A 114,154-nucleotide genomic window follows, 5' to 3' on the forward strand; every position below is an offset into this window, starting at 1 on the left:
GTAGAGCACGCGGCTGTTAACCGCGCTGTCGTAGGTTCGAGTCCTACTCGGGGAGTTTTAATTTAATATCTGGCCCCATGGTCAAGCGGTTAAGACATCGCCCTTTCACGGCGGTAACACGAGTTCGAATCTCGTTGGGGTCATTTATGGCGACATAGCCAAGTGGTAAGGCGTGGGTCTGCAACACCCTGATCACCAGTTCAAATCTGGTTGTCGCCTCTGAGGAATCATCGAAAGATGGTTCCTTTTTTTGTTTTACAAGAATTTTCGGAATTTTAACTGTTTGATTAGCTGTGAAGTAAGATGGCGCTATCCGATTTTCACATCTTCTGCTATAATAGAATCATTCACGAAACGGCATTTTAAATAGCCGCGACAAAATCATTTTATAATATGGAGGAAGCGAAAATGGCAGAAAAATTACAGGAATACAGCCTGACCTGGGAAGTAACGGATGAGATGACGGCAAAGCGAATCGGAAGCGCAGGTTCCCAAATTTTGTCTACTCCGAATATGGTGGCCCTGATGGAGGCGGCAGCGCTGGAACTGGCGAAATCGTATCTGGAGGAAGGACAGACGACGGTCGGAGCGGAGATTCACTGCCGCCATCTGGCGCCGACGCCGGTGGGAATGAAGGTAACAGCGACTGCAAAACTCCGCAGCATTGAGCGCCGGAAAATGTGGTTTGATATTGAAGTAAACGATGAGAAGGGCAAATGCGGCGAAGGGTCCCATCTGCGGATCATGGTAAATTCAAAGGCGATGAGCGACAAGGCTGCGAGCAAGGCGGAATAAGGAGTATCAGGTTTAAGTATCATGCACGGATTTTGCCGTTCTGGAATAAGGGGGAGCGGCAAAATCAGCTTGTGGTATGCCATGCGTGTGAATAGAGATAAAGAAAAGTTACTGGTCACGTGTGTGCAATAACATAGAAAGAGAGGCAGCGGTGCGGACAGAAACGATAGGGTGGATCATTGGCATTTTGATTGCGGCAGCGCTTGTCTGGTGGATTTACCGCAAAATAAAGAGGAAAATACGGCAGCTGGCGAGTACGCCGGAGGTACAGGTGCTTCGGTATGTGGCAAAGCATTTATCGGAAGGTGATTTGACGCAGCCAGACGCATCCAAACCGCGTTCGCTGGCGGGAATGGACCGGCTGTGCCTGCCGCAGATTGCAAAAGATTTCCCGGAGTTTAACTGGAGCGAGTGGAAGGCTCAGATCGAGACAGAATTGAGAAAAAAACTGGAAAAAGAGTATCAGAAGGTACATATCCACCGGACGGTCATCAGCCGCTATCAGAAGGAAAAAGGACTCTGCCGGATTCTGTGTGAGTCGGCGGTCGAGTATGAGGAAATGACTGAATATGAGAAAATGCCTGAGATGCAGTCAGAACTGCATTCGAATCTGATTCAGACGGTTTATGAGACGGAACTGGTATATGTCTATGAGGATGCGAAAACAGCAGGGGCAGCGGTTTCGCTTATCTGTCCAAACTGCGGTGCACCGATTCAGAAGCTGGGGTTGAAAAAGTGTGAATATTGTGGTTCCGTGCTGGAAGTCCAGAATAAGAAGGCATGGAGACTGCTGGAGATGCGGGAAAAGTAAGCGGGTGATCTCACGGTAGAATCCGGTGATGGGGAGAGAATGCTCCCGGATAAATTGCAGAAGAGTTTTATATGGGGCAGGAGCTTCCTGATGGCTGCCGCGAAAGTGGACAACCATGCAGGTAGTTTCCTGCCCTTTGTCTGTGCTCGGAATGGAGGGAGCTTCCGGCGAAATGCCGACACCGACCTTTCCAGGTCAGACCGCTGTTTCAGTCTGAGACTTGTCGAACTGGCGGATGGAAGTTTCAAGATCCAGATGGGAATGTAGCATTTATTCAGTTTCAACTGGATGTAAATTCATAACCAGCTTTTCCGGATGCCGTCTAATCCACCGTAATGCAATCAGGCAGATGGCAACGGAGATGAGAGATCCGATCGGCGCTGCGAGTCCCATCGGATACAGTGTTTCCGGGAAATAGCGGCATGCGAGCCATGCGAGCGGGATGCGCGCTACCACGATCGAGATGCAGTTGTGCAGGAACGACAGCCCGGACAGTCCGCAGGCGCAGAAGAAACCGCTGCAGCAGAAATGGATACCGGCGATCATGCAGTCCAGCACATAGCTCTTCATATACTGGGTTCCGAGCCGGACAACCTCTGCCTCATCAGTAAAGAGGGAGACGGCGGCACCGGCAGCAAACTGCATGGCGATTGCGATGATCAGCCCGAAAGAAAATGTGATGCAGATCGCGTAGCGCAGCGTCTGACGGGCACGCTCAGGTTTTCCGGCACCCAGATTTTGAGCGGAGAGGGCGGAAACCGTGGAGAGAAGCGAGGATGGAACCAGAAACAGGATTCCGATCAGCTTTTCAACGATTCCGACCGCCGCCGCATCATTTAATCCGCGCTGGTTGGCAAACATGGTAATAACCAGAAAAGAAACCTGTATAAAGCCGTCCTGAACTGCAACTGGGATTCCGACCTGCAGGATGGAGGCTATGGTAGTCTTATGTGGATGGAGGTCACGGAGACGAAAACCCGGAAACATCCGTTTTTTAATGATTACGACCAGGGCGATCAGGACACTGCACATCTGTGACAGGGTCGTGCCGAGCGCCGCGCCGGACGGACCGAGCGAAAACACGCCCATTAAAAGGTAATCAAGCGCAATATTGATAATACAGGCGATTGCAACGAAATACATCGGACTTTTGGAGTCTCCCATGCCGCGGAAAATAGAGCTGATGATATTGTAGGCGGTGATGAACGGGATGCCGGCAAAGCAGATCATCAGATATGCCGCGGTGCCGTTTACCGCTTCCTCCGGGACAGACAGCAGCCTGATAATGCCGTGAACCGTCGTCAGCAGAAGTCCGGTCAGAAGAATGGACAGACCTGCAAATAAGGAAATCGTGTTACCGATGCCGCGCGCCGCAAGCTTCCGGTCACCCGCGCCGACCGCGCGTCCGATGAGAACCGTTGCGCCCATCGCCAGACCAACGATCATAACCGTCAGCATATGCATGACCTGACTGCCGACCGAGACCGCCGTCGTCCCATCCACACCGCCAAACTGCCCGATAATAAACAGATCCGCCATGCCGTAGAGTGTCTGCAAAAAATAAGATAACAAGTATGGCAGGGAAAAATAGATAACTGTTTTCAGCACACTGCCGGAGGTGAGATTCTTTTCCATGAATAAATCCTCGTCTTTCTGGTAAAAATAGATGACTCCGCCGTCGGCCGTCAGAAAGAAAACGCCGTAGAAATCATTTTCTGAGTATAGTTTATCAGAAATAACTATAATGTCTACAATAATTATAGAGTCAAGGGAAGAAAATCCTTGTTTTTAAGTAGGAAATTTGTGGTATAATATGAGCACTTAGCGAGGTGTTTTCGAGCTTAGTGCGAGTCATATCTAAATACTTAATGAAGCAGAGCCAAAGGCGATAGCTGAATTTAGTATTTATGGTATAATATGAGAAGGCAAATAAAACCCACTTTGATTTTACACAGGAGGTTTCATGAGTTTAGAGTTTAAAAAAATTGAAGTTAACAGTATCCAGGAGATGCTTCCGTTTTACGCGATGCGCCACAATATGACGTGCGACAGCGTATTTCTGGAGAGCTATGTCTGGAAAGATTATTATAATGTCCGTTATGCAATTTGGGAAAATAAGGCGCTTTTATGGCTGATGGAGAATGAAGGACATTGTTTTTCCGCGATGCCGCTGTGCCGGGAGGAAGACCTGCCAGGGGCGTTTGCGGCGATTGAGGAGTATTTTAATGAAGAACTGGGATATCCGCTGGTTATCAATCTGGCGGATGAGTATGCAGTGAAATATTTAAATCTGCCGGAGGACAAATATCTGGTGGAAGAGCAGGTCGATTCGAGGGATTATCTCTACAACGGCGATGCGATGCGTTCCCTGGCGGGAAAGAAACTGCATAAGAAGAAAAACCGCGTCAACGCATTTAAGCGCGAATATGAGGGGCGCTATGAGTACCGCCGTCTGTGTTGTTCGGACAGCCACGATGTCTGGGTTTTTCTGGACCGCTGGAGACAGCAGAAGGGCGAGGAGGTCGAGGAACATCTCGATTATGAGGTAAAGGGCATTCACGATATTCTGAAAAATTGTTCAGAATTCAGCATCCACATGGGCGGCGTGTATATCGACGGTCAGATGGAGGCATTTACGATCGGAAGCTACAATCCGGTGGAACATATGGCGGTTATCCATATTGAGAAGGCAAACCCGGAGATCAACGGTCTGTACCAGTTTATCAACCAACAGTTCCTGATAGAGGAATTTCCTGAGGCTGAGTGGGTCAACCGCGAGGACGATATGGGATTAGAGGGACTCCGGAAGGCGAAAATGACGTATTATCCGGCGGATTATGCACGCAAATATCTGGTAGAACAGCTGTTAAACGGCAGCAAGGGCTATCACTGGGCGGAGCAGATCGCCAATACGACGGCGGGAAGTGTGCTGACGTATCTGGACGCGGAGGATAAGGACGAGACGAAGCATCTCTGGCATATGTGTTTCCCGGAAGATTCGGAGAGTTTTATCGAGTATTATTATAAGGAAAAGACGAAGGATAACGAGATTCTGGTGAAAAAGGATAATGGACTTCTGATTTCGATGGTGCAGTACAATCCGTATGCGGTGAAGCTGCGTGGACGCCTCTGGAAGCTCGATTATCTGGTCGGGGTGGCGACCGAGGAGAGCCGCCGCCGCGAAGGACATTTCCGGGACGTATTTGTGAAAATGCTTCACGACGAGGAGGCAGCCGGAAAGCCGATCACGTATCTGGTTCCAGTCAACCCGGCTGTGTATGCGCCGATGGGATTTACCTTCATCGGAAATGTGGCATTCTATGAGCTGACCGAGGAGGCGAAACAGACGCTGACGCGCACGGTGTGCCAGGATACGCCGGAGGACTGCGGGCGGGCTGCTGTCTATATGGAACAGTGGCTGGGAGCACGGTATGAGATGTATACGCGCCGGGATGCGGCGTATATGAGCCGTTTCATCAAGGAGCTGGCTTCCGAAAATGGCACGCTGGAATTCCTGGAACAGGACGGCAGGCTGGTTGGTCTGGATGCCTACTGGGGCTGGGAAGTCCGTGAACACCGGCTTTTGTATGCGGAGGACGCATACACGGTCAAGACAGGAGAGAAGCCGTGGAATATGGCGCGCCTGACGAATATCGGGGCGCTGCTGGCGGCATTTGGCTTAAAACAGGCAGAGCAGCAGGGAGGAGAAAAACGTATGCTTACACTCGGCATCCGCATGAACGATCCGATTCTGGAAATGAACAACGGTGAATTTGTCTGGACGATTGGGGAGACAGGTTCCAGCCTGAAGGCGCGGAAACCGGAGCCGGATACCTGCGGCTGCACGGAAAATGTTTCCATATGGCTGGAGACGAAGCCGGAAGAGCTGGTAAGCTGGCTGTTTGGCTGCCGGAAAGCGGAAGAAATCTGGGGCGGACAGTTTGAAAATAAGGAGCTGGCAGAGATTCTGGCACAGGTTGATACGGTGAACGGCGTGTATCTGGATGAGATTGTGTAGAGTGCGTGCTGTAATTGTATAGTATAGAAAATATGCTGACTTTATGTAAACTAATAGAAACAGTATGTTTTCAGAAAAAGGAGAGGAGAGTGCGTCAGATGGGAGAGACAGACATATTAAAAAAATGGATTAATGAGTCAAATTATATTGTATTTTTTGGCGGGGCGGGTGTTTCGACCGAGAGCAATATCCCGGATTTTAGAAGCACGGACGGGCTGTACCATCAGGAGTATGACTATCCGCCGGAAACGATTTTAAGCCACAGCTTTTATATGAGAAAGCCAGAGGAATTTTACCGGTTTTACCGCAATAAGATGCTGTTCCCGAATGCAAAGCCGAACCGGGCGCATCTGGCGCTGGCGAAGCTGGAGCAGGAAGGAAAGCTGAAAGCGGTTATTACCCAGAATATCGACGGGCTGCACCAGGCAGCAGGCAGCAAAGAGGTGCTGGAGCTGCACGGATCGGTACTCCGCAACCATTGTACGCGCTGCGGCAGGTTTTACGGATTGGATGATATTTTGAAGATGAAGGGCGTGCCGAAGTGCGGCTGCGGCGGCGTGATCAAGCCGGATGTCGTGCTGTATGAGGAAGGACTGGACAATGAGGTAATTGAGCGGTCAATTGCCCATATCCGCAAGGCAGATATGCTGATCATCGGCGGTACCTCGCTGGTGGTGTACCCGGCAGCGGGGCTGATTGATTATTATCATGGAAATAAACTGGTTCTGATCAATAAATCAGCGACCTCGCGCGATGGTCAGGCGGATCTGGTTATCAGCGACAGCATTGGGAAGGTGCTGGGGGACGCGGTCGGAGTATAAGGTAGTAACAGGGGAGAGAGGAAATGGTATACGAGGTTGGAGATATTGTAAAACTCAAAAAGCCGCACCCGTGCGGCAGCCATGAGTGGGAGATCCTGCGGGTCGGCGCGGATTTCCGTTTGAAATGTGCCGGCTGCGGGCATCAGGTGATGATGGCACGACCATTGGTAGAAAAGAGTACCAGAGGACTGAAAAAAGCGGGAGAGAAGTCCGAATAAGAGCGGCGGGTGGGCGTACAGATGCAGGCAGCTTCATGATCTGGCAGTCAGTAAAAGAATGCAGTAAGAAGGGGCAGAAAGCCCGGAAAAAACGAGAAAATTTACATAGAAAATCTCGAAAAAGTGCTTGCCAAGCCGTTCCTTTTTTGGTATCATAGATATTCGGTAATATATAACACAAAAATCCTTACTCCCTGCTGGAGTCAGGGGGTCAGTGACCACAAGGAGGTAAGAAAGAGCATGAACAAATATGAATTAGCAGTTGTTCTTAGCGCAAAACTCGAGGACGAAGAGAGAGCCGCAGCGATGGAGAAAGTAACAGGTTACATCACACGTTTCGGCGGTACAGTAACTGACATTGATGAATGGGGCAAGAAGAGACTTGCTTACGAGATTCAGAAAATGAAAGAAGGATTCTACTACTTCGTACATTTCGAGTCTGATTCCGTATGCCCGAATGAGGTGGAGAACCACATCCGCATCATGGAGCCGGTTATCAGATACTTATGCGTAAGACAGGATGCGTAAGAGTAGATAAAGAAAGAGTGATCGTATGAATAAAGTAATTCTGATGGGCAGATTAACGAGAGATCCGGAAGTGAGATACTCTCAGGGCGAGAGAGCTATGGCAATCGCCAGATACACGCTGGCAGTAGACCGCAGAGGCCGCAGAGGCGGAAACGGAGACGACAGCGCACAGACAGCGGATTTCATTCCGTGTGTTGCATTTGACAGAGCAGGCGAATTCGCTGAGAAGTATTTTCATCAGGGAACCAAGCTCGTAGTAACCGGAAGAATTCAGACTGGCAGCTATACCAATCGTGACGGCCAGAAAGTATATACGACAGAAGTGATTGTAGAGGATCAGGAATTTGCAGAGAGCAAGAATGCGGCATCTGGCAACAGCGACGGCGGTTACCGTCCGGCAGAGCGCCCGGCTCCGTCCAGCGCAATCGGCGATGGATTCATGAATATTCCTGATGGAGTAGAAGACGAAGGCCTTCCGTTCAACTAGGTTCGGGAATCGGTCCCCCGGCGGACGGAGTGCGCGAGAGCGCCATCAGGCTGATGTGTGTGAAGGAGGAAAGACCAATGGCATTCAATAAAGGCGATAAAACAGACGCTTCCAAGATCAGAAGAGGCGGTATGCGTAGAAGAAAAAAAGTTTGTGTATTCTGCGGCGAGAAGAACGGCGAAATCGATTACAAAGATACAAATAAATTAAAGAGATACGTATCCGAGAGAGGAAAAATCCTTCCGAGACGTATCACTGGCAACTGTGCTAAACATCAGAGAGCTCTGACTGTAGCTATCAAGAGAGCAAGACATCTGTCCCTGATGCCGTATGTTTGCGAGTAATCCTTGTAAAATAAGAGTTTTTTAAGGGTAAAGGAAGATTTTTACTCAAATTTCACTCAATTATTGAGGATAAAAATGATTGGGATTCCATGTGAGAGATCATGTGGGATCCCTTTTTGTATAATAGGAAATTCCATGGAATTCCCTATTACACAAAAAAACAGATTTCGAAAATAAGTGCTTTACAAAAACACTTTAGTATGCTAATATGGTAGCATATTAAAAAGCGAGACGGAAACCGGCAAAGGGAGAACGGCTTCCACTGTCTGAAAATGAGGAGGACACTAATTATGAAAAAGAGATTTGTGAGCGCAGCGCTGGCTGCAGTAATGGCACTTTCCATGACCGCATGTGGCAGCAGCAACAGCGCAGCAGAGACAACCGCAGCAGACACAGAGGCGGCTGAGAGCCAGGCAGAGGAAACCACCGCAGAAGAGGCGAAGACAACCGACGGCGGCACTCTGATTGTTGGTTTTGATCAGGATTTCCCGCCGATGGGATTTGTAGGCGATGACGGCGAGTACACCGGATTTGACCTGGAGCTGGCACAGGAAGTTGCAAAACGTCTGGGTCTGGAATATAAGGCACAGCCGATTGCCTGGGATTCTAAAGATATGGAGCTTGAGTCCGGCAATATCGACTGCATCTGGAATGGATTTACGATGACGGGTCGTGAGGATGATTACACCTGGACTGAGCCGTACATGGCAAACCAGCAGGTATTTGTCGTAGCCAATGATTCGGATATCAACAGCCAGGCGGATCTGGCAGGCAAGATCGTAGAGGTTCAGGCAGATTCTTCCGCAGAGGCAGCTTTAAAAGAGGCACCGGAACTGACCGCTACTTTCAAGGAGCTTCTGACAACCGCTGATTACAACACCGCATTCATGGATCTGGAGCAGGGCGCCGTTGATGCCATTGCGATGGACGTAATCGTAGCTGGTTATCAGATTCAGCAGAGAAACGCTGATTTCAAGATTCTGGACGATTCCCTTTCTGAGGAAGAATACGGCGTAGGCTTCAAGAAGGGCAACACCGAGTTAAGAGATAAAGTTCAGAGCACTCTGGAAGAGATGGCAGAGGATGGAACCTTACAGGAAGTTTCTGAGAAATGGTTTAGCAAGGACGTAACTACCGTCGGCAAATAGTAATTAATCGTTGATTGTAAAAACGAAACATTATTAAATAATAGGAATAGGGACGGCTGTGAATGATTTCATGGCAGTCCCCATTCGCGGTTTATGTGTTTAACTGTGAAGTCACAGCACATTCCGTTACCGGGCACGTATGCGTGAACAGTAACGAATCTACATTTTAGAAAGCAGGTATGGAATAATTATGGGTAAGATGACACTCCAGCAGATGATTACACAGCTTGCGGGTGGTATGGCAGTCAGCACACAGATTTTTGTGATCACACTGCTATTTTCACTTCCGTTAGGACTCGTGATCGCGTTCGGGCGTATGTCGAAGAACAAGCTGATCCAGACGATTGTAAAAGTATATATTTCGATTATGCGAGGCACGCCGCTGATGCTACAGCTCATGGTGGTGTATTTTGGACCGTATTATCTGTTCCGCATCAAAGTCGGCAGCAGTTACCGTCTGTGGGCTACCTTCATCGGTTTTGTCATTAACTATGCGGCATATTTTGCCGAGATTTACCGCAGCGGCATCCAGTCGATGCCGGTCGGACAGTATGAGGCAGCGGAGATTCTGGGTTATGGAAAGGCACAGACCTTCTTCAAGATCATCCTGCCGCAGGTAATCAAGCGGATTCTTCCGTCGGTGACGAATGAGGTCATCACGCTGGTAAAAGATACGTCTCTGGCGTTTACGTTGAGCGTGGCGGAGATGTTCTCAATCGCCAAGGCGCTGGCGGCATCCCAGACGAATATGATGCCGTTTGTGGCAGCAGCCGTCTTTTACTATATTTTCAATCTGGTTGTGGCAGTTGCAATGGAATGGATTGAGAAAAAGCTGGATTATTACCGATAGAAGCGGGAGGAATGTGGAAAATGAACCTGTTAGAATTAAATCATGTGGAAAAATCATTCGGCGATCTGTCGGTTTTAAAGGATATTTCACTGAGTGTGAGCGAGGGCGAGATCGTGTCCATCATCGGACCGTCCGGCTCGGGTAAATCGACGCTTCTGCGCTGCGCGACGATGCTGGAGACGATGGACCACGGCGAGATCGTATATTTAGGAAAGAGAGCAGCCTGGACGGGCGCGGATGGCAAGGTCAGCTATGCGGATAAGAAGGACATGAAGGAGATCCGCAGCCAGTACGGTCTGGTATTCCAGAATTTTAACCTGTTTCCGCACTATTCTGTGCTGAAAAATATCACAGACGCGCCGATCCATGTGCAGAAGCGCGACAAGGAGACGGTTTATAAAGAGGCGCGCGAGCTTCTGAAAAAAATGGGTCTGGAGGATAAGGAGGACTATTATCCGTACCAGCTCTCCGGCGGTCAATGCCAGCGTGTGGCGATCGCCCGTGCATTGGCACTGAATCCGAAGATTCTGTTTTTCGACGAGCCGACCTCCGCACTGGATCCGGAGCTGACGGGAGAAGTATTAAAGGTTATTAAGTCGTTAGCGGATCTGCACATCGCGATGGTGATTGTTACCCATGAGATGGCGTTTGCAAAAGATATTTCCCACCGCGTGATCTTCATGGCAGACGGACTCATCGTCGAGGAGGGCGCGCCGGAGAAGGTGTTTGCTTCGGATAATGAGAGAACGAAGAGCTTTTTGGGACGGTATGGTAAGATTCTGTAAGAAATAATTAGGAAAATGGAAGATGGGCGTTGCTGGTTTTGGAGTGGAAAATCGGCGACGCCCGTTTTTTATGGGGAAGCATTTTATGGGGAAGCATATAAGTGTTATTTGCAATTTTACAGTAAATGTGATACGCTTTTATCAAGTATTCCGATTTGCGAGGCAGTAGATACCTTTCAAAAAGGAATGGAACAGAAATAATCGAGTGTTCCGGCGATGCTGGAAGTGGTGAAAAGCGATGCTGACGTTTGAGACGGGTCTTGAAGGAAAGGGGAGCGGTTCATGGAGATTCGTATACCCTTTTTGAGATGGATGGAGTCCGCGTCTACGCGGGCTCTTTTTGATCCATTTGCTTTATAGAAAGGCGGGTCTGGAAAAAGTGGTGCCTGTGGATGGAAGATTTTGCAGGACAGGATCGCAGCATGGTTTTTAGCAGAGATATTTGAAATGGTATCTATTGTAGAGAAAAATTTGGACAGATAAACAGGAAGATATGAGGGAAAAACATGGAGACAGAATCAAGAGTTGCCGTGATCGGTATTGTGGTCGATCAGACGGGAGATACGGAAGAGTTGAATAAGGTGCTGCACCAGTACGGGCAGTATATCGTAGGGCGGATGGGGATTCCTTACCACAAACGGAACGTGAATATTATCAGCGTCGTGATTGACGCGCCGGGTGATGTGATCAGTGCGCTGTCCGGGAAGTTGGGGATGCTGCGGGGGATTTCTTCGAAGGCGCTGTATTCGAAGGCACCGGAAGCACAGGAATGAAAACGAGGTGGCGGAATGGCAGATTTTACACGCGCGGGACTTCGACCGTCTGACTGGTGGCGGGAGGCGGTCCGTACAGGCGCTGAACAGATAGAAACGATTACAGAATTAAAGAGATTGATTGACCGTCTGGAAGCGGGGGAGTCCCTGACGGAGGATGAGTGGGTCAGTCTGATCGAGGGACGTTCACCGGAGCTGGCGGACTACCTCTTTGAAAAAGCGCGCTGCATCCGGGAAAGAGAGTACGGAAAAGCGGTGTATGTGCGGGGACTCATTGAGTGCAGCAATTATTGCAAAAACGACTGTCTTTATTGCGGCATCCGAAGGAGCAATCGAAATGCAAGCCGGTACCGCCTGAGTCGGGAGGAGATTCTTTCCTGCTGTGAGAATGGTTATCAGCTGGGATTCCGCACCTTTGTTTTGCAGGGCGGTGAGGATCCGGCGATGACGGACGACTGGGTGCTGGAGATGGTGCAGGCGATCCGGGCGGAATTCCCAGATTGTGCGATTACTTTGTCGCTCGGAGAAAAGAAGTATGATACGTTGAAACGCTGGAAAGAGGCAGGGGCGGACCGGTATCTGCTGCGCCATGAGACGGCGGACGCGTGCCATTACGCGAGACTGCATCCGGCAGAGATGTCATTTGAACACCGGATGCAGTGCCTGCGTGATTTAAAGGCGCTTGGTTATCAGACCGGATGCGGTTTTATGGTCGGTTCTCCGCACCAGACGGCGCGCTGTCTGGCGGGAGATATGCGTTTTATCGAAGAACTGGATCCGGAAATGGTGGGAATCGGTCCGTTTATTCCGCAGCACGACACTCCGTTTGGCGGGAAGGCAGCAGGAACGTTGGAAGAGACACTGTTTCTTTTAGGGCTGCTTCGCCTGCTGAAGCCGAAAGTGCTGCTTCCGGCGACGACAGCGCTCGGAACGATTCATCCGATGGGACGCGAACTGGGGATTCTGGCAGGCGGAAACGTCGTGATGCCGAACCTGTCTCCGGTCGGGGTGCGCGCCAAATATATGCTTTATGACAATAAAATCTGTACGGGAGACGAGGCGGCGGAGTGCATCAACTGCATGAAGAGGCGCATGGAAAGCATCGGGTACGAGGTAGTCATCGACCGGGGAGATTATAAGGGGTAAAAGCCTGCGATTTGGTTTGTTGGCATCGAAAAATGCTTACAGATAAATAAACTGACGGGGAAGGACGCGATGGACGGCTGATCATGCTGGCATTTTTGAAATTGATAATTCCGGAGGAAAACATGACAGCTATCATCCTGACCTGTAAGAAAAGGAGAAGAAACTATGAGTTACAATTACAACCCATCATCCCAAAAGGCAGAGGAATTTATCAACCATGAGGAAATTTTAGAGACTCTTTCCTATGCCGAGAAGAACAAAAACAACGTGGAACTGATTGACCAGATTCTGGCGAAGGCGCGGCTTCGAAAAGGGCTGAGCCACCGCGAGGCGGCAGTGCTTCTTGACTGCGAGATCCCGGAAAAGGTGGAGGAGATCTTTGAGCTGGCGCGCCAGATCAAGCAGGATTTCTACGGAAACCGGATCGTCATGTTTGCGCCGCTGTATCTGTCGAATTACTGCGTGAATGGCTGCGTGTACTGTCCATACCACATGAAAAACAAGCACATTGCCAGAAAGAAGCTGACGCAGGAGGAAATCCGGCGGGAGGTAATTGCGCTTCAGGATATGGGACATAAACGTCTGGCGCTGGAGACGGGCGAGGATCCGGTTAACAATCCGATTGAATATGTGCTGGACAGTATCAAGACAATTTACAGTATCAAGCATAAAAACGGGGCGATCCGCCGGGTCAATGTCAATATTGCGGCGACGACGGTGGAGAATTACCGGAAGCTGAAAGAGGCGGGAATCGGAACGTACATCCTGTTCCAGGAGACGTACCATAAGGAGAGCTATGAGCGCCTGCACCCGACGGGACCAAAGCACAATTACTGTTATCACACGGAGGCGATGGACCGCGCGATGGAGGGCGGTATCGACGATGTAGGAATCGGCGTTTTATTTGGTCTGGAGTTGTACCGGTATGAATTTGCAGGACTTTTGATGCACGCGGAACATCTGGAGGCAGTTTTTGGTGTTGGTCCGCACACCATCAGTGTGCCGCGCATCCGCCGGGCGGACGATATCGACCCATCGACCTTTGACAACGGCATCAGCGACGATATTTTTGAGAAGATCGTAGCCTGCATCCGGGTGGCAGTTCCGTACACGGGCATGATTATCTCAACAAGAGAGAGCAAAGCCTGTCGGGAGCGGGTGCTGCGGCTGGGCGTATCGCAGATCAGCGGCGGTTCCCGCACCAGTGTCGGCGGATATGCAGAGGAAGAGCCGGAGGAGGAAAATTCGGCGCAGTTCGATGTGAGCGACAACCGGACACTCGACCAGGTGGTCCGCTGGCTGATGGAATTAGGCTATATCCCAAGCTTCTGTACGGCGTGCTACCGGGAAGGACGGACGGGCGACCGATTTATGAGCCTGTGCAAGAGCGGGCAGATTCAGAACTGTTGTCATCCGAATGCGCTGATGACGCTCAAGGAGTATCTGGAGGATTATGCGGCGCCGGGGACGAAAGAGATTGGAGAGAAGCTGATTCAGGCGGAGATCGGTTCGATTCCGAAAGAAAAAGTGCAGGAGATCGTGAGAAAAAATCTGGTTGAAATTGAAAAGGGGCAGCGGGATTTCAGGTTTTAACTAAATCAGGAGGATCAAAATGGGAATGAATGAGACGCCGTCCGGCGAGCGGGTACATATCGCGTTTTTTGGACGGAGAAATGCGGGAAAATCGAGTCTGGTCAATGCGGTGACCGGGCAGGAGCTGGCGATTGTGTCGGACATCCGGGGGACGACGACCGATCCGGTCTATAAATCGATGGAGCTTCTGCCGCTCGGTCCGGTGGTTATCATCGACACGCCTGGAATCGACGATGAGGGCGAGCTGGGCTTAAAGAGAGTTGGCAAGACTCGTCAAGTCTTAAATAAGGCGGATCTGGCAGTCCTGGTGGTGGATGCGGTGGAAGGAATCAGCAGCTGGGAAGAAGAGATGATCCGGCTGTTTGAGAAGAAGGAAATCCCGTATCTGGTGGTTTACAATAAGATGGATTTGCTGACGGGAAAATCGGAACAGGAACCGGTTGTGGAACATACCGCCTATGTGAGTGCCCGGACGAGAGAAGGAATCCAGCAGTTAAAAGAGCAAATGGCACGTCTTACGTCACAGGAGACGGATGAAAAACGGCTGGCTGCTGATCTAGTAAAACCGTTTGATACGGTAATTCTGGTTGTTCCGATTGACAAGGCGGCGCCGAAGGGGCGGCTGATTCTGCCGCAGCAGCAGGTCATCCGGGATCTGCTGGACATCGGTGCGATGCCGTTTGTCTGCCGGGAAAGTGAACTTTCGGAGACGTTTGCAAAATTGAAAGAAGATCCGGCATTGGTAATCACGGACAGCCAGGTATTTCCGCTGGTAGACCGGCTGACGCCGCCGCAGGTGCGTCTGACTTCCTTTTCCATTTTGTTTGCGCGGTATAAGGGGGATCTGAAACAGGCGGCAGAGGGCGCAAAAGCGCTGGAAATGATACAGGACGGAGATCCGATCCTTATTTCCGAGGGCTGTACACATCATCGCCAGTGCGGTGACATCGGCACGGAGAAGCTGCCGGACTGGATCAGCCAGTACACGGGAAAAGCGCCGGAGTTTCATTTTACGTCGGGGACGGAATTTCCGGAGGATGTGTCCGGCTATAAGCTGATCGTTCATTGCGGCGGCTGTATGCTGAATGCGCGGGAGATGAAGAGCCGTCTTCGCAGCGCTGCCGATCAGGAGATCCCGATGACCAATTATGGGATTTTGATTGCCTATATGAAGGGAATTTTGAAACGGAGCATGGGGGCACTGGAGCCGGTCAGGTAGGAAATTTGGGCGGAGAAATGAACGGAAAGAGCGTAAATAATTAGAAATTTAGAAATAAAGGCGGATAAAGTTGCTGGACGATGGAAATGCCTGTCGGACAGCAGCTTTTTTCATAAGAAATTGCGTCCTATGAAAAAACGCTCCGCGAGGATGTGCACTCGCGTGAAGCAGTTTTTAGATTTCGCAGATGCCAGAATGTAAACTATATTAATCTGGTATGTTGACATTTAAAAATCAACGGTTTATAATAGCGAAAGTTAGCTAAATGAGAAAAATGGGATATTTTTGAGTTTGACCGAAGGATAACTAAAGAAAAAGTGTTTTGATTTTGATAAGGAGTAGAAGATATGAGTTTACAACTGGCAGAAGAGATTATAAAGGGACGCCGTCTGAAACGGGGCGAGGATTTAAGCTTTTTATTGAGTGAGGATCTGGATGAGCTTTGTGCGGGAGCTGATAAAATCCGGAAGGAGCTCTGCGGAAACCATGTGGATCTGTGTTCTATCATTAATGGACGAAGCGGACGCTGCGGCGAGGACTGCAAGTTTTGCGCGCAGTCAGCCTGTCATCATACGAAGGTGGAAGAATATCCATTTCTGGAGCCAGAGGAGATTCTGGAGGACTGCAAGCGTCATGAGGCAAAGAAAGTACATCGTTACTCCATCGTGACGGCGGGACGTGCGCTGACGGGAGCGGAAATGGAGAAGGCGCTTCGGGCATACCGCGCTATGAAGAAGGAATGCAAGGTAGAGCTCTGCGCCTCCCACGGACTTCTGTCACAGGAAGATTTCAACCGTCTGAAAGAGGCGGGCGTGGGACGGTATCATGCTAATATTGAGACTTCCCGGAGAAATTTCCCGAATATCTGTACCACACATACATTTGAGGACAAGCTGGAGGTCATCCGGCGTGCGCAGGCGGCGGGACTTTCCGTTTGTTCCGGCGGTATCATCGGCATGGGAGAAACCTGGGAAGACCGGATCGACATGGCAATCACGCTGAGCGAGCTTGGAATCAAGTCAATTCCGATCAATATCCTGCGTCCGATTCCGGGCACGCCGCTGGAACATCAGGCAGCGCTTTCGGAGAATGAGATCCTGCGGACGATTGCTATTTTCCGCTATATCAATCCGACTGCGATGGTCCGTCTGGCAGCAGGACGAAATTCAATGGAACATTCCGGCGAACGGGCATTCCGCTCCGGCGCGAATGCAGCCATCACCGGAGATATGCTGACAACTTCCGGAAACCGCATCAGCGAGGACCAGGAGATGTTGGCGGCTATGGGTTTCACATTATAAAAAAGGAGTATCCATATCATGAGTAAAATACTTTCTGCAGAAGCGGAGCACAGACCTTACTTTACAACCAAACGGATGGCGCTGATTGGCGTGATGACGGCGATAACCTGTATTCTGGGACCGCTCTCGATTCCGCTTCCATTCAGCCCGGTTCCGATTTCCTTTACAAACCTTGCTATTTATCTGGCGGCATATGTGCTGGGAATGAAAGCTTGCACGATCAGTTACCTGATTTATATGCTGCTTGGCATGGTGGGCATTCCGGTATTTTCCGGATTTACGGCAGGAGTCGGTAAACTGGCAGGACCGACCGGCGGCTATCTCGTCGGATTTATCCTGATGGCGCTGATTGTTGGATTTTTCGTAGATCATTTTCCGGGCAAAGTAGCCCTGCATATCGTAGGCATGGTATTGGGACTGGCAATTTGCTATATTTTCGGAACGGTATGGCTGGCAGGTCAGCTTAACATGACCTTTGTAGCCGGACTGGGTGTGGGCGTTATCCCGTATCTGCCGGGCGATGCAGTCAAAATCATTTTCACAGTTTTGATCGGACCGAAGCTGCGCCGGGAAATTTACCGGTTAGGAGACTAAAAAGTGTTTGACGGTAAAAACGACAGTTTAGATAAAATGATAATTTAAAATGAAGGTCAGATGGGTGAAGGTGGAATACATAAAACGCTTTCACCCATTTTTTTTGTGAATGAAACGAAGAAGTTAGTTGAAATTTTATAGAAAGTAAGAAGAAAAGAGAAAAATAAAAGCAAAAGAAAACAGAAATAATTACATATATGGAATAAGATACAGAAAAATAAGAAGAATATGCGACTAAACTTGAACAATTTTGAGGCATATGTTATACTAAAGACAGAAAAAAGAGGGAGTTCCGGAGGAACAGGGAGGAGGCAGTTGTATGGAGAAAAAGATTATCACTATCAGTCGTGAATATGGAAGCGGAGGTCGTGAGATTGGTCTGGCAGCGGCTAAAAAACTGGGAATGGAATTTTATGATAAGGAATTGATCGATGCTGCTGCGAAGGAGATCGGTTTTCCGGCGGAAATTATTGCGGATCGTGAGCAGCGCCTGACAAATAGTCTGCTTTACAATTTCGCGATGGGAACTTTGTATGGACTTTCCTATCCGAAGGAGCCGAAGCTCAGTGAACTGCCATTGACAGAGCAGATCTATGTGGCGCAGAAGAAGGCGATCGAGGAGGCGGCAAAGCGCGGAAGCTGCGTATTCATCGGCAGATGTGCCGATTATATTCTGAAAAGCCGTCCGGATGTACTGCGTGTCTTTGTTTATGCGGATCGTGATATCCGGCTTCGCCGCGCGATTGATGAGTACGGGGATCTGGAAGAGCATATTGATGAATTTATGCACCAGACCGACAAACGCCGTCGGATCTACTATGAAAACTATACGAATCAACGCTGGGGCGACAGAGACAACTATGATCTGATGCTGAACAGTGGAGATTTGGGAATTGAGAAGTGCGTGGAGTTGATTTGCCAGGCGGTGAAGTAAAAGAAGAGTGGCATTTATAGTTTCATGCAGTCGATATGAGGATATCTAAGATAACAAATGCAAAGAAGATGATTGAAATTTTTTGTAGTTATGTTATCTATATATAAAGGATCTCACCGATAGACGGTTGGACCCTTAAATGATAAGTTAAAAATAACCGCTCAAGTTTGCAGGACCGGGGCGGTTATTTTTGTGTCTTATTACTAGCTCGACCAACTTTATAGCCGAGACTAAAGCATTTCGTAAAAGATATACGAGCGCAGGTTACTGGGCACGTATGCGTGCACAATAACTAGCACGGCGGCTCTGGTTTGTCAATGGGGGGATTGTCTGGACGAATCCCCCTCACTATGCTATAATAAGGGGCATCAAGTCATTTTGGTTGCTTTATCGTTACTGCTCATGGCAGGTATTTTGAAAACCGGCACATGGACAGCAACATTGTATGCACGGGAGAATGAGATGAAAGAAAATATGAAAATACGAGGTCAGCTGCGGACGTATCTGCAGTGGCCGATCATACTGTCGGTATTCCTGTTGGCGGCGAACCTGGCAGTTGGGATTGTGAGCCCGGCTGCCGGTCTTGTGATGTCCGGATTTACGGTTATATATGTGCTGGTGGCACTCTGGCTGTTCATATACCGGAGAAAACGTCTGATGGGCGGACTGGTGGAGTTTTCGGCGGAGTATGCGTGGGTGCAGAAACAGCTCCTCTATGAGATGGCGGTGCCGTATGCCATCGCGGACACAGAGGGACATTTCCTCTGGTTGAACCACTCCTTTTCGGAGATCGTCGGGGAAGATAAAAACTGCCGTAAGAATATCGCGGCGGTCTTTCCGGAACTGACGCGGGAATTTTTGGATGAGATGGACGAAAAAACGAGCGTTCATTCTTCATTTGACGGCAGATTTTACCGGATCGATATCCAGCAGGTGGCGCTGAGCGAGACGGAAGGTATGAAGCTTGGCGCGGTGGACGAGGACAGCGGTGAGATGCTTTTAGTGCTGTATCTCTGCGATGAGACGGAGATTCTGCGCTGCAAGCAGCAGATCAACAACCAGCGTCTGGTGGCGGGACTTATCTATCTCGACAACTACGACGAGGCGCTGGAGAGTGTCGAGGAGGTACGCCGTTCCCTGCTGGTTGCCCTGATTGACCGGAAAATTACGAAGTATTTTATGGCGATGGAAGGTATCGTCAAGAAGCTGGAAAATGACAAGTATCTGTTTGTGATCAAGCAGCAGTACACGAAAGAGATTCAGGAGAGCCGCTTTTCGATCCTGGAGGATGTCAAGACGGTTAATATCGGAAATGATATGGCTGTCACGCTGAGTATCGGTATGGGTATGAATGGAGACAGCTACATCCGCAACTATGAGTATGCGAGAACGGCGATTGATATGGCGCTGGGACGCGGCGGCGATCAGGCGGTTGTCAAGGATGGCACGAAGATCCGCTATTACGGCGGCAAATCGCAGCAGCTGGAAAAAACGACCCGTGTCAAGGCGCGTGTCAAAGCGCATGCGATGCGCGAGCTGATGGATACGAAGGATAAGATGTTGATCATGGGACACAAGATCGGCGATACGGATTCCTTTGGCGCGGCGATTGGTATCTGGCGGATTGCGACCTCTTTTAATAAAAAGGCGCGGATCGTCATCAATGGGGTCAATTCTTCCGTGAAACCGATGATGGCGCGGTTTGAAAACAGCTCTGATTACCCGGAGGATCTGTTCTTAACCGGCGAGGAAGCGGCAGAGTGGGCGGATTCCAACACGATGTTAGTTGTGGTTGATGTCAACCGCCCGAGTATCACGGAGGCACCGGAATTGCTCAAGCAGATCAAAACGATCGTGGTGCTCGACCATCACCGCCAGAGCAGCGAGATCATCGACAATGCGGTGTTATCTTATGTCGAGCCGTATGCGTCTTCGGCGTGTGAGATGGTAGCCGAGGTATTGCAGTACATCGGCGACGACGGCATCAAGATCAAGCCGGCGGAGGCGGATGCGATGTACGCCGGTATCGTGATTGACACAAACAATTTCATGAACCAGGCAGGTGTCCGCACCTTCGAGGCGGCGGCGTTCCTGCGTAGAAACGGCGCGGATGTCGTGCGTGTGAGAAAGCTGTTCCGCGACCGGCTGGAGGACTACCGGGCGAGAGCTGAGGCGATCCAGAAAGCAGAGATTTATCACGGCGCATTTGCGATTTCCGTGTGTCCGTCCGAAGGACTTGAAAGTCCTACCGTGGTTGGCGCACAGGCGGCAAATGAGCTGCTGGATATTGTAGGCATCAAGGCGTCATTTATCCTGACGCAGATGGGCGACACGATCTATTTCAGCGCGCGTTCGATCGATGAGATCAACGTGCAGATTATCATGGAGCGCTTAGGCGGCGGCGGACACCGCACGATTGCGGGCGCACAGCTTAAGGGTGCGACGATCGATGAAGCCAGAGAGAAATTAAAAGATCTCATTACGGATATGATGGAGAAAGGAGAAATATAACGATGGAAGTTGTATTATTAGAGGATGTAAAGGCACTTGGCAAAAAAGGTCAGATTGTAAAGGTAAGCGACGGCTATGGACGCAACTTTATTCTGACAAAGAAACTGGGAATCGAGGCAACACCGAAGAACTTAAATGATCTGAAGCTGCAGAAGGCAAATGAGGCGAAGATCGCGGCAGAGCATCTGGCAGCAGCGAAGGATCTGGCAAAACATCTGGAGGATAAGTCCATCACCCTGTCCATCAAGGCAGGCGAGGGCGGAAAAGCATTTGGCTCTGTTTCTTCCAAGGAGATTGCAAAGGCGATCAAAGATCAGTTAAATCTGGATATTGACAAGAAGAAACTGGTTCTGCCGGAGCCGATTAAGACCTTTGGCACACACGAAGTTCCGATCAAGCTTCACAAAGAAGTAACCGGAAAACTGGCAGTAAAGGTTGTAGAAGCTTAATATGGAGGACTGAATCATGGATGAAGCCCTGATAAAGCGGGTTCTCCCGCACAGTGTAGAGGCGGAACAGTCAGTCATCGGATCCATGCTTATGGATCGGGAAGCAATTATCGCGGCGTCTGAGATTATCACAGGCGCCGATTTTTACCAGCACCAGTACGGCGTCATGTTTGAGTCGATGGTCGAGCTTTTCAATGAAGGAAAGCCGGTCGATCTGGTGACGCTTCAAAATCGGCTGCGCGAAAAAGATGTTCCGCCGGAGGTCAGCAGCCTGGACTTTGTCCGGGATATCATGACATCTGTGCCGACCTCGGTCAATGTCAAATCGTATGCCAATATCGTGCGGGAAAAGGCAGTCCTGCGCCGTTTGATAAAAGTGAATGAGGAGATTGAAAACCTCTGTTACGGCGGAAGGGACAAGCTGGAGGATATTCTGGCGCACACGGAGAAATCGGTGTTTGACCTGCTCCAGAGCCGCGGAGGCGGAGAGTTTGTGCCGATCCGGCAGGTGGCGTTGAATGTTCTGGAAAAGATTGAGGCGGCGTCGAAGAGCAACAGCACCGTCACGGGTATTCCGACCGGATTTATCGATCTGGATTACCGGACGTCGGGATTCCAGCCGTCCGATTTTATTTTGATTGCGGCGCGTCCTTCGATGGGTAAGACGGCGTTTGTTCTGAATGTTGTCGAGCATGTGGCGGTCAAAAAAGGGCTTCCGTGCATGGTATTCAGCCTGGAAATGTCGAAGGAACAGCTGGTCAACCGTATGCTTTCGATGGAGTCGAATGTCGATTCCCAGAAGCTGCGTACCGGTACGCTGACGGATTCCGACTGGGATGCCGTTGTGGAAGGCATCGGCACGATCGGAAGTTCCAAGCTGATCATCGATGATACGCCGGGTATCTCGATCTCGGAGCTGCGCTCGAAATGCCGCAAGGTGAAGCTGGAGTACGGTTTAAGCCTTGTCATTATCGACTATTTACAGCTGATGAGCGGCAGCGGAAAGAGCGGAGAGAACCGCCAGCAGGAGATCTCGGAGATTTCCCGTTCACTAAAGGCGCTGGCGCGAGAGCTGAATGCGCCGGTTATCTCCCTGTCGCAGCTTTCCCGTGCCTGCGAGACACGTCCGGACCACCGCCCGATGCTTTCGGATCTGCGTGAGTCTGGTGCGATTGAGCAGGATGCCGATGTGGTTATGTTTTTGTACCGTGATGATTATTACAACAAGGATACGGATACGCCGAATATCGCGGAGGTAATCATTGCCAAACAGCGTAATGGTCCGATTGGAACGGTGCAGCTGATGTGGAGACCGGAGCTGACGAAGTTTGCGAATTTGGCGAAATAACGATAGAATCGTGTAAGGGACGGGACCGGATAAATATATGATTGATAAAAGATTATTATGTAAAAAGGAATATGAGAAATGTTTGAATTGATAAAAGAATCGGATCTGGACACCGTCCGCCATTTTTACCGTGCCTTAGCTGGAACCGAGTTTTGTGCCTGGACGGACATCTATCCAGGGGAGCCGGAGCTTCAGTCGGATTTTTCCAGGGATTCGCTTTTTTGTATCCGGGATGATGTGTCGGGGGAGATCGCGGGGCTGGTTTCGATCGATGATGATCCGGAGGTGGAATCGATTCCGTGCTGGTCGGAAGAGCTGCAGCCGTCGGCAGAAATTTCCAGACTGGGTGTGGCGGAGAAGTACCAGAACCGAGGCATCGCACGCGAGCTTCTGGCAGGCGCGATGGAGGAACTTAGAAGACGCGGCTGCAAGAGTGCCCATATGCTGGTGGCGAAGGATAATGTGAAAGCGCTGCGGTCATACGCGAAGCTGGCCTTTGAGAAGGTCGGTGAGTATGTGCTGCAGGGGCATGATTACTGGTGCTTTGAGAAGAAGCTGTAGAATGGAGAGGGGAAATTTAATCCCCTCTTTTTATTTATGTCATTCATTCGCCTTCTACCGTCAGCGAGCTGGCATTTAGCTACGATATGGTAATCGTTCCGATCGATGGTGAAGGAGTTCCGGAACTGGTTTTTTATGTAAATGCTATTCATATTTAGTTTGAACCCCGCATATAGTAGTAGTAAGGTACCGGGGAGGACAAGCAGAATGAATAAGAACAAGCATTACCTGATTTCGGATGCTTCCAGACAGGTGCAGGTGGAGGCTCACGTGCTCCGGTACTGGGAGGACGAGCTGGGGCTTCCGATTCCGAGAAATGAACTGGGGCATCGGTACTATACGGAGTTTCATATCCAGCTGTTCCGTCAGATCAAGCAGTTGAAGGAACAGGGGTACCAGTTGAAAGCCATACGGGGAATCCTCGGAAAAGTGGAAGAAAATCAGAAAACAGAACCGGAAGCGCTTTTGGAAGCGCAGGCACAGGCGGTTTTCCGGGAAACGGGAACAGGAGAGCGTAACATGAGCAGGCAGGAAAATATGGAAATGAAAAAAAATACAGAGGTAGAAAACAAGGAAACAGAACTGCCGCAGGCAGAGGTTTCCCAGCCTCTGGCGGGGGAGAAAATGCGCCAGTTTCAGGAGATCATGAACCAGGTCATCGGGCGCGCGATCGAGGAAAACAGTGAAAAACTGAGCCAGGATGTTAGCTATCTGGTGCATGATAAATTGATGAAGGAGCTGGAATACCTGATGCGGGTCTCTGATGAGCGGGAGGAAGAGCGCTTCAAGCGCCTCGACGAGGTCATCCGCGCGTATCAGCGGGAAAACCAGGGGCGAGCGGAAGCAGCAGCGGCTGCGCCAGGGCGGTTTCCATTTTTCCGGTCCCGTGTAAAGAAAAAGAAATTTGGACGGAATGGGAATAAGATGTGATAAGTTCTGCAAAAGGGCATAAAAAAACCTGTCGGAAACGACAGGCTTTTTTATGTAGATATTTCGTTTTTGTTTGTGTTTAATTAGCCCTGCTCGATAGCGCCGGTCGGACATACGCCTGCACATGTACCGCAGTCGATGCAGCTGTTAGCGTCGATATCGTATTTGCCATCTCCCTGAGAGATTGCTCCAACTGGACATTCGCCAGCACAGGAACCACAACTTACACAAGAATCAGTAATTACAAATGCCATGATAAAATCCTCCTTTTATATTTATGCGTTTGGCTATATTCTATACTAAAAATGCGAAATATTCAAGGAGAAATTGATGGTTTTCATGTTCTAAAATAAAAGCAATGGAAAAAACCGATTTTTCTGGAAGTCAGTATTCCTACAGGGTCGAGAGCGTTGAGAGCGCGTGCTCCCGGACGATCGTCTCATAATGCTCCTCATAGTATGCCTCAAATGCATTCGGGGCAGCGGCAGTCTTTAATGGTTCGCTGTACTCGGACAGGAGATTGCACAGGCGGTTGAATGCGTCGGTGCTGTCGGCTGTCTGGCGGACAACAAGGTAGTAACGACCATCGGACGGGTGTTTATAAAGCGTGTTCGGTGTTTCGCAGACTGGAGCTGCGATGCGCGCTGCCCGGCAGACCTCGTCGAGGGAGCCGAAAGTAAAAATACGCGCTGCCGGCAGTTTGGAACCTGGCTCTGCATTTTCAGTGGAAGGCGCGTCCGAACCGGTCAGCGGGCTTGCGGCGGTATTTTTGCCATTGTCAGTAAATAGGCTTAAAAGCCCGTCCGCGCCCTCTAAAAGCTCGTTGGCAAGCGCTGTCAGAGGCTCGTCCTCGTTTCCCGGGGAAAAGCGTGAAAAGCGGGTGTCCAGCTCTTCCGGGTCCTCGATCTTGGTAATGATCAGCATGATGCTCTCACTGGAGAGCGGAATTGCTTCCACCATCAGAGGAATATCGTCCGCCTCGAAGCCGACTTCATTCGATGCCTTCTGGATCATTTCATGGAACAGTTTTTTCGCCTTTTCCGTGCCATAGGCGAGTTCGCCCAGATTTAAGTTGCGGGCGCTCAGATCGCTGCTTGTCAGGGTGCAGCGGATCTGGTTTTCGTTGATGCGTTCTATTTTCATGGATTTTCACTTCCTTGTCTTTTGGGTGGTTAAGATACCGAATGCTTCGTGCTTCGCACTTCCGCAATTTTGCAAGACATTCGTAAGCCGCTCATTTTTCTGCGGAAAAAGGCTGTTTACTCATGTTTTGGACTTTGGAACCTTGGTATTCATCATACTATATAATATAATCACTTGGCAATTTGAATATGAAAAAAAAGCATAAAATCTTTCTAAAAACGGTTGCGGGAACCGAGGGGATCGTATACAATGAATCTTGAGAGGTGGTATAGACCGAAAGGAGGCGCGGTACGGAAGCAGCCGTTCTATTTGGAAAATACCAGCTGGAACGTGTGATCGGACGCGGTCGGAGCGGAACTGTTTTTTTAGCCAGGCATCTGGGGCTTGATGAAGAGAGAGCGATTAAGCGTGTCAGGCGGACAGAGAGCGGTTTCATTCAGGAAGCAGCGCTTTTGAAGCGGCTGCGCCATCCGGGAATCCCGATCATCTACGATCTGGAAATTGACGAAAATTATTATTATCTCATCGAGGAATATCTGTGCGGTGAGTCGTTGTATGCCCGAATTGAGAGAACGGGCAGTCTGCAAACGGGAGAGCTTATCCGTCTGGGAATTGAGCTTTGCCGGATCATGAATTATCTGCATTCATTCAAACCAAATCCAATCTTATATTTAGATCTCCACCCCGGGAATCTTCTAATCTGCCGGGAACAATTAAAATTGATTGATTTTGATCAGGCGGCACTGGCGTCTTTGAGCCAGGAACGATCTGTTTGCTATGGAACAAAAGGCTTTGCAGCCCCCGAACAGTACGAGGGAGGGACTCTGGATGAGAGGACCGACATCTATGCCATTGGCGCCCTCCTGTACTATATGGGGACAGGGCATGCCCCAGAGGGGGAGATAAAAGCAGGACAGGGAAGCTGTTGGGGAGATCTGTACATTCTTATGGGGCGATGTCTCAGAACAGAGAAAAAAGAGCGCTGCCAGAGTGTCCGGGAAGTGTTAGAGGCATTGGAAAAACTGGAGGCGCGCATATTTGCAGAACGTCATATACCACTTCTCAGGATTGCCGTAGCAGGCAGCCGGAGCGGAATCGGGGTTACACATACCGCACTTGGCGCGGTCCGATATCTGCGGCAGAAAGGAGTTTCCTGCCTTTACAGGGAGCAGAATGACACGGGGGCAGTCCGCAGGCTGGCATCCTGGTATGGGATGGTGCCGGATGAACATGGAATTTATTACATGGACGGTCTGGCGTTGGAACCCAGATACAGCGATGTGGTGCAGCTGGAACAGCCGGTGTTTGAAGTGATTTTAGATGACTGCGGAACCAGGCTCCAGACGGTTCTGGATGGGGAGTATGATTTGATTCTTTTCGTCTGTGGATTGCAGCCGTGGGAGAAAGAAGATTCTCTGCGGGCGATCCGGTTTCTGGGAGCAGAAGAGGGACTCCAGATTTTATTAAATCACAGAAAATGCGGGCGGGATTATCTTCCGGAGGAGGTCCGGCATCTTAGGTATCTGCGGCTTCCGTTTTTAACCCCGCCGTTCGATGCAGGCGGAAGGCGGGGGCAGGAAAATGAGGCAGCGGAGGAGACAGAATTTTTTGAAAGGATTTTCCGGGAGGAAGCTCTCAAAAAAGGACGGGGGACCAGACAGGCAGCAAAAGAAGGGGGACTCTGGCGGAACATCCGGCGGAGGTGGGAGCGCTTTATGGGTGGATTCCCGTGGCAGTGGAAATAGGAGGAAATACAGATTAGAATCGGAAAACGGGGCGAAGGCTCAAAAGTGGGGCGAAAATTCAGGCAAAAACCAGTGCCAGACACAAAGCAGGCCGGGACAGAACGCCTGGAATGTATCGGGATAGCCGGGAGCGGACCATCGGTTGGGGTGACACACTTTTCGCTTATGACGGCAGCATATCTGTCCGGGGTTCTGTGCCGGCGAACGGCGGTTCTGGAACAAAATGAGAGCGGCTCATTTGCACAGCTTGAAAAGATATTCCGGACGGGAAAAAGAAGGGAAAAACCGGTTATAGACGGGGCAGGACAGCCGTTTGAAATTAGGGGAATTTTTTTCTATCAAAAGGCTGAACGTGCAGAATGGTACGATTGTTCGGAAAGGGGGATGGAGGCGATGGTGATCGACTTCGGAGCCTTGACACAGAAGAATCAGGATGCCTTTTTTCGATGCAGCCGCTGTTTTCTGGTCGGTTCGGTCAGCGGATGGCAGCTGGCAGATTTTGCGGCATTGGCAGCAGAAAAGCAAAAATGGAAAAAATGGTGTGAGTATTTCGTCTCATTTGGAGAAGAGGAAGCTGTAAAAATGGCAGAGCAATATCTGGATATCCGGATCCGGCGAATCCCACTGCAGAAGAACGCATTGATGGTTACGGGAGAGTCCATGACTTTTTTTGGAAAATTCCTACGATAAGCGAGGCAGACCTGGGGTTATAAATTACCGATTATCTCCGAAAGGTCAAAAGTTAGAAGGGGCTGTTTTCGCGGAATGGAGAAGGTGTGGAATGGTAGTGAGAAAAAGTAAAAAAGAAGAGGCAGAGAGGAGGCGTAGGGAACAGCAGAGAATATTTGTCGAGGGATTACAGCGATATAAAAGCAAAGGAATCCAGATTTTAATTGATGGGAGGGAGTGCAGGCCAGAAGAATACAGGAAGCTGTGTGAGTTCCGGGAGGACGGCTCGTTTTATATGGCTGATTACGTCGGAGCGGAGACAGGAGTGCTGACAGAGATACATTTTGACCGGGTTTACAACCGGTGATAAGAGAGGTGCCGTTTTGTCCGTATCTGGACAGTCCGCCGGATTTTTCTTTCGGAGAAAATGGTGAGAACTGTTTAGATGGTGCTATTACAGTTACTGGGCACGTATGCGTAAACAGTAACCTATTACAGGGAAAATGAAAGAGGAGTTAAGAAAAAAGTCAACATTCCATGGAGCTGGTGTGATATAATAAGGGCACTTAGCGAGGTATTTTCGAGCTTAGTGCTTATGGTATTACCTTAACATACACCGGAGGAAAACATGGAAAGAGGAAGATCAAGGAAAGCACGTTCGGGCTGTCTGGGACGGATTTTCGGGTTTGTGCTGTTTTTAATCGTGGCAGCCGTTGGCGTGATTGCAGCGGTCAAATATATGCCAAGCCGGGAGAGGGCGGATCTGGATGCTCTGTACGCGGCGGGCGGCAGCGACCGGGTGGCGCTGTATCTGAACTATGAACGTCAGGAGGAGAGCGGGGTCTACGTGGACGGGCAGACATATCTGCCGGCTGCGTGGGTAGATGCGAACTTAAATGAACGTTTTTACTGGGATGCCAATGAGGAAATACTGGTGTACGCCCTGCCGGAGGAGATCGTGAAAAGCGACGAGACGACCGTGGATGAGGACGGAAAAAAGATCCTTTACCGGGATGGTGATGCAGTTTATCTTTCACTGGCTCTGATTCAGAAATACACCGATGTGCGTCTGCAGGCGTATGATGGTGAGGCACAGAAGCGGGTTTTCGTGGAAAATAACTGGGATCCGGTCACGGTGGCAGATGCGGCGTGGAGCGCCAAGATCCGCTTAAGAGGCGGCTTGAAAAGCCCGATTGTGACTGAGATAAAGCGCGGCGGGACAGTGACAGTGCTGGAACAGTATGACAACTGGGCGAGAGTCATGACACCGGACGGTCATATTGGATATATGCACAAGTGGAAGATGAAAAATCTGCACGAGGAGACATTAAAGAGTGATTTTACTGCTCCGGTCTACCAGAATATTTCACTGGATCAGAAGATTGTGATGGTCTGGCATCAGGTAACGATCGCGGCGGCAAACCAGGCGATGGATTCTCTGATTGCAAAGACGAAAGGTGTCAATGTCATCGCGCCGACGTGGTTTACGCTTAGCAGCAACAGCGGCGCGTATGAATCTCTGGCAGATAAGTCCTATGTGGATCGGGCGCATGAAAAAGGTCTGCAGGTCTGGGCGGTACTCGACAATTTCAGCCGCGAATGCAGCAAGAACGTGCAGGCGGAGGTGCTTCTTTCCAGGACGTCTGTGCGCGAAAAACTGATTGAAAATATGATGACAGAGGCGGACCGTTATGGATTTGACGGTATCAATCTGGATTTTGAGAGTTTGAAGACGGCGGCGGGCGTCCATTACATCGAGTTTATCCGCGAGCTGTCGGTTTCCTGCCGAAAGAAAGGGCTGGTGCTGTCGGTCGATAACTATGTTCCGGCGGTATATAACCGTTTCTACAACCAGAAAGAGCAGGGCAACGTCGCAGATTATGTGATTATCATGGGTTATGATGAGCACTATGCAGGCGGTGAAGCCGGTTCTGTTTCTTCGATCGGATATGTCGAAAACGGCATCAAAGATATGCTTTCCCTGGTTCCGAAGGAAAAGGTAATCAACGCAGTCCCGTTCTACACAAGGCTCTGGACGGGAAGCGGCGACAATGCGTCCTCCCGTGCGATGGGAATTTCCGAGGCGACAAAATGGGTCTCGGAGAGCGGCATGGATCTGACCTGGGATGATTCGGTTGGTCAGTATTACGGCAGGCTGGACAGCCAGAACGGCGAACAGCAGCTCTGGATGGAGGAGACAAGGTCTCTGGGACTCAAGATGGATTTAATCAAGAAATACGACCTGGCAGGCGTAGCCGGATGGCGGCTGGGGCTGGAAACCAGCGACGTCTGGGATGTGATTGGCTGGGAGTAGAGACAATTTAATTAAGATTCAATGATTCAAAGTAGGGTGGAAGTCTCATGCGGGAGCGTGGGGCTTCTGCTTTTTTATGTAATAGGAAATTCCTTGGAATCCCCTATTACACAAAAAGGCACTAACGTGCCAATGATGCGCACTCGCGCGAAGATGTAGTTTGTCGCAAGCGACCGCGCTCGGCGCGAGAATGTGCCAAGGCACATTCTTCTTTATAAAAAAGAGCGTCTTGGACAAAAAACCTCCGGGCGGAAAGATTGATTCATCCGCCTGGAGGTTATTAAAACATCAAAAATATTGTTTTGTCTGGGAGAAATGTGATTATTCTGCCTCTTTTGCCTGATCGATCAGGTTGGTGTAGAAAGCAAGAAAACTGTCATCACCTTCAGCGATCATAGCTTCCGGATGGAACTGTAAGCCCATCACGTAGTCTTTATCTTCTCTGACGATTGCTTCGATGATTCCATCTGGAGCAGTAGCAACGACTTTCAGGTTGTCACCTAACTGATCGACTGCCTGATGATGCCAGGAGTTTACAGTGTAGGTGCCTTCTCCGCCAAATGCGGCAGCAACGATGTTATCTTTGTCTACGGTAATCTCATGTTTTGCGAATACCTTACGGTCCGGATCGCGATGTTCGATATCGGACGGATTCTGAGTCGGAAGATCCTGATATAAGGTACCGCCGCTTAATACGTTTAAGAACTGCATGCCACGGCAGGTGCAGAGCATCGGGATATCCTCATCGAGAGCTGCCTTGATTAAAAGAGAATCAGAAGTATCTCTGACTTCGTTTACAGTCTCTAATTTTTCGTTTGGCTCTTCGCCGTAGTAGCTCGGATCAATATCTTCGCCGCCGGTCATAACCAGAGCATCGATTTCTGCCAGAGCATTTTTCGCGTCATCCTCGGTTTTGATCTGAGGAAGATAAATTGCTTCGCCGCCAGCTTTGGTAACGGCATCTATATATAACTGTGCATCTTCGTCGATTTCGTCGGCATTCCATGAAACGCCGACTTTGACTTTCTCTTCTTCGTCATTCGCCGCTTCTTCGGCAGTCTCTGCTTCGCCTTCTGTCTCGGTTACTTCGGCTTCAGCCGCTGTTGTATCGGCTGCCGGTTCAGACTTTGTTCCACAAGCTGTTAAAGAAAAAGCCAGGGATAAAGAAAGAAGCACTGCACTGGTCATCATTTTAATTTTTCTCATTCGAATTTCCTCCCTAATACAAATTGTCCTCCCAAACATGGCTGGATTCTAACATAAAACAGTCATAAAAATACAAAAAGATACATAAAATTACATAATAAAATAAAATAATTTTTAATGCTACCTAAAATACATAATATAATTTTGTAGATATACGAAAAATGAGCGAAAATAAGGAGGCGTAAATGGAAGCGAAGAATTGAGTAGGGAGGAGTACGGGGAAAAGCCCTGATAACAGAAAGTTATACCTTCATTCCCTTTCTTAATTGGATTTTCCCCGCAGGCAGGCGTTACAATAAGGACGGAAAAAACAGACGGGCAGCCGGGTCAGGGCTGCGGGGCTGATAGAGATGGCGGAGTGCAGGAAAGACTCCGAGAGAATATGACAAACCAAATGGAGGAAATCAAAACATGGGGAAATCACTTACCAGAAAGATTATTGAGTCACATTTCGTATCGGGCGATATGACGCCGGGCAAAGAAATTTTTATCAAGGTGGATCAGACATTGACACACGATATCAATGCCGTTATGACTTATCTGGCATTCGAGGCGATCGGGCTGGACCGTGTCCGCACGGAGTGCAGCGTCAGCTACCTCGATCACAATTTATTATATGTAGATAATAAGACGCCGGACGACCACATTTATTTGCAGTCCGCAGCAAAGAAATTCGGCGTGTATGTGTCCAGACCGGGCAACGGCATCTGCCATACCGTTCATGTATCCCGTTTTGGTGTGCCAGGCAAGGTATCGATGGGCGGAGACAGTCACACACCGCATGGCGGCGCGATCGGTATGCTGTGTATCGGTGTCGGCGGCATGGATGTAGCAACGGCGATGACGGGTGTTCCGATGCGTCTGACGATGCCGAGAGTCGTCCGTGTCAACCTGACCGGTAAATTAAGACCGGGCTGCAACTCGAAGGAAGTTATCCTGGAAATGCTTCGCCGCGTGACCATCAAGGGCGGTCTGGGAAATGTATATGAGTACGTGGGACCGGCAGTTGCCGAGATGGAGATTCCGGCACGTGCGACTATCGCAAACATGGGTGCGGAAATGGGCGCGACCACTTCCATTTTCCCGGCAGATGCACAGGTAAAGAGATTTCTGGCTGCACAGGGACGTCCGGAAGCATACACAGAGCTTCTTCCGGATGAGGACGCCGAGTACGACGAGACGATCGATATCAATTTAAGCGAGTTAGAGCCGTTGATCGCATGTCCGCACCAGCCGGACAATGTTATGCCGCTGCATCAGGCGGAAAAGAAGAGAGTACAGCAGGTATTTATCGGAAGCTGTACCAATGCAAGCTATGCCGATATTGCAAAAGCAGCACTTGTATTTAAGGGACATCATGTGAATGAGGATGTAAGCTGTACCTGTGCGGTTTCTTCCAAGCAGGTGTACCGTCAGCTGATGCGCGATGGATATGTGGAGATGCTTCTGGATGCAGGTGTCCGTCTTTTGGAGATTGCCTGTGGTCCGTGCTGCGCAATCGGTCAGACTCCGGCGACCGACGGTGTGGCAGTCCGCACCTCCAACCGTAATTTCAAGGGACGTGCCGGAAATCCGACCGCGAAGATTTACCTTGTCAGCCCGGAGAGTGCTGCGGCAACTGCGATTGTGGGAACTTTCGCAACGGCAGAAGATATTATGGGTGAAAATGTGAAGATTCTGGATACCATCCATGAGCCGGATCAGTACGATATTGATGATTCGATGATTCTGCCGCCACTGTCACCGGAAGAGGCTGCCAAGGTGGAGATTGTCCGCGGACCGAATATCAAGTTTCTTCCGGTTCCGGAGCCGCCGCAGGAGACACTGGATGCTCCTATCAGCTTAAAAGCCCGTGATAATGTATCCACCGATGATATTACACCGGCAAGTGCTGAGTTCAGCAGCATGCGTTCCAATATTCCGCTGATGTCCCAGTATTGCTATCACCGCTATGATCCGGAATTTGCAGCCCGTGCGAAAGAAATGGGACAGAGCATCATCATCGGCGGTGAAAACTATGGACAGGGTTCCTCCCGTGAGCATGCGGCTATTAATCCCATGTATCTGGGTGTAAAAGCGGTCATTGCCAAGAGTATTGCCCGTATCCATAAAGGAAATCTGGTAAATCATGGCGTAATTCCGATGCTGTTTGAGGATGGAGCTGATTATGAACGTCTGGAGCAGACGGATGAACTTCATATCGATAACCTGCGGGAGCAGATTGCAGCACACCGTGTGCAGATTACTGATAAGACAAAAGGATTTTCCTTCTGGGTTAAATTAGAACTGACAGATAAGGAAATCGAAGTTGTCTTAAATGGCGGACAGCTGAGAACACTGAAAAAACAGCTGGAAGCAGAGAAAGAAGCGTAGTCATTTATTAATTATGCCTCCATTATATTTTTTATATACAATAACTACTTATTCACCAACTTATTTATTTTGGGAAAAGGCGCCTGTGCGGATGTGCAGGCGCTTTTTCGTGCGACTTGACGGAAGAAAGACATTTGTAGTAATCTTGTGGTAGAATAAGAGTGAAGATTGTGAAAGAAATTGAGAAAAAGACATTGTTTGGAGCGCTTTTTGGATATGCGGATTCAACAAGGATAACACAGGAAGAAACAGCGTATCCAAAAGCGGCAGAAGAGAAAGAAAAATAACGACAGAATCAATTTAAGCGATAAAATGGGGGATGTTCCGTGAGAGATACAGACTGGCAGATTTTACAGGCACTTTATAAAAATCCAAATATGACGAAGGTTGCCAATTCGTTTTACATGACGCAGCCGTCTTTGACCAAGCGGCTCAAGCAGATGGAGGAGGAATTTGGCGTGACGATCGTCAACCGGACGCCGAAGGGGCTTTCGTTTACACCGGAGGGACGCTACCTTGCCGATCAGGCGGAGCGGTATCTGGTGTTTATGAAGGAGACGACGGAGACGCTGGCGGCAATGCAGAAGAGCACGGAGGAGACGATCGTGATCGGTTCTTCCTATACATACAGTAAATACATGCTTTCGGAACTTTTATTCCAGTACCGGAAAGAACATCCCAGGGTGCAGTTTGAGGTCGTGACGGATCAGAGCGATGCGTTGTTTCGCAAGCTGCTTGACGGGACGGTGGATGTCGGATTTATCCGCGGCGATTATGAGGGGGCGCTGGAGCGCATCCGGGTCGGTAAAAGCGCCGCCTGTCTGGTGACGAAGGAACCGGTTAAGATGGAAGATTTGCCGGGGTTAGATCGGATCGAGTATAAGACGAATGACCGGACAAGAGAGATTCTGGAGCGCTGGTGGAATGAAAATTTCATCACCCCGGTCGGGAATGGTATGCCAGTTGGTTATATTGATGTGGCATGGCAGATGATAGAACGAGGGTTTGGTTATACACTTTGTTTTCTTCCAGAACATTTTGCCAATGAACACAACCTGTGTCTGACCCCGCTTTTCTGGAAAGATGGGACGCCGGTGGAACGGAATACCTGGTTTTTCTATCCGAAGAGTAAGCGGCTGTCCCCGGCGCTTTCGCAGTTTGTGGAGTATGTGGCGGAAGGTGCGAAAACTGGGAAAAATAGAAAATAAAATTCATCCTGAGTTATTCACGAAGCAATCTCTAACCTAAAAATTGCACCATGAATCGAAAAAATGATCCGTTCAATAATTTTACCACAAATGGGTGCTTTTTTCATTCATTTAACAAGTACAAAGCAATATGCAATTAAAATGTTGAGATAAAGGAGAACTGGAAGAAATGCGGGAACTAGACTGGCTGATTCTTAGAAAATTATATGAAAAACGCAGCATCAGCAAGGCGGCGGAGGATTTGTACGTGACACAGTCCGCCCTGACGAAGCGCGTCAAGGCAATTGAGCAGGAATGGGGCATAGAGGTTGTCAAACGGAGCAATCAAGGTGTAACATTCACAGAGGATGGACGATATCTTGTAAAAAAAGCAGGTATCATGCTAGATTTTCTCGGCGAGATACGTGAACATTTTTCAGAACGCCATGGAGTCAAGGAATTGGTGCGCGTCGGTGTCCCGAACTCCTTTGCAAGACTCCATATGCCGAAACTTCTGAAAGGTTATGTGGACGCGTACAACCGCCTTCAGTTTAAGACATTTCCAAACTCCAGCGATATGCTGATCCGCCAGATTACTGACGGAACGATCGATATCGCGATCGTCTGTGGCGATTATCCATTTCTTGGAGAGAAAATCTGCCTGTTTGAGGAAGAACTTTACATCATGGCGCCGATGGGGACCGCACTGGAGGACGTCGAGCACCTGCCAATCATCGAATCATATTTAAATCCGATGGTAAAATTGCTGCTCAACCAGTGGTGGAAGGATCACTTTGGAGAATCCCTCCATGCCGCTCATTTCGTCCCATATTCGGATATCGCGATCGAGATGGTAGAAAATGGACTTGGCATCTGCTTTCTCTTCGGCTCCGACTGGGCGTTTGACCGCAGCCGTTTCCAGCTCATCCCGATCTACAATAAAGAACAGGAACCTGTCTCCCGCCGCGTCTGGATGATGCTTTCCGATTCCTGCTATCGGAACCAGGATATCATGGATTTTATATCCTTTACAGAAGAATATTATCACATCAATAAGATAGAGCGGAAATAAATATGGTAACAGGCGCAGACCCAAGAGCGCAAGCATTTTCTGGAAGAATATCCCTGGGACTGCGCCGTCCCTCTCGCGATCTCATCCATCATCCGCACCATTCCATTCCGGAATACCCCTACATTCAAATCCTGAATTTCCATTTGTCAATTCTCCATGTTACAATTTTATCAAACCAAGAAATAAAGAATCCGCATATTCGAGGGAACGCGGATTCTTTGGGTAAAAATAAAATGCATTAAAAGGGTCAGGAGGAAACAAACATGAGTTACGCATACGTAGGATGCCGTACCACCCGCGAGAGAAATGCACGCGGCAAGGGCTTAAAGGCTTACGAAATTTCGGAGGCAACCGGCGAATGGAAAGAGATTCAGTGCTTAGAGACGCTGCCGAATCCGTCCTATCAGGCGATGGATCTGGAGGAGAAATATCTCTACTCCGTACACGGCGACAATACGCAGGTCAGCAGCTATAAGATCGAGGCAGACGGAACCTTATCTGCCTTAAACACCATCGAGATCGGCGGCAAGAATCCGGTCTTCATCACACCGGACCGAACCAACCGCTACATGGTAGTGGCAGCCCTGCAGGGCGGCGCTGTCTATGTCATCCGCCGCAATGCGGACGGAAGTCTGGGAGAGATTGTCCACACTGCGCATATGGCAGGAAAGAAAGAAGGCGCTATCTCCTTTGCACACCAGTGTATTTGGGATCAGAAGAAAGAATACCTTTTTGTTGTATGCCAGGCGAGACTGCAGGGCTACGGACAGATCGTCGTATTCCGTTTTAACCCGGAGGACGGCAGCCTGACACAGACCGACTGCTACCGCGGACGCGAGTACGATGAGCCGCGCCACGTATCAATTCATCCGAATAACCGCTTTGTTTACTTAATCAATGAAAAAGGAAATTCGATGACCTACCTTTCATTTGATGACAAGAACGGTAAATTAAAGGCGCTGCAGGTACTTCCGACTCTGCCAGATACCTATACGGGCGAGGGACAGGCGAGTGCATCTTTGCTCAGCAAAAATGGCGAGATTCTCATCGGTTCCAACCGCATCCATGAGTCTATCGTGCTCTACCGCATCGACCAGAACACTGGATATATGAAGGAATTAGGCTATTACCCGACTCTGGGTCTGACACCACGTTTTATCTCCTTCAACCGCGATTACAGCCTGTTTTATGCGGCAAATGAGGACAGCGATACCATCGTAGAGATGCGTCTCTGCGAGGAAACAGGCCGCATGGAATACACGGGACGGATCATCCACACCGAGAGTCCGGTCTGCATTACATTTCGATAGGAGGTTGCTATGAACTTAGGTCTTATTTCTTTAATCTGCCTTCTGGCAGCCATTGTGATTGGATTTGTGAAAAACTGTAACGTCGGTATTCTCTGTACCGGTATCGCTGCTGTGCTGGCGCTGGTATTCGGCATCAAGGCGTCCGATATCATCAAGGGATTCAGTGCATCCCTGTGCATCCAGATGGTCGGTATTACTTATCTGTTTGCGATTATTAACGGAAACGGAACCCTGGAACTTTTAGCACGCAAGATGGTAGCGCTGGTTGGCAAACAGAAACGTCTGATTCCGTTTGTTATCTATATTTTAGGATTTATCATCAGTGCCGTAGGACCGGGCGCAATTCCGAGCCTGGCAATCATCCCGGTTATCGCAATCCCGGTTGCGGCATCCGCAGGCATCAACCCGATTATGACGGCGATCATCGGTGACCTGGGCGTTATGTCCGGACGTATGAGTCCGCTGACCCCGGAGGCAGCCGTTGTCCGTGAACTGATGGCAGCACAGGGACTGGAGGCAGACACCGTTCCGATCATGTTCTGCCTGATTCTGACGGCGTTGGCAACCATGGTACTTGTCTACATTTACTATAAAGGCTGGAAAGTGGATGTAAAGGCAGTCGGAAAAGAAGCAGAGCTTCCGAAATTTACCGGAAAACAGCTCCTTTCCCTGGCAGCACTGGCTGGTCTGGCAGTCGGCGTTCTGTTCTTCTCCTGGAATGTCGGTCTGATGGGATTTTTAATGGGGTCGCTGTTAATTATCTTTGGCTGCGGTGATGAGAAGAAAGCAGTTCAGATGGTGCCGTGGAATGTGATTATTATGGTTTTGGGCGTTGGCATTTTAATGAATGTTATCTCCCTGTCCGGCGGTATCGATATCATGGTAGCGGCTCTGGAGCATGTTATGAGCAAACGGACTGCTGCGATGATCATGGGTATTACTTCTGGGTTTATGTCCTTCTTCAGTTCCGGTCTTGGAGTTGTATTCCCGACTCTGATTCCGACAGCAAGCGGACTGGCTTCAACGCTGGGAGCAGATGCCATCGAACTGGTATCGGTGATTGTAATCGGTGGAACGATCGTAGGATTTACTCCGATTTCCACAACCGGCGCGCTCATCATGGCAGGTGTTTCTCAGCAGGAGAATGCGGAAGAACGTTTCCCGCAGAACCGTATGTTTGTAGAGCTGTTTGCCGTTTCCTTCCTGGCACTGGCAGTGGTAGCGGTATTTTCTTTCCTGGGTATTTACCATCTGTTTGTATAGTGGAAAAAGAAAGCATCATATCGGATAGATGAAAGAGCCGGGCAGAAGCCTGTAAAGATATGGTTTGAGAATAGGAAGAGGAAAATATGACAGCAGAAGAGAGAATGATGTGGGTGGAGCGCTATAGCGCCCTCCCGACCGGAAATGTGGCAGATGCCATGGACGGACTTGGTTTAAAACGCGGCAGTGTGCTGGGACTTCATCCGATCGATCCCTCCCAGAAGCGTGCAGCCGGATTTGCCCGCACGATTTTGCAGAAGCGCCGGAGTACACCGTGGGACGGCGTGAACCTGGCAAAGCACGGAAAAGTGATCGATGACAAAACGGAACCGGGCGACCTGCTGGTGATTTCCATGGGCGGTATCATGAATGTATCGACGGGCGGTGACCTGCTGGCACTCCGGGCACAGCTTCGCGGCGTGCAAGGCGAGCTGACCGACGGCTGCCTGCGCGATATCGATGACATCGCGGCATTTGGTTTTCCGGCATATAGCGCCGGAACTGCACCAAACAAGAGCGCTTACGATATCGAGACAGTCGGCGTGGATGTGCCGGTGACGCTCTGCGGCGTCCTGATTTTTCCGGGCGACATGGTCGTGATGGACCGGACCGGCGTGGTCGTGGTTCCGTCCGGAAAGATCGCGGAAGTCTACGAATCCGCCTCCCGGATCGCGAAGCGCGAGGAGCGCGTGGCGGTTCATCTGCGCGAGGGAAAGACGCTGACGGAGTCGCGAAAGCTGGCAGCGGCGGAAGTCGGGCAGTAGGACTCAAAAATCGGCATATGACTTAAAAATAAAATTTGAATGACTCATTTATGAGCATATAAAAGCTCATAAATGAGTCATTTTTTGCATTATGAAAAAAATGAGACAAGAACGAGTCATTCCTGGAAGGTTATCAAAAAAATAAATAAAAATTTTAATTCGACAAAAACCTTGTATTTACAAGGAAAACCTCGAATTTTTTGGAAAATAAAAAAGAAAAATATTAAATAAAATCGAAAAACGTAAAAGTTGGCACGGAACTTGCTGTATATATGAGTATCAAGCAAAAGTATCAAGCAAAAAGAAAAATATATTACATGGAGGGAACACATTATGAAAGTTGGCGTATTGAAAGACATCAAAGTAGGCGAGTACCGTGTCATCGCAACCCCGGCAGAGGTAAGCATGCTGGTAGGTGACGGCAATGAGGTTTACGTTCAGAAGGGCGCGGGCGAAGGTTCTGGATTCCCGGATGAGGCATATGTGAAAGAGGGCGCGAAGCTGGTTGATACAAAGGAAGAAATTTATGCAACCTGCGATTTCGTCGCAAAGGTAAAAGAGTTTGAACCGTGCGAGTACAAGCTGCTCCGTGAAAACCAGATCGTATTTACCTGCATCCATCCGGCAGCACATCCGGAGGAGGTACAGGCACTTCTCGACAGTAAGTGTATTGCATTTACCGCAGAAGATTCCCACCGTTACGGTTCACCGAACTGTGAGGCAGCTGGTAAGGCGGGTGCACTCTTTGGCCTGGAATCCCTGCTCTCCATCAACGGCGGCAAGGGCAAATTCGTCAACGGTCTCGGCGGTGCTCCGGGCGTTAAGGCGCTGGTCATTGGAGGCGGCGTGGTAGGACGCGCAGCAATCTCTGTTCTTCATGCGCTGGGCGCGTGGGTAACGGTTATGGATATTAATATCGGAACCCTGCGCGATATCGGAAAACAGTTCAATGAGGAAGTCAACACCCAGATTTCCAACCGTTATAATCTGAAAAAGATTTTACCAGAGATAGATGTCGTATATAATTGTGTTAGATGGCCGAAGGATGCCAAAGAATACATGATCGACCGCGAGATGGTCCGCTCGATGGAGAAAGGTTCCGTTATCGTAGATATTAGCAACGATTATGGTGCAATCGAGACATTCCATGAGACCACCCATGAAAATCCGCGCTACATCGAAGAAGGTGTCGTACATTATTGCGTAAGCAACATTCCGGGCGCAATTTCCCAGTCTACCTCGATCGCATACGCAGCATCCGTACTGCCGCACTTCAGAAGCATCATCAACAATGGTGTGGCGCAGGCGTGTGCAAAGGATGGTTTCTTGCGCCGCAGCTTAACTGCCTACAAGGGATACTTAACCCATGAGGAGACAAGTGCTATCCAGGGCAGACCGTGGGTTCGTCCGGAAGACATCTTAGAGATCGCAGATCAGAAACTGGATCTGGCTCCGTCGGCAACCAAGAGCCATTCGGATAACTTTATCAAATTAGAGAAGTGATTTTTCAGATAAAGGATACCGGCAGAACGCTTTTCGTGAAACGTATGGGGATACGGATGAAAAGCGCTCTGCCATTTGAGGGGCGAATAGAAGCGCTTCCGGATGGGAAATAGCTGGAGGCGCATTTGATACAGAAGAATAGGAGGGGTATCTGTGAGTGTTACAGACATTTTAGTGGACTTTGCGATCGCATCGTTTTTTATCGCGGTTGGTCAGCTTTTACGTGCAAAAGTGCCGTTGGTACAGAAATTTTTCATTCCGCCAAGCATGATTGCCGGATTTATCGCGCTGGCACTCGGGGCGCAGGGACTGGGAATCCTGCCGTTTTCTGAAAATATTGGTTCTTATGCAAGTGTTCTGATTATCCTGATTTTCGCAGGTGTCGGAATTAATGGATTTTCTTTCAATAAGAAAGATTTTAAAGCGGAAATTGACCGGATTGGTTCTTATTTTTCCTATAAAGTGCTGGCACAGGCGATTCAGTTCTCACTGGCACCGTTGTTTAGTATTTTAGTAATTTCGAAATTATTCCCGAACATTAACTATGGCTTCGGTCTGCTGCTGGCAGCTGGTTTCTCCGGCGGACACGGAACGGCAGCGGCTGTTGGTACCGCGTTTGAGAGACTGGGTGATCTGGATGCAATGGATATCGCGATGACCTGTGCAACTGTTGGTATTTTATCGGGTATCTTTGGCGGTCTGTTCTTCATCAAGCTGGGAACGAAAAAGGGCTGGACCAAATATATGAAAGGCTTCAATCAGATCTCTGATGATCTGCGCTGTGGTTTGGTGCCCAAAAATGAGCGCAAGTCGATGGGCGAGGAAACTATTTCATCCAACGTCCTGGATCCGCTGGCATGGCATCTGGCAGTGATGCTGATCGCATCCGGTATCGGTGTGGGACTCAGCAAGGGAATCTATGCAGCGATCGGTCTGGATCTGCCGAATTACCTGATGGCATTTTTGACCGCGATCGTGATGTTCCTCGTTTTCCGAAAAGTCGGCGTCGGTGATTATATTGATGAAAATGTAGTGGGACGTATCTCCGGTACTGCGACGGATTATCTGGTGTTTTTCGGAATCGCTTCCATCAAACTGGCAGTTATCGTTAAATATGCAGCTCCGCTGGCACTTCTTCTGCTCTGCGGTATTGTAATCGTAGTGGCAACTCTGATGTTCTTTGGTCCGGCGATGAACCGCGGCAGCTGGTTTGAGCGCGCGATCTTCGTATTTGGCTATTCAACGGGCGTTTTTGCGATCGGCTTCATCCTTCTTCGAATCGTTGATCCGGAAAACCGCTCCAAGACGCTGAACGATACTGCATTTGCAGCGCCGTTTACAACTCCGGCAGAGATGTTTGCGTGGTCGATGGGACCGATGATGCTCTTAAATGGCAGCCATTGGAAGTTTATCGGCATCTATTTGGTAATCATGGCAGCATGCATCATCGCAAATATCGTATTTAAATGGTGGTGGCTGAAACTTCCGCTGGATCGCCCAGGTGTGGAGGAGATCGGATAAACTTGTCTTTGCCTGTTTCCTCTGATACACTTGGAACAGGTGTAAACATAACACCGTTGTCAGGCCGGATGAACGCAGATTCAAGTCGAACGTCCGTGAGACTTAGCGCGTGATTCCGGTCAGCGGTGTTTCAGACAGGGGAGAAATGCATGGAGTTTTTAAGACAGTTATTTCATGGAAAAGGATATATTGACGGAATCACGATCATCAACCTGGATGGCGAGATTCTGTTTTCAGCAAAGTTAAATAGTAAATTTTCAAACCGGAAAGAGAGAGAAGCTTACCAGGCGCTGGTGGGACAAAATTTTTTCGATGTATTTGAAAACCTGAACGCTAAGAACAGCAGCATGATCCGGGCGATGGAGGTCGGACTGCCGGTTTACGTGGAAAATCAACTGCTTCAGACCAAGGGGCAGGAGGGCATCCATATCAGCTCTCTTTCGATTCCGATCAAGAGCGGGCGCGCCGTGGTGGGCGCGATCGATCTGTCGATGGAGGAGATGACAGACGGCGAGGAAGAGCCGGAGAGTGTGGAACTGACTTCGGAACAGATCCCGGTCGGCGGCGCTGGAAAGCTGAAAAAACACAGCGGCGCATCTTTTACGATGGAAGATATCATCGCAGTGGATGAAAAAATGAAAAATGCCAGAGACTATATACCGGTGGTGGCGGCGTGCGATCTGCCGGTTATGATCTATGGGGAAACGGGAACCGGAAAAGAGGTGTTTGCACAGTCGATCCACAATGCCAGTGAACGGAGGGATAAACCGTTTATCGCGCAGAACTGTGCGGCGTTGCCGGATACCTTGCTCGAAAGTATCTTATTTGGAACGTCCAAGGGCGCGTTTACCGGGGCAATGGAAAATAAGGGACTCTTTGAGCTGGCGGACGGCGGAACACTGTTTCTCGACGAGATCAATTCGATGCCTCTGTTTTTGCAGTCAAAGCTTCTGCGGGTTCTGCAGGACGGCAGTTTCCGCAGCCTGGGCGGCAGTGAGACGAAACGCACGAATGTGAAGATCATTGCGGCGACCAATGTGGAACCGCTTGAGGCGATCGAGAAAGGACAGCTTCGGCGCGATATTTATTATCGTCTGAGCATGATGTCGATCCGGATTCCGCCGCTGCGGGAACGGAAGGCGGATATTGGACATTTTGTCAAGTTTTATGTAAACAAACACAATGGCACGTTCCACAAGCAGGTTCAGTATGTGTCAAAGGATCTGCTAAAAAAACTGGAAGAATATGACTGGCCAGGCAATGTCCGGGAGCTGGAACACGTGATCGTTTACGGCATGAGCATGGTGGATGAGACGAGCGCCCTGCTCCAGTATAAAGACATCAAGGGAAAGCTTCTGCTGGAAAAGCAGGCGGACAGGAAAAAGACGCCGGAAAGCCTGGAAGAAGTTCCAAAACTCTGCTCGTCGCTTCGTGAGGCGGTGGCTGCCTATGAGGAAAAACTGATTTGGCAGGCGTTGGAGGCGGCGCACGGAAATATATCTGAGGCAGCGCGGATTCTGGATGTGCCGAGGCAGACGCTGCAGAGAAAGGCGAGCCAGCTGCGGGGCGAAAAGGCGAAGGAAAAACAGGAAAAAGAAATCTGAGCGATGGAGGATAGATACGGAAAATTGAGGACGATGCGGGAAGCAGAACCAGCAGAATCAGCCCGGAAAGGATGGAACGCTCAGACAGAATAACAGGAGGAAATGCAGAAATGGAGAAATACATTGGAAAATATTCTGTAAAAGATTTTTTATATCTGATTCTGGGCGCATTTATCTACAGTATCGGCACGCACAGCTTTATTGAGACGGCGAATATTGCGCCGGGCGGTGCGGTCGGCGTGGCACTGATGTTAAACCATGTGACGAACCTGCCGGTCGGACGGCTGACACTGATGGTCAATGTGCCGCTTTTAATATTGGCGTGGTTTCATTTGAGCCGTGCCTTTGCGCTGCGGACGGCGTTTGCGTGCGGAATCTGTTCGGTGGTGCTTGACTACGTGATCGCCCCGGTCTTTCCGGTTTATATGGGCGACCAGCTTATGGGAAGTCTCTACGGCGGCATTCTGGTCGGCGTCGGCATGGCGTTCATCTTTCTGTCCGGTTCGACGACGGGCGGCAGCGATGTGGTCGGCTACCTGCTCCAGAAGAAATATCCGCATGTCTCGATCGGGCGCGCCCTGATGATGATCGATGGAATCATCCTCTCCACCTCGATCTTCGTCTTTGGAAATGTCGATGCGGCACTGTTCGGACTGATTTCCCTGTACGCGCAGACGAAGGTCATCGACATGATCATCTACGGAAATGATGCCGGAAGCGAGGCGTCGATCGTGACGAAATACCCGCAGAAAATCGCAGAACGTGTCATTAAGGAAATTGACCGTACGGTAACGCTGCTTCCGGGCAAGGGCGGCTACAGCGGCGAGGACACAACGGTGGTTTTATGTACCGTCCGCAAAACGGAGTTCAATCGTTTAAAACGCATTATTGCGGAGACGGATGAGAATGCGTTTGTGATTGTGAAGGAAACCTCGGGCATTTTTGGACTTGGGTTTAAGGATGTAGCGGAGGCACAGCAGTAGGAGCCGGGATTGGAATTAGAAAATAGCGGGATATGCCGCGAACAAGGCGAATATAGATATTATAAGAATGCATCAGGAGCGGTGCACTTGAACGAATGGTTTGAAACACACCCGTTTCTAAAACAAATGCGAAGGCGGCTGTCAGTGGAATTGGCAGTCTGCCTTCTTTTATTTTGCGGCGTCTTTCTGGCGGCACGGTATGCGGGGCTGGCATCAGCGGGGGCGGACGCTGTGCTTGGAAAGAAAAAGCCGGTTGTTTTCTTGGACGCCGGGCATGGGGATTTTGATCCGGGAAAGGTGAGTGTGGACGGAAGCCTGGAAAAGGACATCAATCTGGCAATCGCGAAGCGCCTGAAATGGTATCTGGAGCAGTCGGATGTGGAGGTCGTGATGAGCCGGGAGGATGACCGGGGACTTTACGATACGTCAGCCGGAAGCCGGAAAATGTCCGACATGAAAAACCGCTGCGCCCGCGTCGAGGAATCCGGCGCGGATTTGGTCGTCAGCATCCACCAGAACAGCTACCACCAGGAGGACGTATCCGGTGCGCAGGTATTTTATTACCGGAAGTCAGAGAAGGGGAAACGGCTGGCGGAAATACTGCAGAAGCGCTTCGACTATGCGCTGGGAGACCAGAACCGCAGAAAAGCCAAACCGAATGACAGCTATTATCTCCTGCTCCACGTCAAATGTCCGATTGTCATCGTCGAGTGCGGATTTTTGTCTAACTGGAAAGAGGCGGCACTGCTGAAAACAGAAGAATATCAGGACCGCGTGGCATATACGCTGCATATGGGGATTATGGAGTATCTGAATGGGCGCTGAAACCTTGAACTGGCGAGGAATCTTGTGTATACTAGGAGTACTTAGCGAGGTATTTTCGAGCTTAGTACGAGTCATGCCGCGCATACTAGGAGTACTTAGCGAGGTATTTTCGAGCTTAGTACGGAAAATAGATTTATTCATTGTGAGATAGTAGAAAGAAGAGTCAATATGCAAAACGAAACGAAAAAAGAACTTCATACCCAGATGTGGAAGATAGAAAATCCAAAGGACTTTACGGCGCATGACCGGGAGGTGCTTGAGAAGGCGGCAAAGATCATCCGCGCGGGCGGTCTGGTGGCATTTCCGACGGAAACTGTGTACGGCCTGGGGGCGAATGCGCTGGATGAGGCGGCAGCGAAGAAGATTTATGCGGCGAAGGGACGCCCGTCTGACAACCCGCTGATCGCGCATGTGTCCTGTCTGGAGGAGATCGCGCCGCTGGTATCGAATATGCCGGAAAATGGCAAAAAGCTTGCAAAGGCATACTGGCCGGGACCGATGACGATGGTATTTCCTAAGAGCGCGATCGTGCCGTATGGAACGACCGGCGGGCTTGACACGGTGGCAATACGGATGCCGTCTGATCCGATCGCGGCAGAGTTAATCCGTCTGTCCGGCGTGCCGATCGCGGCTCCGAGTGCGAATACATCGGGACGCCCAAGCCCGACGCGCGCTGATCACGTGCTTCAGGATATGGACGGAAAGATCGATGCGATCATCGACGGCGGTCCGGTTGGAATTGGTCTGGAATCGACGATCGTGGATGTTACGGAGGAAATGCCGATGGTTTTAAGGCCGGGTGCGATCACCGTGGAGATGCTGCGTGAAACGGTCGGGGAAGTCGGCATTGATCCGGCGATTTTAGGACCGGTCAGCGCGGATGTGCGCCCGAAAGCACCGGGAATGAAATACCGCCATTATGCACCGAAAGCCGATCTGACACTGGTCGAGGGCGAGACGGAGGCAGTTGTGGAGACGATCAACCGCCTGGCAGGCGAAAAGCTGTCAGAAGGACGTAAGGTTGGAATTATCTGCACGGACGAGACGAAAGATCGTTACCCGGCGGGGATGTTGGAAAGCATCGGTGCGCGGGCGCGTCAGGAGACTGTTGCACACAACCTGTATGCGGTTCTGCGCGATTTCGACGATCGCGGCGCGGAATATATCTTTTCGGAAGGATTTTCGGAAGACAATTTAGGACGGGCGATTATGAACCGGCTCAATAAGGCGGCTGGCTATCATATTTTGAAGGTGTGAGACGATGCGGTACTTATTGGCGGCGATTAATGCCAAATATATACATTCAAATCTGGGAATTTACAGCCTGAGACGGTATGCGATGGAGCGGCTGGGGCTGGGACAGAAGGATGAGCAGGGTGCGGCTGTTGGAATGGAAATGGTTTCGGAGGCAGCAGAAGGCGCGAATCGAACGAAAACCGTGTCGGAAATCCAGATCGATCTCGGCGAGTACACCATCAACCACCAGATGGATCAGATTCTGCAGGATATTTACCGGAGAAAACCGCATGTGGTGGGATTTTCCTGTTATATCTGGAATATCGTTTACGTGAAGGAACTGATCCACGATTTGAAAAAGGTTCTTCCGCAGGTCCGCATCTGGATGGGAGGTCCGGAGGCTTCGTATGACGCGGTTCACCTGATGGATGAGCTGCCGGAGGTCGAGCTGATCATGCAGGGCGAAGGCGAGGAGACCTTTACGCGGCTGGTGGAGGCGTGTGAGCGCGGGACGGAAGTTTGTTTTTCAGAGATCCCCGGCATTGTCCTACGCTGTTCGGACGATACCGTCGAGGTTCATCGCCCGGCACCGCTCATGAATCTGGACGACATTCCGTTTTCCTACGGAGATTTAAGCGGGCTGGAACACCGCATTATCTACTATGAGAGCAGCCGTGGATGTCCATTTTCCTGTAGTTACTGTCTGTCTTCGATTGACAAAAAAGTGCGGTTCCGCAGCCTTTCGCTGGTAACAAGGGAGCTGCAGTTTTTCCTTGACCGGAAGGTGCCGCAGGTGAAGTTCGTAGACCGGACGTTTAACTGCAAAAAGAGCCATTCGATGGCGATCTGGCAGTATTTGCTGGATCACGATAATGGAATTACCAACTTCCATTTTGAAATTTCATCGGATCTTCTGGATGATGACGAGCTGGCGCTGATGAAACAGATGCGTCCGGGACTGATTCAGCTGGAAATCGGCGTGCAGACGACGAACCCGGTGGTTGTGAAGGAGATCCGGAGGACGATGGATCTGGACAAGGTGGCGCGCCGTGTGGCGCAGGTCAACACCTTTGGCAACATCCATCAGCATCTCGACCTGATTGCGGGGCTTCCGTATGAGGATATCGAGAGCTTTCATCGTTCCTTCAACGATGTATACAAAATGGAGCCGGAACAGCTTCAGCTTGGCTTTCTGAAGGTGCTGAAAGGTTCCTATATGGAAGAAATGAAGCAGAAATACGGTCTGCTCAGCCAGAGCAAGCCGCCGTATGAGGTGCTTAGAACCAACTGGCTTTCCTATGAAGAGGTGATCCGTCTCAAGGGTGTGGAAGAGATGGTCGAGGTCTATTACAACAGCGGGCAGTTCCGCCGCACGATGAAATGGCTGTCGCAGGAATGGGGCGATGCATTTGATTTGTATGACCGCCTGGCGGCATTTTATGAGGAAAAGGGGCTGAATGAAGTGAGCCATAACCGGCTGGCACGGTATGAGATTTTGTATCTGTTTATTCAGAAATGGGGGAACAAAGAAATTTCCTATCAGGATCTTCTCATTTATGACCTCTACCTCCGTGAAAACGTCAAGAGCCGTCCATCTTTTGCCCCGGATCCGTCGGAGTGGAAGAACGAGACGAAGCAGTTTTTCATGCGCGAGGCGAAGGAACGCCGTTATTTGAAGGGCTACGAGGCATACGATTCCAGGCAGATGGCGAAAATGGCGCATTTAGAGCGGATGGAAGACGGAAGCTTTGTGCTGTTTGATTACAAAAACCGGGATGCTCTGTTTGGCAATGCGGCGGCATTTTCCATTTCCCAGGATGAAATACAGTGAGAAATGGGATTTTCCCGAGAAAGACAGGAAAAAGAAATTGCGGATGGCGGCAGTCTGAACATCTGCGAACGAGAAGAAATGTAGGACAGCCATATTTTAAATTAGATGGATAGTAAACTGTTCAGTAGGTCTGTGCATTTACTGCGCGTGACTGTGAAGGTACTGAACAGTTACGATGGATAAATAAAATGGAAAAAACAGACAATTCTTATATAGCGATTGACCTGGAGACAACAGGGTTAAATCCCAAAACCGAGCGGATCATCGAGATTGGCGCGGCGCGGGTGGAAGATGGAATCGTGGTGCAGACGTATTCGACGTTTGTCAACCCGGAGCGGGAACTGGATGCGCGCATCCGGGAGCTGACGGGAATCTGTGACGATGATTTGAAGGATGCGCCGGTGCTGGATACAGTTTTGCCGGAACTTCTGGCATTCTGCGGGGAGCTGCCGCTTCTGGGGCATCATGTTATCTTTGATTTCAGCTTTCTCAAGCGGGCGGCGGTCAACCGGAAGTATACATTTGAGCATGCGGGGCTTGATACCTTGAAAATCTGCCGCCATTTTATGCCAGAGGAGGAAAAAAAGAATCTGGCAGCCGCGTGCCGGTATTTTGCGGTGGATTCGGGCGAGAGCCATCGGGCGCTTTCGGATGCGATGGCGGCGCACCATCTGTATCAGGAGCTTAAAAACAGGTATTTTCTGGAAGTGCCGGAGGTGTTTGCACCGCAGCCTTTGATTTACAAGGTAAAACGCGAACAGCCCGCGTCAAAAAAGCAAAAAGAAGTCTTGCGGGAATTACTAAAATATCATAGAATAAATTTATCTGCGCAGATTGATTCGCTTTCGAAAAATGAGATTTCGAGACTTACGGATCAGATTATCGCGCAGCATGGCAGAATGCAGAAGAGGTGAGAGATATGTTTAAATTTTCAAATCAGAAAACACGCCAGATCGTATCAGCGGTTGTTATTATAATCGTAGTAGTAGCGATGGTAGCGGGAACCATTTTGGCAGGTCTTATGATGTAAAGGTTCGGTAGATGATGAAAAAAAGAAATTGGATGGCAGGCGTATGCGGTGCGGCAGTGATGGGACTGCTTATAGCCGGTACGGGCACCGCGTCAGCGGGGACGATTCCCACGGGTTTTCAGGTCGGTGGGTTTGATCTTTCCGGGATGACACGGGAAGAGGCGGATCAGACGATTGAGAAATCCATCGGGGAGATGGAAAATCAGACCATTTCGATCCGGGTAGAAGGTCATGAGGTTCAGACGACGGCGGCGGAGCTGGGATTTTTCTGGGTCAACCAGAACGAGATTGATGAGGAAGTGGAGAAACTTTCCGGCGGAAATCTTCTGCGCCGGTATCTGAATCAGAAGGAATTAGAGCAGTCCGGCGTGGATCTGCAGATTGAGACAGCGGTCGATGAAGCGAAGGTTGCCGAGTTTGTGCAGACCCGGTGCGCGGAATTTACGACAGCGCCGCAGGACGCTGTGATCACGCATGAAAATGGAGTCTTTCAGGTCAGCCAGTCTTCGGCGGGACAGGAAGTGGACATAGATGCGACGACAAAAGCACTGAATGAGGCGCTCGCGGGCGGTCTTTCGGAACCGGTTTCGGTGGATGCAACAGTCAAAAATACAGAGCCGACCCGCACGACAGAGGCATTATCTACGATTCAGGATGCACTTGGAACATTCAGTACCGGATTCAACCCGGGAAATGTGTCGCGTTCCAAGAATCTGCGGAACGGTGCGGCGAAGATCAACGGCACGGTTCTGATGCCGGGAGAAGAATTTTCGGCTTATACATGGCTCACCCCATTTACGGTGGAAAATGGCTATGCATCGGCAGGTTCCTATGCGAACGGTCAGGTAGTCGATACGGTCGGCGGTGGCGCCTGCCAGATCTGCACGACGCTCTACAATGCAGCGCTTCTGGCGGAGATGGATATCACCCAGCGCCAGAATCATTCGATGATTGTTACTTACGTTCCGGCATCGCAGGATTCGGCGATCGCGGGTACTTATAAGGATCTGAAATTTAAAAATCCATACGATACCCCGATCTATATGGAAGGGGCAGTGAACGGCGGGACTATTTCATTTACGATATATGGAAAAGAGACACGGCCGGCAAACCGGACCATCAAATACGTTTCGGAGACACTGTCGAAGAAGGATCCGGGCGAGCCGATCACAAAGGTGGACGCATCTTTGAAGCCGGGTGCGAGGGTGAAGGAACAGTCGGCGCACTATGGGCTGCAGTCACGGCTCTGGAAATACGTCTACGTGGACGGCGTGGAGACGGAGAAAACCTTGCTGCAGACGGATACCTATATGGCATCGAAGGCAATCTACCGTGTAGGTCCGGCCGTTGCAGCTGCGGCACCGGCGGTTCCGGCTGGACCGCAGCCTGAGACACCGCAGCCTGAGACGCCACAGCCGGAAAATCCGGTTCCGGCACCGACGGAAGCACCGGCAGCACAGGAGCCGACCCCGGCACAGCCGCAGGGACCAGCCGGTCCGGCGCAGGAAGCAGCGCCGCCGATGGAGTGATAGCTTATATCGGATCATATATAGTGATGGTATGAGAGCAGAGATTTGTGGTAACATGGCGTGGTAAGCGCAGAAAATTACTGTACTTGAATGTGAAGCTGGGAAAGGAATCAGAATGAACATAAAAGATGAAATTTTCGAGGCATACGGGGAGATGAAAGCCGAGCAGGATCTTCTGGCGGTCGGTTACACCGCGCTTCTTGGTACCTCGATGGCGGCAAAAAGCGGCGAGGCGGCGCTTTTGAACCGATTTTCTGCACGGTATGTGAGAGAATGCCAGAATCTCTATGAGAAATGGAATCCGTCTCCGCTTCTGGAGGCATTTGCTGCACATAAAGAGCGGAAAGTGCTGACCCGTCTCGGCGCATCTGCGTGGTATCCGGCGGGCGGGGGCGGCGTCATGGCAGCGCTGTGGCATTTTTTTGATGGATTCGGACTCGGATTTGAGATGGATCTTAGGAAACTTCCGATCCGCCAGGAGACGGTGGAGGTCTGCGAGGTATTTGACCTCAATCCATACCGTTTACAGTCCCAGGGCTGCATTCTGCTGACGGCGTCTAGCGGTCCGAAACTGCTAAAGAATCTGGAGAGAGAGGGCATTCCGGCGGCGCTCATCGGTCGGACGCGCACAGCGATCGGACGCGAGATTTACAGCGGCGAAGTACATAGCTTTCTTGACCGGCCAAAACCGGATGAGATAGATAAAATGAAAGACTTACCAAAATCCCATTAACAGGAGGTAGTAAAGTGAGAGAGAGAATTTTAGCGGTCATTGAAAAAAACAGCCGCATCAGCGTCAAAGAGCTGGCGGATTTACTCGGGGAAAATGAAGCTGCGGTCGCAGCGGAGATCGCCGAAATGGAAAATGAACATATCATCTGCGGTTACCATACCCTGATTAACTGGGATAATACAGATGAGGAGAAGGTCATTGCACTGATCGAAGTAAAGGTAACGCCGCAGCGCGAGATGGGCTTTGACAAGATTGCCGAGAGAATCTATCAGTACAGCGAGGTGACCTCGGTATACCTGATGTCCGGCGGCTATGATTTTACCGTTATGATCGAGGCGAAAACCATGCGTGCAGTTGCACAGTTCGTGGCAGAAAAGCTTTCCACGATCGATTCTGTGCTGAGTACCGCGACCCATTTTATTCTTAAAAAATACAAAGACCATGGTACCGTTCTCTGCGACGGTCCTCAGGATGAAAGGATGTTGATTGTTCCGTGAGAAACCCATTATCAGATACGATTGTAAATATTCCGCCGTCCGGAATCCGGAAGTTTTTTGACGTTGTCAGCGAGATGAAGGGCGCGATCTCCCTGGGCGTGGGCGAACCGGATTTTGATACACCGTGGCATATCCGCGAGGAGGGCATTTATTCGCTGGAAAAAGGACGTACCTTCTATACGTCGAACTCTGGTTTAAAGGAACTGCGCCAGGAGATCTGCCATTATCTGAAACGTCGTCAGCGTCTTGAGTATGATCCGAATACAGAAGTGATGGTAACGGTCGGCGGCAGCGAGGCGATTGATATCGCCCTGCGCGCGATGCTCAATCCGGGCGATGAGGTTCTGATTCCGCAGCCGAGTTACGTTTCCTATGTGCCGTGTACGGTGCTGGCGGGCGGTACGCCGGTCATTATCGAGCTGGAGGAGAAGGATGAGTTCCGTCTGACGCCGGAGAAGCTGCTGGAGAAAATCACACCGAAAACAAAGGTGCTGATTCTTCCATTCCCGAACAATCCAACGGGCGCGATCATGAACCGCACCGATCTGGAGGCGATCGCGAAGGTGATTGAGGAGAAGGATCTGTTTGTGCTGAGTGATGAAATTTATTCCGAGCTGACCTACAGTGGCAAGCACGTTTCCATCGCGGAGATTTCCGGGATGCGTGACCGCACGGTGTTGATCAACGGATTTTCCAAGGCATATGCGATGACCGGGTGGCGTCTCGGCTATGCGGCGGCTCCAGCGCTTATCTTAAAACAGATGCTGAAAATCCATCAGTTTGCGATTATGTGTGCGCCGACCACCAGCCAGTATGCAGCGGTTGACGCCCTGCGGAATGGCGATGAGGACATTGCCCGCATGAAGAAAGCCTACGATGAGCGCCGCCGCTATCTTTTGAGAGAGTTCCGGGCGCTTGGCATGGACTGTTTCGAGCCGTATGGAGCATTTTATATGTTCCCGTGCATCAAACGGTTTGGCATGACCTCGGATGAATTCGCAAACCGCCTGTTACAGGAAGAGAAGCTGGCGCTTGTGCCGGGCACCGCGTTTGGAAACTGCGGCGAGGGCTATCTGCGTGTTTCCTATGCGTATTCGCTGGAGGATCTGCAGAAGGCGATCGAGCGCATCAAGCGGTTTGTGGCACGGCTGGATGGAGAGAAGAAATGTTAAATATTGTACTCTATGAACCGGAGATGCCGATGAATACAGGAAATATAGGACGAAGCTGCGTGGCAACGAACACGCGGCTTCATCTGATCGAGCCTCTCGGTTTTAAATTGAATGATAAAATGGTAAAAAGAGCGGGTCTTGATTACTGGCCGCATCTGGACGTGACAGTTTACAGCGATTTTAAAGATTTTCTGGAGAAGAATCCGGGCGCGCGCCCGTATATGGCGACCACGAAGACGACGCAGGTGTATACGGACGTTCACTACGATCCGGACTGCTATATCATGTTCGGACCGGAAAGCCGCGGCATCCCGGAAGAACTCCTGATCGAAGACCCGGAGCGCTGCGTCCGCATCCCGATGTGGGGTGAGATGCGCTCTCTGAATCTGTCAAACTCGGTGGCGATCATTCTGTATGAGGCGCTGCGGCAGAATGGGTTTGAGAAGATGAATACGGAGGGGCATCTGCATCACCTCCAGTGGAAATAAGGTGGATTCTGTCCCACACGTGCGTCATCAACGTCTCAGATGAAACAGGAATTAGTGGCACCAAGTCCCACAGGCACTGATATTTCCGTCGCATTCGGCGTCGGAGTCAGTGCCATTTTTATTGTTGTCCGGCAGGTGGACGCCGCAGGATGGTCCGTTATTTCCGCTCCGGTCAAAGTGAAGCATTCCGTTTAAGAAGTCTTCGACGCGGTCTTTAGGAGCGCCTTTGGCGCCGCCGAGAACCTGGATGCTGGTTTCGCGCAGGGCGATCATCATCGGGATCGGAAGGGCGTCGCAGAGGAGGACGGCAATATTTTCTTTTTTGAGAAATGCCACCAGCGCGCCGGGATCGTTTGCATAGGTCTGTTTCACGGTTTTGGTGGAAATAATCTCATCATCAACTACATCAAAAATTAAAAATTCTTTCACCTGAGCCAGGTGGGAGCAGATTTCTCCGTTTTCATAAGGGACTGCAATTTTCATGAGTGACCTCCTTTTTTAGAGATAGTATAGCGCTTAGAATTGAAAAATCAATATAAATGTATATGCTATTTATGAAAAAATATATAATAGACATATATGGAGGTGGCTTGTATGGATGGAGTAAATATTGAGAAGAATGAAAAGAAGGATGCGTTACTGATAGCAATCGAAGAAGGAAGAACGATTGTAAAAGATCCAAATGCACCGAGATATTCCAGTATGGAAGACTTAAAAGCGGCATTGGAAGTATAATATCTTTGATAGAAAAAGAGAGCCAGCAGAATGCACTTCTGTTGACTCTTTTTTACAATTATGATTTGAAGCAGCAAGCCCCTTAATCCGACTTAACTTCTTTCCACAAACTATTATAAAGCTCGTCCGCCTCATCCCCAAGATACCGGTAAACCTCGCAGTTTTTCAGCTGCTTCGCATCTGGGAAGACGGCTTTGTTGTTCTGGATTTCTTCGTCCAGCATTTCCTTGGCTGCCTTGTTTGGCGTCGCGTAGGTAATGTACTCAAAGTTTTTGACTGCGACATCCGGGCGGCAGAGAAAATTGATCCATTTTTCTGCGTTTTCCTTATTTTTCGCATTTTTCGGAACTACCCAGGAATCGAGCCAGACGTTGGTTCCCTCTTCCGGGATTACATATTCCAGGGAGAATGGGAGGTTCTGTGCGGCTACCTCATCCTGGATGTACATGATCTCGCCGGAGTAGATGACGCCGATGGCTGCCTCGCCGCCGATCATCTTGTCACGTACCTGATCGATGACGTAAGCCTGTATGAGCGGTTTTTGGTCAATCAGATCCTGCTTTGCCTGCTGGAGTTCGGTTTCGTCGGTCGAGTTGGCAGAGAAGCCGTCTTTTTTGAGCGCTACCATGAAGGCATCGCGGACGCTGTCCTGCATCAGGATCTCGCCTTTATAAGCCGGATTCCAGAGATCGGACCATTTGGTCGGAACCGGAAGTCCTTTTTCTTCGATGAGCTTCGTATTATAAAGAATACCGACGGTTCCCCAGGTGTATGGCACGGAATATTTGTTTTCCGGGTCGAACTGCTTGGACATTTCCATGTACTGCGGGTCAATGTTTTTGACATTTGGAATGTTGTCAAAGTTGAGTTCGGCAAGCAGGTCATTTTCCTTCATTTTCTGAATCATGTAGTCGGATGGGCAGACTACATCGTAGTTGACGCCGCCGGCTTCGATGACCGGATACATTTCTTCCAGTGTCTCAAATACGTCGTAGGTAACCTTGATTCCGGTTTCCTGTTCAAATTCCTCAATCAGGTCCGGATCAATATATTCGCCTGCATTGTAGACGTACAGTTCGTTTGAATGAGTCGTGGTGTAGCGGCTGTAGGTGCTGACACCAACGACAAGCAGAATCAGCGTGCAGGCAAGTCCCAGAACGCCGTTCTTGATCTGGTTGTTGCGTTTGCGGCGCTTGATGGTCTCTGTGTCAATCATAGTCGCATTGCCGGTGGATTTTTTCTCCGGGGCAAAGTTGGTGATCACCAGGAGCACCAGGACTGCCACGAAAATCAGCGTGGACAGGGCGTACATCGTCGGCTGGATGCCTCGGCGCACTTGGCTGTAGATCAGGGTGGATAAGGTATCCATACCGGCACCTCTTGTAAAGTGCGTAATGATAAAATCATCCAGGGACATCGTAAATGCCATCAAAAAGCCGGAGAGGATACCCGGGACGATGTCCGGAAATACGACCTTGAAGAAAGCATACAGCGGGCTGGCGCCGAGATCCAGAGCGGCTTCGTAGGTGTACCGGTTCGTCTGCTTGAGTTTCGGCATGACACTTAATATCACATATGGAATGTTAAATGTGATATGCGCGATCAGCACGGTTTTAAATCCGAGAGAGATACCGAACGCGATAAATGCCAGCATCAGGGAGATACCGGTTACGATGTCGGAGTTCAGCATCGGGATGTTGTTGATTCCCATGACGATGGTGCGCGGAATCCGTTTCATGCTGTTGATGCCGATGGCGGCGATCGTGCCGATGACGGTCGCGATCAGAGCCGACGCAAACGCGATGAGCAGCGTATTGTTTAAGGCATTCATGATGGCGGAATCCTGGAACATCTGCGTATACCAGCGGGTGGTAAAACCGCCCCAGACGGTTCTCGATTTTGTGTTGTTAAAGGACAAAACGATCATGGTCACGATCGGGATGTATAAAAAGAGCAGGATGAGCGCCAGGTAAAAGTCCTGGAAAAACTGTTTTAAGCGGTTATGTTTCATCAGAACGCATTGCCCTCCCCTTCTTTATCGTATTTGGCGATGAGCGCCATACTCAGTAAAATGAAAATCATCAGAACCAGCGAGAGACCGGAACCTAAGTGCCAGTTGCTTCCCTTGGTGAACTCCTGCTCGATGACATTTCCGATAAGCAGGATCTTGCTGCCGCCTAAGAGACTGGAGATAACGAAGGTCGTCAGCGCCGGGACAAATACCATGGTAATGCCGCTGATGATGCCCGGGATGCTGAGCGGAATCCAGATGTGAATGAGTGTCTGGAAATTGTTTGCCCCCAGGTCTTTGGCGGCGTTGATGGTATTATCGTCGATTTTTGCCAGCACATTATAAATTGGTAGAATCATGAAAGGCAGGAAGTTGTATACCATACCCAGAATGATCGCCCACGGTGTATTGATGATGGCGATATTTGGCAGATGGAGAAAGGAAAGAATGCCATTGATGACGCCATTTTTCTCCAGAAGCGTCTGCCACGCGAGGGTGCGGAGCAGGAAATTCATCCACATCGGAAGGATGAAGACGAATACCATAAAGCTTCCTGCCCCAATGCCGCGGCGGCGCAGTACCAATGCCAGCGGATAGGACAAGAGGAGGCAGATGGCAGTTGCGGCCAAGGACAGTCCCAGAGATAAAAGCAGTGCTTTTAAATGTTCCGGGGTTGCGATGGAACAGACATTTGCCAGTGTAAATGTCCCGCTTTTGGTCGTCAGACCGTAGTATACGATCAGCAGGAGCGGGATGATGGTAAAACCGATCATCCAGAGAATATAAGGACCGGCGAAGAGCCGTTTCACGTTTGATTTCATGCTAAGTCCGACTCCTTTCTATTCATTGACGCCCACAGCTTCCTCGTCCTCTGACGCCGGCTTGTTCATGATCTGGATGTCAAACGGATCTACATGGATGCCGACCTTCTCGCCGACCGGGAACATATCCGTGCTGTGAACCAGCCACTCATAGCCGTCCGGGGTGGTGACCTCCATCTCATAGTGGACGCCTTTGAAAATCAGGTGGGTGACAACGCCCTGCAGCGTGCCTTCCTCTGGTTTTACGAGGTCAATGTCCTCCGGGCGGATGACAACGTCAACCGGCTGATTATTTCCAAAGCCTTTATCAACGCAGGCAAATTTCGCGCCGAAGATTTCAACCAGCTCGTCGTGGATCATCAGACCGTCCACGATGTTGCTCTCGCCGATGAAGTCGGCAACGAATGCGTTTTCCGGCTCGTTGTAGATCTGTTCCGGGGAACCCATCTGCTGGATATAACCCTGGTTCATGACAACGATGGTATCGGACATCGTCAATGCCTCTTCCTGATCGTGGGTAACATAGATAAAAGTGATGCCAAGCTCATTTTTCAGACGGATCAGCTCGTACTGCATGTCCTGGCGCAGTTTTAAATCTAGGGCACCGAGCGGCTCATCGAGAAGCAGGACCTTCGGCTCGTTGACAATCGCGCGCGCAATGGCGATACGCTGCTGCTGACCGCCGCTTAGAGAGTCAATGCTGCGGTGCTCAAAGCCGTTTAAGTTTACAAGCTTTAAAGCGTACTTAATTTTATCATCAATATATGCTTTTGATTTGTTTTTAATTTTTAGTCCAAATGCGATATTATCTGCGATGCTCATATGCGGAAACAGTGCATATTTCTGGAATACGGTGTTTAGCTGGCGCTTGTTTGGCGGAAGTTTGGTGATGTCTTCGCCACCGAAAATTACTTTTCCTGTATTTGGAGATTCAAATCCGCCGATGATGCGGAGCGTGGTTGTCTTGCCGCAGCCGCTGGGGCCTAAGAGCGTTACAAAGGAATTTTCCTTTACTGAAAGGCTCAAGTCATCCAGGACCAGGGTGTCGTCAAAGCGTTTCGAGATATGCTGTAAATCGATTAATGGCTGGCTCATGCGTTTCCTCCGTAAATAGTAAAATAATGTGTAGTATTAGAAACTTGGCGGCGAGCTGACCCAGAGGATCGTCGCGCCGGAGCGGCTTTCAAGGTAATGCGTCTTGTCGCTCGTATAGTAAAAAGATTCGCCCTTTTTGGCTTTGTACGTCCGGTTCCCCAGATGAATCAGGATGCTGCCGGAAAGAACGTAGCCAAATTCCTCACCCTCATGCGGGCTGTCCGGATAGGTGGAGCCGCCGGCACCGAGTGTCAGGCGGATCGGTTCCATCGTGTTCTTCTGGGCGTTCGGGATGATCCACTGAATCTCATTTTTCAGTTCCGGATCTTCCTTGATAAAATAGTCGTTTTTTTCAAATACAATCTGCTCTTCCGGAGCCTCGTTGAAAAACTCCCCTATGGTTGTGCCGAGACACTGGAGAATATCCATCAAAGTAGCGATGGACGGGGAGGTCAGATCGCGCTCTACCTGGGAGATAAATCCCTTCGAAAGCTCTGCGCGGTCAGCCAGCTCTTCCTGCGTCAGACCCTTTAAAATTCGCAGTTCCTTTAATTTTCCTCCTATACTCAACAGAGGGAACCTCCTTTCCTGGTTTCATAGGAAATTGCGTCCTATAAAACAAAAAACGCTCCGCGAGGATGCGCCAGGGCACATTCTTTTTTATAAAAACCGGGTGGGAAAACCATCCGTCCGGCGTTTTTTAGAAACATGCAAAAGTAAGATGAAAGTTTAGAAATTCTAAAATGAATGTAAAATTAATCTTTTTGTTTAGAAATAATAAACTTGTTTCCGAGTATCTATTATACAGAATGTGGGGAAGGTGTCAAGGAAAAAAACGGGAAAATCCGGGGGTTCTCAAATTGTGTGAAAAAAGGGTGCAAAAATGGCGGTATGATGATAAAATAGGGGCAGATAATTTGATAGAAACCGTTATAACGGTTCTGGGGGCTCAAAGGAGGAACATTTCATGCAGGATAAGTATATGGCGTATGTGGGTTCTTACTCATACAACGGTCAGGCAAAGGGAATTACCGTGTATGATGTGGATGTAAAAAAGGGAAAGTTTATCTACCGGTGCGAGGTGGAGGTGGACAACTCTTCCTATTTAACTGTTTCACATGACGGGCGGATGCTCTATTCCATCGCGGACGAGGGCGTTGTGGCGTTCCGGATTCTGGAAAACGGCGCACTCAGCCGTGTGAACAGCGCAAATATCAAGGCGATGCGCGGCTGTCATATTGCGACCGATGCGGAGGACAAGTTTATCTTCGTATCCGGCTATCATGACGGCAAGGAGACGGTGGTCCGCCTGAAACCGGACGGTTCTATCGGGGAAGTGACCGACGGCGTTTACCACAAGGGACTTGGAAGCGTGGCAGAGCGCACGTTCCGTCCGCATGTGAGCTGTGCGGAGCGCACACCGGATGGCAGATTCCTGCTGGTAGCCGATCTGGGAATTGACCAGGTCAAGATTTACAGGTTTGATGGCGAGAAGGGAACCCTTTCATTGGTGGACGCGATCCGCTGTGATTTGGAATCTGGTCCGAGACATTTCATGTTCAGCAAGGATGGAAAATTCTTGTATTTGATGTATGAAATCAAAAATGTGATTGATGTATACACGTATGAAACGGGCGATCGTGTGCCGAAGATCGAGAAGATCCAGACGATCCCATCGACCGCACCGGAGCGCACCAGCCAGCTGACTGCAGCGTGCACGATCCGGATGTCCGAGGACGAGACACATCTGTTCTGCAGCAATGCGGGCGATAATTCAGTCAGTGTCTACGAGCGCGATGCACAGACGGGGCTTTTGAAGCTGCTCTGCTGTCTTCCGATCAGTGGAGATTACCCGAAAGATATCGCGATTTTCCCGGATGGAAACCATCTGGCGTCGATCAACCACGGTAGTAACAGCATTTCTTTCTTCCAGGTGGAATATAAGGAGAAACTGCTGGTGATGAGCGGTCGCAGTATTTCGGTGAATGAGCCAAACTGCTGTGTGATTACAAAGGTACCTACGAGAGGAAAGAAAGCAGACTAAATGGCAGAAGGAGTTAATAGCGAGAATGGCAGGGTCAACATACGGAAAAATACTGACAATGACAACGTGGGGCGAATCCCACGGCGCAGGCGTGGGCGTGGTCGTAGATGGCTGTCCGGCGGGGCTTGCGCTTTGTGAGGAAGACGTTCAGCGTTATCTGGACCGCCGCAAACCGGGGCAGAGCCGTTTTACGACGAAGCGCAGCGAGAGCGATACGGTGGAGATCCTGTCAGGCGTTTTTGAAGGGCGGACGACGGGCACGCCGATCTCGATGCTGGTGCGGAACCAGGATCAGCATTCGAAGGATTACAGTGAGATCGCCAGTTATTACCGTCCCGGACATGCGGATTATACCTTCGATGAAAAATACGGTTTCCGGGATTACCGGGGCGGCGGACGTTCTTCGGGACGCGAGACGATCGGACGCGTGGCAGCAGGCGCTATCGCGGCAAAGTTGCTGGAATCCTTGAACATTCAGGTAAAAGCATACACGAAAGCGATCGGACCGGTGGAAGTGGCGCCGGATCGGTTTGATCTGGCGGAATGTGAAAAGAATAAGCTGTATATGCCGGATGCTGCCGCAGCCGCAGAGGCAGAGCAGTATCTGGAAAGGAAGATGGCGGAGAAAGATTCTGCTGGCGGTATCGTGGAATGCGTGATTGCCGGTCTTCCGGCAGGGCTTGGTGAACCGGTTTTTGATAAATTTAATGCGAACCTGGCAAAGGCAATCTGCTCGATCGGTGCTGTTAAAGGCTTCGAGATCGGAGAGGGTTTCCATGCGGCGCAGATGGCAGGAAGCGAGAACAACGACGCATTTGTCATGGATTCGGATGGAAGCATCGGCAAGGCGACGAACCATGCAGGTGGCATTTTAGGCGGTATGACGGATGGAAGCGAAGTTGTGTTCCGTGCGGCATTTAAACCGACCCCGTCGATTGCCGCAGAGCAGAGAACCGTCAATAAGAGCGGCGAGGAGATCGGCATCAGCATCAAGGGACGCCATGATCCGATCATTGTGCCGAGAGCGGTTGTCGTGGTTGAGACGATGGCGGCATTTGCGGCGGCGGATATGCTGCTGGGCGGCATGACGGCGAGGCTGGATCGGATTCAGGAGTTTTACCGGAAGTAAGGGAATGTAAATAAAAATTTTGGAAAAGCTGCGGCGGGCTCAGCCTGTTTGGTCCGCGGCTTTTTCTGGCATTAAATCAGGAGGCAGCAGGATGAGTGCAACAGGAATTTCAAAAGAAATAGAGACAGCAGGACAGTTAGAGGAGCTGCGCCAGGAGGTACGGATTGCCGCAGAGGAACTTCTCAGTGCGGCAAACATGAAGCCGGGACAGATTTTGGTGGTCGGATGCTCGTCCAGCGAGATTGCATCGCATAAGATCGGTTCCTATTCCAGCGCCGAGATCGGAAAAGCGGTGTTTGAGGAGCTGTATGCAGTCACCAAGTCGCAGGGGCTTTATCTGGCGGCACAGTGCTGTGAACATCTGAACCGGGCGCTGATTGTGGAAGAAGAAGCGGCGGAAAAATATGGTCTGGAGATGGTAAACGTCGTGCCGCAGCTAAAAGCAGGCGGTTCCTTTGCAACGGCAGCCTATGCGGGATTTGAACATCCGACAGCCGTAGAGCGGATTCAGGCACACGCGGGCATCGATATCGGAGACACTTTCATCGGTATGCACCTGCGCCCGGTTGCAGTTCCGGTGCGGACCTCGATCCGTGCGATCGGCGGCGCCCATGTGACGTGTGCGAGAACGAGGCTGAAATATATTGGCGGAGAGCGGGCGCATTATCTGGATGCGAAATAAAGAAAATGAGGAGTAAAAAAAAACGTGGAAATCAGGAAAAATGATGAATTTGAACTGACAATCGAAGATATGAGCGAGGACGGAGCCGGGATCGGAAAGCAGGACGGCTATATCTGGTTTGTAAAAGATGCCGTGATCGGGGATCGGATCCGGGCGCGGGCGATGAAAATGAAGAAAAATTACGGCTTTGCCCGTCTGATGGAGGTGCTGGAAGCATCCAAAGACCGTGTGATGCCGGAATGCCCGGTCGCAAGACAGTGCGGCGGCTGCCAGCTTCAGATGATGAGTTATGAGGCGCAGCTTCATTTTAAGGAGCGCAAGGTCTACAATAACCTGCGCCGGATCGGCGGGATGGAGAATCTGCGGCTGCCGGAGCGGGCGGATGAAGTGAGTGTGCCTGAGAATGTATCTGAAAGAAATACATCCGAAAGGATGGAGACAACCGATGCGGGGGTGAAAGCAGAGAATGTGTCGGGGAAAAGTGCCGGGGAAGGTGTGGATAAAACTATCACCATGGAGCCGATCCTGGGGATGGAGCACCCGTGGCGCTACCGCAACAAGGCACAGTTTCCGTTTGGACGCGATAAGGATGGAAGAATCATTGCCGGATTTTACGCGGGACGCACCCACCATATTGTGGAAGCGGAAGACTGCCTGCTGGGTGTCGAAGAAAATGCGGTAATTCTGGATATTATCAAGAAAATCATGGAAGAATACCAGATTGCGCCATATGACGAGGAGACGCACAAGGGTCTGATTCGCCATGCATTGATTCGGAAGGGATTTTCAAACGGCGAGCTGATGGTCTGTCTCGTCATCAATGGAAAGAAGCTGCCGCATGCGGATATTTTTGTGGAACGCTTAAAAGAAGTCCCTGGCATGACCAGTATTTCCTACAACATCAATCAGGAAAAAACAAACGTGATTCTTGGTGCGGAGCTTGTAAACTTATACGGACCAGGCTATATCACAGATAAAATCGGAAATGTATCGTACCAGATTTCGCCGCTTTCTTTCTATCAGGTCAATCCGGTGCAGACGGAAAAACTCTATGGAACGGCGCTGGAATACGCGGGGCTGACCGGTGGGGAGACTGTATGGGATCTGTACTGCGGAATCGGAACCATTTCCCTGTTTCTGGCGCAGAAAGCGAAGAAAGTGTACGGTGTAGAGATCGTCCCTCCGGCGATCGAGGATGCCCGCCGGAACGCGGCATTAAATGGCATGGAAAATGTCGAGTTTTTCGTCGGAAAAGCTGAAGAGGTACTTCCAAGGGAGTATGAAAAAAATCAGGTCTATGCCGATGTCATCGTCGTCGATCCGCCGCGCAAAGGCTGTGACAGCGTCTGCCTCGACACGATCGTCCGGATGCAGCCAAAGCGGGTAGTCTATGTCAGCTGCGATTCCGCCACATTGGCGCGCGATGTGAAGTATCTGAATGAAAGAGGATACGCGGTGGAGCGCGTGAGATGCTGTGATATGTTCGGGATGAGCGGGCATGTGGAGACGGTAGCTCTTTTGTCCCAACATTGAGACAAGAGTACTTGTCTCGATGAACGCGGCAGTCGGCAAATCGAGATGCAAGCATCTCGGCTTGCCTCGTTGCTCGCGCAAAAACCAGATGACACGATAGAGATCGATTTAGACCTGAACGAGCTGGATGCAACCAGTGCAGAGCCGAAAGCGACCTATCAGGAAATCAAAGATTATGTGCTGAAAGAATTTGGCTTGAAGGTTTCAAATTTATATATTTCTCAAATCAAAAGGAAATGTGGAATCGAAGTAGGAGAGAACTATAATCTGCCAAGTAGGACGAAAAATCCTGTTTGTTCAGCTTTTGTGTTTATAAGGGGTCAAAGAAGAAGCAAATTACAATTCTATAGCAAGTGATCTTTTCTAAGTTTTGGAAGGCTGGTTTTTCCGTCATAACTAGTTAAGATTGAGTATATCTATCATAACACGAACATATATTTGATTAAAGAAAATGCGGATATTTTTAAAGTGATTGTGTCAATTTACAATCAATTTCTATTCAATGTGGTTTTCCGGTAGGTTCTGTAAAATAAGCTCAGATCAAAACAATGACGGGAGGAGCTTATGCAACAGAATATTGAATTTGAACGGTGCATTGATTTTCTGGTACGGATGATTGATAAGTACGGCGATGAAGTCCTCCGAGAGTTGGAGGAAGAAAAACAGAATAAGGAAGAAAAAGAAGCGGCAGTTTCCTGAAATACAAAATGTAAATCAGACTGTCGCTTTTTTGTGAAATTATTCGGCTGCGTTATCTTTTACTTCTGCAAGCATATAAGGATTGAATTTACTTTTACGCTTAAATATAATATAATTTAAGCACAAAAGCAAATATCAAGGATAAGGAGGACAACTATGTCAATATCAGATATTTTGGAATCGCTAATTGAAAAAGACAATGGATATTTGATTACATCGAAGGCCGTTGAATCAGGTGTATCAAAGCCATCTGTCTCAAAATACGTCAGAGAGCATGATATGGAAAAAGTGGCACATGGCATTTATATTTTAGATAATGTGTGGCCAGATGAGTTGTTTGTACTCCAGCAACGAAATAAGAATATTATTTATTCGGGCGAGACCGCCCTTTATTTGCATGGTCTTATCGACAGAGAATACAGTCATATTTGTTTCACTGTTCCTACCGGATATAATGCAACACATATCAAAAAGAAAAACAAAGAAGTTCGTTACGCAAACCCAGAGATTCTTGATATGGGGACCTGTGAAATCCCGTCAAGCAGCGGTAATTTGGTTAAAGTATATGACAAGGAAAGATGTATTTGTGATTTGATTAAAGATCGAAAGAAATATGAAATTCAGTTATATCAGACAGCAATCAAGGAATATATGTCCTCGAAGGAAAAGAATCTTTCAAGATTGATTGAGTATGCGGTTAAACTTGGAGTAAGGGATGAAGTGATGATGTATGTGGAGGTAATGATATGATTCATACAGCGGAACAAGTTTTGAAGAAATATCCTCTAAGAGATAGTGAAATATCTATTGTCTTAGAGGATTTTTGTTGAAGAATTTTAATATTCAAGAGTTTGTTTTTTCCTCTTTGACATTAAGCTATGGTTTAAGCCGTAGCTGGCTTTATGTTAGTAATTTTGGAGTAGGATTCGTGAGAGTTCTACCCTGTTGTTGATTTTGACAGTGATGTAAGAGAACGACGGATATGCAGTGAAACCATAATACAATAAAAAGAATATTTGCTGATTTCTCATGAACGTGATACACTTATAGATAAGCTGTATCGGCTGTCGATCACGACCGTTTCGGCGGTGTGAAAATGAGAAATTCCGGCACCGGAGGCTTTCAGAGTCACGATCATGCGACCGTGCGAAAGTTCCGGTGCCTTTTTATTTCAAAGGAAAGTGCGCCCTGATGAAAGCGGCAGAGAATATTTTGAGCGGTATTTGAGAAAGGAAACAGGAGATGGATGACAAAAAAATAGCCGTACTGATCGATGCGGAAAATGTGTCCGGCAAGTATATCAAGCTGATTTTAGATGAGGTCAGCAATTATGGAAGTGCGACATACAAGCGCCTTTACGGCGATTTTCAGACGCCAAGCGTGCGGGCGTGGATGAAGAACCTGCGCGACTATGCGATCACGCCGGTTTTCCAGTACAATTATACGCAGGGGAAAAATGCCTCCGATTCGGCGCTGATCATCGATGCGATGGATATTTTATATTCGGGCAATGTGGATGGATTCTGTATCGTCACCTCGGACAGTGATTTTACGAAGCTGGTGCTGCGCCTGCGTGAGTCAGGCATGACGGTGATCGGCATGGGAGAGCGCAAGACGCCGAATGCATTTGTTTCGGCGTGTGAGACATTTAAATTCCTGGATATTTTATTAAACGATGAAAATCCGTCGCAGAATCCGTCCCTGCCGCAGACGCGCAAGGAGAGTGAGGCGGATGGTTCCAGAAAAGAGGCAGAGAAAGAAAGCGATCCGAATGCAGTCAGCAATATTCCGAACATGGAGGAGATGGAGAAAGAGATTATCTCGATCATCAATACACATGCGGACGATGACGGATGGGTGGATTTATCGGAGCTGGGAGACAATCTTCCAAAGCGTGTGCCGGGATTTGACCCGCGAAATTATAAATGCACGAAGTTAAAGCAGTTTATCGAGCTGTTTGATTCCGTTGAGGTTCGGTCAGCGCGCAATCCGCACAATAAGATTCTGTCGATCATCTATGTGCGTGTCAAACAGAAAGAAGAAAAGCCGGTACTTTCCAAGGTACGGCGCGGCGGAAAACGAAAGAAGGATGCGGACGCGGAAGAATAGTAAGCATATGCAGTTCGTATGAGAATAAAAAGTTGCAGAAGCGGCTGTGATTCGTATGAGGCTGGAAGAATGCAGCAGTGGTTGTAGTGTTGTGTCAGCTGTTACAAAGACAGACTGTAAATTGAAAAGTGAAGGATAGAAGATAGGAGAGACAGGAACATGACAAAGGAAGAGCTTGCATTAGAGGTAATTGACCGCCTGAAAAAAGAATATCCGGATGCGGGTTGTACGCTGGACTACAATCAGGCGTGGAAGCTGCTGGTTAGTGTCCGTCTGGCGGCGCAGTGTACCGATGCGCGTGTCAATGTGGTAGTCAAGGGATTGTTTGAGAAATATCCAAATGTGGCGGCATTGGCGGATGCCCCGGTGGAAGACATCGAGGCGATTGTGAAGCCGTGCGGTCTGGGACACAGCAAGGCGCGGGACATCAGCGCCTGTATGAAGGTGCTGCGCGACGAGTACGGCGGGCATGTGCCGGATGATTTTAACGCTCTGTTAAAGCTTCCGGGAGTCGGCAGAAAGAGTGCCAACCTCATTATGGGGGATGTGTTTGAAAAACCGGCGATCGTCACGGATACGCACTGCATCCGCCTGGTAAACCGGATAGGGCTGGTGGAAGGAATCAAGGACCCGAAGCGCGTGGAAATGGCACTCTGGAAGCTGATTCCACCGGAGGAAGGCAGCGATTTCTGCCACCGCCTGGTGTATCACGGGCGTGAAGTCTGTACGGCGCGGACGAAGCCGTACTGTGACAAGTGCTGTCTGCAGGATATCTGCGCGAAGGCAGGCGTGGAGTAGAAAGTCTGAAAAAGTCATGGAAACAGATGCAGATAGGAAAAGGATGACAGGAGGCAGAAAAATGGACGAAGAACGGCAGGAGACAGCGGATTGGCGCATCGTCTGGCAGATGTTTTTTCCGTGCGTCATCAGCGATTTAATCGGCGGATGTGTGGAGGTGCTGGGACATCTGGAGGGAAATGCGGGAAGAACCGTGTCGTCGTTTCTTACATTTGCCGTGATTTATCCATTTTACTGGCGGAGGATCCAGAAAAAGAAAGAAAACAGGCGCATAGCAGAGGCAGACGGGATGAAAGAGCAGGTCTCTCCACAGATAGAGACGACAAAGGAAGAAAAAAGTGGATATTTCTGGGAAAAAGTGCCGGATGTGTGGAAAATCCTGCTGGGGGCAGCTGCGTTCAGTGCTGTGTTTAACATGATTTTCTGGGCATTAGAAAAAAAGGAGATTTTCCTGGGAGTGTTGCATATTGCAGTGCAAAAGGTTCGGATGACTGGGCAGGCAGCTGAAGCGGTGTCTCTATGTTTGAAAATGCCTCAGGGGGATATGCTTGCGGCAGCTCTGGGAAAAGGTGCGTCGGAGGGCGCCGCCGCTTTATTTTCCGGGGACCTGTGGCAGCAGTTCTTTCTCATGGGCATTGCCGCCCCGCTTTCCGAAGAACTGCTGTTTCGCGGCATTTTATTTGAGCGCCTGCGTATGGCGCTCCCATTTTTCTGGGCGGCACTTGGATCGGCGGCATTTTTCGGGTTGGTGCATGGAAACTGGGCGCAGGGGATTTATGCGGCGCTCATGGGACTTATACTGGCGTGGCTGTATGAAAAAAAGAACCGTCTGTGGGAACCTGTGTTATTTCACAGTGCAGCAAATTTGACGGCGATGCTGATGCGGGTGCTTCTTTGGCACTGGTGAGGACAAAAAATACAAACAATTTCGAGAACGCAGGATTGTGTTTGCTCGAAGAAAGAACAGGAGGAGATACTACGATGCTTTCATTTGCAAGCGATTATACAGAGGGCGCCTGCGAGGAGATACTTCAGAAGCTGGCGGAGACGAACCGGGAGAGTCTGCCGGGATATGGCATGGACCGGTACTGCCAGAGTGCCGCCAGAAAAATACAGGAGGCGACCGGATGCCCGGAGGCGGAGGTTTATTTTCTGGTGGGCGGTACCCAGACGAATGCGGCCGTGATCAGCAGCATGCTTGCACCGTATGAGGGCGTAGTAGCAGCGCAGACAGGGCACGTGAGTATTCATGAAGCCGGGGCGATCGAGTACACCGGGCATAAGGTGTTGCAGCTTCCGGAAAAAGATGGGAAGATTGATCCGGCGGATCTGCAGGAATATCTGCAAAATTTCGAGGCGGACGCAAACCATGATCATATGGTATTTCCGGGAATGGTGTATCTTTCCCATCCGACGGAATACGGAACCTTATACAGCCGGAAGGAGCTGCAGGCGATCTCGGAGATCTGCCGTTCGTATGAAATCCCGCTCTATCTGGACGGGGCGCGTCTTGGATATGGTCTGGCGGGGGAGGAAAATGACCTGAGTCTTTCGGAGATCGCGCATCTGTGTGATGTATTTTATATCGGCGGCACGAAGATGGGCGCATTCTGCGGAGAGGCAGTTGTATTTGGTGAGAAGAAGAATGTTCCGGCGCATTTTATTACCCGGATCAAGCAGCAGGGCGCGCTGCTGGCAAAGGGACGCCTGCTGGGAATCCAGTTTGATGTGCTGTTTACAGACGGGCTGTACGAGCGCCTGGGACGCCATGCGGTAGAGATGGCGGCAGCTTTAAAGAAAGGGTTAAAACAGCGCGGTTATACGTTTTTCCGTGAGTCCCCGACCAACCAGCAGTTTGTGATCTTGGAAAATGATCGGATGGAGCAGATTGAAAAAGAGGTTTCCGTGAGCTTCTGGGAGCGGTATGACGAGGATCACACCGTTGTCCGTTTTGCGACGAGCTGGGCGACCAGAGAGGCGGATCTGGAACATTTGTGGGAGATTTTAGATCGGATTGAGGCAGAAAGAGAGAAGTAGAGATGGAACGTAATGTAACGATGGCGGAGATTTCAGATGGAAAGCTGTACAGCCGGGACGATATGGTAAAAGCCGGATGCGATGATTGCCGGGGCTGTTCGGCGTGCTGCCATGGAATGGGTAATTCGATCGTGCTGGATCCATATGATGTGTACCGTCTGACCGCCTTGCGCGGGGACACGCTGGAACATCTGCTGGAGGAAAAAAAGGTAGAGTGGAACGTCGTGGACGGACAGATTCTGCCGAATCTGGCGCTCCGGAGCGGGGTGGAGGAAGCCTGTGGGTTTCTCGATGAAGCAGGGCGCTGCCGGATCCATGCATACCGGCCGGGTATCTGCCGCCTGTTTCCACTGGGGCGCTTTTATGAAAATGGAAGTTTCCAGTATTTTCTCCAGATTCATGAGTGTAAAAAGGAAAACCGGACGAAAGTCAAAGTGAAAAAATGGATCGATACGCCAGATTTAAAGCGGTATGAGGCGTATATCAGCCGGTGGCATTATTTCTTAAAAGATATAAGAAGGGCGGAAACGGAGGCGGCGCAGAACCTTTTGGCAGAACCATGCATCGGAACGCCGGAGGAACAGGAGATACAGAAGAAAAACCGTGCCACTGCGGCAGCCGAGCACGAAAAACGGCGCAATCTGTTGATTATGAAACTGTTCTATCTGCTTCCGTATGATGGAGAGAAGGACTTTTACGAGCAGTTTGAAAAGCGGATGCAGATGGCGGAGCGGAGTTTGCGATAAATCCTTTGTTGAAGACAAATCCGCAAGGATGTTTGCCCGCAGCTGTGAAGAGGCAGAAACGTTTTGACAGAGTGAAATAAGAAAGGAGATTACCGATGCTTCATACAGATTTTCACACCCACACCACGTTCTGCGACGGAAAGAGTACACCGCGGGAGATGGTGGAGGCGGCATACCGGATGGGAATGACCGATTTTGGTGTTTCAGGACATGCTGATTTTTCGATGTTTGAGCCGGGATTCGGGATGGACGACGAGAAGCTTCGCCAGTATACCGAAGAACTTCAAGAACTCCGGGAGGAATACCGGGGAAAGATGAATCTCTATATCGGGATCGAGCTGGATGGACTGGGACCGGTGCAGAAAGCAGAATACGCGATCGGCTCGACCCATGCGCTCATCAAGGATGGCGAGTATGTTTGTGTGGATGATACGGAAGAGAAACTGGTAAAAGCAGTCGAGACGCTGTGGCATGGTGACTGGTACGCCTTTGCACAGGAGTATTTCGAGGCAGAGGCGCAGATTTATGACCGGACAAAATGCGATTTCATCGGACATTTTGACCTGTTGACAAAATTTAACGAGGGATATAAACATTTCGACGAGACGAAAGACGCCTATCTGGAACCGGCGATCACGGCGATGCACAAACTGGCGGCTCTGGGGATTCCGTTTGAGATCAACACAGGCGCCATGTCCCGCGGCTACCGGAGTGCGCCGTACCCGTCTGCAGCCCTGTTAAAAGAGCTGTGTGCCTGCGGCGGACGTATCCTCATCAACTCCGACAGCCACAGTGCCGACACGATCGGATATGGGTTTAAGCAGGCGCAGGAGCTGGCGGTGGCGTGTGGATTTAAAAGTGTGTGTGCCCTGAAACCGGGTGGCGGATTTAGGGAGATACTTCTTGTATAAAAAAGACAGAAAGAAAAATATACAAATTCTAAATTTCAACCTTAAAAATGCTGAAAATAAAGCCGAAATATTTTTATTTTTAGTGAATCGTTTTCAGAGAACCTTGCTATAATATGAGCCGTAACAAGGAGATAGATACTTAACAAAACCCCATGGCTGAGGGCTGCTAAGCACAATGTGTTTTCCACACAGGGCGTGCGGAAGGCGCAGATCAGATTTTTGGAGGAAAAGACAAATGACTACTTTAAAAGCTGAAAAAAGAAGCATGGATGTTAAGGCAAAGAGACTCAGAAGAGAAGGCTATGTAACAGGCAACGTATTTGGCAAGAAGATTCAGGGCTCCATTCCTGTTAAGATGGAAAAGAAAGACGTGGATCGTCTGCTGAAGAACGAGACCAAGGGCGGACAGATTATGCTGGATGTAGAAGGCGAAGTCTACGATGTCCTGATCAAGGAAGTTGACTATGATGCAATGGCAAATCAGGTTGTAGAAATAGATTTCCAGGCGCTGGTAAGCAATGAGAAGGTTCATTCCGTTGCTGAGATTATCTTCGAGAACCACGACAAGGTAGAAACTGGCGTTCTGCAGGAGGTACTGAAAGAAGTATCGTACCGCGCATTACCGGCTGCACTGGTTGAGAAAGTCAAAGTTGATGTTGGTGAGATGGAGATTGGTGATACAATTCGTGTCAAAGACCTTTCGATCGCAAAAGATAAAGACGTTGATATTCTGACCGATCTGGAGGCAGTAGTTGCTACCGTCACAGCGGTTCACAACAATGTACCGGAGACCGATGAAGAGGCTGACGCAGAAGAAGCTAAATAATTGAAGCGCAGTGCCAGGATGAAGTGAAACGGGATGCTGTCCGCAAGGCAGATAAAAAGTTTCGTGGAATGATTGAAACATGAGAAAAGGCGGATGTACTGACCAGATGGTCGGTATATCCGCTTTTGAATTTTGTATGAACTTTTTTTGCAGATGGTAAAAGAAGATGAGGTTATGGCTCCATATATGCGTCATAAATTTCCGGATCAATATTCTCACGGATACTCTCATATACGCTTCCAGCCGCCTCCCGGATGGCATCGCGCGTTTCATCCGAGAGAGTTAAAATCGCGGTGCCGCTCGCTTCGATCGTAGCGATACGGTTGGAGATGCGCGCGTCGGACTGTTCTCTGGCATACTCGGTCGCGGTTTTGGCTGCCTGCGTCATGATTTCCTGTTCTTCCGGAGTCAGGTTCTGGAAGAAATCGTCATTGACAATCAGGGAGATCAGATGTGGCAGGTGGTTCGTCTCGACCACATAATCCTGCTGTTCGTAAAGACGGTTGGAGACGATGACCTCATACGGGTTCTCCTGCGCGTCGATCGTGTGCTGCTGGAGACCGATATACACCTCGCTGAAGGTCATTGGCGTCGGATTGGCGCCGATTGCTTTCCAGAATGCGAGATGATAGCTGTTTTCCATGGTACGGATTTTCTGCCCTTTGAAATCCGCCAGAGAGTAAACCGGTTTATTTGTGCTCATGATGCGGAATCCTTGATCTGCCATGCCGAGCAGGTGGTAACCGCCGTCGGTGTACACCTGGCTGATGAGATTGTAAAAATCCGGATCATCCAGCTTTTTGCGGCAGTCATCCAGCGAATCAAAGACGCATGGAAGGTCAAAAACGGCGAGATCCTTCATGAAAGAAACCTGAGGGGCGGTGTTCTGCACGACAAATGGGATATCGCCGTCCGCGCACGTTTCGAGCAGGTCGCGGTCACCGCCGAGTGTGGAGTTGGCGTAAACCTGAATCCGCATTGCGCCGTTGCTTAAGTCATGTACTTCCTCCGCAAATTTTTCGGCAAACAGCTGCGTTACCGTGTCCTCCGGGCTGGCGGTCGCCAGTGGCCAGGAATAGCGCTGTTCTTTCTGGCTGGAGGCGCAGCCGCTCAGCGCGAGCGAGGCGCCGAATAAAAGAACCGACGAAGAAATGAGCGCCGCAGCGAATCGGAAAGAAGTCCGGCATCGGCGGGACACTAGGTTTGAAATATAAATCATAATGGGAGATCCTTTCAAATTTAAAAATATCCATTTCATATGTGAAATATTCCATTCACAGCCTGAAAGCGTGAAGCAGGTCGTTATATGAAATCTTTCAGAGCTTCAACATTTCCAAGCGTCCATTCAGCATTACAACAATCCCAGCGACAAAGCCGGTATAAACGTAATCAGCAGCAGCGCCACCAGAAACAAGCCAATCATCGGCATCGCTTTTTTGGCGATCGCCATGATCGGGACGTCGGTCAGGGAGCTGGCGACAAAGAGGTTGACGCCGATCGGCGGGGTTACGAAGCCGATTGCCAGATTGACAACCATGATCACACCGAACTGGACCGGATCCATGTTGATCGCTGTCACGATCGGGAGCAGGATCGGGGTCAGAATCAGGATCGCCGGGGTTGTATCCATGACCATTCCCACGATAAGCAGGAACAGGTTGATGACAAGCAGGATCATGACCGGGCTGTTGAAATGTTCCAGGATAAAGTTGCTGACCGCCTGCGGCACCTGCATCAGGGTCAGGACTCTGGAAAATGCCGTGGAAGCTGCCAGAATAAAGAGGATCGGTGTGAATGTGCGGATCGCTTCCACAAAAATCGGCGGGATATCCCGGAATTTCATGGTCCGGTAGAGGAACAGGCTGACAAACAGGGCATAGAAAACGGAGATAACTGCTGCTTCCGTGGGGGAGGCGATGCCGCTGTAGATACAGCCAAGGATGATGACCGGGCTTAAGAGAGCGAAAAAGCTTTCGCGCAGCACCCGGAACAGCCCTTTTTCGCGCAGCAGATGGATTTCAGCGTGGATTTTTTCTCTATCTTCGCCGTAACGCCGGCAGTGATAGATGGCATACAGCATCAGGAGCAGACCAATCATCAGACCCGGAATGACGCCGGCTAAGAACAGGCTGCTGACAGAGGCACCGGACGCCATGCCGTACATGATAAACGGGATACTCGGCGGAATGATAACGCCCAGACCGCCTGCGACTGCCACGATCGCGGTAGAGAAAGTCCGGTCATAGCCGAGGGCGCTTAAAATCGGGATCGTCATGCTTCCGACGGCTGCAACGGTTGCCGGGGCAGAGCCGGAGATAGCGCCGTAGAAGAGGCAGGTCACGATGACCGCGCATGGCATACCGGCGGTAAAATTGCCAAGAAAGAAGGCAAATACGTCAAACAGCTTCTTGGAAATACCGCCCTTTGCCATGATGATGCCGGATAAGACGAACATCGGCACGGCGAGCAAGGGAAAAGAATCCAGTCCGCCGAACATGGCGCGGATCAGATACTTAGCGCCGACCGTGAAGGACGGGTCAAAAACGGAAGGGAGAACCGAGGCGATACCGAGCGTGATCGATACCGGGATTGCGATGACAAGCAGCACGACAAAGATAACAAATAAGAGAGCAGCAGGCATCAGTGTTCCTCCTTTCCAGATGGTGTATTTGCCTCGATGAGAGATTCGATTTCATTGGATTCCTTTTCCGGCATATCTGCATTTGCATGGATAAAGGATTCCGGTGTATTGCGCTCCGGGTGGGCCGGATCGTAGACATCTTAGCCGCGGGCAACCTTAAATTCGATGATCCAGCGCTGCAGAATGCGGAATGTTACCAGAAGAAAGGAAACAAACGGCGCTGCCTGAATATAGTACATCGGAATCCCGCAGGCGGGGGATAACTGTCCGCTGTGAATGGCGGACATCATGTAAGAGTATGCAAATGGGATCATATAAAGGAAAAAAATCAGCTCAAAGGTGTGGTTGACAACCTTAAAAAGAGCCTTACCTCTGCGTGGAAAGGCAGCGACGAACTGTTCGATCTTGATAGACAGGCACTTTTTGCTGCAATAGCTGACGCTTAAAAAACCGCTCCAGATAAAGAGAAAACGGGTAACCTCCTCGGACCAGGACAGAGACTGCCCAAGCGCGTAGCGGGAAAATATCTGGATTCCCATAATGAGTGTCATCGCAGCCAGCATGACAACCAGCAGAAATTCTTCCAGGTTTTCATCCAGCCAGTGAAGTGTTTTTTTCATGAATAATCCCCTTGTAAATACGGATAATAGGTTGCTGTTTATGCAGGCACGTTTGAAAACGGATGTGCCGCTTGATAACAATAATAGACCTGCGATGGAGGTAGCAGGTCTTGAGTGCCTCGCGGAGAATTCCCACGTACCCGCAGGCACAGGGATTTCCGGGAGTAAAAAAATAGGTGGCTAAAAGTATAATATAGGCACTTTTGGAACCGAAAGTGCCGTAAGATAGCGTGGTGGCAGCTGGAATTTGCCGTATTTAAATGCGAAGCCACGGCAAATTCAGTTACTGGGCACGTTAGCGTGAACAGTAACCGAATAACTGGATAAGCCAGATATTACATCGCACTGTGAAGCAGTCCCAGTACAGTCTCCAGATCCTTTACGCCCATCTGACCCGGTGCGGATGCCTTCTTGGCAGCGCCGAAGGTCATGGAAGAACCAAATACCTCGCCGCAGAGACGGCTGATAACGCCGGTGCCAGCCATCGACATGGTAATGATTGGACGGTCCGCATAGAGGGAAGTCATTTCCTCGGTGGCAGAGAGAAGCGTTAAAACATCTTTCTTGTTCTGCGGCATAACTGCGATCTTCGGGATATCTGCATTTATATCCTGCATCTTACGCAGGCGGTAGATGATGTCGGATTTCTCCGGCGTCTTGTGGAAGTCATGGTTGGAAGCGATGACTTTCACGCCAGCAGCATGTGCACCGTCTATGATCTTGGTTACAATCGCGTCGCCGGTAAAGATCTCTACGTCAATGAAATCGACATAGCCGGTCTGAGCTGCCTTGATGTTCAGCTTTGCGTAATCTTCCGGCTCGATGGATTTCTCGCCGCCCTCTTTGGAGGTACGGAAAGTCATCAGAATCGGAGTCTCGCCGAGAACGGCACGCAGTTCCTTTAAGACGTCTTCTACCTTCTCAAAATCAAAGACACCCTCGAACCAGTCTGCACGCCATTCTACCACATCAACCGGAATAGAATCAAACGTTTTTGCCTCGTCGATGATTTCCTGTTTGGTAACGCCTACGATCGGAACGATGATCTTCGGTGTGCCGGAGCCAATTTCGATATTTCTAACTTTGATAGTATTCATAATCAGAGAATCCTTTCATTTTATCAATAAATATTTATTCGTCGCTTTCTGCCAGAGACACCATTTTCGCGTAGCGGGCATTGACAAAGAGTCCCAAGAGAACGCCGATGGCAGTCAGTACGATATTCATTATCATAACATGGGATGGTGCCATTTTGGAAGCGGCAGTCAAAATTGTGTAATTACATAAGGAAGAAGCAATCATAACCAGTGCGGTTACGGTTCCCTTGATCTTCGGGAACAGCATGTTGCAGACGGAGGTTACAATCTGTAACAGACCGCCCGCGCCTGCCCAGCCGATGATGAAAGCGCCTGCAATCATAAGGGTCTGGCTGTGACCGATGAGTACGGCAACCAAAGTAACGAGGCAGATAACCGGGTAAACGAGGATGAAACGTACATCCTTGATTTTACGGGTCAGCAGGGAGGTGACAACGAGCGCCATCAGGGTACCTGCGGAATAGTAGGTCTGCATGATGGACGGGTTCGCCCAGCCTGCATTTTCTTTTGCGAAGTTCTGCGCGCAGTTTAACCATAACTGGAAGGTACCGGTGCAGGTGAAACCAATCACGATCATGGCGATGGACTCAAACGAAAAATTTGTGTGTTTTAAGCTGGCGATGAGTCCCTCGGATTTGCCCTCTGCCTTCTGCTCAGAATCTGGCAGCGGGAACAGGAAAATAAGTACAAATAAAACAGCGTAAATAATACCGCATCCGATAAATAACGGATTGTAAGATACCATGCCGGTGGCGGTGGTTGTCACAGCAACACCGAGTACGAACGGCAGAAGCATCTGCGCGATCGCAATGAAAAATTTGATTCCCATGGTAGCGACACCCGGAGCGCTGCTGATAATCTCGGCAACCGCCGGATAGATACCGGTATCAAGGAACGAGTTGGAGATACCTCCGATGATTGCACATACATAAGCAATTTGATAGCCGCCGTTTTGTCCGGCGCTGAAAGCGAAAGCAAGTCCAATCAGGTAAACCGCGTAGGAGGCGCTGCCGATCGCGGTTGAGATGCGGCGTCCCAGTTTGTCGGAAAGTGGTCCGGCAAATGGAAGTGCAATCAGACGTCCGAGTCCTAAAGCAGCGGAAATCGCGGTGATCGCCATTGCCTCAACGCCCCAGGCTGCGGCAAGCGCTTCCTTGATGACTGCCTGTCCGAGAATCGAACAGCCGACGCCATGGATAAAGTAGTTTAAGTACATGATAAGTGCACTTGGCAGATATTTCTTGTTCATGATTTTCTCCTTAATTCAAGATCCGCCTGTCGTGCTGCCGTTTCGGAAACCGGGCGGATGATGGCTGATGTTCTGTCACAAACACAAAGGAGATGCCGATATAAAAAGTTCTGTTTTAGTGTTAGAAAAATAACACGTTTGATGCCTTTATTCTAATAATTATTATAGCCGAAGTCTAATACTTTTATAGCAAAAAAACAATGCATTTTAAGCATTAATGTGTTATAAATATGATTATGGGTTACTGTTCACGGGTAGGCACTTTTGGAACCGAAAGTGCCGTAAGAAAACGTGGTGGCAGCAGGAATTTGCCGTATTTAAATGCGAAGCCACGGCAAATTCCGTTACTGGGCACGTATGCGTGAACAGTAACGATTATGGAAGTTTGGTGTGATGCATTTACGGCTGATATTGCGAAGAGTTAATACGAAGATACATAAAGACGGGGGACGTTAGGAATGACATTGAATCAGATTTTATATTTTCAGAAGATAGCGAATCTGGAAAATTATCATCAGGCGGCGGAAGAATTATATATATCACAGCCATCCCTGAGCCGGTCGATGGCGTCACTGGAAAATGAGCTGGGCGTGACGCTCTTTGAAAAAGAAGGACGCGGGGTGACCCTGACGAAGGCGGGGAAGATGTTTTTGGAGTACGCGGACCGGATTCTCACAGACTGCCACATAGCGGTCGGGAAAATGCGGGAAATTTCGATGGATGGGGGAAAGATCGACATCGGTTACGTGTTTCCGCTGGCAGGTCACTATATCCCGCACCGGGTCAAGCTCTTTTTAGAACAGCCGGAAAATCAAAAGGTTGTGTTTAATTTCTGGCAGAATCACACACCGGCGATTGCAAAAAAGGTAAAAACGGGTGAATTAGATGTAGGCTTTGGCGGCTGTCTGGAAAAGGATGACATGGAATTTTTCCCGGTGGCGAACCAGAAGCTTGTCATCATCACGCCGAAGGATCACCCGCTGGCAGAGCGGGAGAGTATTCCATTTGCGGAGCTGAACCGGTATCCGGTAATTGGATACGATAAGGACTCCTGGATGGGGACGCGCACCCGCGCGCTCTATGCGAAATACAACATTCAGCCGGACATCATTGTGGAGTGTCCGGACGAATATTCGATCGTCGCACTGGTGCGGGAGAGTTTTGGCATCGCACTGATGCCGCGCACGGACATTCTGGAGCTTTCTCAGGGAGTCTGCATTCACCCGATTGAAAATCTGGACATTTATCACCAGATTTTTATGTTCTGGATGAAAGAACGCTACCGGCTTCCGGCGGTGGAACGCTTTATTGAATATATGAAACAGCAGGCGCGTCAGGACGGTCTGCAGGCGGAACGGGAAACCGATAGCAAAAACGTATTGAAAATTTACTTGAAAGATATTGTTAATTTTTAAGCAAAACGGTTAAGATAAAAGTGTCACAAACACAGGGATGCCTCTCATGCAATGGAGAAGGAGAATTTCATCATGAAGAGCAAATACCCCAAAATTTTTGAACCGATTACCATTAAGCGCATGACGATCAAAAACCGTGTTGCCATGACGCCGATGGGTACTAACTATGGCGAGACGAGCGGTGAGATGAGCAACCGCCATATGAATTATTATTCCCTGCGTGCCAAGGGAGGAACTGGTCTGATTATTCTGGAGAATGCCAATATCGAATATCCGGTTGGTTCCAATGGCACAAGCCAGATCCGCATCGATCACGACAGCTTTATGCCGCGTTACTATCAGTTAGTCGAGAATCTTCACAAGAATGGCGCGATGGTAGCGATTCAGGTCAACCATGCGGGCGCTTCTGCATCCTCTGCCAGAACAGGTATGGAGACGGTGTCTTCCTCCAATATCCCGACCAAGGCAGGCGGCGAGATTCCGCGTCCGATGACAAGGGAAGAGATCCTGACGACCGTAAAAAAATACGGCGAGGCGGCGAAACGTGTACAGGCGATCGGATTTGATGCGATTGAGATCCACTGTGGTCATTCTTATCTGATGAGTCAGTTTATTTCCCCGTATTACAACAAAAGAACCGATGAATTCGGCGGCTCCGTCGAGAATCGTCTCCGTTTCCCGAAGATGGTTCTGGAAGAGGTGCGGAAAAATGTAGGTCCGTGGTTCCCGATCATCGTCCGTATCTCTGCGGAAGAGCGCGTGCCGGGCGGCAACACGCTGGAAGACACACTGGAATACCTCGAATATCTGGATGAGTACGTAGATATGTACGATGTATCCTGCGGTCTGAACCCGTCCTTACAGTATCAGATTGACTCGAACTTTCTGCCGGATGGCTGGCGTTCCTACATGGCAAGAGCCGTGAAGGATAAATTTGGTAAACCGGTTATCAATGCGGGCAACTACCGCGATCCGGAGGTCGTTGAGAAAGTATTGGAGAGCGGCGATGTCGATATTGTCGGCATGGGACGCGGACTCATTGCAGAGCCGAACTGGGTCAGCAAGGTGCAGAACGGCGAGGAGGAGATTCTCCGTAAATGTATCTCCTGTAACGTCGGCTGTGCGGGAAACCGAATCGGCGTCAACCGTCCGATCCGCTGTACCGTCAACCCGGCTGTTCCGGAGGGCGATATCTACAAGAAGCTGAAAGTCAATAAAAACTGCAACGTAGTTGTAGTCGGCGGCGGTACAGCCGGTCTGGAAGCAGCCTGCACGGCAGCCGAGGTTGGATGCAACGTATTCTTATTAGAAAAGAGTGGTAAATTAGGCGGACTTTCCACCTTCATTTCCGACCTGCCAAGCAAGAACCGTATGAAAGACTTCCCGAAATATCTGGAAGCACGTGCGAAGAGACTGAAAAATCTGTATGTATTTCTGAACTGCGAGGCAACCGTGGACAAGATCAAACAGTTCAAGCCGGATATCATTGTCAACGCAACCGGTTCCGTTCCAGTCGTTCCGCCGATCAAGGGACTCAAGGAAAACATCGCAGCCGGTCATGTCGATACCATTTTCGAGATGATTCAGAAAGTAAAAGCCGGAGAATACCCGGATGATTTCTGCAAGGGCAAAAAAGTGGTTGTAGTCGGCGGCGGCTCCGTTGGCCTGGATGTTGTGGAGTATTTCGCACCGCGCGGCGCGAAGTGTACCATCGTGGATATGCTCCCGCAGATTGGTATGCTGGCAGATCCGATCACAAAATGTTCCATGCGTGAGACACACGACAAATATGGTGTGAAAGAGTATGTGAATACTGCGCTGCAGGAAGTCAAAGAAAACGCATTTACCGTGAAGCTGCCGGATGGCACGATCGAGGATCTGAACTTTGACCTCGGTTTCAACTGTCTGGGAATGCGCGCCAACAATCCGATTCTGGCACAGCTTGAAGAGGCATTTGACAACACAGATACATTCATTTACCCGATCGGAGATTCCGTCCGCGCCCGCCGTATCATGGAGGGAACGATGGAAGGACGTGCGATTCTGAACGTGCTGGAAGCGAGAGGATTTTTAGAGCTGGCACCGTTGGAGTAAGAAATTGAATATTGCATTTGAAAGATTCTGACTGTTCGCTGAACGAATGATATCGTTTTATTTGATTATAAAAATAGAGAAGAAAAGAGGAAATTATCATGCCAAACATTACAGGACATACCGAATTAGTAGGATTAATGGCTTACCCGATCCGTCATACACAGTCTCCGACCACCCACAACCTTGCCTATGACAAGAATGGCGACGATGTTATCCAGCTTGCGTTCGAGGTAGACAACGATACCCTGGAAGCAGCGGTTGAGAGTATCCGTGCGCTGAAGATGCTGGGTTCCAACATCTCCATGCCGAACAAGACCGTCGTTCACAAATATCTGGATGAGGTAGACGAGGCTGCAAAGCTGTGCGGCGCGATCAACACTGTAGTCAACACCCGTGACAAAGACGGCAATGTAACCGGATACCTGAAGGGTTACAACACTGACGGTATGGGTTACTGGCAGGGAATCAAGGAAGAAGGCATTGATTTCAAGGGAATGAAGATGGTTCTCATCGGTACCGGCGGTGCAGCGACCGCTATCGCAGTACGCGGCGCACTGGACGGCATTGCAGAGCTGCATATCTTCAATATTAAAGATAAGTTCTATGCACGCGGAGAGGAGATCGTTGACATCATCAACAAGAACTCTAACTGCAAGGCCGAGATGCATGACCTGGGCGATCTGGCACTCTTAAAAGAGAAAATGCACGAAGCAGACATTTTCTGTGATGCAACCGGCGTTGGTATGCACCCGCTGGAGGATCTGTCCAATATCCCGGATCCGTCCTATTTCCGCAAGGATCTGATCGTAACTGATACGGTATATGCACCGCGTGAGACCGTGATGATGAAGCAGGCCAAAGAAGCTGGCTGCACCCGTGTATACAACGGTATGAGCATGATGCTGTTCCAGGCGCTGATCGCGATTGAACTGTATACAGGAAAATCAACACCGGTGGATTACATGAAGGAGAAGCTGGGAATCTAATAAAAATATAGCTCGAACAGCAACACCTATCCCCCACAGTTATACCTGCTATTCCGCATTAGCACTTGCGTTCATATCCTGATTCGGGTATAATAATAAAACACACTTTCAATGTAAAGTGCAAAAGTAATCTGAATGAATACAAGTGGAGAAGGATGAGACAGATGGATGAATTAAAGAAGCTGCGAAATGATCTGGACATGTGCGACGAGATTCTGATCGACGCCCTGCGGATGCGCTGCCAGATTATCCAGGAGATTACAAATTATAAACAGAAAAACGGACTTCCGATTTACCAGGCAGAGGAAGAAGAGCGCAAGAAGAGCAAGATGCTTGCGAAGCTGGATGATTATGAATACAAAAAATCAATCATGGCAGTTTACGACAGCGTCCTCTACCGGAGCAAACGGATTCAGTCCCATGAGCTGTTTGGGTTCAATATTTTCCTGATCGGATTTATGGGAGTCGGAAAGAGCACCGTTTCGAATGCACTGCAGAATACCTTTGCGATGGATGTATTGGAAATGGATGAAATGATCGCGAAAAAGAACAACATGAGCATTTCCGAGATCTTCGATCTGCACGGCGAGGCATATTTCCGCAACGAGGAGACAAACCTGCTCAAGGAGGTAGGAAACGAGAAGAACAAGATTGTATCCTGCGGCGGCGGCGTAGCGATGCGCGAGATCAATGTACAGGAGATGCGAAAGAGCGGCAAGATTATACTTCTGACCGCGAAGCCGGAGACGATTCTGGAGCGTGTCAAAGAGAACCATGACCGTCCTCTTCTGGAAAATAATAAGACAGTGGAATATGTTTCCGAGCTGATGGAGAAGCGCAGACCGGCGTATGAAGCGGCAGCAGATATTGTGATCGCGACCGATGGAAAATCAGCGAATGAGATCTGCGAGGAGATCATTGCACAGGTGAAGAAGTTTAAATAATGTGACTGCTCAGAAAGTTCTGACAGAGAAAACGAAAGGGGAAAAAAGATGTCGAATCATATCACAGGACACACAGGTTTACTTTGTTTACTGGGAAGCCCGGTCGCACACAGTGTTTCGCCGGAGATGCACAACGAGGCGTGCAGCCAGTTGGGGCTGGATTATACATATCTGGCGTTTGATGTGCCGGAAGAGAAGATGCCGCAGGCGGTTGAGGGACTGCGGACGATGGGCGCGCGCGGCTGGAATATCACGATGCCGGGCAAAAATATCATGTGCAAGCTGGCAGACAAGGTTTCACCGGCTTCCGAGATTTCCGGCGCCTGCAATACGATTGTCAACGACGACGGTGTTCTGACTGCTTATACGACCGATGGCGTCGGATTTATGCGTGCAGTTGCAGAAAATGGTGTAGACATCATTGGCAAGAAAATGACGCTTTTAGGCGCTGGCGGCGCCGCAACCGCGATTCTTGTACAGGCAGCTTTAGACGGCGTGGCAGAAATTAACGTATTTAACGTCAAGGACGCGTTCTATCCGAGAGCCGAGGAGATTGTAAAGAAACTGAACGAGCGCACAGGGTGCAAGGTAACCCTGCATGATTACTCCGATCCGGAGATCCTGCGCCAGTCCATCGCAGACAGCGCGATTCTGGTAAATGGTACTTCCGTCGGCATGGCTCCGAAGACAGACAACACAATCATTACTGATACAACGATGTTCCACAAAGACCTGTTCGTATTCGATGTCATCTACAATCCTCAGGAGACTCGTTTACTGCGCGAAGCAAGAGCGGCAGGCTGCAAGACCAGCAACGGTATGTACATGCTTCTCTATCAGGGAGCTGCATCCTTCGAACTCTGGACAGGACAGCAGATGCCGGTGGAGATCATTAAAGAGAAATATTTTACAAAATAGGATTTGAAGAACGGCACACCGCATTCTCGTTACTTAGTGATGAGAATGCGGTGTGCCGTTTTTCATCATTTATAAACCTTTATGCCCACAAATCTGCTCATCCAGCACACTCATCAGCACCTTCATATCAATCGGCTTCGCCACATGATCATTCATTCCGGATTCCAGCGCCCGCTCTTTATCCTCTGTAAATGCATTCGCTGTCATCGCAACGATCGGAATGCCAGCCTTCTTCTTATCCGAAAACCGCCGGATCGCCCGCGTTGCCTTGTAGCCGTCCATGATCGGCATCTGGATATCCATCAGAATCAAATCATAATAATCTTCCGGCGCTTTTTGCAGCATTTCCAGGCAGGCAACCCCGTCATTTGCCCGTTCGACCAAAAGCCCCTCGCGGGTCAAAAGTTCGATGGAAATTTCGGCGTTCAGATCATTATCCTCCGCAAGAAGAATCCGGCAGCCGGATAGAGTCTGGGCAGCTGTTTCATCGAATGCGGTAGGCTCTGTTTCCTCCCGCGAGGAAATCCGGCATGGGATCCGGACGGTAAACGTTGAACCTTCTCCGAGCTTGCTCTTTACCTCGATCGTTCCATGCATCAGATCCACCAGATTTTTCACGATTCCCATGCCAAGCCCGGTGCCTTCAATGCCGCTGACGGTGGAAGAACGCTCCCGTGAAAATGATTCAAAAATATGCGACTGGAATTCCTCGGAAATGCCGATGCCGGTATCGGTGATTGCGATTTCTGTGATACACCAGCCGTCCGTTTCACCAGGCTCCTGGCGGAGGGCACAGGAGATCGTCCCGCCCTTGGCGGTATATTTGATCGCATTGCTCAAAATATTCAATACAATTTCGGACATATACGTCGTGTCAATGTAGATATATGGGTACGAAATGTCCTTGGTCACATGAAAATGCTGCTGTTTTTCTTCCAGGGCAGTCTGGACCATGACGATACAGGAATCAAAATTTTTCTCAGTCTGGACGGAGGTTTCTTCAATGTGTATCTGGTTATTCTCAATCTGTGAAAACTGAAGAATATTGTTGATGATAGAGAGCATCTTTTCACCGGAAATATGGATCTTGTCCATATATTCGCCGATTTTTTCCGGTTCTTGCAGATGGTTTCTGGCAAGTTCTGCGTAACCGAGGATCGCATTCATCGGTGTCCGGATATCATGCGACATATTGAACAGGAAGGTCGATTTCGCCTTGTTGGCTGCCTCTGCTGCTTTTGCGGTCTGTTCCAGCAGCAGCTGCTGGGTGAGTTCTCTGGACTTCTGTTTCTTTGTATAAAAATAGGAAATAACAATTAGCAGAAGTGCTATCATGCTCGCGGCAGCGGCGATTCCAAAGGAGGAACGGTTGATCGCCTCAATCGATCGGTAAGTGTCTTCCATATCAATCTCGATACAGAGGGCACCGAGAATGTCATTGGTTCCGTCGGAGGCAATGACCGGATAGCAGGCGGTAAAAATATGCCCCCATGTGGTATCAATGATCTTTTGTGAGTGGATCGTTTTGCCGGAGAGGGCAGCTTCCAGATACGGAACCATTTCCTCTTCCAGGTAGGTGCCCGGATAAGCAAAATCAGGTGCTTCCAGATCCAGACCATCGATCAGGTAGATGGGTTTTCCGCCCGGTCCACGCTTGGCAGTGTATAAGTAGCGCGTCGAATTGAGGCTGCGAAGCTCATTTAAATAAGATTGCAGGCTTCGATACTGCGCGGAGCTCATATCGGATTTTGTATTGATCTGTTCAAAATCTGCCCGCGTCAGCCGGCTTGATATCGCCCGGTGAACCGCGTCCGAACAGGAAATATTCCGTTCTACGGCGGCGCTCAGGGTGATGCGGCTGTTGCTTTTCAGCAGTGCAACGGTGTATAAGGAAATGAAAAATACTGCCAGAAGAAGCAAAAAGGTAAAGTTAAAGGCATGATAAGAAAAGCTTCTTGATGGGATATTTTCGTTGGATGGATGGTTCATAAGTTAGATTCAACTTTCATGTAAATGCAGGGTTTATAGTTAAAAAACAGATCGAGTTGTTGATAATAAATGTAACATAAAACAGGTAAATCGGCAAGAAAGATATGCTTACATGAAAATTTTAAAAAAAAAGTTTTCACAAATTCTTCACAGAAAATTAGCACTCTACTCTTGACAGTGCTAACAACAAGTGTTATATTACTGCTAGAACAAAAGAAGACCAAAAGGTTTTCACAGATTGTTCGAAAGGAGGCAGGTTTATGAATATCAGTAAATTTACCCAGAAGTCTCTGGAAGCCGTTCAAAATACGGAAAAGCTGGCGTATGAATATGGAAACCAGCAGATTGATCAGGAACATTTGCTGTACAGTCTTTTGACTGTGGAAGACAGCTTGATTTTTAAATTAATAACAAAGATGGGAATCTCGGGCGACCAGTTCCGTGATGAGGTGCAGCAGGCGATTGGAAAGCTGCCGAAGGTATCCGGCGGTCAGGTGTATTTCTCCAACGATGCCAACAAGGTGCTGGTGAACGCGGAGGACGAAGCCAAGGCGATGGGGGACGAGTATGTTTCCGTCGAGCACTTATTTCTGGCGATGTTAAAACAGCCGAATAAGGCGGTCAAAGAACTGTTCCGTCTCTACGGCATTACGAAAGAGAGCTTTTTGCAGGCGCTTTCGACCGTGCGCGGCAACCAGCGTGTTGTCAGCGATAATCCGGAGGCAACGTATGACACTTTAAATAAATACGGTTACGATCTGGTGGAACGTGCGAGAGATCAGAAGCTCGATCCGGTCATCGGCCGTGACGGTGAGATCCGTAATGTGGTTATGATTCTCTCCAGAAAGACGAAAAACAACCCAGTTCTGATTGGTGAACCTGGCGTCGGTAAGACAGCCGTTGTCGAAGGACTGGCACAGCGTATCGTGCGCGGCGATGTCCCGGAGGGCTTGAAGGACAAGAAATTGTTTGCTCTGGATATGGGAGCTCTGATGGCGGGCGCGAAGTACCGCGGCGAGTTCGAAGAGAGACTGAAAGCGGTGCTTGACGAGGTCAAGAAGAGCGAGGGACAGATTATTCTGTTTATCGATGAGCTGCATACGATCGTCGGCGCGGGCAAATCCGAGGGCGCGATGGACGCCGGGAATATGCTGAAGCCTATGCTGGCGAGAGGTGAACTGCACTGTATCGGTGCGACGACCCTGGATGAGTACCGTAAATACATCGAAAAAGACGCAGCTCTGGAACGTCGTTTCCAGCCGGTTCACGTTGATGAGCCGACCGTGGAAGATACGATTTCCATTCTGCGTGGTCTGAAAGAGAGATATGAGGTTTACCACGGGGTCAAGATTACCGACTCTGCGCTTGTATCGGCGGCAATTCTCTCGGATCGTTATATCACGGATCGTTTCCTTCCGGATAAGGCGATCGATCTGGTTGATGAAGCGTGCGCGATGATCAAGACAGAGATGGATTCAATGCCGGCGGAGCTGGATGAACTGTCGAGACGTATCATGCAGCTGCAGATTGAAGAGGCTGCGCTTAAGAAAGAGACTGACCGCTTAAGTCAGGATCGCCTGGCAGAACTGCAGAAAGAACTGGCAGAGCTCAAGAGCAGCTTTTCGACCCAGAAAGCCCAGTGGGAGAATGAAAAATCTTCCGTTGATAAGCTGTCCAAACTGCGTGAAGAGATTGAGCATGTAAATGGCGAGATTCAGGCAGCGCAGCAGGCATATGACCTAAACAAAGCGGCTGAACTCCAGTACGGCAAGCTGCCGGAACTGCAGAAACAGTTGGCGGAAGAGGAAGAGAAAGTGAAAAATCAGGATCTCAGTCTGGTACATGAGAGTGTCACCGAGGATGAGATTGCCCGGATTATTTCGAAGTGGACCGGTATTCCGGTTGCCAAACTGACCGAGAGCGAGCGTAGCAAGACCCTGCATATGGACGAACTGCTGCATAAACGTGTCATCGGACAGGATGAGGGCGTTACCAAGGTAACGGAGGCGATTATCCGTTCCAAAGCGGGCATCAAGGATCCGACGAAACCAATCGGTTCGTTCCTGTTCCTAGGTCCGACCGGTGTCGGCAAGACAGAGCTTGCAAAAGCGCTGGCGGAGGCATTGTTTGATGATGAGAACAACATGGTTCGTATCGATATGAGTGAATACATGGAGAAACATTCCGTTTCCCGTCTGATCGGAGCGCCGCCAGGATATGTCGGATATGACGAGGGCGGTCAGCTGACCGAGGCAGTACGGCGCAAACCGTATTCTGTTGTCCTCTTCGATGAGGTTGAGAAAGCGCACCCGGATGTATTTAACGTCCTGCTGCAGGTTCTGGATGATGGACGTATCACGGATTCGACCGGCAAAACTGTCGATTTCAAGAATACGATCCTGATTATGACCTCCAACATCGGTTCCCAGTATCTGCTGGACGGCATCGATGAAAAGGGACAGATCAAGCCGGAGGCGGAAAGCTCCGTTATGCATGACTTGAGAGCTCACTTCCGTCCTGAGTTCCTGAACCGTCTGGATGAGATTATTCTCTTTAAGCCGCTGACGAAAGGCAACATCGGAGGCATCATTGAGCTTCTGATTGCAGATGTCAACAAACGTCTGGCGGATAAGGAGTTAAAGATTGCCCTGACGGACGAGGCAAAGGATTTCATCATTGAAAATGGCTACGATCCGGTTTACGGTGCAAGACCGCTGAAACGGTACCTGCAGAAGAACGTTGAGACACTGGCAGCGAAGCTGATTCTGGCGGACGGCGTCCGTGCGGGCGATACGATAGAGATCGGGCTTTCGGATGGCAAGCTGACGGCTTCGGCTGTCCATAGCGCGTAAGCGGAAAACGTCTTACGGCGGATTTATAACTATTATTATAGAAGAAACAATAGGGCGCGGAGAAGTGCGAAAGAGCTTCCTCTGCGCTCTTTTTATGTATTTCTGAGATTTTCACAGTCTTGACATTGCCCGGCAACTTTACTAAAATGATTTCATAATGACCGGACTATATCATTTGTTCCGGAAGTCAGTCAGATGAGGAGAAGATGAGATGAAAATTGCGATTGGAAATGACCATTCGGCGGTAGAACTGAAGAACATTATTGTGGATTTCCTGAAAGAAAAAGGAATCGAAGTGTTAAATCTGGGTACAGACAGCAGCGAGAGCTGTGATTATCCAGTTTATGGAGAGAAGGTAGGTCGTGCAGTTGTTTCCGGCGAAGCCGATCTGGGTATCGCAATCTGCGGTACCGGTCTTGGTATTTCACTGGCAGCTAACAAGGTAAAAGGCGTGCGCGCCTGCGTATGCAGCGAGCCGTACACAGCGGTGATGTCCCGCCGCCACAACGATGCCAATGTACTCTGCTTCGGCGCCCGCGTGGTAGGAAGTGAGCTTGCGAAGATGATCGTTGACGAGTGGATCAACGCAGAATTTGAGGGCGGACGCCATCAGAGACGCGTGGATATGATTATGGCGATTGAGGAGAAAGACTGATTCAGAGTCAGAGGTAACGGATGAAATCATAAGGCAGGCTGACAGCAGGATGCGAGATGCCTGTGAGAACAAAAAGAGGCAGCTGTAAAGAGATGGAGCAGCTGCGAAAAGAACAGGAGGAAGCAGGAGATGATCACAGAAGATATTCGCTACATCGGTGTAAACGACCATGACATTGACTTATTTGAGGGGCAGTATCAGGTGCCAAATGGTATTTCATATAACTCATACGTGATTATGGATGAAAAGATCGCGATCATGGATACGGTAGACAAGCGCAAACAGACGGAATTTCTGGAAAATCTGGAAACCGCACTGGCTGGAAGAACCCCGGATTATCTGGTAATCAGCCACATGGAGCCGGATCATGCATCAAGTATCCAGGCAGTCGTAGAACGGTATCCGGAAATCACATTGGTAGGCAATGCGAAGACATTTCCGATGCTGAAACTGTACTTTGATCTTGATACCAGCCGTGCGCTGACGGTCAAGGAGGGCGATACCCTGAAACTGGGGCGCCATGAGCTGACGTTCGTCATGGCACCGATGGTACACTGGCCGGAGGTTATGGTAAGCTATGATTCCTGCGACAAGGTGCTGTTCAGCGCCGACGGTTTCGGCAAGTTCGGTGCGCTTGATGTGGATGAGGACTGGGACTGCGAGGCGAGACGGTATTATTTCAATATTGTAGGAAAATATGGAATGCAGGTGCAGGCACTTCTTAAGAAAGAAGCCGGTCTTGAGATCCAGATCATCTGCCCGCTGCATGGACCGGTTCTGAAAGAGACGATCGGTCATGTGCTTGAAAAATACCAGATTTGGAGCAGCTACGGCGTCGAGTCTGAGGGTGTATTTATCGCATATGCGTCCCTGCATGGCAACACCGAGGATGCGGCGAAGAAATGCAAGGAAATTCTTGAGAAAAAAGAATGCCCGAAAGTGGCAATCGCGGATCTGGCGCGCGGTGATATGGCGGAGGCGCTGGAAGATGCATTCCGGTATGGAAAAATTGTATTGGCAGCACCGTCCTATGACGCGGGTGTGATGCCGGTTATGGCAGATTTCCTGCACCACTTACAGAGCAAGAATTACCAGAAACGCACCGTTGCCCTGATTGAAAACGGTTCCTGGGCGCCGAGTGCAGCGCGCACGATGAAGGGAATGCTGGATGCGATGAAGGAGATCACGGTGGTTGAACCGGTCGTTACGGTTCGCGGGGCGCTCAAGGAGAGCGATATTCCGTCGCTGGAGCAGATGGCGGAAGCGCTGCTGGCATAAGAAGCGTCTGGTGACAGTATTTAATGAGACCTGAAAAAGGCTTTTTTAAATAAAAAATCCGGAGAGACAAAAGTGTGGTTTTATATTTATATATGAAAAATCCACTTGATGATTTTGTATGGATGACAGAAAAGAATAGGAGAAACAGACATGGTAGATGAGGTAATGAAGTTCATTACAGAGGCAGACCCGGAAGTGGGAGAAGCCATTGAAGCAGAGGCAGCCCGTCAGAGAAGAAACCTGGAGCTGATCGCGTCGGAGAATATTGTATCGGAGCCGGTTATGATGGCGATGGGATCGGTATTAACCAACAAATATGCGGAGGGATATCCGGGAAAACGTTACTACGGCGGATGCCAGTGTGTCGATGTTGTAGAGTCCATCGCGATCGAGAGAGCGAAAAAACTGTTTGGCTGTGATTATGCAAACGTACAGCCGCATTCCGGCGCGCAGGCAAACATGGCGGTATTTATCGCAATGCTGAAACCGGGTGATACTGTTATGGGCATGAACCTGGATCACGGCGGACATCTGACACACGGAAGCCCTGTCAATTTCTCCGGTTTATATTTCAACATTGTGCCGTATGGTGTCGATGACAATGGCGTGATTGATTACGAAGAGGTAGAGCGCATTGCACTGGAAGCAAAACCGAAGCTGATCATTGCAGGTGCAAGTGCCTATGCAAGAGAGATTGATTTCAAACGTTTCCGTGAAATTGCAGACAAAGTAGGCGCATACCTGATGGTCGATATGGCTCATATCGCTGGTCTGGTAGCAGCCGGTCTTCACCAGAGCCCGATTCCGTATGCAGATGTTGTTACGACAACCACACATAAGACACTGCGCGGACCGAGAGGCGGTCTGATTCTGGCAAATAAGGAAGCAGCTGAGAAGTTCAACTTCAACAAGGCGATCTTCCCGGGAACCCAGGGCGGTCCGTTAGAGCACATCATCGCTGGCAAGGCAGTCTGCTTCGGCGAGGCGCTGAAGCCAGAATTTAAAGAGTATCAGCTTCAGGTAAAGAAGAATGCAGCAGCGCTGGCAGCCGCACTTCAGAAGCAGGGATTCAAGATTCTGACCGGCGGAACCGATAACCACCTGATGTTAGTTGATCTGCGCGGCATGGATATTTCCGGTAAAGAGCTGCAGAACCGCTGCGATGAAGTATACATTACCCTGAACAAAAATACCGTTCCAAACGACCCGAGAAGCCCGTTTGTTACTTCTGGCGTCCGCATCGGTACTCCGGCTGTTACCACCCGTGGACTGAAAGAAGAGGACATGGAAGTGATTGCAGAGTGCATCTGGCTGGCAGCTACCGACTTCGAGAACAAGGCAGATTACATCCGTGCGGAAGTGACGAAACTGTGTGAGAAGTATCCGTTATATAAATAAGTAGAGAAGAATATGGAGCGAAAAATTTGCCAGTCTATAGATTCAGAAAAATGCTGGAAAATTAATGCACATATAACAATAAGAAAAAGGCTGTATTGCCTGCCGCATGGAAGCGCGCGGTAGGTGATACAGCCTTTTCTATTCCAACCATTTTTCCTAGAAATTAAGTTTTTGTCCAATTCCTTTTTCCAATGCTTTTTCATAGATAAGCTGTGCCGTCCGCACATCAAAGAGTCCCATGCCGACTGATTTAAAGCAGCGGGTCTCGTTCTGCTCATGCGGATGTCCCTGCTTGGTATCTTCGATCAGATCCTCGATAAAGTGGACGCGCTTCTGTGTCAGAACGCCCTTTTCCAGCGGAATTTTCAGATCGCCGCTCTCCTCGCAGGCATACGGAAGCTCGGTGTACGCGTTCTTGACGAGTTTCCACACCGCATCCGGCAGTTCGCGCCGTTCCGGACGCCAGGAGCCGATGGCAACAAAGCATTTGCCGCGAAGCAGCTCTTCATCATCCGGGTAGACCGGATCGACCGCCTGGGTGGCGGAGATCAGGACGCGGCTGTGCTCAGCCAGTTCACGGGTATCCGCGCAGGTATGAATCTGGATGTCGTTTTTTCCAAACGATGCCAGACGCGCCGATAAGCGCTCGATAAAGCCGGAAAGATCCTTAGCGTATGCGTCATACAGATAAATATCTGTGATCGGGCGCACCTCGCAGGCATAGAGAAGCTGGTGTAGTCCCTGCATACCGCAGCCAACCAAACCAACTGAGGCAGCATCCTCTGGAGCCAGATAGCGCAGTGCGACACCGCCGACCGCACCGGTCCGCATTGCGGTCAGGACACTTCCGTTCATAATCGCCTTCGGCAGACCGGTCTTTGCGTTATTTAAAATCATAAGTCCGTTCAGATACGGAATTCCCAGAGAGGAATTGTCCGGAAATTCGGATAACATCTTTGTACCGATGACGGAATCCAGAAAACACGGCATATAGAGCATCATATTTTTATCACGCTGTGCGATAAAACGATCCGGCATCTTATAATTGCCGCTTTTGTGAATCGCATACGCATCTTCGATCGCGTCCATGACATCCTCTAAGGTGACGGACTGCCACATTTCTTGTTCGCTGAGAAATAACATATCAAAACCTCCTGAATATTTATGAATGAAATAAAACATATATACTAAAAATAGATTTATCACAAATCAAATGTGGTTTGTATAGCTGGATTGTAGCAGTTTCACGTTTCATTGTCAAGATGAAAACAGAATAAACCGGCAATCTCTGGATGCGGCGTCTGTAGGACTCCAGAACATCACAGGACTTGCCTGCGATCCGGTCGGAAACCGTGTTGAATGGCCATGTCTCGGCAAAAATATCATGGGAGGAAGCAATGCGCTCGCCAGCGCCAATATGATTCTGGCAGGCTACGACAAGGTGATCCCGCTGGATGAGACAATCGGCGCGATCTATGAGATCGGTCTGTCGCTGCCGCTGGAACTGCGTTGTACCTTTGGTGGTCTGGGTAAGATAAAGACTGCTCGGGAGATTCTGAAGCGGTCCGACGCGCATTTTCCGGGGGAAGAGGCGCGGTAGGTGTAATTCGAAACATCGTGAAAGGACAGTTACAGTTTGTGTAAGGTGCGTACTGTAACGTGGCATATCTTTTTAAGATCTGAAATAAAAATTGATTAAATAACTCTATAGAGATATAATATTAATAAAAATATCTCTATAGAGTTATTTTCATTAAAACGAATCTATTTTTTATATACCCCATGTTTCTACTTGTTCCCATAATAGATAAGGAGGTTGCCTCAGAATGAGAAAAATTTTATATCACGGTTCCTTGGAAATTATTTCTACTCCTATGTATGGTCAGGGAAAGGTCTATAATGACTACGGACAGGGCTTTTATTGTACGGAGAGTCTGGAGCTGGCGAAGGAGTGGTCGTGCGCCGAGCGGGAGGACGGCTATGTGAATCAGTATGAAATGGATGAAACCGGTCTTTTGATTTTAAATTTGATGGAGAAGCACTACAGCGTTCTTCATTGGCTGGCGATTTTGATGAAATACCGGAAAATCCGCCTTTCTTCGGCGGTCATGAAACGGGGAAGAGAGTGGCTGCTGGAACATTTCCTCCCGGATGTGGACGGATATGATGTGGTGATTGGGTACCGGGCGGATGATTCGTATTTTTCATTTGCAAGGGCGTTTGTAAATAATGAAATATCGTTAGAGCAGCTTTCGTATGCGATGCGGCTGGGAAAATTGGGAGAGCAGTATGTATTAAAGAGCCAGAAGGCATTTCAGGCGATACACTTTCTTTCTTATGAAGGAGTAGATTCAGTGGAATATTATGTAAAACGAAGAGCCAGGGATGAGCAAGCTAGAAATTCATACCGGAAAAAGGTGGAAGAGGATGATATCGACGGTATTTATATGCGGGATTTGATTCGAGGGGAGGTGTCGGCTGAGGATGAGCGCTTATGGGATTGAATATCTGGATGATGCGATGAGAAATCTGGGGGAAATGACAGATTATGCGGTCAATGCCTGTGGGATGGATCTGGAAGATTTTTGGAAATTGTTTCTTACAACCGGGTATGCAGAAAAATTTGGGGAAGGTGTACCAAGAGTAGTGAGCGGCTTTTCTGGAACGGAGCTTGCGGAGGAAGTGCTTCGAAAAGCGGGAAAAAAGGACGAACTGCCGGAACCGCAGGTAGAATTTACCTGTTCCAGAGAGTATTGGAGTGGCTGGATACTGGCGTATTATCAGTGGTACAGTGAGAAGAAATTTAAGGAAATTGAAGCAGGGCTTCCGGTCCGGGAGGTTGTGGAAATGTATCCGGCACTTCATGAAGCTCCGGAGGATAAATTTGTTGAGGCGGCAGACAGAATCATTCGAAGAAAAGAGCAGGGAAAAAACGCGTTGCGGCGGATCCGGAAGATGGCGGGATATACCCAAAAGGATCTTTCAGAGCAATCGGGGGTTACGCTGCGGAGTATTCAGCAGTATGAACAGGGAAAAAAGAAGATTCAAAAAGCATCCGCAGAAACCGTGCGTGCGCTTGCACGGTCACTGGGATGCCAGATGGAAGATTTGCTGTAATTGCGAAGGGATTGGACAGTTTCAATTTGCTATAGCGCCGTCGCCTTCGGCAGACTGAAAATAAATTCCGTCCCCACGCCCTCGGTGCTGACAACGTCGATATTTTCCCCATGTGCCTGAATAATCTCTTTGACAATCGCAAGCCCCAGTCCGGTCCCCTTTTTATCTTTTCCGCGCGATAAGTCGGTCTTGTAGAAACGTTCAAAGATTTTCTTCTGGCTGTCCTTCGGGATGCCGATGCCGGTGTCTTTGACGGAAATGAAGATTTTTTCATACCGGATGGAGGTCTGGATGTAAATGATCGAATCCTCGTGGCTGAATTTGATCGCGTTGTCGATCAGGTTGTAGAGAACCTGCTGGATTTTTCCGAGATCGGCGTAGACCATCTGGATGCTATCCGCAAAGGTCAGGTCAAACGTGATGCCTTTTGCGCTGCACGTGCCCTCGAAGGTTGCGGCGGTATCCTTGATCGTCCGGTTGATATCGAAATTTGTCCGGGTTAAGTAGCCTTTGCTGTCCAGGGAGTTGAGTGTTAGCATGCCTTGGGTCAGCTTGTTGAGGCGTTCGGTTTCGGAAATAACGATGTGCAGGTATTTGTGATAGAGTTCCTGCGGGATTGTGCCATCGAGAATTGCCTCGAGATAGCCTTTGATGGAAGTCAGAGGCGAGCGGAAATCGTGCGATACGTTCGCGATGAAATTGTGCTGGTACTGTTCCATTTCATTTAACTCGCTGGACATATAGTTTAATGTGCTGGCGAGATAGCCGATCTCGTCGTGGGTGGTAATCGGGATATTGTGTGCCAGGTTTCCGGCTGCATATTCATTGGCTGCGACCGTAATCTTTTTGAGCGGGAAATAGACCACTTTTGTAAAAACAAGAAGCACCACCAGGGATAGGAAGAACAGGATGATCGATGTTATGTAAATAATATTCAGAAATCCGTTCTGTTCCGCCTCAATGTTCTGGATTGGCATATGAATCACGATGTAGCCGTAGGTCTTCATATTGCCTGTGATAGGGGCGGAAACGGAGAGTACCTTGCTGTCAAACAGGTTGTAATACTGTCCGATGGAATAGAGCCGGTTGCCCTGTGCGGTCGGGTCGAAATCGTCGATTGCGATGCCGGTACGACTGTCGCTGCTGTCCGCAACGATGGTGCCCTCATGGTTCAGGATCCAGATATCCGACTGCAGATAGGCGGAAACCGCCTCGATCTGTGGATATGCCGAGTCGAGATTGATGGTTTTTCCCTCGTAGGCTTTGCTGCACCGATCGGCAATCATGGTCGCCTCGTCATACAGAACCTCCGATTCGCGTTCCACCAGATGGTGGTAGGTCATCTCAGATGAGATGGTCGCGATCGTGATGAATCCAAGCAGACCGAAGATGAGATAGCCGATCAGCAGTTTATAATAAAGAGAATGTGTGTAGTGGTTTGATTTCATGGTAAACCTCCGGTTACCTCTTCACGTAACAGTTCAGTTCCTTTACTAACAGTTACCGTTTTACCTCAAATTTATATCCAATCCCCCAGACGGTCGTCAGCGCCCACTTGTCGTTGCCCTTGATTTTTTCACGGAGGCGCTTGATATGGACATCTACCGTCCGCGTGTCGCCGATGTATTCATATCCCCAGATATGGTCGAGAAGTTGCTCCCTTGTGAATACCTGGTTTGGTGAGGACGCGAGGAAATAGAGCAGTTCCAGTTCCTTCGGCGGCAGCTCGATCGAGTGTCCGTTGTAAATGACGGAGTAGTTTGTCAGGTTGACGATGAGATCCGGATATTCGACAAAATTGCCATGCTGTTCGGTCACGGACGATGCGGGCATCTGCACCGGTAGCTGGTAGCGCCGCAGAACGGCTTTGACTCTGGCAACCAGCTCTTTCGAATCGAATGGTTTGATCATGTAGTCATCGGCGCCCAGCTCCAGCCCCAGCACCTTATCAAAGATTTCGCCCTTGGCGGAGAGCATGATGATTGGCACCTGGGAGGTACTTCGCAGTTCCCGGCAGACCTGATAGCCGTCGATGCCCGGAAGCATCAGATCAAGGAGAATCAGGTTGGGCTGAAATTCGGGAAATACCCGGAGAGCTTCTTCCCCGTCTCCGACAATTTTCGTTTCAAAACATTCTTTCGTCAGGTAAAGTGAGATTAGTTCAGCAATGTTGTAGTCGTCATCTACGATGAGAATGCGCTGCTTTTCAGCCATGTTGATTCCTCCTGTTTTTTTGGATATTTGTAACTGTTCAGTACCTTCACAGTTATGGATATTTCTTATTTAAATGTTACGATTGTAACGCCTGTATCGCCTTCGCCAAACTCGCCAAGCCGGTATTCCTTGACATAGCTTAATTTCTTCAAGTGGCGGTGTACGCCCGCTTTCAAAGCGCCGGTTCCACGACCATGTACGACGCGGACCTGCGGAAGATGCGCCAGGTAGGCATCATCCAGATATTTGTCGAGTACCGGGATCGCCTCATCGACGGTCATGCCAATCAGGTTGACCTCCGGCGATACGCTGAAGGACTTAGACATCTTGATCTTGCTGCTTCCGCTTCCGGATCCGCGGGAACCGCCCGTATGCGTGCCGGAAAGTCCCGGTCCGGTGATGGATGCTTCCTCGACCATTTCCAGATCGCGGATATTGACGAGGGAGCGCAGAATTCCCATCTGTACATACAGATCGCCCTTGGCGTTCGGCAGGGAGCTGACGGTTCCCTTTAAATTCATCGAGAGAACGCGCACGGTATCGCCGAGACGCAGCTTTTTCGCGGAAACGGCTTTTTTCGGTGCGGCGGTTTTCTTAACTGCCAGTTTCTTGTCTACATCCTGGATCTTGCCGCGTAGCTTGGTCCGCTCAGCTTCCAGTTCTTTATTGACGCCGGAAGACTTGGCAAGCTTGTTGATGTTGCGGATCGTCTGATCGGCGGTGTCCTTCGCATCCTGAAGGATCTTCTGAGCTTCCTCGCGGGCTTTGGAAAGCATTTTTTCCTTCTGCTCGGAGAAACGTTCTTCCTTCTGCTGGAGGCGGTTCTTCAGCGTTTCAATTTCCTGTTTATAGGAGGCGATCTCTTCGCGCTCTTTTTCAATGGTCACGCGGCTGTTTTCCAGATTGGCAAGCAGATCCTCGAAGGATTCGTCCTTCTGCTCCATCTGGTTTTTCGCCTCGTCGATGATATAATCCGGCAGCCCCAGCTTGCGGGAAATGGCAAATGCATTACTTTTTCCTGGAATACCGATGAGCAGGCGGTAGGTCGGGCGGAGAGTCTCGACGTTGAACTCGCAGCAGGCATTTTCAACGCCTGGCGCGGTCAGCGCGAAGACTTTTAATTCGCTGTAATGCGTGGTTGCGATCGTCCGGCAGGTCATGTTGTGCAGGAAATTTAAAACCGCAATCGCCAGCGCCGCGCCCTCGGTCGGGTCGGTACCGGAACAGAGCTCATCGAAGAGACAGAGCGAATTGGCGTCCGCCTCATTTAAAATCGAAACGATATTCGTCATATGGGCGGAGAATGTACTCAGATTCTGCTCGATGCTCTGCTCATCGCCAATGTCGGCAAATACATTGTCAAAAACAGCCAGCTCGGATCCCTCAAATGCCGGGATATGGAGTCCTGACTGCCCCATCAGGGTAAAGAGTCCGACGGTTTTTAAAGAAACGGTTTTACCACCCGTGTTTGGACCCGTCACAATCAGAAGGTCAAATGAATCGCCAACCCAGATGTTGATCGGAACGACCTGTTTCGGATTTAAGAGCGGATGGCGTCCGTCCTTGATATTGATATACCGTTTGTTGTTAAATTTCGGTTCCACGCAGTTATAGTGGCGGGAAAGAGCTGCCTTTGCGAAAATAAAATCGAGCTCTGCCAGAATCGAAAGATCCGAGAGGATCGCGTCGGTGTAAGGCATAAGCTGGCTGGAAAGAGCTGCCAGAACGAACTCAATTTCCCGTTTTTCCTGGATTTCCAGCTCGCGCAGTTCGTTGTTCAGCTTGACGATCGCGAGCGGCTCGATAAATACAGTCGAACCGGTCGAGGACTGGTCGTGCACCATGCCTGGAACCTGGGATTTATACTCAGCCTTGACCGGCAGGCAGTAGCGCCCGTCGCGCATTGTGATGACGGCATCCTGTAAATAGGTCCGGCTGGAATTTAAAATAGAATTTAACTGGGTATGGACGCGTCCGCCCACGATCTTCATGGAGCGGCGCACTTTGGCAAGTCCCGGACTTGCGTCATCGCTGACCTCATCCTCGGATGGCAGGCAGCGCTTGATCTCATTGTTGACCGGCGTCAGCGGATCCAGAGCGCGGAAGCGCTCATCAAGGGAATCATCTGGAAATTCTTCGGATTTCTCATGGCGTCCGTAGCTCTGCGCGCGGGCAGCGACTGTCAGCAGGGAGCTGACAGAGAGAAGCTCCGGGATCCCCAGGGAACTTCCGATTTCCAGACGTTTCATGGAACCACGCACATCCTTCACGCCGCCGAAGGAGAGACTTCCCTTCATGCGGACGCGCGTCAGGGCATCGGTCGTCTCCGTCTGGCTCTGCCGGATCGTCCCCAGATCACAGGACGGCTGCAGTTCCCGGCACATCTGTTTTCCCATCTCCGTGGAGGCGTACTCCGTGAGCTGGTCGATGATCTTTGTATATTCGAGAGTTTTTAATGCTTTTTCATTCATGTTGTGGTAATCCTCTTAATTTAAATGGTGTTCACATGATACCGTGACCACTAAATTCGTGAAAGACCTCATTAAGTGGTCAGGTATAAGTTCTCACTAGACTCGAAAAGACCTCGTCAAGTGTTCACATTATATCACATTCCCCGCCGTCTAGCCAAGCATTCGCACTTTTTTCTTGCATAACCTTAAGAAGGAAAGTATAATTAGGATATGTTATGCAAAGGGGAAAGTGAAATGCCGGATTCAGAAGAACTTGAAAAAAAGGAAAAACGGGAATTCATGAGAGAAACGATAGTGAAGCCGCCGCTGACCAGAAAACAGATTGCGAAGCGGGTGGCTCTCTTTGTATGCGCGTCAGCCGTATTTGGAGGAGTCGCGGCGGTTTCGTTTGCGGCGGTAAAGCCGTTTGCAGATCGGTGTTTTCAGGAAAATGGGATGCAGGAGACATCCTCAGTCGAGTTTTCCAAGGACGATCCGGACTCTGTTTCGCCGTCGGACGGTGCAGATGCGGATATGACAGCGCAGCCGGAACAAATGGAGCAGGAGATTGATGAGGCGGTCAGCGAGGCACTTTCCAGCTATCAGTTTTCCGTAGACAATTTCAATTCGATGACGTCGGTGCTGCGTGGAATCGGGGAACTGGGTGATAAGTCGATCGTGACGGTCAGCTCCGGCAAACAGGATACGGATATATTTGGAAATCCGGTGGAAAATACGGGTGATTATGCAGGTGCAGTCATCGCGGAGAGTGATGGAGAATTTCTGATCTTTACTTACGCCGATGCGGTGCGGGCGGCAGATTCGATCAATGTGAGATTTTCGGATGGAACGAAGATCGCTGGTACAGTGCGCCAGATTGACGAAGTGCTCGGAATGGCAGTTGTGGCGGTGCCGTCCGGCAATCTGCCGGAAGAAGAGCGGAAAAAGGTGCAGGTGCTTTCACTTGCCAATTCATATACGGTCAAGGCAGGCGATGTCCTCGTAGGTATCGGCGGTCCGTCCGGACAGGTGCATTCGCTTTCGTTTGGAACGGTATCCTACGTGGCGCGCAATGTGCAGATTACAGATGGACTGACGCGGATCCTGTATGCGGATATCAGCAGCAATTCGCAGACGGGTACCTTTTTGATCAATACAGCCGGAGAGATGGTCGGCTGGACATCGGAGTCCTGCCGCAGCGAGAGCTGTACGGATCGGACGGCGGCGTACACCATTTCCAGCTACAAGCCGATTCTGGAGCGGCTGACGAATGGCGCTTCGGCGGCATATCTGGGCATCCAGGGACAGGATGTGAGCCGTGCGATGCAGGGGAGCGGCATTCCGGCGGGCGTTTACGTGACGGAGGCAGTCTCCGGCAGCCCGGCGTATGACGCTGGCATCCAGCCCGGCGATATTATTGTGAAATTTGGCACAAAGGAGATCGGAAGTTTCAAAGATCTCCAGGCGCAGATTGAAAATTCCGCGAGCGGCGTGTCTGTATCGGTAAATGTGATGCGGAAAGGGCGCGACGGGTACACGGAAATTCCATTTTTGGTATCGCTGCGCGCCAGATAGAAATTCAGGAGGATATAGGCAGAATGAGATATATTGAACAGTTCCGGGAAGGAATGAGAGTCTCGGACGTATATTTATGTAAGACGAAACAACATGCGGTGACGAAAAACGGAAAAGAGTACGCCTCCGTGCTGCTTCAGGATAAAACAGGCACGGTAGACTGCAAAATCTGGGATTTAAGTTCCCCAGGCATCAATGATTTTGAACCGCTGCAGTACGTCTATGTGGACGGCGATGTGACGGTTTTCCAGGGTTCCAACCAGTTAAATATCAAGCGCATACGCAAGGCGGACGAGGGCGAGTATCAGGAAAGTGATTACCTTCCGGTCAGCTCAAAGGACATCAAGATAATGTATCAGGAGCTGACGGCTCTGGTGCAGTCTTTCCAGAATCCGTACCTGAAAAAGCTGGCATCCAGCTATTTCCTGGAAGATAAGGCATTTGTGAAGAAATTCTGCTTCCATTCGGCGGCGAAGAGTGTGCATCATGGTTTTGTGGGCGGACTTTTGGAACATACGTTAAGTGTTATAAAACTCTGTGATTTCTACACGAAGTCATATCCGGCGCTGAACCGCGATCTGCTTCTGACGGCGGCGCTGTTCCACGACATCGGAAAAGTGCAGGAATTATCTGCATTTCCGGAAAATGATTATACGGACGACGGTCAGCTCTTAGGTCATATCGTGATCGGCACGATGATGGTTGCAGACCGTATTAAGGAGATTCCGGGATTCCCGGCAAAGACAGCGGCGGAGTTAAAGCACTGCATCCTTGCGCACCACGGCGAATTAGAGTACGGTTCCCCGAAGAAACCGGCGCTTCTGGAGGCGCTGGCATTGAATTTTGCGGACAATACCGATGCGAAGATGGAGACGATGCTGGAAGTCTTAAAGAGCGGCGGGGAGAATCCGGGCTGGCTCGGATATAACCGTTTCCTGGAGACGAATGTGAGAAAGACGACGCCGACGGAATAATAATAAGATAACAGATATCTAAAATGAGTCTAAATGTATATAAGAAAAAGAAAACAGCGCTGCACAAGCAGATGCTGCCTTGCAGAAGCGGGGGAACGAAAAAATAGGAATCAGGTGTCTATGCTGTTGGCAGAGAAGCGAGTTAAATAGCCGCACATAAAATAAATAAGAAAAATGGAGAAGGATACCAGGAAGGTACAGCGGTTCAGCAGGGATCGCACTTTTCTGATATCCTTTTGTTTCATAAAGAAAAATATAGGGGTACAACAGAAAATATGAAAAAACGAGAAAATACAGGCAAAATCATTGGAAAGGTGTTCGGAGAAGCCAGGGCACTTGGCGTCACTACCTTAGCGGCGGCAGTCATGCTTTCCGGATGTGGAAACGCTGGAAATCAGGCGCAGAAAGGCGGTTCCGGCGCAGAACAGACGGAAAATGTTGAAAACGGCGAAAAAGCAGCGGAAAATACCCAAACAAGCGTTATTATCGCGATGCCGCCGACTTCAGAGCCGGAGGCGGGCTTTGATCCGGCATATGGCTGGGGCGCGGGCGAGCATATGCATGAACCGCTGATCCAGAGCACCTTGACGGTGACAGAAGCAGATTTGAGTATCGGGTATGATCTGGCGACAGATGTGGAGACCTCCGAGGATGGAATGACATGGACGGTGACGATCCGCGACGATGCGAAATTCACGGATGGCGAGGCGCTGACCGCGGAGGATGTGGCATTCACTTATAACACATTGAAAAAGACGAGTTCCGTCAACGATTTTTCAATGCTGAAACAGGCGGAGGCGATCGATGATGTGACGGTTGTGTTTGAGATGGAACGCCCGTTTGCTATCTGGTCATACACGATGGCGGTGACGGGAATTGTGCCGGAGCATGCATATGGAACGGATTACGGCACACATCCGATCGGTTCCGGGCGATATATCCTGAAACAGTGGGACAAGGGGCAGCAGGTGATTCTGGAAGCCAACCCGGATTATTATGGGGATGCGCCGAAGATGCGGCAGGTCACGATTCTCTTTATGGAAGAGGATGCGGCATTTGCAGCGGTGCGCGCCGAGCAGGTGGATGTGGCGTACACGGCGGCGTCCTATGCAGACCAGTCGGTTCCAGAATTCAGTCTTTTGGACTGTGAGACGGTGGACAACCGTGGATTTAACCTCCCGGCAGTGCCGGAGACGGTACGGGAGGATGGCGTAAAAATCGGCAATGATTTTACCGCGGATGTGCAGGTGCGCCGGGCGATCAATCTGGCGATTGACCGGCAGGAAATGATCGATCATGTGTTAAATGGTTACGGCAGCCCGGCATATAGTGTCTGTGACAAGATGCCGTGGTACAACGATGAAATGGAGAACATTTCCTATGATGTGGAGAAGGCGGAAGAGATGCTGGGTGCGGCGGGATGGAAGAAAAATGCTGACGGCATCCGCGAAAAGGATGGAGTGAAAGCCATTTTGGAATTTCTCTATCCGACCGGGGATTCGGTGCGTCAGGCGCTGGCAGCCGATACGGCACAGCAGTTAAAAGAGATTGGAATTGACGCATCGATCCGCGGCACCGGCTGGGATACTGCGTATGACGAAGCACAGTCGCAGCCGCTTCTCTGGGGCTGGGGCGCGCACACGCCGATGGAATTTTATAATATTTACCATACAAAGGCAGATACGGGGCTGGCAGAATATTCGCCGTATGCGAATGAGACCGTGGACGCTTATATGGATGAGGCCCTGGCAGCACCGGATCTGGAAAGTTCGTATGAATTGTGGAAAAAGGCGCAGTGGGACGGCGAGACGGGCGTTTCAGCCGAGGGTGATCTTCCGTGGATCTGGCTGGTGAATGTCGATCATCTGTACTGGGTGAGAGACGGGCTTCATGTCGCAGAGCAGAAGGTGCATCCGCACGGTCACGGCTGGTCCATCGTCAACAATGTCGATCGGTGGTACTATGAGTAGGATGAAATGGTTTGGGCGCAGTCTGCTGCACCTGATTCTGCTGCTTTTGGCAGTCAGTCTGGCATCGTTTCTGCTGATGTCGATGTCTCCGGTCGATCCGCTGCAGACGAATGTCGGGCAGACGGCGCTCGGCTCGATGGCGCCGGAGCAGATCAAGAAGCTGCAGGCGTACTGGGGCGTTGGTGTGCCGGTCTGGAAGCGCTTCTTTAGCTGGATTTCGGGCATCTGTCATGGTGATTTTGGCATTTCCCTTCTGTACCGCAGACCGGTGCTGGAGGTGATCGCGGAAAAGGCGTCTGCGTCAGTGTGGCTCCTTCTGTCTGCGTGGCTGTTTTCGGGAATCGTGGGGATATTTTTAGGAATTGCAGCGGCGGCAAAACGGGGCAAGTGGGTGGATCGCCTGATTACGGGCTATTGCATCGTGATCGCGGGAACGCCGTCCTTCTGGCTGGCGCTGGTGCTGCTGCTTCTCTTTACAGTGCAGCTTCCCATCTTCCCAATCGGGTTCAGTGTCCCGGTGGGAATGGCGGCGGACGAGGTCAGCCTGGCGGATCGCCTGTATCACGCATTTCTGCCGGCGTGTACGCTGGGACTGACAGGGATTTCTTCGATTGCGATGCACACGCGCGAAAAAGTGATTGAGATTCTGGAAAGTGATTACGTACTCTATGCGCGGGCGCGGGGCGAGAGCGGCTGGCGGCTGATTTTCCGGCATGGACTCCGCAACCTGCTTCTCCCGGTAATTACGCTGCAATTTGGCTCGATCAGCGAGATTTTCGGCGGTTCGGTGCTGGTGGAACAGGTCTTTTCCTATCCGGGACTCGGACAGGCGGCGGTCACGGCGGGGCTGGGAAGCGATATCCCGCTTCTGATGGGAATTACACTCATCAGTGCCGTGCTTGTATTTGCAGGAAATGCAGCGGCGGATGGGCTGTACCGGCTGGTCGATCCGAGACTTAGGAAAGGAGGCAGGGCATGAGAAAGAAAACACTCTGGCTGCTGGGAATTTCCCTCCTTTTCCTGATTCTGGTGACAGTGCTTGGAATCGTCTGGGAGGATGCCGCACAGCAGGTCGATTTTGCGAGAAAAAACCTGCCTCCGGGAACCGGCGGGCTGTTTGGAACCGACTGGATGGGGCGGAATATGCTGAAACGGACGGTTGCGGGGCTTTCTTTAAGCATCCGGCTGGGGCTTCTGACCGCGGCGATCAGCGCCGCGGTGGCATTGGCGCTTGCATTGCTGGCGTCGCTTGGCGGGGGACTGATGGATTCATTGGTATGCGGGCTGATTAATCTGGTAATGGGAATCCCGCACATGCTTCTCCTGATCCTGATTTCCTACAGTCTGGGAAAGGGATTCCGGGGTGTAGCAGCCGGGATTGCCCTGACGCACTGGGCGTCGCTGGCGAGGCTTTTGCGGGCGGAAATCTTACAGATCCGGGAAAGTCCGTATGTGCAGATCTCCGAAAAACTGGGGAAAAAGCCCTGGTGGATTGCCTGGAACCACATCGTCCCGCAGGTATCAAGGCAATTTGTGACCGGGTTAATTCTTCTCTTTCCCCATGCGATTCTGCATGAGGCGGGCGTGACCTTTCTGGGCTTCGGTCTTTCCTCCGAGCAACCAGCGATCGGTGTTATTTTATCCGAGAGTATGTCGTACCTGATTACCGGAAAATGGTGGCTGGCGCTCTTTCCGGGCGCGGCACTGGTGCTGGTAACGCTGGGATTTCAGGCGATCGGGCAGAGCCTGGGGCGGCTGATGGATCCGGGGAGCGCGCATGAGTAGAGGATGCTGGGAATGAGGCAGAAAAACATATATTTTGATAAAATGATGCGATTAAGACAAAAACAATCAAAAACGATGCGGCTATCAGATTTGGAACAGACAGACGTTATCAAAGAACGGAGATTGCGTGAAAATTGTGATTCCATGGAAAAGCCGATATTGAAAATTCAAAATCTAAACTTATATTTTACGCAGTACGCGCGTGGACTTAGACGGCGCGAACTCCATCCGCTCCGCGACCTTTCCTGCAAACTTTTCAGTGGGGAGCTGACGGCGGTGGTCGGGGCGAGTGGTTCGGGAAAAAGCCTGCTGGCGCACGCGATTCTGGGAATCTTGCCGTACAACTGCCGGATGGAAGGAAAAATTTCCTATCAGGGAGAGGTTCTGGATGAGACGCGGCTTGCCGGGCTGCGGGGCAATGGAATTTCCCTGATTCCGCAGGGGGTTTCCTACCTCGATCCGTTGATGCGGGTCGGGGATCAGATCTGCGGCGGCAGAAAAGATGAAGCGACGCGGGCAAAATGCCGCCAGCTTTTGAAGCGGTACGGGCTGGATGAATCAGTGGAAAAATGTTATCCATTTGAGCTGTCGGGCGGCATGGCGCGGCGCGTCCTGATGGCAGCGGCACTGATGCAGGAGCCGAGGCTGATTGTGGCGGATGAACCGACACCGGGGCTGGAGGCGATGACCGCGCGCCATGTGATCCGTCATTTAAAAGAGATGGCACAGGACGGGGCAGCGGTGCTTCTGATTACTCATGATCTGGAACTGGCGATTGAGATGGCGGACCGGATTCTGGTGTTTTATGACGGGACGATTCTGGAGGAAGTAAAGCCGGAGAACTTCCGGGAGGGACGGAATCTGAAAGAGCCATACACGCAGGCGCTCTACCGGGCACTGCCGGAACATGAATTTTTTGGAGGAGAATGAGATGTCACTAAAGGCGGAAAACCTATCTTTTTCGTATGAAAATGGAGGGCGCCACGTGCTGACGCGTATTTCCCTGAAAATTGAGCCAGGAGAGCGCGTGGGTCTGGTGGCGCCGAGCGGATATGGAAAAACGACGCTGTGCCGCCTGCTGGCGGGATATGAGAGAGCGGAAGCGGGAACGGTAGAGATTGACAGCATACCAATTGAGAATATCCGAGGCTGTATGCCGGTGCAGTTAATCTGGCAGCACCCGGAGCAGGCGCTCAACCCACGCTGGCGGATGCGCCAGGTTCTCAGTGAGGGCGGTCAGGTGGATGAGGAGAGCCGGGGACGGCTTGGCATCCGGGAAGAATGGCTGGATAGGTTTCCATCGGAGCTTTCCGGCGGCGAACTGCAGCGGTTCTGTATTGCCAGAGCGCTGGCGGCAAATCCGCGGTATCTGCTGGCGGATGAGATCACCGCGATGTTTGATGCAGTGACCCAGAGCCAGATCTGGCAGGCGCTTTTGCATGAGGCAAAGGAGCGGGAGCTGGGAATGGTGATTGTGAGCCATTCGGAATCTCTTTTGAAGCGGATTTGCACGCGGCAGATTGATTTAAAGGCATTGCAGGAAAAGATGGCAGCAGTTTAGCCGGTTCACATATTGACAGAGAAAATTGGGATTTGACAAGGAGAAATGAGGAAGAAATGGATGTTCGGAAGCTGTTGGAAGAGGTAAAACGGGGGGATACGAGTATTGAGGAAGCGGAGAACGCGTTCAAGAATCTTCCTTACGAAGATTTAGGGTATGCGAAGCTGGATCTGCACCGGAAATTGCGTTCGGGATTCCCAGAGACGGTGTTCTGCCAAGGAAAGCCGGATGCCTATCTGGCGGATATTTTCGAGACGCTGTACCGGGAAAATGGGGAAGTACTCGGAACGCGGGCGACGCCGGAGCAGTGGAATCTAGTGCGGGCGCGCATCCCGGAGATAGAATACGATCCGGTTTCAAAAATTTTGCAGGCGAGAAAATCATCGGAGACACCGCGGAAGCTGGAAGGGCTGGTGGCAGTCTGCACAGGCGGAACCGCGGATATCCCGGTTGCGGAGGAAGCTGCCAAAACGGCAGAATTTTTCGGCTGCCGCGTGGAGCGCTACTATGATATAGGGGTGGCGGGCATCCATCGCCTTTTATCCAAACGCGAGGCGATTGCGCGGGCAAACTGCGTGATTGCGGTGGCGGGAATGGAAGGCGCGCTTGGCACAGTTGTCGCCGGGCTGGTGGAAAATCCGGTCATTGCGGTTCCGACCTCGGTCGGCTATGGTGCAAGTTTTCATGGACTGTCGGCATTGATCACGATGATTAATTCCTGTGCGAACGGCATTTCGGTTGTAAATATAGATAACGGCTACGGCGCAGCATATCTGGCGGCGCAGATTAACCGCCTGTCGGTTCGGGAGCCGAAGAAGACGGCAGAGTGATAGTGGTTTGTGATAATTGCATAAAAGCGAAAAACGGAAATGTATCAATAAAATGAGAAAAGTAGAGGGAGAAGTAAAAATGGATGAGAAAATCTTATATCTGGATTGTGCGTCTGGAATCAGTGGAGATATGACGGTTGGCGCACTGTTGGATCTTGGAGCAAGCCGGGAAAAACTGGTACGGGCACTGGACAGTCTGGGCGTATCCGGGTATCATCTGCATTTTGGGCGGACGAAGAAATGTGGAATTGATGCGTATGATTTCGATGTACATTTAGAGGAAGAAGAGCATCATCACGACCACGAACATCATCACGACCACGAACATGGTCATGAGCACGAACATAGCCATGATGAGCACGACCATGAGCATCATCACGATCATGAACACACTCACGACCATGAGCACAGCCATGATCACGCTCACACCCACGATTATATGCATCCTCACGTCCACCGCAACATCCATGACATTTTCGAGATCATCGATCGTCTGGATGCATCTGACCGCGTTAAAAACCTGGCGCGCCGGATGTTTGAGATTGTGGCGGGGGCAGAGTCGAAAGCACACGGAATCCCGGTCAGCGAGGTTCATTTCCATGAAGTCGGTGCAATTGACTCGATTGTGGATGTTATCAGTGCGGCATTCTGCCTGGAGGATCTGGGAATCCACCGCGTGGTGATATCGCCGCTTTCCGAAGGTCATGGATTCGCACGCTGCCAGCACGGTTTAATGCCGGTTCCGGTTCCGGCGACGGCAAATATCGCAGCGGCACAGGGCTTGGAACTGACGCTTCGGGATGTCGAAGGAGAGATGGTAACGCCGACCGGCGCGGCGATCGCGGCGGCATTCCGGACAGAAGCGGCGCTTCCGAAGAAGTACCAGATCGAAAAGATCGGTATCGGCGCCGGAAATAAGGATTTCGCGCACGCGAATATCCTGCGGGCGATGCTTCTGACGGATAAAACGGTGGAAGTAGAAACTGGAAAAGACGGTCACGACGAGAGCTCCATGTGGGTCATGGAGGCAAACCTGGACGACTGCACCGGCGAGGCGCTGGGATATGCGATGGAGGTGCTTCTGGAAGCGGGCGCCAGAGATGTGTGGTACACACCGGCATATATGAAGAAAAACCGTCCGGCGTATGTGCTTCATGTACTGACAACGGCAGAAAAACGGGAAGAATTAGAACAGCTTGTCTTCTCCTGTACGACCACGATCGGTGTGCGCCGCTATCCAGTAGAGAGGACGATACTGCCACGGGAAGTAAAGGAGATCCAGACCCGTTACGGGGCAGCAAAGGTAAAAATCTGCAAGCGCGGCGGCGTGGATACGTGCTATCCGGAGTATGAGAGCGTGCGCGCGATCTGCCGGGAGACAGGGAAGCGCTTCATGGAAGTATTCCACGGAGTAATGGAAGACGGAAGTATTAGTTTACAGTAAGCACTTTTGAGATTGAAAAACGGCACAGTGCATTCTCGTTAGATAATTAAGAGGAGAATCAAGAACCATGGAAAATAAACCAATGATATCAGAGACAGAAAAAAGAGAAGCTTTAAAACAGTTCATGGCAGAAAAAGCGAAGGCACCGGTCTGTGTCGCCTTTTCGGGCGGTGTGGACAGCAGCCTGATTCTCAAGCTGGCGTGTGATACGGCGAAGAAGACGGGAATGCCGGTTTATGCCGTGACATTTCACACCATGCTGCACCCAGCCTGTGATCTGGAGATCGCGGAGCGGGTGGCAAAGGAGCTGGGCGCGATCCATAAAATTATCCAGGTCAATGAGATGGAGCTGGAAGCCATCCGGACGAATCCGGTCAACCGCTGTTATATCTGCAAACACCACCTGTTCGCGACACTTCTGGATTTTGCAAAAGAAGAGGGGATTCCGTGCGTGATGGACGGAACCAATGAGAGCGACCTGCATGTGTACCGCCCGGGTATCCAGGCACTCCGTGAGCTGGGTGTCGTCAGTCCACTTGCACAGTGCGGACTGGAGAAAAAGGATGTCAAGGCATTTGCGGCTGACTTAGGAATTTCCGTTGCATCCCGTCCGTCCATGCCATGTATGGCGACCCGCCTTCCATATGGAACTTCCTTTGACATGGAAGTTTTGAAGCGGATTGAGAAAGGCGAAGATTATCTTCGAAGCGTGTTTGGCGGAAATGTGCGCCTGCGCCTGCATGGCGATATTGTCCGGATCGAGGTGGATGCGGATAAATTTGAAAAAGCGATTGCCGAGCGGGAGACGATCTGCAGGACATTAAAAGAAATGGGATTTCTGTACATTACACTCGATCTGGAAGGTTTCCGGTCGGGAAGTATGGATATAGTGGAGAAACTCAACGCGCTGGTCGGGAAATGAATGTAAAGGAGATGGAAATCCCATGCAAGAAGAATGTATTGTCTGTAAAGCACCTCTTATTTATCTGGAACAGGATGAATGGATGGAGTGCGAATTATGTCATAAAAAAGAATTGAGCAAGACCAGATGCCAGAACGGGCATTATGTTTGTAATGATTGTCATACGAAGGGACTGGACACTATTCTTTCCCTGTGTATAGACGAAACATCCAGAAATCCGATCGAGATTGTCCGGAAGATGATGGATGCACCGTTTTGCCATATGCATGGACCGGAGCATCATGTCATGGTGGGAGCGGCTCTGCTTACTGCATATAAAAATGCGGGAGGTGCTATTAATCTGCGGGAATCTGTGATGGAAATGCTGAACCGTGGGAAAGCCGTTCCAGGAGGAACCTGCGGATTCTGGGGTGCCTGCGGAGCGGGAATCAGCGCAGGTATGTTTGTATCTATCTTGTCTGGGGCGACGCCACTGACGGAGGAATCCTGGGGACTTTCGAATCAGATGACATCAAAAGCACTGGAGGCGATTTCGCGCACCGGCGGTCCGAGGTGTTGTAAAAGAGATTCTTATCTGGCGATTCTGGCGGCGGTTGATTTTGTAAAAACGCATTTTGGAATCGAAATGGAATGCACAGAAGTCCATTGTACGCATTATGCTCAGAACAATCAGTGTATTGGCAAGCGCTGTCCATTTTGGCGATTTGATGATAGTATTTGACTATAAATGGATAAACGGAGATAATAAAGTTGCGATATAATTAGATTGTGCGAGATGGGATTGCAGTTTGCATAATGTGTGAACTGTGATGAGAGAGCAATTTCTCGTGTAATAGGAAATTTCCTGGAATTCCCTATTACACAAAAAGGCACATCCTTTTTTACGTGGAAAAATCGGAATTGACCGAGCTCTTTGAGCGAGGGATACTTCTTGTCCGAAGGGCAAGAAGGTGGGCGTAAAAAAGATTAGAACAATCGGAATTTATCAGAAAATGAGGAATAGTTGAAATGGAGGCGCTATAATAACATGAAGATTGAAGGGAACCAGAAAGAACTGGATGCAATGGTAGAATTTCATAAGGGAAACCGTGTCGAGGGACTGAGACTGCAAGAAGAATTTGCAGCGGAATTTCGTAAGGAGTATAAAGACAAAGATCACTGTCCTTGCCTGAAAGCCTGTCGTTATCACGGAAACTGTAAGGAATGTGTAGCAATCCACAGAGCGCATCAGGAACATGTTCCTAATTGTATGCGACCATTGATTAATAAAAAATTGAAATTGATGTCAGAATTAACAGAGCATACCTTGGCAAATGAAATAGAAGCTCCACATGAGATTTTAAGAAAATAGGCAAGTCAAATTCCCGTTTACCTCTATTCAAACATACAAGCTCTTGACAATAAAGCTCCTATATAGTATGATTTTATAAACTACTATATAGGAGCTTTTGCATGAAAACAAATGGCGGATTTCTTGTCACCAAAATAAAACAGCTTGGTGACCGGATTTTTGAGAAGATTCTCAGCGAAAAAAATATCGATGCGTTTAATGGAGCCCAGGGGCGTATTCTTTATGTGCTGTGGCAGGAGGATGGAATCTCGATCAGGTCACTCTCGGTCAAATGCGGATTAGCGATAACATCTCTTACGACGATGCTGGAAAGAATGGAAAATCAAGGACTGATAAGCCGTGTTCAGTCTGAAACGGACAAAAGGAAAACACTCCTGTTTCTGACTGAGAAAGCACATGCCTTAAAGGGCGAGTACGATTCTGTATCTGATGAGATGGGCAGCATTTACTACAAAGGTTTTTCAGAGGAAGAAATTACCCGGTTTGAGGAATGCCTCGACCGCATCAGAAAGAATCTTGAGGAGTGGCAGAAGTCATGAGTATTTGTATCAAAGATCAGATTCAGAACATGAATATCGTCATTGGCTGCACAGTGGGGTGTACATATTGCTATGCCCGCAACAACGTGAAACGCTGGCATATGATTGATGACTTCGCTGACCCTGAATTCTTTCCGAGTAAGCTCAAGATGATGGAAAAGAAACGTCCGCAGAACTTTCTTCTTACCGGGATGAGCGATCTCTCCGGATGGAAGCCGGAATGGAGAGACGAGGTATTTGCAAAGATCCGTGAAAATCCACAGCATCAGTTCCTGTTCCTTACCAAGCGACCTGATTTGCTGGATTTTGATACCGATCTGGAAAACGCATGGTTTGGCGTTACGGTGACGAGGAAAGCAGAGCTGTGGCGTATCGACGCCCTTCGGAAAAACGTCAGAGCAAAACATTACCATGTTACCTTTGAACCGTTATTCGACGATCCCGGCACAGTTGACCTTTCCGGAATCAATTGGATCGTTGTCGGCACCATGACCGGAGCTCAGAGCAGGAAGATTCATACGGAGCCGGAATGGGCATGGTCTCTGGCGGACCAGGCACATAAGCTCGGCATTCCGGTGTTTATGAAGGAAGACCTTGTCCCTATCATAGGGGATGAAAATATGATTCAGGAAATGCCGGAAGAATTTAATAAAGTGTTAGAGGTACAGAAATCATGGAAGAAGTAATAAATGGAATCCTCATTCGTGAGGTGGAAACAAAGAACATCATGACTAAGTCTAGTCTGCCGGTAGGCGGTTACTCGGTCAATCCCTATGTGGGCTGTACACATGCCTGCAAGTATTGCTATGCTTCTTTTATGAAGCGCTTTACCGGGCACAAGGAGGAATGGGGCACTTTCCTTGATGTGAAGCATTGGCTGGAAATTAAAAATCCGAAGAAATATGCCGGACAGCGGGTGGTCATCGGTTCTGTGACAGATGGCTACAA

General features: G+C 49.8%; 106 protein-coding genes, 2 tRNA genes and 1 pseudogene. 90 read left to right on the top strand and 19 right to left on the bottom strand.

The window, feature by feature from the left end; translation table 11 throughout:
- Positions 1-71 precede the first annotated feature (71 nt).
- The 5 genes from DWY89_RS11520 (at position 72) to DWY89_RS14415 (ending at position 1,873) form a co-directional block, all read left to right on the top strand.
- Positions 72-143 (top strand) — tRNA-Glu (locus DWY89_RS11520).
- A gap of 5 nt (positions 144-148) precedes the next feature.
- Positions 149-219, top strand: a tRNA-Cys gene (locus tag DWY89_RS11525).
- A gap of 189 nt (positions 220-408) precedes the next feature.
- Positions 409-795, top strand: coding sequence for a thioesterase family protein (locus tag DWY89_RS11530; RefSeq protein ID WP_022358901.1), 387 nt, complete (start codon positions 409-411; stop codon positions 793-795).
- A gap of 151 nt (positions 796-946) precedes the next feature.
- Positions 947-1,606 carry a hypothetical protein gene (locus DWY89_RS11535; protein ID WP_118523657.1) on the top strand — a complete coding sequence of 220 codons (660 nt, stop codon included), beginning with the start codon at positions 947-949 and terminating at the stop codon, positions 1,604-1,606.
- 90 nt (positions 1,607-1,696) lie between these two features.
- Positions 1,697-1,873 (top strand): hypothetical protein, encoded by a 177-nt coding sequence (locus DWY89_RS14415; RefSeq protein WP_182434580.1) that lies wholly within the window; start codon positions 1,697-1,699, stop codon positions 1,871-1,873.
- Positions 1,874-1,876: 3 nt separating this feature from the next.
- Here the strand turns inward: DWY89_RS14415 and DWY89_RS11545 are convergent, their stop codons facing one another.
- On the bottom strand, positions 1,877-3,241 hold the full coding sequence (locus DWY89_RS11545) for an MATE family efflux transporter (RefSeq protein ID WP_107001797.1): 1,365 nt from the start codon (positions 3,239-3,241) through the stop codon (positions 1,877-1,879).
- 328 nt (positions 3,242-3,569) lie between these two features.
- Between DWY89_RS11545 and DWY89_RS14835 the strand changes: the two genes are divergently transcribed.
- From DWY89_RS14835 to DWY89_RS11650, 21 genes are all read left to right on the top strand, one after another.
- Positions 3,570-5,624: a GNAT family N-acetyltransferase gene (locus DWY89_RS14835; RefSeq protein WP_118469347.1), complete on the top strand. Its 2,055-nt coding sequence runs from the start codon at positions 3,570-3,572 to the stop codon at positions 5,622-5,624.
- A 98-nt stretch (positions 5,625-5,722) separates the two neighbouring features.
- The gene (locus DWY89_RS11555; RefSeq protein WP_118469346.1) at positions 5,723-6,445 is read left to right on the top strand and encodes an NAD-dependent protein deacylase; all 723 of its coding nucleotides are present in this window, start codon (positions 5,723-5,725) and stop codon (positions 6,443-6,445) included.
- A gap of 23 nt (positions 6,446-6,468) precedes the next feature.
- Entirely contained in the window at positions 6,469-6,663 is a 195-nt protein-coding gene (locus DWY89_RS11560) for a DUF951 domain-containing protein (RefSeq protein ID WP_022358896.1), read from the top strand.
- Between the two features lie 240 nt (positions 6,664-6,903).
- The gene (gene rpsF, locus DWY89_RS11565) at positions 6,904-7,191 is read left to right on the top strand and encodes a 30S ribosomal protein S6 (protein ID WP_107001800.1); all 288 of its coding nucleotides are present in this window, start codon (positions 6,904-6,906) and stop codon (positions 7,189-7,191) included.
- Between the two features lie 25 nt (positions 7,192-7,216).
- Positions 7,217-7,678, top strand: coding sequence for a single-stranded DNA-binding protein (locus tag DWY89_RS11570; protein WP_022358894.1), 462 nt, complete (start codon positions 7,217-7,219; stop codon positions 7,676-7,678).
- A 77-nt stretch (positions 7,679-7,755) separates the two neighbouring features.
- The gene (gene rpsR / locus DWY89_RS11575) at positions 7,756-8,022 is read left to right on the top strand and encodes a 30S ribosomal protein S18 (protein ID WP_022358893.1); all 267 of its coding nucleotides are present in this window, start codon (positions 7,756-7,758) and stop codon (positions 8,020-8,022) included.
- Between the two features lie 290 nt (positions 8,023-8,312).
- The gene (locus tag DWY89_RS11580; RefSeq protein ID WP_118293963.1) at positions 8,313-9,170 is read left to right on the top strand and encodes an amino acid ABC transporter substrate-binding protein; all 858 of its coding nucleotides are present in this window, start codon (positions 8,313-8,315) and stop codon (positions 9,168-9,170) included.
- A 199-nt stretch (positions 9,171-9,369) separates the two neighbouring features.
- On the top strand, positions 9,370-10,020 hold the full coding sequence (locus DWY89_RS11585; protein ID WP_333489850.1) for an amino acid ABC transporter permease: 651 nt from the start codon (positions 9,370-9,372) through the stop codon (positions 10,018-10,020).
- Between the two features lie 20 nt (positions 10,021-10,040).
- Entirely contained in the window at positions 10,041-10,805 is a 765-nt protein-coding gene (locus DWY89_RS11590) for an amino acid ABC transporter ATP-binding protein (protein WP_022358890.1), read from the top strand.
- A gap of 506 nt (positions 10,806-11,311) precedes the next feature.
- Entirely contained in the window at positions 11,312-11,578 is a 267-nt protein-coding gene (locus DWY89_RS11595; protein WP_022358889.1) for a TM1266 family iron-only hydrogenase system putative regulator, read from the top strand.
- A gap of 90 nt (positions 11,579-11,668) precedes the next feature.
- The gene (gene hydE, locus DWY89_RS11600) at positions 11,669-12,724 is read left to right on the top strand and encodes a [FeFe] hydrogenase H-cluster radical SAM maturase HydE (protein ID WP_243015261.1); all 1,056 of its coding nucleotides are present in this window, start codon (positions 11,669-11,671) and stop codon (positions 12,722-12,724) included.
- Positions 12,725-12,889: 165 nt separating this feature from the next.
- On the top strand, positions 12,890-14,317 hold the full coding sequence (gene hydG / locus DWY89_RS11605) for a [FeFe] hydrogenase H-cluster radical SAM maturase HydG (RefSeq protein ID WP_022358886.1): 1,428 nt from the start codon (positions 12,890-12,892) through the stop codon (positions 14,315-14,317).
- Positions 14,318-14,336: 19 nt separating this feature from the next.
- Positions 14,337-15,536, top strand: a complete 1,200-nt coding sequence (gene hydF / locus DWY89_RS11610) for a [FeFe] hydrogenase H-cluster maturation GTPase HydF (RefSeq protein WP_118469343.1) — start codon at positions 14,337-14,339, stop codon at positions 15,534-15,536.
- A gap of 347 nt (positions 15,537-15,883) precedes the next feature.
- Positions 15,884-16,837 (top strand): biotin synthase BioB, encoded by a 954-nt coding sequence (gene bioB, locus DWY89_RS11615; RefSeq protein ID WP_118469342.1) that lies wholly within the window; start codon positions 15,884-15,886, stop codon positions 16,835-16,837.
- A gap of 18 nt (positions 16,838-16,855) precedes the next feature.
- Positions 16,856-17,431 carry a biotin transporter BioY gene (locus DWY89_RS11620; protein WP_118469341.1) on the top strand — a complete coding sequence of 192 codons (576 nt, stop codon included), beginning with the start codon at positions 16,856-16,858 and terminating at the stop codon, positions 17,429-17,431.
- Positions 17,432-17,750: 319 nt separating this feature from the next.
- Positions 17,751-18,365, top strand: a complete 615-nt coding sequence (locus tag DWY89_RS11625) for a cytidylate kinase-like family protein (protein WP_118469340.1) — start codon at positions 17,751-17,753, stop codon at positions 18,363-18,365.
- A gap of 462 nt (positions 18,366-18,827) precedes the next feature.
- Positions 18,828-20,876: a DHH family phosphoesterase gene (locus tag DWY89_RS11630; RefSeq protein ID WP_118469339.1), complete on the top strand. Its 2,049-nt coding sequence runs from the start codon at positions 18,828-18,830 to the stop codon at positions 20,874-20,876.
- A 2-nt stretch (positions 20,877-20,878) separates the two neighbouring features.
- Positions 20,879-21,325 (top strand): 50S ribosomal protein L9, encoded by a 447-nt coding sequence (gene rplI, locus DWY89_RS11635; RefSeq protein WP_022358874.1) that lies wholly within the window; start codon positions 20,879-20,881, stop codon positions 21,323-21,325.
- 16 nt (positions 21,326-21,341) lie between these two features.
- Positions 21,342-22,673, top strand: coding sequence for a replicative DNA helicase (gene dnaB, locus DWY89_RS11640; RefSeq protein ID WP_022358873.1), 1,332 nt, complete (start codon positions 21,342-21,344; stop codon positions 22,671-22,673).
- Between the two features lie 78 nt (positions 22,674-22,751).
- On the top strand, positions 22,752-23,234 hold the full coding sequence (locus tag DWY89_RS11645; RefSeq protein ID WP_107001809.1) for a GNAT family N-acetyltransferase: 483 nt from the start codon (positions 22,752-22,754) through the stop codon (positions 23,232-23,234).
- Between the two features lie 207 nt (positions 23,235-23,441).
- A complete protein-coding gene (locus DWY89_RS11650) occupies positions 23,442-24,164 on the top strand; it encodes a helix-turn-helix domain-containing protein (protein WP_107001810.1) in 723 nt (240 codons plus the stop codon).
- Positions 24,165-24,247: 83 nt separating this feature from the next.
- On the opposite strand, the gene DWY89_RS11655 is transcribed toward DWY89_RS11650, so the two are convergent.
- Together DWY89_RS11655 and DWY89_RS11660 are read right to left on the bottom strand one after the other, a co-directional pair.
- Complete coding sequence (locus tag DWY89_RS11655; protein ID WP_107001811.1) at positions 24,248-24,418, bottom strand: 4Fe-4S binding protein; 171 nt, start codon at positions 24,416-24,418, stop codon at positions 24,248-24,250.
- Positions 24,419-24,557: 139 nt separating this feature from the next.
- Positions 24,558-25,307 (bottom strand): adaptor protein MecA, encoded by a 750-nt coding sequence (locus DWY89_RS11660; RefSeq protein ID WP_107001812.1) that lies wholly within the window; start codon positions 25,305-25,307, stop codon positions 24,558-24,560.
- Between the two features lie 323 nt (positions 25,308-25,630).
- Between DWY89_RS11660 and DWY89_RS11665 the strand changes: the two genes are divergently transcribed.
- From DWY89_RS11665 to DWY89_RS11680, 4 genes are all read left to right on the top strand, one after another.
- On the top strand, positions 25,631-27,052 hold the full coding sequence (locus DWY89_RS11665; protein ID WP_118469337.1) for a serine/threonine-protein kinase: 1,422 nt from the start codon (positions 25,631-25,633) through the stop codon (positions 27,050-27,052).
- A gap of 72 nt (positions 27,053-27,124) precedes the next feature.
- The gene (locus tag DWY89_RS11670) at positions 27,125-27,742 is read left to right on the top strand and encodes a hypothetical protein (RefSeq protein WP_118482014.1); all 618 of its coding nucleotides are present in this window, start codon (positions 27,125-27,127) and stop codon (positions 27,740-27,742) included.
- Positions 27,743-27,833: 91 nt separating this feature from the next.
- Entirely contained in the window at positions 27,834-28,088 is a 255-nt protein-coding gene (locus DWY89_RS11675; RefSeq protein ID WP_022358865.1) for a hypothetical protein, read from the top strand.
- Between the two features lie 261 nt (positions 28,089-28,349).
- Positions 28,350-30,035, top strand: a complete 1,686-nt coding sequence (locus DWY89_RS11680; RefSeq protein WP_118469336.1) for a glycosyl hydrolase family 18 protein — start codon at positions 28,350-28,352, stop codon at positions 30,033-30,035.
- A gap of 321 nt (positions 30,036-30,356) precedes the next feature.
- Here DWY89_RS11680 and DWY89_RS11685 read toward each other — a convergent pair whose 3' ends face one another.
- Complete coding sequence (locus DWY89_RS11685) at positions 30,357-31,241, bottom strand: gamma-glutamyl-gamma-aminobutyrate hydrolase family protein (protein WP_181357266.1); 885 nt, start codon at positions 31,239-31,241, stop codon at positions 30,357-30,359.
- Between the two features lie 411 nt (positions 31,242-31,652).
- Here DWY89_RS11685 and DWY89_RS11690 point away from each other — a divergent pair, with 411 nt between their 5' ends.
- The 19 genes from DWY89_RS11690 to trmL all read left to right on the top strand — a co-directional run bounded on the left by DWY89_RS11690 (position 31,653) and on the right by trmL (position 54,162).
- Positions 31,653-33,614 (top strand): aconitate hydratase, encoded by a 1,962-nt coding sequence (locus DWY89_RS11690; protein WP_118469335.1) that lies wholly within the window; start codon positions 31,653-31,655, stop codon positions 33,612-33,614.
- Positions 33,615-33,940: 326 nt separating this feature from the next.
- The gene (locus DWY89_RS11695) at positions 33,941-34,822 is read left to right on the top strand and encodes a LysR family transcriptional regulator (RefSeq protein WP_118469334.1); all 882 of its coding nucleotides are present in this window, start codon (positions 33,941-33,943) and stop codon (positions 34,820-34,822) included.
- A gap of 169 nt (positions 34,823-34,991) precedes the next feature.
- Positions 34,992-35,873: a LysR family transcriptional regulator gene (locus tag DWY89_RS11700; protein ID WP_118469333.1), complete on the top strand. Its 882-nt coding sequence runs from the start codon at positions 34,992-34,994 to the stop codon at positions 35,871-35,873.
- 263 nt (positions 35,874-36,136) lie between these two features.
- Positions 36,137-37,183 (top strand): beta-propeller fold lactonase family protein, encoded by a 1,047-nt coding sequence (locus DWY89_RS11705; protein ID WP_118469332.1) that lies wholly within the window; start codon positions 36,137-36,139, stop codon positions 37,181-37,183.
- Positions 37,184-37,192: 9 nt separating this feature from the next.
- Positions 37,193-38,446, top strand: a complete 1,254-nt coding sequence (locus tag DWY89_RS11710; protein ID WP_118469331.1) for an SLC13 family permease — start codon at positions 37,193-37,195, stop codon at positions 38,444-38,446.
- 86 nt (positions 38,447-38,532) lie between these two features.
- Positions 38,533-39,210 (top strand): RraA family protein, encoded by a 678-nt coding sequence (locus DWY89_RS11715; RefSeq protein ID WP_118469329.1) that lies wholly within the window; start codon positions 38,533-38,535, stop codon positions 39,208-39,210.
- A gap of 333 nt (positions 39,211-39,543) precedes the next feature.
- Positions 39,544-40,713: an alanine dehydrogenase gene (locus tag DWY89_RS11720; protein WP_117796731.1), complete on the top strand. Its 1,170-nt coding sequence runs from the start codon at positions 39,544-39,546 to the stop codon at positions 40,711-40,713.
- A 153-nt stretch (positions 40,714-40,866) separates the two neighbouring features.
- Positions 40,867-42,234, top strand: coding sequence for a sodium/glutamate symporter (locus tag DWY89_RS11725; RefSeq protein WP_022358860.1), 1,368 nt, complete (start codon positions 40,867-40,869; stop codon positions 42,232-42,234).
- A 149-nt stretch (positions 42,235-42,383) separates the two neighbouring features.
- On the top strand, positions 42,384-43,838 hold the full coding sequence (locus DWY89_RS11730; RefSeq protein WP_118293786.1) for a sigma 54-interacting transcriptional regulator: 1,455 nt from the start codon (positions 42,384-42,386) through the stop codon (positions 43,836-43,838).
- Between the two features lie 110 nt (positions 43,839-43,948).
- On the top strand, positions 43,949-44,821 hold the full coding sequence (locus tag DWY89_RS11735) for a YitT family protein (protein ID WP_107001826.1): 873 nt from the start codon (positions 43,949-43,951) through the stop codon (positions 44,819-44,821).
- 87 nt (positions 44,822-44,908) lie between these two features.
- Positions 44,909-45,646 (top strand): N-acetylmuramoyl-L-alanine amidase, encoded by a 738-nt coding sequence (locus tag DWY89_RS11740; RefSeq protein ID WP_333489847.1) that lies wholly within the window; start codon positions 44,909-44,911, stop codon positions 45,644-45,646.
- 204 nt (positions 45,647-45,850) lie between these two features.
- Complete coding sequence (locus tag DWY89_RS11745) at positions 45,851-46,903, top strand: L-threonylcarbamoyladenylate synthase (protein WP_243022826.1); 1,053 nt, start codon at positions 45,851-45,853, stop codon at positions 46,901-46,903.
- A 4-nt stretch (positions 46,904-46,907) separates the two neighbouring features.
- Positions 46,908-48,713 (top strand): B12-binding domain-containing radical SAM protein, encoded by a 1,806-nt coding sequence (locus tag DWY89_RS11750; RefSeq protein WP_118523647.1) that lies wholly within the window; start codon positions 46,908-46,910, stop codon positions 48,711-48,713.
- A gap of 188 nt (positions 48,714-48,901) precedes the next feature.
- Positions 48,902-49,627 (top strand): 3'-5' exonuclease, encoded by a 726-nt coding sequence (locus tag DWY89_RS11755; protein ID WP_118469324.1) that lies wholly within the window; start codon positions 48,902-48,904, stop codon positions 49,625-49,627.
- Positions 49,628-49,754: 127 nt separating this feature from the next.
- Positions 49,755-51,272 carry a VanW family protein gene (locus tag DWY89_RS11760; RefSeq protein ID WP_243022823.1) on the top strand — a complete coding sequence of 506 codons (1,518 nt, stop codon included), beginning with the start codon at positions 49,755-49,757 and terminating at the stop codon, positions 51,270-51,272.
- A gap of 115 nt (positions 51,273-51,387) precedes the next feature.
- Positions 51,388-52,005 (top strand): AIR synthase-related protein, encoded by a 618-nt coding sequence (locus tag DWY89_RS11765; protein ID WP_243015256.1) that lies wholly within the window; start codon positions 51,388-51,390, stop codon positions 52,003-52,005.
- A 14-nt stretch (positions 52,006-52,019) separates the two neighbouring features.
- Positions 52,020-52,502 carry an Lrp/AsnC family transcriptional regulator gene (locus DWY89_RS11770; RefSeq protein WP_022358850.1) on the top strand — a complete coding sequence of 161 codons (483 nt, stop codon included), beginning with the start codon at positions 52,020-52,022 and terminating at the stop codon, positions 52,500-52,502.
- The gene (locus tag DWY89_RS11775; RefSeq protein ID WP_107001830.1) at positions 52,499-53,674 is read left to right on the top strand and encodes an aminotransferase class I/II-fold pyridoxal phosphate-dependent enzyme; all 1,176 of its coding nucleotides are present in this window, start codon (positions 52,499-52,501) and stop codon (positions 53,672-53,674) included. The genes DWY89_RS11770 and DWY89_RS11775 overlap by 4 nt, the downstream gene beginning before the upstream one ends.
- Positions 53,668-54,162, top strand: a complete 495-nt coding sequence (trmL, locus tag DWY89_RS11780) for a tRNA (uridine(34)/cytosine(34)/5-carboxymethylaminomethyluridine(34)-2'-O)-methyltransferase TrmL (protein WP_107001831.1) — start codon at positions 53,668-53,670, stop codon at positions 54,160-54,162. Before DWY89_RS11775 ends, trmL begins: the two co-directional genes overlap by 7 nt.
- A 51-nt stretch (positions 54,163-54,213) precedes the next feature.
- Here trmL and DWY89_RS11785 read toward each other — a convergent pair whose 3' ends face one another.
- Complete coding sequence (locus DWY89_RS11785; protein WP_118523646.1) at positions 54,214-54,645, bottom strand: NifB/NifX family molybdenum-iron cluster-binding protein; 432 nt, start codon at positions 54,643-54,645, stop codon at positions 54,214-54,216.
- 111 nt (positions 54,646-54,756) lie between these two features.
- Between DWY89_RS11785 and DWY89_RS14420 the strand changes: the two genes are divergently transcribed.
- Positions 54,757-54,897: a hypothetical protein gene (locus tag DWY89_RS14420; protein WP_182426675.1), complete on the top strand. Its 141-nt coding sequence runs from the start codon at positions 54,757-54,759 to the stop codon at positions 54,895-54,897.
- 82 nt (positions 54,898-54,979) lie between these two features.
- On the opposite strand, the gene DWY89_RS11795 is transcribed toward DWY89_RS14420, so the two are convergent.
- Genes DWY89_RS11795 through DWY89_RS11810 form a run of 4 tightly spaced genes read right to left on the bottom strand, consistent with a single transcriptional unit; the run spans position 54,980 to position 59,394 of the window.
- Complete coding sequence (locus DWY89_RS11795; RefSeq protein ID WP_118523645.1) at positions 54,980-56,908, bottom strand: extracellular solute-binding protein; 1,929 nt, start codon at positions 56,906-56,908, stop codon at positions 54,980-54,982.
- Positions 56,908-57,729 carry an ABC transporter permease gene (locus tag DWY89_RS11800; RefSeq protein ID WP_118523644.1) on the bottom strand — a complete coding sequence of 274 codons (822 nt, stop codon included), beginning with the start codon at positions 57,727-57,729 and terminating at the stop codon, positions 56,908-56,910. Before DWY89_RS11800 ends, DWY89_RS11795 begins: the two co-directional genes overlap by 1 nt.
- A gap of 18 nt (positions 57,730-57,747) precedes the next feature.
- A complete protein-coding gene (potA, locus tag DWY89_RS11805) occupies positions 57,748-58,824 on the bottom strand; it encodes a spermidine/putrescine ABC transporter ATP-binding protein (protein WP_118523643.1) in 1,077 nt (358 codons plus the stop codon).
- A 36-nt stretch (positions 58,825-58,860) separates the two neighbouring features.
- The gene (locus DWY89_RS11810) at positions 58,861-59,394 is read right to left on the bottom strand and encodes a helix-turn-helix domain-containing protein (RefSeq protein ID WP_022358843.1); all 534 of its coding nucleotides are present in this window, start codon (positions 59,392-59,394) and stop codon (positions 58,861-58,863) included.
- A 397-nt stretch (positions 59,395-59,791) separates the two neighbouring features.
- Here DWY89_RS11810 and DWY89_RS11815 point away from each other — a divergent pair, with 397 nt between their 5' ends.
- The 13 genes from DWY89_RS11815 (at position 59,792) to DWY89_RS11875 (ending at position 72,338) form a co-directional block, all read left to right on the top strand.
- Positions 59,792-60,868, top strand: coding sequence for a lactonase family protein (locus DWY89_RS11815; RefSeq protein ID WP_107001837.1), 1,077 nt, complete (start codon positions 59,792-59,794; stop codon positions 60,866-60,868).
- 25 nt (positions 60,869-60,893) lie between these two features.
- Positions 60,894-61,997 (top strand): chorismate synthase, encoded by a 1,104-nt coding sequence (aroC, locus tag DWY89_RS11820; protein WP_118523642.1) that lies wholly within the window; start codon positions 60,894-60,896, stop codon positions 61,995-61,997.
- 91 nt (positions 61,998-62,088) lie between these two features.
- Complete coding sequence (locus tag DWY89_RS11825; RefSeq protein ID WP_022358840.1) at positions 62,089-62,679, top strand: TIGR01440 family protein; 591 nt, start codon at positions 62,089-62,091, stop codon at positions 62,677-62,679.
- A gap of 30 nt (positions 62,680-62,709) precedes the next feature.
- A complete protein-coding gene (gene rlmD, locus DWY89_RS11830) occupies positions 62,710-64,212 on the top strand; it encodes a 23S rRNA (uracil(1939)-C(5))-methyltransferase RlmD (protein WP_118523661.1) in 1,503 nt (500 codons plus the stop codon).
- A 564-nt stretch (positions 64,213-64,776) separates the two neighbouring features.
- Positions 64,777-64,911 carry a hypothetical protein gene (locus DWY89_RS14745; RefSeq protein ID WP_255646893.1) on the top strand — a complete coding sequence of 45 codons (135 nt, stop codon included), beginning with the start codon at positions 64,777-64,779 and terminating at the stop codon, positions 64,909-64,911.
- A 156-nt stretch (positions 64,912-65,067) separates the two neighbouring features.
- The gene (locus DWY89_RS11840; protein WP_118523641.1) at positions 65,068-65,661 is read left to right on the top strand and encodes a type IV toxin-antitoxin system AbiEi family antitoxin domain-containing protein; all 594 of its coding nucleotides are present in this window, start codon (positions 65,068-65,070) and stop codon (positions 65,659-65,661) included.
- A 492-nt stretch (positions 65,662-66,153) separates the two neighbouring features.
- Positions 66,154-67,020 carry an NYN domain-containing protein gene (locus DWY89_RS11845; protein WP_022358838.1) on the top strand — a complete coding sequence of 289 codons (867 nt, stop codon included), beginning with the start codon at positions 66,154-66,156 and terminating at the stop codon, positions 67,018-67,020.
- 159 nt (positions 67,021-67,179) lie between these two features.
- The gene (gene nth, locus DWY89_RS11850; protein WP_118523640.1) at positions 67,180-67,818 is read left to right on the top strand and encodes an endonuclease III; all 639 of its coding nucleotides are present in this window, start codon (positions 67,180-67,182) and stop codon (positions 67,816-67,818) included.
- Between the two features lie 61 nt (positions 67,819-67,879).
- Positions 67,880-68,725, top strand: coding sequence for a CPBP family intramembrane glutamic endopeptidase (locus DWY89_RS11855; RefSeq protein ID WP_182434582.1), 846 nt, complete (start codon positions 67,880-67,882; stop codon positions 68,723-68,725).
- A gap of 74 nt (positions 68,726-68,799) precedes the next feature.
- The gene (locus DWY89_RS11860) at positions 68,800-69,855 is read left to right on the top strand and encodes an aminotransferase class I/II-fold pyridoxal phosphate-dependent enzyme (RefSeq protein WP_118469313.1); all 1,056 of its coding nucleotides are present in this window, start codon (positions 68,800-68,802) and stop codon (positions 69,853-69,855) included.
- A 2-nt stretch (positions 69,856-69,857) separates the two neighbouring features.
- Positions 69,858-70,601: a YkgJ family cysteine cluster protein gene (locus tag DWY89_RS11865; RefSeq protein WP_118523638.1), complete on the top strand. Its 744-nt coding sequence runs from the start codon at positions 69,858-69,860 to the stop codon at positions 70,599-70,601.
- Positions 70,602-70,696: 95 nt separating this feature from the next.
- Complete coding sequence (locus tag DWY89_RS11870) at positions 70,697-71,512, top strand: histidinol-phosphatase (protein ID WP_118523637.1); 816 nt, start codon at positions 70,697-70,699, stop codon at positions 71,510-71,512.
- A 235-nt stretch (positions 71,513-71,747) separates the two neighbouring features.
- A complete protein-coding gene (locus DWY89_RS11875) occupies positions 71,748-72,338 on the top strand; it encodes a 50S ribosomal protein L25 (RefSeq protein WP_118469307.1) in 591 nt (196 codons plus the stop codon).
- A gap of 172 nt (positions 72,339-72,510) precedes the next feature.
- Here the strand turns inward: DWY89_RS11875 and DWY89_RS11880 are convergent, their stop codons facing one another.
- The 5 genes from DWY89_RS11880 to DWY89_RS11905 form a co-directional block, all read right to left on the bottom strand.
- A complete protein-coding gene (locus tag DWY89_RS11880; protein ID WP_118523636.1) occupies positions 72,511-73,557 on the bottom strand; it encodes a TRAP transporter substrate-binding protein in 1,047 nt (348 codons plus the stop codon).
- Between the two features lie 132 nt (positions 73,558-73,689).
- A complete protein-coding gene (locus DWY89_RS11885; RefSeq protein ID WP_118524701.1) occupies positions 73,690-74,979 on the bottom strand; it encodes a TRAP transporter large permease in 1,290 nt (429 codons plus the stop codon).
- 140 nt (positions 74,980-75,119) lie between these two features.
- A complete protein-coding gene (locus tag DWY89_RS11890; RefSeq protein WP_118523635.1) occupies positions 75,120-75,599 on the bottom strand; it encodes a TRAP transporter small permease in 480 nt (159 codons plus the stop codon).
- 335 nt (positions 75,600-75,934) lie between these two features.
- On the bottom strand, positions 75,935-76,699 hold the full coding sequence (aroD, locus tag DWY89_RS11900; RefSeq protein WP_333491441.1) for a type I 3-dehydroquinate dehydratase: 765 nt from the start codon (positions 76,697-76,699) through the stop codon (positions 75,935-75,937).
- A 31-nt stretch (positions 76,700-76,730) separates the two neighbouring features.
- Entirely contained in the window at positions 76,731-77,945 is a 1,215-nt protein-coding gene (locus DWY89_RS11905; protein WP_107001849.1) for an MFS transporter, read from the bottom strand.
- 458 nt (positions 77,946-78,403) lie between these two features.
- Here DWY89_RS11905 and DWY89_RS11910 point away from each other — a divergent pair, with 458 nt between their 5' ends.
- The 5 genes from DWY89_RS11910 (at position 78,404) to aroE (ending at position 84,302) form a co-directional block, all read left to right on the top strand.
- Entirely contained in the window at positions 78,404-79,360 is a 957-nt protein-coding gene (locus tag DWY89_RS11910) for a LysR family transcriptional regulator (RefSeq protein ID WP_118523634.1), read from the top strand.
- A 72-nt stretch (positions 79,361-79,432) separates the two neighbouring features.
- Positions 79,433-81,454 (top strand): FAD-dependent oxidoreductase, encoded by a 2,022-nt coding sequence (locus tag DWY89_RS11915; RefSeq protein ID WP_117796712.1) that lies wholly within the window; start codon positions 79,433-79,435, stop codon positions 81,452-81,454.
- 98 nt (positions 81,455-81,552) lie between these two features.
- A complete protein-coding gene (locus DWY89_RS11920) occupies positions 81,553-82,440 on the top strand; it encodes a shikimate dehydrogenase (RefSeq protein ID WP_022358823.1) in 888 nt (295 codons plus the stop codon).
- A 164-nt stretch (positions 82,441-82,604) separates the two neighbouring features.
- Positions 82,605-83,384: a shikimate kinase gene (locus tag DWY89_RS11925; protein ID WP_107001851.1), complete on the top strand. Its 780-nt coding sequence runs from the start codon at positions 82,605-82,607 to the stop codon at positions 83,382-83,384.
- Positions 83,385-83,432: 48 nt separating this feature from the next.
- Positions 83,433-84,302: a shikimate dehydrogenase gene (aroE, locus tag DWY89_RS11930; protein ID WP_117796709.1), complete on the top strand. Its 870-nt coding sequence runs from the start codon at positions 83,433-83,435 to the stop codon at positions 84,300-84,302.
- Positions 84,303-84,371: 69 nt separating this feature from the next.
- Here the strand turns inward: aroE and DWY89_RS11935 are convergent, their stop codons facing one another.
- A complete protein-coding gene (locus DWY89_RS11935; RefSeq protein ID WP_118523633.1) occupies positions 84,372-86,291 on the bottom strand; it encodes an ATP-binding protein in 1,920 nt (639 codons plus the stop codon).
- Positions 86,292-86,551: 260 nt separating this feature from the next.
- Between DWY89_RS11935 and clpB the strand changes: the two genes are divergently transcribed.
- The 4 genes from clpB to glyA all read left to right on the top strand — a co-directional run bounded on the left by clpB (position 86,552) and on the right by glyA (position 92,474).
- Positions 86,552-89,143: an ATP-dependent chaperone ClpB gene (clpB, locus tag DWY89_RS11940; RefSeq protein WP_107001854.1), complete on the top strand. Its 2,592-nt coding sequence runs from the start codon at positions 86,552-86,554 to the stop codon at positions 89,141-89,143.
- A gap of 211 nt (positions 89,144-89,354) precedes the next feature.
- A complete protein-coding gene (gene rpiB / locus DWY89_RS11945) occupies positions 89,355-89,798 on the top strand; it encodes a ribose 5-phosphate isomerase B (RefSeq protein WP_022358818.1) in 444 nt (147 codons plus the stop codon).
- Between the two features lie 129 nt (positions 89,799-89,927).
- Positions 89,928-91,076, top strand: a complete 1,149-nt coding sequence (locus DWY89_RS11950; RefSeq protein WP_118523632.1) for an FprA family A-type flavoprotein — start codon at positions 89,928-89,930, stop codon at positions 91,074-91,076.
- Between the two features lie 150 nt (positions 91,077-91,226).
- Entirely contained in the window at positions 91,227-92,474 is a 1,248-nt protein-coding gene (glyA, locus tag DWY89_RS11955) for a serine hydroxymethyltransferase (protein WP_022358816.1), read from the top strand.
- Between the two features lie 156 nt (positions 92,475-92,630).
- On the opposite strand, the gene DWY89_RS11960 is transcribed toward glyA, so the two are convergent.
- Positions 92,631-93,617: an ornithine cyclodeaminase family protein gene (locus tag DWY89_RS11960; RefSeq protein ID WP_182431310.1), complete on the bottom strand. Its 987-nt coding sequence runs from the start codon at positions 93,615-93,617 to the stop codon at positions 92,631-92,633.
- A gap of 145 nt (positions 93,618-93,762) precedes the next feature.
- On the opposite strand from DWY89_RS11960, the gene DWY89_RS11965 reads away from it, so the two are divergent.
- The 3 genes from DWY89_RS11965 (at position 93,763) to DWY89_RS11975 (ending at position 95,591) form a co-directional block, all read left to right on the top strand.
- Complete coding sequence (locus DWY89_RS11965; RefSeq protein WP_279218696.1) at positions 93,763-94,074, top strand: L-serine ammonia-lyase, iron-sulfur-dependent, subunit alpha; 312 nt, start codon at positions 93,763-93,765, stop codon at positions 94,072-94,074.
- 226 nt (positions 94,075-94,300) lie between these two features.
- A complete protein-coding gene (locus tag DWY89_RS11970; RefSeq protein ID WP_118523631.1) occupies positions 94,301-94,978 on the top strand; it encodes a DUF3990 domain-containing protein in 678 nt (225 codons plus the stop codon).
- Entirely contained in the window at positions 94,959-95,591 is a 633-nt protein-coding gene (locus DWY89_RS11975; RefSeq protein ID WP_022358806.1) for a helix-turn-helix domain-containing protein, read from the top strand. The genes DWY89_RS11970 and DWY89_RS11975 overlap by 20 nt, the downstream gene beginning before the upstream one ends.
- A 29-nt stretch (positions 95,592-95,620) precedes the next feature.
- Here DWY89_RS11975 and DWY89_RS11980 read toward each other — a convergent pair whose 3' ends face one another.
- From DWY89_RS11980 to DWY89_RS11990, 3 genes are all read right to left on the bottom strand, one after another.
- Entirely contained in the window at positions 95,621-97,039 is a 1,419-nt protein-coding gene (locus tag DWY89_RS11980) for a HAMP domain-containing sensor histidine kinase (protein ID WP_118522499.1), read from the bottom strand.
- Between the two features lie 52 nt (positions 97,040-97,091).
- Positions 97,092-97,805: a response regulator transcription factor gene (locus DWY89_RS11985; RefSeq protein ID WP_107001860.1), complete on the bottom strand. Its 714-nt coding sequence runs from the start codon at positions 97,803-97,805 to the stop codon at positions 97,092-97,094.
- Positions 97,806-97,870: 65 nt separating this feature from the next.
- Complete coding sequence (locus DWY89_RS11990) at positions 97,871-100,276, bottom strand: endonuclease MutS2 (protein ID WP_118522497.1); 2,406 nt, start codon at positions 100,274-100,276, stop codon at positions 97,871-97,873.
- Positions 100,277-100,555: 279 nt separating this feature from the next.
- Between DWY89_RS11990 and DWY89_RS11995 the strand changes: the two genes are divergently transcribed.
- The 15 genes and pseudogenes from DWY89_RS11995 to DWY89_RS12065 all read left to right on the top strand — a co-directional run.
- Complete coding sequence (locus DWY89_RS11995; RefSeq protein WP_243022824.1) at positions 100,556-101,830, top strand: S1C family serine protease; 1,275 nt, start codon at positions 100,556-100,558, stop codon at positions 101,828-101,830.
- A 23-nt stretch (positions 101,831-101,853) separates the two neighbouring features.
- Entirely contained in the window at positions 101,854-102,804 is a 951-nt protein-coding gene (locus DWY89_RS12000; protein WP_118523629.1) for an HD domain-containing protein, read from the top strand.
- 275 nt (positions 102,805-103,079) lie between these two features.
- Positions 103,080-104,774: an ABC transporter substrate-binding protein gene (locus tag DWY89_RS12005; protein WP_118524704.1), complete on the top strand. Its 1,695-nt coding sequence runs from the start codon at positions 103,080-103,082 to the stop codon at positions 104,772-104,774.
- Positions 104,695-105,753, top strand: a complete 1,059-nt coding sequence (locus DWY89_RS12010; protein WP_347474724.1) for an ABC transporter permease — start codon at positions 104,695-104,697, stop codon at positions 105,751-105,753. Before DWY89_RS12005 ends, DWY89_RS12010 begins: the two co-directional genes overlap by 80 nt.
- Positions 105,750-106,559, top strand: a complete 810-nt coding sequence (locus DWY89_RS12015) for an ABC transporter permease (RefSeq protein WP_107001864.1) — start codon at positions 105,750-105,752, stop codon at positions 106,557-106,559. The genes DWY89_RS12010 and DWY89_RS12015 overlap by 4 nt, the downstream gene beginning before the upstream one ends.
- Before the next feature lie 90 nt (positions 106,560-106,649).
- Positions 106,650-107,489: an ABC transporter ATP-binding protein gene (locus DWY89_RS12020; protein ID WP_243022825.1), complete on the top strand. Its 840-nt coding sequence runs from the start codon at positions 106,650-106,652 to the stop codon at positions 107,487-107,489.
- A gap of 1 nt (position 107,490) precedes the next feature.
- Positions 107,491-108,120 (top strand): ATP-binding cassette domain-containing protein, encoded by a 630-nt coding sequence (locus DWY89_RS12025; RefSeq protein ID WP_118523627.1) that lies wholly within the window; start codon positions 107,491-107,493, stop codon positions 108,118-108,120.
- Positions 108,121-108,176: 56 nt separating this feature from the next.
- Complete coding sequence (larB, locus tag DWY89_RS12030) at positions 108,177-108,950, top strand: nickel pincer cofactor biosynthesis protein LarB (RefSeq protein WP_118523626.1); 774 nt, start codon at positions 108,177-108,179, stop codon at positions 108,948-108,950.
- A gap of 79 nt (positions 108,951-109,029) precedes the next feature.
- Positions 109,030-110,394: a nickel pincer cofactor biosynthesis protein LarC gene (gene larC, locus DWY89_RS12035; protein ID WP_118523625.1), complete on the top strand. Its 1,365-nt coding sequence runs from the start codon at positions 109,030-109,032 to the stop codon at positions 110,392-110,394.
- Positions 110,395-110,461: 67 nt separating this feature from the next.
- Complete coding sequence (gene larE / locus DWY89_RS12040) at positions 110,462-111,316, top strand: ATP-dependent sacrificial sulfur transferase LarE (RefSeq protein ID WP_207663378.1); 855 nt, start codon at positions 110,462-110,464, stop codon at positions 111,314-111,316.
- Positions 111,317-111,338: 22 nt separating this feature from the next.
- Positions 111,339-112,037 carry a DUF5714 domain-containing protein gene (locus DWY89_RS12045; protein ID WP_118523624.1) on the top strand — a complete coding sequence of 233 codons (699 nt, stop codon included), beginning with the start codon at positions 111,339-111,341 and terminating at the stop codon, positions 112,035-112,037.
- Between the two features lie 306 nt (positions 112,038-112,343).
- Complete coding sequence (locus DWY89_RS12050) at positions 112,344-112,667, top strand: hypothetical protein (RefSeq protein WP_004613237.1); 324 nt, start codon at positions 112,344-112,346, stop codon at positions 112,665-112,667.
- A 101-nt stretch (positions 112,668-112,768) separates the two neighbouring features.
- The gene (locus tag DWY89_RS12055; protein WP_009535039.1) at positions 112,769-113,206 is read left to right on the top strand and encodes a radical SAM mobile pair system MarR family transcriptional regulator; all 438 of its coding nucleotides are present in this window, start codon (positions 112,769-112,771) and stop codon (positions 113,204-113,206) included.
- Positions 113,203-113,892 carry a radical SAM mobile pair protein A gene (locus tag DWY89_RS12060; RefSeq protein ID WP_005946182.1) on the top strand — a complete coding sequence of 230 codons (690 nt, stop codon included), beginning with the start codon at positions 113,203-113,205 and terminating at the stop codon, positions 113,890-113,892. Before DWY89_RS12055 ends, DWY89_RS12060 begins: the two co-directional genes overlap by 4 nt.
- A pseudogene (locus DWY89_RS12065) lies at positions 113,880-114,154 on the top strand (radical SAM mobile pair protein B); the annotation flags it as partial. The gene DWY89_RS12060 and the pseudogene DWY89_RS12065, both read left to right, overlap by 13 nt.

The organism is Clostridium sp. AF27-5AA (assembly GCF_003478415.1).
GTDB classification, from domain to species: domain Bacteria; phylum Bacillota; class Clostridia; order Lachnospirales; family Lachnospiraceae; genus Otoolea; species Otoolea fessa.

Coding starts and splice junctions, on each gene's coding strand:
- DWY89_RS12010 (WP_347474724.1), top strand. CDS start 104,695: ATGTCGCAGAGCAGAAGGTGCATCCGCACGGTCACGGCTGGTCCATCG.
- DWY89_RS11915 (WP_117796712.1), top strand. CDS start 79,433: ATGAAGAGCAAATACCCCAAAATTTTTGAACCGATTACCATTAAGCGC.
- rpsR (WP_022358893.1), top strand. CDS start 7,756: ATGGCATTCAATAAAGGCGATAAAACAGACGCTTCCAAGATCAGAAGA.
- rplI (WP_022358874.1), top strand. CDS start 20,879: ATGGAAGTTGTATTATTAGAGGATGTAAAGGCACTTGGCAAAAAAGGT.
- DWY89_RS11530 (WP_022358901.1), top strand. CDS start 409: ATGGCAGAAAAATTACAGGAATACAGCCTGACCTGGGAAGTAACGGAT.
- nth (WP_118523640.1), top strand. CDS start 67,180: ATGACAAAGGAAGAGCTTGCATTAGAGGTAATTGACCGCCTGAAAAAA.
- DWY89_RS11975 (WP_022358806.1), top strand. CDS start 94,959: ATGAGCGCTTATGGGATTGAATATCTGGATGATGCGATGAGAAATCTG.
- DWY89_RS11795 (WP_118523645.1), bottom strand. CDS start 56,908: ATGAAACATAACCGCTTAAAACAGTTTTTCCAGGACTTTTACCTGGCG.
- DWY89_RS11645 (WP_107001809.1), top strand. CDS start 22,752: ATGTTTGAATTGATAAAAGAATCGGATCTGGACACCGTCCGCCATTTT.
- DWY89_RS11685 (WP_181357266.1), bottom strand. CDS start 31,241: ATGAGAAAAATTAAAATGATGACCAGTGCAGTGCTTCTTTCTTTATCC.
- bioB (WP_118469342.1), top strand. CDS start 15,884: ATGAGTTTACAACTGGCAGAAGAGATTATAAAGGGACGCCGTCTGAAA.
- DWY89_RS11990 (WP_118522497.1), bottom strand. CDS start 100,276: ATGAATGAAAAAGCATTAAAAACTCTCGAATATACAAAGATCATCGAC.
- larB (WP_118523626.1), top strand. CDS start 108,177: ATGGATGTTCGGAAGCTGTTGGAAGAGGTAAAACGGGGGGATACGAGT.
- DWY89_RS11970 (WP_118523631.1), top strand. CDS start 94,301: ATGAGAAAAATTTTATATCACGGTTCCTTGGAAATTATTTCTACTCCT.
- DWY89_RS11985 (WP_107001860.1), bottom strand. CDS start 97,805: ATGGCTGAAAAGCAGCGCATTCTCATCGTAGATGACGACTACAACATT.
- glyA (WP_022358816.1), top strand. CDS start 91,227: ATGGTAGATGAGGTAATGAAGTTCATTACAGAGGCAGACCCGGAAGTG.
- DWY89_RS11840 (WP_118523641.1), top strand. CDS start 65,068: ATGTCAATATCAGATATTTTGGAATCGCTAATTGAAAAAGACAATGGA.
- DWY89_RS12015 (WP_107001864.1), top strand. CDS start 105,750: ATGAGAAAGAAAACACTCTGGCTGCTGGGAATTTCCCTCCTTTTCCTG.
- DWY89_RS14835 (WP_118469347.1), top strand. CDS start 3,570: ATGAGTTTAGAGTTTAAAAAAATTGAAGTTAACAGTATCCAGGAGATG.
- DWY89_RS11590 (WP_022358890.1), top strand. CDS start 10,041: ATGAACCTGTTAGAATTAAATCATGTGGAAAAATCATTCGGCGATCTG.
- dnaB (WP_022358873.1), top strand. CDS start 21,342: ATGGATGAAGCCCTGATAAAGCGGGTTCTCCCGCACAGTGTAGAGGCG.
- DWY89_RS11715 (WP_118469329.1), top strand. CDS start 38,533: ATGACAGCAGAAGAGAGAATGATGTGGGTGGAGCGCTATAGCGCCCTC.
- DWY89_RS11860 (WP_118469313.1), top strand. CDS start 68,800: ATGCTTTCATTTGCAAGCGATTATACAGAGGGCGCCTGCGAGGAGATA.
- potA (WP_118523643.1), bottom strand. CDS start 58,824: ATGAGCCAGCCATTAATCGATTTACAGCATATCTCGAAACGCTTTGAC.
- aroC (WP_118523642.1), top strand. CDS start 60,894: ATGGCAGGGTCAACATACGGAAAAATACTGACAATGACAACGTGGGGC.
- larE (WP_207663378.1), top strand. CDS start 110,462: ATGGAAAATAAACCAATGATATCAGAGACAGAAAAAAGAGAAGCTTTA.
- DWY89_RS11870 (WP_118523637.1), top strand. CDS start 70,697: ATGCTTCATACAGATTTTCACACCCACACCACGTTCTGCGACGGAAAG.
- DWY89_RS11755 (WP_118469324.1), top strand. CDS start 48,902: ATGGAAAAAACAGACAATTCTTATATAGCGATTGACCTGGAGACAACA.
- DWY89_RS11655 (WP_107001811.1), bottom strand. CDS start 24,418: ATGGCATTTGTAATTACTGATTCTTGTGTAAGTTGTGGTTCCTGTGCT.
- DWY89_RS11680 (WP_118469336.1), top strand. CDS start 28,350: ATGGAAAGAGGAAGATCAAGGAAAGCACGTTCGGGCTGTCTGGGACGG.
- DWY89_RS11815 (WP_107001837.1), top strand. CDS start 59,792: ATGCAGGATAAGTATATGGCGTATGTGGGTTCTTACTCATACAACGGT.
- DWY89_RS12005 (WP_118524704.1), top strand. CDS start 103,080: ATGAAAAAACGAGAAAATACAGGCAAAATCATTGGAAAGGTGTTCGGA.
- hydG (WP_022358886.1), top strand. CDS start 12,890: ATGAGTTACAATTACAACCCATCATCCCAAAAGGCAGAGGAATTTATC.
- trmL (WP_107001831.1), top strand. CDS start 53,668: ATGTTAAATATTGTACTCTATGAACCGGAGATGCCGATGAATACAGGA.
- DWY89_RS12050 (WP_004613237.1), top strand. CDS start 112,344: ATGAAGATTGAAGGGAACCAGAAAGAACTGGATGCAATGGTAGAATTT.
- DWY89_RS11625 (WP_118469340.1), top strand. CDS start 17,751: ATGGAGAAAAAGATTATCACTATCAGTCGTGAATATGGAAGCGGAGGT.
- larC (WP_118523625.1), top strand. CDS start 109,030: ATGGATGAGAAAATCTTATATCTGGATTGTGCGTCTGGAATCAGTGGA.
- DWY89_RS11720 (WP_117796731.1), top strand. CDS start 39,544: ATGAAAGTTGGCGTATTGAAAGACATCAAAGTAGGCGAGTACCGTGTC.
- DWY89_RS11675 (WP_022358865.1), top strand. CDS start 27,834: ATGGTAGTGAGAAAAAGTAAAAAAGAAGAGGCAGAGAGGAGGCGTAGG.
- DWY89_RS11700 (WP_118469333.1), top strand. CDS start 34,992: ATGCGGGAACTAGACTGGCTGATTCTTAGAAAATTATATGAAAAACGC.
- DWY89_RS11745 (WP_243022826.1), top strand. CDS start 45,851: ATGTGGAAGATAGAAAATCCAAAGGACTTTACGGCGCATGACCGGGAG.
- DWY89_RS11935 (WP_118523633.1), bottom strand. CDS start 86,291: ATGAACCATCCATCCAACGAAAATATCCCATCAAGAAGCTTTTCTTAT.
- DWY89_RS11920 (WP_022358823.1), top strand. CDS start 81,553: ATGCCAAACATTACAGGACATACCGAATTAGTAGGATTAATGGCTTAC.
- DWY89_RS11750 (WP_118523647.1), top strand. CDS start 46,908: ATGCGGTACTTATTGGCGGCGATTAATGCCAAATATATACATTCAAAT.
- rpiB (WP_022358818.1), top strand. CDS start 89,355: ATGAAAATTGCGATTGGAAATGACCATTCGGCGGTAGAACTGAAGAAC.
- DWY89_RS11785 (WP_118523646.1), bottom strand. CDS start 54,645: ATGAAAATTGCAGTCCCTTATGAAAACGGAGAAATCTGCTCCCACCTG.
- DWY89_RS11545 (WP_107001797.1), bottom strand. CDS start 3,241: ATGGAAAAGAATCTCACCTCCGGCAGTGTGCTGAAAACAGTTATCTAT.
- DWY89_RS11765 (WP_243015256.1), top strand. CDS start 51,388: ATGAACATAAAAGATGAAATTTTCGAGGCATACGGGGAGATGAAAGCC.
- DWY89_RS11710 (WP_118469331.1), top strand. CDS start 37,193: ATGAACTTAGGTCTTATTTCTTTAATCTGCCTTCTGGCAGCCATTGTG.
- DWY89_RS11905 (WP_107001849.1), bottom strand. CDS start 77,945: ATGAACAAGAAATATCTGCCAAGTGCACTTATCATGTACTTAAACTAC.
- DWY89_RS11595 (WP_022358889.1), top strand. CDS start 11,312: ATGGAGACAGAATCAAGAGTTGCCGTGATCGGTATTGTGGTCGATCAG.
- DWY89_RS11660 (WP_107001812.1), bottom strand. CDS start 25,307: ATGAAAATAGAACGCATCAACGAAAACCAGATCCGCTGCACCCTGACA.
- DWY89_RS11865 (WP_118523638.1), top strand. CDS start 69,858: ATGGAACGTAATGTAACGATGGCGGAGATTTCAGATGGAAAGCTGTAC.
- DWY89_RS11800 (WP_118523644.1), bottom strand. CDS start 57,729: ATGAAATCAAACGTGAAACGGCTCTTCGCCGGTCCTTATATTCTCTGG.
- DWY89_RS14745 (WP_255646893.1), top strand. CDS start 64,777: ATGCAACAGAATATTGAATTTGAACGGTGCATTGATTTTCTGGTACGG.
- DWY89_RS12045 (WP_118523624.1), top strand. CDS start 111,339: ATGCAAGAAGAATGTATTGTCTGTAAAGCACCTCTTATTTATCTGGAA.
- DWY89_RS11735 (WP_107001826.1), top strand. CDS start 43,949: ATGGAGAAATACATTGGAAAATATTCTGTAAAAGATTTTTTATATCTG.
- DWY89_RS11855 (WP_182434582.1), top strand. CDS start 67,880: ATGGACGAAGAACGGCAGGAGACAGCGGATTGGCGCATCGTCTGGCAG.
- DWY89_RS11890 (WP_118523635.1), bottom strand. CDS start 75,599: ATGAAAAAAACACTTCACTGGCTGGATGAAAACCTGGAAGAATTTCTG.
- DWY89_RS11630 (WP_118469339.1), top strand. CDS start 18,828: ATGAAAGAAAATATGAAAATACGAGGTCAGCTGCGGACGTATCTGCAG.
- DWY89_RS11960 (WP_182431310.1), bottom strand. CDS start 93,617: ATGTTATTTCTCAGCGAACAAGAAATGTGGCAGTCCGTCACCTTAGAG.
- DWY89_RS11620 (WP_118469341.1), top strand. CDS start 16,856: ATGAGTAAAATACTTTCTGCAGAAGCGGAGCACAGACCTTACTTTACA.
- DWY89_RS11650 (WP_107001810.1), top strand. CDS start 23,442: ATGAATAAGAACAAGCATTACCTGATTTCGGATGCTTCCAGACAGGTG.
- DWY89_RS11585 (WP_333489850.1), top strand. CDS start 9,370: ATGACACTCCAGCAGATGATTACACAGCTTGCGGGTGGTATGGCAGTC.
- DWY89_RS11730 (WP_118293786.1), top strand. CDS start 42,384: ATGGAGTTTTTAAGACAGTTATTTCATGGAAAAGGATATATTGACGGA.
- DWY89_RS14420 (WP_182426675.1), top strand. CDS start 54,757: ATGGATGGAGTAAATATTGAGAAGAATGAAAAGAAGGATGCGTTACTG.
- DWY89_RS11880 (WP_118523636.1), bottom strand. CDS start 73,557: ATGATTTATATTTCAAACCTAGTGTCCCGCCGATGCCGGACTTCTTTC.
- DWY89_RS11875 (WP_118469307.1), top strand. CDS start 71,748: ATGACTACTTTAAAAGCTGAAAAAAGAAGCATGGATGTTAAGGCAAAG.
- DWY89_RS11845 (WP_022358838.1), top strand. CDS start 66,154: ATGGATGACAAAAAAATAGCCGTACTGATCGATGCGGAAAATGTGTCC.
- aroE (WP_117796709.1), top strand. CDS start 83,433: ATGTCGAATCATATCACAGGACACACAGGTTTACTTTGTTTACTGGGA.
- DWY89_RS11570 (WP_022358894.1), top strand. CDS start 7,217: ATGAATAAAGTAATTCTGATGGGCAGATTAACGAGAGATCCGGAAGTG.
- clpB (WP_107001854.1), top strand. CDS start 86,552: ATGAATATCAGTAAATTTACCCAGAAGTCTCTGGAAGCCGTTCAAAAT.
- DWY89_RS11560 (WP_022358896.1), top strand. CDS start 6,469: ATGGTATACGAGGTTGGAGATATTGTAAAACTCAAAAAGCCGCACCCG.
- DWY89_RS11980 (WP_118522499.1), bottom strand. CDS start 97,039: ATGAAATCAAACCACTACACACATTCTCTTTATTATAAACTGCTGATC.
- DWY89_RS11580 (WP_118293963.1), top strand. CDS start 8,313: ATGAAAAAGAGATTTGTGAGCGCAGCGCTGGCTGCAGTAATGGCACTT.
- hydF (WP_118469343.1), top strand. CDS start 14,337: ATGGGAATGAATGAGACGCCGTCCGGCGAGCGGGTACATATCGCGTTT.
- rpsF (WP_107001800.1), top strand. CDS start 6,904: ATGAACAAATATGAATTAGCAGTTGTTCTTAGCGCAAAACTCGAGGAC.
- DWY89_RS12025 (WP_118523627.1), top strand. CDS start 107,491: ATGTCACTAAAGGCGGAAAACCTATCTTTTTCGTATGAAAATGGAGGG.
- DWY89_RS11885 (WP_118524701.1), bottom strand. CDS start 74,979: ATGCCTGCTGCTCTCTTATTTGTTATCTTTGTCGTGCTGCTTGTCATC.
- DWY89_RS12000 (WP_118523629.1), top strand. CDS start 101,854: ATGAGATATATTGAACAGTTCCGGGAAGGAATGAGAGTCTCGGACGTA.
- DWY89_RS11950 (WP_118523632.1), top strand. CDS start 89,928: ATGATCACAGAAGATATTCGCTACATCGGTGTAAACGACCATGACATT.
- DWY89_RS14415 (WP_182434580.1), top strand. CDS start 1,697: ATGGCTGCCGCGAAAGTGGACAACCATGCAGGTAGTTTCCTGCCCTTT.
- DWY89_RS11925 (WP_107001851.1), top strand. CDS start 82,605: ATGGATGAATTAAAGAAGCTGCGAAATGATCTGGACATGTGCGACGAG.
- DWY89_RS11760 (WP_243022823.1), top strand. CDS start 49,755: ATGATGAAAAAAAGAAATTGGATGGCAGGCGTATGCGGTGCGGCAGTG.
- DWY89_RS12055 (WP_009535039.1), top strand. CDS start 112,769: ATGAAAACAAATGGCGGATTTCTTGTCACCAAAATAAAACAGCTTGGT.
- DWY89_RS11825 (WP_022358840.1), top strand. CDS start 62,089: ATGAGTGCAACAGGAATTTCAAAAGAAATAGAGACAGCAGGACAGTTA.
- DWY89_RS11705 (WP_118469332.1), top strand. CDS start 36,137: ATGAGTTACGCATACGTAGGATGCCGTACCACCCGCGAGAGAAATGCA.
- DWY89_RS11690 (WP_118469335.1), top strand. CDS start 31,653: ATGGGGAAATCACTTACCAGAAAGATTATTGAGTCACATTTCGTATCG.
- DWY89_RS11995 (WP_243022824.1), top strand. CDS start 100,556: ATGAGAGAAACGATAGTGAAGCCGCCGCTGACCAGAAAACAGATTGCG.
- DWY89_RS12060 (WP_005946182.1), top strand. CDS start 113,203: ATGAGTATTTGTATCAAAGATCAGATTCAGAACATGAATATCGTCATT.
- DWY89_RS11910 (WP_118523634.1), top strand. CDS start 78,404: ATGACATTGAATCAGATTTTATATTTTCAGAAGATAGCGAATCTGGAA.
- DWY89_RS11555 (WP_118469346.1), top strand. CDS start 5,723: ATGGGAGAGACAGACATATTAAAAAAATGGATTAATGAGTCAAATTAT.